Annotated in this window: 97 protein-coding genes and 1 rRNA gene (1 of these 98 running past the window's edge); 37 read left to right on the top strand and 61 right to left on the bottom strand. The window is 50.8% G+C overall.

The window, feature by feature from the left end; genetic code table 11:
* Both DZC79_RS12450 and DZC79_RS21240 read left to right on the top strand, forming a co-directional pair.
* Nucleotides 1-121 carry the 3' end of a Crp/Fnr family transcriptional regulator gene (locus DZC79_RS12450; RefSeq protein WP_118951920.1) on the top strand. The gene continues 587 nt to the left of window position 1, outside the view, so the window shows 121 of its 708 coding nt (coding positions 588-708); the start codon falls outside the window, past its left edge; it ends in the stop codon at nucleotides 119-121.
* 254 nt (nucleotides 122-375) lie between these two features.
* Complete coding sequence (locus DZC79_RS21240; protein ID WP_157977103.1) at nucleotides 376-585, top strand: hypothetical protein; 210 nt, start codon at nucleotides 376-378, stop codon at nucleotides 583-585.
* 61 nt (nucleotides 586-646) lie between these two features.
* On the opposite strand, the gene DZC79_RS12440 is transcribed toward DZC79_RS21240, so the two are convergent.
* The 5 genes from DZC79_RS12440 to DZC79_RS12420 all read right to left on the bottom strand — a co-directional run bounded on the left by DZC79_RS12440 (nucleotide 647) and on the right by DZC79_RS12420 (nucleotide 7725).
* Nucleotides 647-3046, bottom strand: coding sequence for an outer membrane beta-barrel protein (locus tag DZC79_RS12440; protein WP_118951918.1), 2400 nt, complete (start codon nucleotides 3044-3046; stop codon nucleotides 647-649).
* A gap of 145 nt (nucleotides 3047-3191) precedes the next feature.
* A complete protein-coding gene (locus DZC79_RS12435) occupies nucleotides 3192-4232 on the bottom strand; it encodes an NAD(P)-dependent alcohol dehydrogenase (protein WP_118951917.1) in 1041 nt (346 codons plus the stop codon).
* A 121-nt stretch (nucleotides 4233-4353) separates the two neighbouring features.
* The gene (locus DZC79_RS12430; protein WP_118951916.1) at nucleotides 4354-4635 is read right to left on the bottom strand and encodes a DUF427 domain-containing protein; all 282 of its coding nucleotides are present in this window, start codon (nucleotides 4633-4635) and stop codon (nucleotides 4354-4356) included.
* A 106-nt stretch (nucleotides 4636-4741) separates the two neighbouring features.
* Nucleotides 4742-6988, bottom strand: a complete 2247-nt coding sequence (locus DZC79_RS12425; protein ID WP_118951915.1) for a T9SS type B sorting domain-containing protein — start codon at nucleotides 6986-6988, stop codon at nucleotides 4742-4744.
* Nucleotides 6989-7188: 200 nt separating this feature from the next.
* On the bottom strand, nucleotides 7189-7725 hold the full coding sequence (locus DZC79_RS12420) for a GNAT family N-acetyltransferase (RefSeq protein ID WP_118951914.1): 537 nt from the start codon (nucleotides 7723-7725) through the stop codon (nucleotides 7189-7191).
* Nucleotides 7726-7872: 147 nt separating this feature from the next.
* Here DZC79_RS12420 and DZC79_RS21235 point away from each other — a divergent pair, with 147 nt between their 5' ends.
* Nucleotides 7873-8049: a hypothetical protein gene (locus DZC79_RS21235; RefSeq protein WP_157977102.1), complete on the top strand. Its 177-nt coding sequence runs from the start codon at nucleotides 7873-7875 to the stop codon at nucleotides 8047-8049.
* A gap of 56 nt (nucleotides 8050-8105) precedes the next feature.
* Here the strand turns inward: DZC79_RS21235 and DZC79_RS12415 are convergent, their stop codons facing one another.
* Nucleotides 8106-9269: a trans-sulfuration enzyme family protein gene (locus DZC79_RS12415; protein WP_118951913.1), complete on the bottom strand. Its 1164-nt coding sequence runs from the start codon at nucleotides 9267-9269 to the stop codon at nucleotides 8106-8108.
* 29 nt (nucleotides 9270-9298) lie between these two features.
* Nucleotides 9299-9751: an OsmC family protein gene (locus DZC79_RS12410; protein ID WP_118951912.1), complete on the bottom strand. Its 453-nt coding sequence runs from the start codon at nucleotides 9749-9751 to the stop codon at nucleotides 9299-9301.
* Nucleotides 9752-9822: 71 nt separating this feature from the next.
* On the opposite strand from DZC79_RS12410, the gene metX reads away from it, so the two are divergent.
* Nucleotides 9823-10839, top strand: coding sequence for a homoserine O-acetyltransferase MetX (gene metX / locus DZC79_RS12405; protein WP_118951911.1), 1017 nt, complete (start codon nucleotides 9823-9825; stop codon nucleotides 10837-10839).
* 9 nt (nucleotides 10840-10848) lie between these two features.
* On the opposite strand, the gene DZC79_RS12400 is transcribed toward metX, so the two are convergent.
* Nucleotides 10849-11253, bottom strand: coding sequence for a hypothetical protein (locus DZC79_RS12400; protein WP_118951910.1), 405 nt, complete (start codon nucleotides 11251-11253; stop codon nucleotides 10849-10851).
* A 117-nt stretch (nucleotides 11254-11370) separates the two neighbouring features.
* On the opposite strand from DZC79_RS12400, the gene DZC79_RS12395 reads away from it, so the two are divergent.
* The gene (locus tag DZC79_RS12395; protein ID WP_118951909.1) at nucleotides 11371-12210 is read left to right on the top strand and encodes a phosphatase PAP2 family protein; all 840 of its coding nucleotides are present in this window, start codon (nucleotides 11371-11373) and stop codon (nucleotides 12208-12210) included.
* Between the two features lie 144 nt (nucleotides 12211-12354).
* Here the strand turns inward: DZC79_RS12395 and DZC79_RS12390 are convergent, their stop codons facing one another.
* The gene (locus tag DZC79_RS12390; RefSeq protein WP_157977101.1) at nucleotides 12355-13356 is read right to left on the bottom strand and encodes a lipid A deacylase LpxR family protein; all 1002 of its coding nucleotides are present in this window, start codon (nucleotides 13354-13356) and stop codon (nucleotides 12355-12357) included.
* Between the two features lie 575 nt (nucleotides 13357-13931).
* On the opposite strand from DZC79_RS12390, the gene DZC79_RS12380 reads away from it, so the two are divergent.
* Nucleotides 13932-14933, top strand: coding sequence for an EamA family transporter (locus DZC79_RS12380; RefSeq protein WP_118951906.1), 1002 nt, complete (start codon nucleotides 13932-13934; stop codon nucleotides 14931-14933).
* Between the two features lie 5 nt (nucleotides 14934-14938).
* Nucleotides 14939-16384 (top strand): amino acid permease, encoded by a 1446-nt coding sequence (locus DZC79_RS12375; RefSeq protein ID WP_118951905.1) that lies wholly within the window; start codon nucleotides 14939-14941, stop codon nucleotides 16382-16384.
* A gap of 323 nt (nucleotides 16385-16707) precedes the next feature.
* On the opposite strand, the gene DZC79_RS12365 is transcribed toward DZC79_RS12375, so the two are convergent.
* From DZC79_RS12365 to DZC79_RS12290, 16 genes are all read right to left on the bottom strand, one after another.
* Nucleotides 16708-17226, bottom strand: a complete 519-nt coding sequence (locus DZC79_RS12365) for a cupin domain-containing protein (protein ID WP_118951903.1) — start codon at nucleotides 17224-17226, stop codon at nucleotides 16708-16710.
* 59 nt (nucleotides 17227-17285) lie between these two features.
* Complete coding sequence (locus tag DZC79_RS12360) at nucleotides 17286-18716, bottom strand: efflux transporter outer membrane subunit (RefSeq protein ID WP_118951902.1); 1431 nt, start codon at nucleotides 18714-18716, stop codon at nucleotides 17286-17288.
* Nucleotides 18717-18748: 32 nt separating this feature from the next.
* Complete coding sequence (locus DZC79_RS12355) at nucleotides 18749-21937, bottom strand: efflux RND transporter permease subunit (protein WP_118951901.1); 3189 nt, start codon at nucleotides 21935-21937, stop codon at nucleotides 18749-18751.
* A 175-nt stretch (nucleotides 21938-22112) separates the two neighbouring features.
* On the bottom strand, nucleotides 22113-23249 hold the full coding sequence (locus DZC79_RS12350; RefSeq protein ID WP_118951900.1) for an efflux RND transporter periplasmic adaptor subunit: 1137 nt from the start codon (nucleotides 23247-23249) through the stop codon (nucleotides 22113-22115).
* Nucleotides 23250-23580: 331 nt separating this feature from the next.
* Complete coding sequence (locus DZC79_RS12345) at nucleotides 23581-24183, bottom strand: TetR/AcrR family transcriptional regulator (protein WP_118951899.1); 603 nt, start codon at nucleotides 24181-24183, stop codon at nucleotides 23581-23583.
* A 269-nt stretch (nucleotides 24184-24452) separates the two neighbouring features.
* Nucleotides 24453-25052, bottom strand: coding sequence for an MCP four helix bundle domain-containing protein (locus tag DZC79_RS12340; protein ID WP_118951898.1), 600 nt, complete (start codon nucleotides 25050-25052; stop codon nucleotides 24453-24455).
* Between the two features lie 149 nt (nucleotides 25053-25201).
* Nucleotides 25202-25582, bottom strand: a complete 381-nt coding sequence (locus DZC79_RS12335) for a nuclear transport factor 2 family protein (RefSeq protein WP_157977100.1) — start codon at nucleotides 25580-25582, stop codon at nucleotides 25202-25204.
* Nucleotides 25583-25736: 154 nt separating this feature from the next.
* A complete protein-coding gene (locus DZC79_RS12330) occupies nucleotides 25737-26333 on the bottom strand; it encodes a Crp/Fnr family transcriptional regulator (protein ID WP_157977099.1) in 597 nt (198 codons plus the stop codon).
* A gap of 145 nt (nucleotides 26334-26478) precedes the next feature.
* Nucleotides 26479-28893, bottom strand: a complete 2415-nt coding sequence (locus tag DZC79_RS12325) for a GAF domain-containing protein (protein WP_118951895.1) — start codon at nucleotides 28891-28893, stop codon at nucleotides 26479-26481.
* A 34-nt stretch (nucleotides 28894-28927) separates the two neighbouring features.
* On the bottom strand, nucleotides 28928-32551 hold the full coding sequence (locus DZC79_RS12320) for a BamA/TamA family outer membrane protein (RefSeq protein WP_118951894.1): 3624 nt from the start codon (nucleotides 32549-32551) through the stop codon (nucleotides 28928-28930).
* 73 nt (nucleotides 32552-32624) lie between these two features.
* Nucleotides 32625-33209: a phosphatase PAP2 family protein gene (locus tag DZC79_RS12315; RefSeq protein WP_118951893.1), complete on the bottom strand. Its 585-nt coding sequence runs from the start codon at nucleotides 33207-33209 to the stop codon at nucleotides 32625-32627.
* Nucleotides 33210-33244: 35 nt separating this feature from the next.
* Nucleotides 33245-34105, bottom strand: coding sequence for an SdiA-regulated domain-containing protein (locus tag DZC79_RS12310; RefSeq protein WP_118951892.1), 861 nt, complete (start codon nucleotides 34103-34105; stop codon nucleotides 33245-33247).
* Nucleotides 34102-36126 carry a polyphosphate kinase 1 gene (gene ppk1, locus DZC79_RS12305; protein ID WP_118951891.1) on the bottom strand — a complete coding sequence of 675 codons (2025 nt, stop codon included), beginning with the start codon at nucleotides 36124-36126 and terminating at the stop codon, nucleotides 34102-34104. Before ppk1 ends, DZC79_RS12310 begins: the two co-directional genes overlap by 4 nt.
* A gap of 12 nt (nucleotides 36127-36138) precedes the next feature.
* Complete coding sequence (locus DZC79_RS12300; protein ID WP_118951890.1) at nucleotides 36139-37371, bottom strand: Pycsar system effector family protein; 1233 nt, start codon at nucleotides 37369-37371, stop codon at nucleotides 36139-36141.
* Nucleotides 37372-37925: 554 nt separating this feature from the next.
* Nucleotides 37926-38666, bottom strand: coding sequence for a LytR/AlgR family response regulator transcription factor (locus DZC79_RS12295; RefSeq protein WP_118952098.1), 741 nt, complete (start codon nucleotides 38664-38666; stop codon nucleotides 37926-37928).
* 174 nt (nucleotides 38667-38840) lie between these two features.
* A complete protein-coding gene (locus tag DZC79_RS12290; RefSeq protein ID WP_118951889.1) occupies nucleotides 38841-41960 on the bottom strand; it encodes a ligand-binding sensor domain-containing protein in 3120 nt (1039 codons plus the stop codon).
* 255 nt (nucleotides 41961-42215) lie between these two features.
* Between DZC79_RS12290 and DZC79_RS12285 the strand changes: the two genes are divergently transcribed.
* Nucleotides 42216-42473 (top strand): helix-turn-helix domain-containing protein, encoded by a 258-nt coding sequence (locus DZC79_RS12285; protein ID WP_118951888.1) that lies wholly within the window; start codon nucleotides 42216-42218, stop codon nucleotides 42471-42473.
* Between the two features lie 55 nt (nucleotides 42474-42528).
* Here DZC79_RS12285 and DZC79_RS12280 read toward each other — a convergent pair whose 3' ends face one another.
* Complete coding sequence (locus tag DZC79_RS12280; RefSeq protein ID WP_118951887.1) at nucleotides 42529-43593, bottom strand: NAD(P)H-dependent flavin oxidoreductase; 1065 nt, start codon at nucleotides 43591-43593, stop codon at nucleotides 42529-42531.
* Between the two features lie 185 nt (nucleotides 43594-43778).
* Here DZC79_RS12280 and DZC79_RS12275 point away from each other — a divergent pair, with 185 nt between their 5' ends.
* The gene (locus tag DZC79_RS12275) at nucleotides 43779-44765 is read left to right on the top strand and encodes a GHMP family kinase ATP-binding protein (protein WP_118951886.1); all 987 of its coding nucleotides are present in this window, start codon (nucleotides 43779-43781) and stop codon (nucleotides 44763-44765) included.
* Nucleotides 44766-45012: 247 nt separating this feature from the next.
* Here DZC79_RS12275 and DZC79_RS12270 read toward each other — a convergent pair whose 3' ends face one another.
* The 18 genes from DZC79_RS12270 to rplM all read right to left on the bottom strand — a co-directional run bounded on the left by DZC79_RS12270 (nucleotide 45013) and on the right by rplM (nucleotide 60960).
* Entirely contained in the window at nucleotides 45013-46053 is a 1041-nt protein-coding gene (locus tag DZC79_RS12270; RefSeq protein ID WP_198666871.1) for a TerC/Alx family metal homeostasis membrane protein, read from the bottom strand.
* Nucleotides 46054-46090: 37 nt separating this feature from the next.
* Nucleotides 46091-47527: a helix-hairpin-helix domain-containing protein gene (locus tag DZC79_RS12265; RefSeq protein WP_232831824.1), complete on the bottom strand. Its 1437-nt coding sequence runs from the start codon at nucleotides 47525-47527 to the stop codon at nucleotides 46091-46093.
* Nucleotides 47528-47631: 104 nt separating this feature from the next.
* Nucleotides 47632-49035, bottom strand: a complete 1404-nt coding sequence (locus DZC79_RS12260) for a PP2C family serine/threonine-protein phosphatase (protein WP_118951883.1) — start codon at nucleotides 49033-49035, stop codon at nucleotides 47632-47634.
* Nucleotides 49036-49042: 7 nt separating this feature from the next.
* Nucleotides 49043-50095, bottom strand: coding sequence for a TerY-C metal binding domain-containing protein (locus tag DZC79_RS12255; protein WP_118951882.1), 1053 nt, complete (start codon nucleotides 50093-50095; stop codon nucleotides 49043-49045).
* A gap of 154 nt (nucleotides 50096-50249) precedes the next feature.
* Nucleotides 50250-50885 (bottom strand): vWA domain-containing protein, encoded by a 636-nt coding sequence (locus tag DZC79_RS12250; protein WP_118951881.1) that lies wholly within the window; start codon nucleotides 50883-50885, stop codon nucleotides 50250-50252.
* Between the two features lie 13 nt (nucleotides 50886-50898).
* Nucleotides 50899-51537, bottom strand: coding sequence for a vWA domain-containing protein (locus DZC79_RS12245; RefSeq protein ID WP_118951880.1), 639 nt, complete (start codon nucleotides 51535-51537; stop codon nucleotides 50899-50901).
* A gap of 129 nt (nucleotides 51538-51666) precedes the next feature.
* Complete coding sequence (locus tag DZC79_RS12240) at nucleotides 51667-52629, bottom strand: hypothetical protein (protein WP_118951879.1); 963 nt, start codon at nucleotides 52627-52629, stop codon at nucleotides 51667-51669.
* A 130-nt stretch (nucleotides 52630-52759) separates the two neighbouring features.
* Nucleotides 52760-53860: a toxic anion resistance protein gene (locus tag DZC79_RS12235; RefSeq protein WP_118951878.1), complete on the bottom strand. Its 1101-nt coding sequence runs from the start codon at nucleotides 53858-53860 to the stop codon at nucleotides 52760-52762.
* 168 nt (nucleotides 53861-54028) lie between these two features.
* Entirely contained in the window at nucleotides 54029-54637 is a 609-nt protein-coding gene (locus DZC79_RS12230; RefSeq protein ID WP_118951877.1) for a TerD family protein, read from the bottom strand.
* Between the two features lie 6 nt (nucleotides 54638-54643).
* A complete protein-coding gene (locus DZC79_RS12225) occupies nucleotides 54644-55195 on the bottom strand; it encodes a TerD family protein (protein ID WP_118951876.1) in 552 nt (183 codons plus the stop codon).
* Nucleotides 55185-56006 carry a phosphoribosyltransferase family protein gene (locus tag DZC79_RS12220; protein ID WP_118951875.1) on the bottom strand — a complete coding sequence of 274 codons (822 nt, stop codon included), beginning with the start codon at nucleotides 56004-56006 and terminating at the stop codon, nucleotides 55185-55187. Before DZC79_RS12220 ends, DZC79_RS12225 begins: the two co-directional genes overlap by 11 nt.
* Nucleotides 56006-56698: an HAD family hydrolase gene (locus DZC79_RS12215; protein ID WP_118951874.1), complete on the bottom strand. Its 693-nt coding sequence runs from the start codon at nucleotides 56696-56698 to the stop codon at nucleotides 56006-56008. Before DZC79_RS12215 ends, DZC79_RS12220 begins: the two co-directional genes overlap by 1 nt.
* A gap of 2 nt (nucleotides 56699-56700) precedes the next feature.
* Nucleotides 56701-57378 (bottom strand): TerD family protein, encoded by a 678-nt coding sequence (locus tag DZC79_RS12210; protein WP_118951873.1) that lies wholly within the window; start codon nucleotides 57376-57378, stop codon nucleotides 56701-56703.
* A gap of 21 nt (nucleotides 57379-57399) precedes the next feature.
* Nucleotides 57400-57975, bottom strand: a complete 576-nt coding sequence (locus tag DZC79_RS12205) for a TerD family protein (RefSeq protein WP_118951872.1) — start codon at nucleotides 57973-57975, stop codon at nucleotides 57400-57402.
* A 298-nt stretch (nucleotides 57976-58273) separates the two neighbouring features.
* Nucleotides 58274-58810, bottom strand: a complete 537-nt coding sequence (locus DZC79_RS12200; protein ID WP_118951871.1) for a GNAT family N-acetyltransferase — start codon at nucleotides 58808-58810, stop codon at nucleotides 58274-58276.
* Nucleotides 58811-59102: 292 nt separating this feature from the next.
* Nucleotides 59103-59996, bottom strand: coding sequence for a 30S ribosomal protein S2 (gene rpsB / locus DZC79_RS12195; protein ID WP_118951870.1), 894 nt, complete (start codon nucleotides 59994-59996; stop codon nucleotides 59103-59105).
* 83 nt (nucleotides 59997-60079) lie between these two features.
* Complete coding sequence (rpsI, locus tag DZC79_RS12190) at nucleotides 60080-60469, bottom strand: 30S ribosomal protein S9 (RefSeq protein ID WP_118951869.1); 390 nt, start codon at nucleotides 60467-60469, stop codon at nucleotides 60080-60082.
* A 41-nt stretch (nucleotides 60470-60510) separates the two neighbouring features.
* Nucleotides 60511-60960: a 50S ribosomal protein L13 gene (gene rplM, locus DZC79_RS12185; RefSeq protein WP_118951868.1), complete on the bottom strand. Its 450-nt coding sequence runs from the start codon at nucleotides 60958-60960 to the stop codon at nucleotides 60511-60513.
* Nucleotides 60961-61473: 513 nt separating this feature from the next.
* On the opposite strand from rplM, the gene DZC79_RS21230 reads away from it, so the two are divergent.
* The 6 genes from DZC79_RS21230 (at nucleotide 61474) to DZC79_RS12160 (ending at nucleotide 66267) form a co-directional block, all read left to right on the top strand.
* Nucleotides 61474-61692, top strand: a complete 219-nt coding sequence (locus tag DZC79_RS21230) for a class I lanthipeptide (RefSeq protein WP_157977098.1) — start codon at nucleotides 61474-61476, stop codon at nucleotides 61690-61692.
* A 60-nt stretch (nucleotides 61693-61752) separates the two neighbouring features.
* On the top strand, nucleotides 61753-61962 hold the full coding sequence (locus DZC79_RS12180; RefSeq protein WP_118951867.1) for a hypothetical protein: 210 nt from the start codon (nucleotides 61753-61755) through the stop codon (nucleotides 61960-61962).
* 121 nt (nucleotides 61963-62083) lie between these two features.
* Complete coding sequence (locus DZC79_RS12175) at nucleotides 62084-63259, top strand: lanthionine synthetase LanC family protein (RefSeq protein ID WP_118951866.1); 1176 nt, start codon at nucleotides 62084-62086, stop codon at nucleotides 63257-63259.
* A gap of 232 nt (nucleotides 63260-63491) precedes the next feature.
* Complete coding sequence (locus DZC79_RS12170) at nucleotides 63492-64205, top strand: LytR/AlgR family response regulator transcription factor (protein ID WP_118951865.1); 714 nt, start codon at nucleotides 63492-63494, stop codon at nucleotides 64203-64205.
* A 206-nt stretch (nucleotides 64206-64411) separates the two neighbouring features.
* A complete protein-coding gene (locus DZC79_RS12165) occupies nucleotides 64412-65809 on the top strand; it encodes a T9SS type A sorting domain-containing protein (protein WP_118951864.1) in 1398 nt (465 codons plus the stop codon).
* Nucleotides 65810-65934: 125 nt separating this feature from the next.
* Nucleotides 65935-66267: a YkvA family protein gene (locus DZC79_RS12160; protein ID WP_118951863.1), complete on the top strand. Its 333-nt coding sequence runs from the start codon at nucleotides 65935-65937 to the stop codon at nucleotides 66265-66267.
* 212 nt (nucleotides 66268-66479) lie between these two features.
* On the opposite strand, the gene DZC79_RS12155 is transcribed toward DZC79_RS12160, so the two are convergent.
* From DZC79_RS12155 to rplK, 5 genes are all read right to left on the bottom strand, one after another.
* Nucleotides 66480-67598 carry a fatty acid desaturase family protein gene (locus DZC79_RS12155; RefSeq protein WP_118951862.1) on the bottom strand — a complete coding sequence of 373 codons (1119 nt, stop codon included), beginning with the start codon at nucleotides 67596-67598 and terminating at the stop codon, nucleotides 66480-66482.
* Between the two features lie 555 nt (nucleotides 67599-68153).
* On the bottom strand, nucleotides 68154-68528 hold the full coding sequence (gene rplL / locus DZC79_RS12145) for a 50S ribosomal protein L7/L12 (protein WP_118951860.1): 375 nt from the start codon (nucleotides 68526-68528) through the stop codon (nucleotides 68154-68156).
* 97 nt (nucleotides 68529-68625) lie between these two features.
* Nucleotides 68626-69204, bottom strand: coding sequence for a 50S ribosomal protein L10 (rplJ, locus tag DZC79_RS12140; RefSeq protein WP_118951859.1), 579 nt, complete (start codon nucleotides 69202-69204; stop codon nucleotides 68626-68628).
* 90 nt (nucleotides 69205-69294) lie between these two features.
* Nucleotides 69295-69990, bottom strand: coding sequence for a 50S ribosomal protein L1 (gene rplA / locus DZC79_RS12135; protein WP_118951858.1), 696 nt, complete (start codon nucleotides 69988-69990; stop codon nucleotides 69295-69297).
* Between the two features lie 36 nt (nucleotides 69991-70026).
* Entirely contained in the window at nucleotides 70027-70470 is a 444-nt protein-coding gene (gene rplK / locus DZC79_RS12130; protein ID WP_118951857.1) for a 50S ribosomal protein L11, read from the bottom strand.
* Between the two features lie 385 nt (nucleotides 70471-70855).
* Here rplK and DZC79_RS12125 point away from each other — a divergent pair, with 385 nt between their 5' ends.
* The 4 genes from DZC79_RS12125 (at nucleotide 70856) to DZC79_RS12110 (ending at nucleotide 73126) form a co-directional block, all read left to right on the top strand.
* Nucleotides 70856-71782 (top strand): TIGR01777 family oxidoreductase, encoded by a 927-nt coding sequence (locus DZC79_RS12125; protein WP_118951856.1) that lies wholly within the window; start codon nucleotides 70856-70858, stop codon nucleotides 71780-71782.
* 15 nt (nucleotides 71783-71797) lie between these two features.
* Entirely contained in the window at nucleotides 71798-72286 is a 489-nt protein-coding gene (locus DZC79_RS12120; RefSeq protein ID WP_118951855.1) for a hypothetical protein, read from the top strand.
* Between the two features lie 164 nt (nucleotides 72287-72450).
* On the top strand, nucleotides 72451-72762 hold the full coding sequence (locus DZC79_RS12115) for a hypothetical protein (RefSeq protein WP_118951854.1): 312 nt from the start codon (nucleotides 72451-72453) through the stop codon (nucleotides 72760-72762).
* A 4-nt stretch (nucleotides 72763-72766) separates the two neighbouring features.
* Nucleotides 72767-73126: a hypothetical protein gene (locus DZC79_RS12110; RefSeq protein ID WP_118951853.1), complete on the top strand. Its 360-nt coding sequence runs from the start codon at nucleotides 72767-72769 to the stop codon at nucleotides 73124-73126.
* A gap of 237 nt (nucleotides 73127-73363) precedes the next feature.
* On the opposite strand, the gene DZC79_RS12105 is transcribed toward DZC79_RS12110, so the two are convergent.
* Nucleotides 73364-74503, bottom strand: a complete 1140-nt coding sequence (locus DZC79_RS12105) for an acyltransferase family protein (RefSeq protein WP_118951852.1) — start codon at nucleotides 74501-74503, stop codon at nucleotides 73364-73366.
* Between the two features lie 269 nt (nucleotides 74504-74772).
* On the opposite strand from DZC79_RS12105, the gene DZC79_RS12100 reads away from it, so the two are divergent.
* Together DZC79_RS12100 and hmpA are read left to right on the top strand one after the other, a co-directional pair.
* On the top strand, nucleotides 74773-75213 hold the full coding sequence (locus tag DZC79_RS12100) for an RrF2 family transcriptional regulator (protein WP_118951851.1): 441 nt from the start codon (nucleotides 74773-74775) through the stop codon (nucleotides 75211-75213).
* 70 nt (nucleotides 75214-75283) lie between these two features.
* A complete protein-coding gene (gene hmpA, locus DZC79_RS12095) occupies nucleotides 75284-76483 on the top strand; it encodes an NO-inducible flavohemoprotein (protein ID WP_118951850.1) in 1200 nt (399 codons plus the stop codon).
* 132 nt (nucleotides 76484-76615) lie between these two features.
* On the opposite strand, the gene DZC79_RS12090 is transcribed toward hmpA, so the two are convergent.
* Nucleotides 76616-79171, bottom strand: coding sequence for an ATP-dependent Clp protease ATP-binding subunit (locus tag DZC79_RS12090; protein ID WP_118952097.1), 2556 nt, complete (start codon nucleotides 79169-79171; stop codon nucleotides 76616-76618).
* Between the two features lie 306 nt (nucleotides 79172-79477).
* Between DZC79_RS12090 and DZC79_RS12085 the strand changes: the two genes are divergently transcribed.
* From DZC79_RS12085 to DZC79_RS12075, 3 genes are all read left to right on the top strand, one after another.
* On the top strand, nucleotides 79478-79852 hold the full coding sequence (locus DZC79_RS12085) for an STAS domain-containing protein (RefSeq protein WP_232831823.1): 375 nt from the start codon (nucleotides 79478-79480) through the stop codon (nucleotides 79850-79852).
* A 22-nt stretch (nucleotides 79853-79874) separates the two neighbouring features.
* Nucleotides 79875-80786: a ribonuclease Z gene (locus DZC79_RS12080; protein WP_118952096.1), complete on the top strand. Its 912-nt coding sequence runs from the start codon at nucleotides 79875-79877 to the stop codon at nucleotides 80784-80786.
* Nucleotides 80787-80895: 109 nt separating this feature from the next.
* The gene (locus tag DZC79_RS12075; protein ID WP_118951848.1) at nucleotides 80896-81090 is read left to right on the top strand and encodes a hypothetical protein; all 195 of its coding nucleotides are present in this window, start codon (nucleotides 80896-80898) and stop codon (nucleotides 81088-81090) included.
* 192 nt (nucleotides 81091-81282) lie between these two features.
* Here DZC79_RS12075 and DZC79_RS12070 read toward each other — a convergent pair whose 3' ends face one another.
* On the bottom strand, nucleotides 81283-83712 hold the full coding sequence (locus DZC79_RS12070) for a TonB-dependent receptor domain-containing protein (RefSeq protein ID WP_118951847.1): 2430 nt from the start codon (nucleotides 83710-83712) through the stop codon (nucleotides 81283-81285).
* 583 nt (nucleotides 83713-84295) lie between these two features.
* Here DZC79_RS12070 and gcvP point away from each other — a divergent pair.
* Complete coding sequence (gcvP, locus tag DZC79_RS12065; RefSeq protein ID WP_118951846.1) at nucleotides 84296-87181, top strand: aminomethyl-transferring glycine dehydrogenase; 2886 nt, start codon at nucleotides 84296-84298, stop codon at nucleotides 87179-87181.
* A 914-nt stretch (nucleotides 87182-88095) separates the two neighbouring features.
* Here the strand turns inward: gcvP and DZC79_RS12060 are convergent.
* Both DZC79_RS12060 and DZC79_RS12055 read right to left on the bottom strand, forming a co-directional pair.
* Complete coding sequence (locus DZC79_RS12060; protein ID WP_118951845.1) at nucleotides 88096-88473, bottom strand: hypothetical protein; 378 nt, start codon at nucleotides 88471-88473, stop codon at nucleotides 88096-88098.
* On the bottom strand, nucleotides 88463-89467 hold the full coding sequence (locus tag DZC79_RS12055) for an IS1595 family transposase (RefSeq protein WP_118951844.1): 1005 nt from the start codon (nucleotides 89465-89467) through the stop codon (nucleotides 88463-88465). Before DZC79_RS12055 ends, DZC79_RS12060 begins: the two co-directional genes overlap by 11 nt.
* A gap of 105 nt (nucleotides 89468-89572) precedes the next feature.
* Here DZC79_RS12055 and DZC79_RS12050 point away from each other — a divergent pair, with 105 nt between their 5' ends.
* The 6 genes from DZC79_RS12050 to DZC79_RS12025 all read left to right on the top strand — a co-directional run bounded on the left by DZC79_RS12050 (nucleotide 89573) and on the right by DZC79_RS12025 (nucleotide 97548).
* Nucleotides 89573-89842: a hypothetical protein gene (locus DZC79_RS12050; protein ID WP_118951843.1), complete on the top strand. Its 270-nt coding sequence runs from the start codon at nucleotides 89573-89575 to the stop codon at nucleotides 89840-89842.
* Between the two features lie 390 nt (nucleotides 89843-90232).
* Nucleotides 90233-90613: a hypothetical protein gene (locus DZC79_RS12045; RefSeq protein WP_118951842.1), complete on the top strand. Its 381-nt coding sequence runs from the start codon at nucleotides 90233-90235 to the stop codon at nucleotides 90611-90613.
* A gap of 4 nt (nucleotides 90614-90617) precedes the next feature.
* Nucleotides 90618-91136 carry a hypothetical protein gene (locus tag DZC79_RS12040; protein WP_157977096.1) on the top strand — a complete coding sequence of 173 codons (519 nt, stop codon included), beginning with the start codon at nucleotides 90618-90620 and terminating at the stop codon, nucleotides 91134-91136.
* Between the two features lie 99 nt (nucleotides 91137-91235).
* On the top strand, nucleotides 91236-91697 hold the full coding sequence (locus DZC79_RS12035; RefSeq protein WP_118951840.1) for a hypothetical protein: 462 nt from the start codon (nucleotides 91236-91238) through the stop codon (nucleotides 91695-91697).
* A 236-nt stretch (nucleotides 91698-91933) separates the two neighbouring features.
* The gene (locus tag DZC79_RS12030) at nucleotides 91934-94441 is read left to right on the top strand and encodes a reprolysin-like metallopeptidase (RefSeq protein ID WP_118951839.1); all 2508 of its coding nucleotides are present in this window, start codon (nucleotides 91934-91936) and stop codon (nucleotides 94439-94441) included.
* Between the two features lie 215 nt (nucleotides 94442-94656).
* Nucleotides 94657-97548 carry a T9SS type A sorting domain-containing protein gene (locus DZC79_RS12025; RefSeq protein ID WP_118951838.1) on the top strand — a complete coding sequence of 964 codons (2892 nt, stop codon included), beginning with the start codon at nucleotides 94657-94659 and terminating at the stop codon, nucleotides 97546-97548.
* Nucleotides 97549-97697: 149 nt separating this feature from the next.
* Here the strand turns inward: DZC79_RS12025 and DZC79_RS12020 are convergent, their stop codons facing one another.
* Nucleotides 97698-97910, bottom strand: a complete 213-nt coding sequence (locus DZC79_RS12020) for a hypothetical protein (protein WP_118951837.1) — start codon at nucleotides 97908-97910, stop codon at nucleotides 97698-97700.
* 191 nt (nucleotides 97911-98101) lie between these two features.
* Between DZC79_RS12020 and DZC79_RS12015 the strand changes: the two genes are divergently transcribed.
* Nucleotides 98102-100714, top strand: a complete 2613-nt coding sequence (locus DZC79_RS12015; protein WP_118952095.1) for a valine--tRNA ligase — start codon at nucleotides 98102-98104, stop codon at nucleotides 100712-100714.
* Between the two features lie 42 nt (nucleotides 100715-100756).
* The gene (locus tag DZC79_RS12010) at nucleotides 100757-101224 is read left to right on the top strand and encodes a hypothetical protein (protein ID WP_118951836.1); all 468 of its coding nucleotides are present in this window, start codon (nucleotides 100757-100759) and stop codon (nucleotides 101222-101224) included.
* Between the two features lie 966 nt (nucleotides 101225-102190).
* Here the strand turns inward: DZC79_RS12010 and DZC79_RS12005 are convergent.
* Genes DZC79_RS12005 through DZC79_RS11995 form a run of 3 tightly spaced genes read right to left on the bottom strand, consistent with a single transcriptional unit; the run spans nucleotide 102191 to nucleotide 106206 of the window.
* The gene (locus DZC79_RS12005) at nucleotides 102191-102634 is read right to left on the bottom strand and encodes a hypothetical protein (RefSeq protein WP_118951835.1); all 444 of its coding nucleotides are present in this window, start codon (nucleotides 102632-102634) and stop codon (nucleotides 102191-102193) included.
* A gap of 53 nt (nucleotides 102635-102687) precedes the next feature.
* Nucleotides 102688-105432 (bottom strand): TonB-dependent receptor, encoded by a 2745-nt coding sequence (locus DZC79_RS12000; protein WP_118951834.1) that lies wholly within the window; start codon nucleotides 105430-105432, stop codon nucleotides 102688-102690.
* Between the two features lie 21 nt (nucleotides 105433-105453).
* Nucleotides 105454-106206 (bottom strand): GLPGLI family protein, encoded by a 753-nt coding sequence (locus tag DZC79_RS11995; RefSeq protein ID WP_118951833.1) that lies wholly within the window; start codon nucleotides 106204-106206, stop codon nucleotides 105454-105456.
* 144 nt (nucleotides 106207-106350) lie between these two features.
* Here DZC79_RS11995 and DZC79_RS11990 point away from each other — a divergent pair, with 144 nt between their 5' ends.
* Both DZC79_RS11990 and DZC79_RS11985 read left to right on the top strand, forming a co-directional pair.
* The gene (locus tag DZC79_RS11990) at nucleotides 106351-107868 is read left to right on the top strand and encodes a sensor histidine kinase (RefSeq protein ID WP_198666870.1); all 1518 of its coding nucleotides are present in this window, start codon (nucleotides 106351-106353) and stop codon (nucleotides 107866-107868) included.
* Nucleotides 107865-108560: a response regulator transcription factor gene (locus DZC79_RS11985; RefSeq protein ID WP_118951831.1), complete on the top strand. Its 696-nt coding sequence runs from the start codon at nucleotides 107865-107867 to the stop codon at nucleotides 108558-108560. Before DZC79_RS11990 ends, DZC79_RS11985 begins: the two co-directional genes overlap by 4 nt.
* Before the next feature lie 128 nt (nucleotides 108561-108688).
* Here the strand turns inward: DZC79_RS11985 and DZC79_RS11980 are convergent, their stop codons facing one another.
* Nucleotides 108689-109450, bottom strand: a complete 762-nt coding sequence (locus DZC79_RS11980; protein ID WP_118951830.1) for a LytR/AlgR family response regulator transcription factor — start codon at nucleotides 109448-109450, stop codon at nucleotides 108689-108691.
* Between the two features lie 24 nt (nucleotides 109451-109474).
* Entirely contained in the window at nucleotides 109475-112393 is a 2919-nt protein-coding gene (locus tag DZC79_RS11975) for a sensor histidine kinase (protein WP_157977095.1), read from the bottom strand.
* Between the two features lie 646 nt (nucleotides 112394-113039).
* Here DZC79_RS11975 and DZC79_RS11970 point away from each other — a divergent pair.
* On the top strand, nucleotides 113040-113267 hold the full coding sequence (locus tag DZC79_RS11970) for a class I lanthipeptide (protein ID WP_118951828.1): 228 nt from the start codon (nucleotides 113040-113042) through the stop codon (nucleotides 113265-113267).
* 119 nt (nucleotides 113268-113386) lie between these two features.
* Nucleotides 113387-114583 (top strand): lanthionine synthetase LanC family protein, encoded by a 1197-nt coding sequence (locus DZC79_RS11965; RefSeq protein ID WP_118951827.1) that lies wholly within the window; start codon nucleotides 113387-113389, stop codon nucleotides 114581-114583.
* A 649-nt stretch (nucleotides 114584-115232) separates the two neighbouring features.
* Here the strand turns inward: DZC79_RS11965 and rrf are convergent.
* Nucleotides 115233-115342 (bottom strand): 5S ribosomal RNA (gene rrf, locus DZC79_RS11960).
* Nucleotide 115343 lies beyond the last annotated feature (1 nt).

Raw genomic sequence — 115343 nt, 5'->3', positions numbered from 1 at the left:
AAGAGAAAACACGGTCCGGCTGCTCCGCGAGTTTAAGGATGAGAAACTGATAGAGACGAAGGGACGAAAGATATGGATATTGGATATCAGAAAAATGATCGCTGTTTCCAATTACCAGTAACAGCAGAAAGTGATAAGGATCAATTTTTGCATTTTATCCGCGAAGTACTTTTGTCCAAAATTGATTCCATGTCGCAAGTTTCCGCGCCCCCGCGGCTGCTGCCAAGCCTGCTCAATGAAAAATGCCCCCAATGCAGGAAAGGCAATATTTTTGTAAACAAGCATATTCTGCCTCTAAAACATTGCCTGCATACTGTGGATTATTGTCCTGTCTGCAGGCAGAAAATAAAGGTTGAGCATAATTATGGACAGGGAATGAATTTCGTTTTTATTTTCGTGATCTATTTTTTCAACCTGCTCTGGTATTGGCCTGTTGTCGGTCTATCTTTCAAAGACAACAGCATTTACTATTATATCGCGGTGTCTACTATTATGGTATTGGTATTGCAACCCTGGCTGATGCGGTTTTCAAGAGTACTTTTCCTGTACCTGGTCATTCCGTTTCGTAAACATACACACAATTAATCCGGCCTTCAATTTGTAGCGACTAACCGGCCTCCTCATATCTACCGTAGCCCAAGGGGCATCAGGGATGCGTTTCCGCATCATTATGCAGGTTGAAGATATCCCGTCCTTCCTCTTTCTTCCGGAAGCCGAAATTGTAGCGAAGGTTGATGCCGAAACGCCGGGAGTCGGTCTCGCGATAGCCGCTGGCATCTACGGTTCCCTGCGTGATCGTGAATTCGTTGTTGTTGGTAAAGAAGAGATCGCTGGCGCTTAAGGTAACGGTCAGCTTTTGTTTGAAAAATCTACGGTTAATGCTGAGGTTCAGCGAGCCGAAAGTGCTGAGCTCATAGAACTGCAACGGTCCCTTCAGACGCAGGAAACCGTTCAGCGTGATCTGGGAATTCTTGTCCAGCTTCAGCTGGTGATAGGTAAAGAACAGCCAGCTGGGCCGCCGGAACGACAAGGGCCTGCCTTCGTAAAAGCCTTCATAGATATTGTAATTGTACTGGCCGCCCAGCACGAAAAAGTAGACGCCGCCCGGCGGTATCGCACCGAAGCCGCGCAGGTAGAACTCCCTGTTACGACCGATATTATCATAAGTACGGAAAGCTTCCGCTTTGTTGCTGCCATCACCCTGGTAGTAGACATTGGTAAACATGTCGCGGGTATCATTGTAGCCCAGGGCCAGCAGCGGATGCTCCTCCGCGCTGATGTTAAACTCGTAATTATTGGTGAACTGCGGCTTCAGCGTCGGGTTGCCCACCTCTGACAGGAACTGGTCGACATAGCGTGGGAAAGGATTCAGCTGCTCATAAGTCGGCCGGCTGATTGTACGCCGGTACACCAGGTAAGCCCTTATTTCAAAGTGCGCGATCGTCATCAGCTTTTTGCTCAGGTAAACATAGGGAAAGAAATCGGTACGGCGGATCGTGAACGAAGTATCGCCGGGTATGCGTTGCAGACCGTCCATATTGGTGTTCTCCATACGGACGCCGGCCTTGAGCACAATTCCGTTCAGCGCCTTTGACGCCTGCAGGTAGACCGCATTAATATTCTCCCGGTAACGGTAATTGCTGGTCCGGCCATCGTCCGGTACGCGGACACCACCGTAAGAAAGATAGTAAGCAGCATCGTTGTCAAAATTCAGGTAGCTGGCTTTCAGACCGGCTTCCATGCTCATGCCGTAAGGCAGCTTATAAGACAGGTCGGTTTGCAGGGAAAGAAAATGCTGCTTCCCGCTTACCGTACCATCGCCACCATAAGGCAAAGGCAGCCGGCTGCTGAAGACCTGGTCCGTGCTGTTGGAAGAATAGACATAAGACAAGCCGGCAGTCCACTGTGATCCCGCACTATCGATCTTATAGGTCGTATTCACATCCTGGTTGATAAAAAAGCTGCCGTTGTTATTTTCCAGGTGCGCTACACTCTGCCCCAGCGGTGCTGTACCATCGCCAAGACTGAAGCTGTTGGTATTATTAGTCCGTCCCGAAAGATCCGTATAGCTGAGCCGCCCGTCATACCCGATGTTCCACCGGTCGTTCATTTCATGGCTGATACCATAACCCAGGAAATAAGCATTGCCCGGCGAGGTAGTGACCGATTCCTGGCTGAGCAAGGAATCGCCGCCAATATGCCTTTGCGTATGAAGCAGGTCGTAACCGTTGCTGCGGGTATAATTCAGGTTGATATAAGTCGAAGTCGCACCATTGCTGTTGGCCACATTGATACCGCCAAACTGGTTGCCGTACTTTCCCTGCTGAAAGCCTGCATTAAAGCTCCCGGAAAAACCGATCTTCACGCCCTTCTTCAGCACCACATTCACAACCCCGCCGGCGCCCGATGCATCGTACTTTGCTGAAGGTGTACGTAGAATCTCGATCTTATCGATGGCATTGGGCGGCAGGCTTTTCAGCATGGTGGCGATATCGCTGCGGCTCATCTTCATTTCCCTTCCGTTGATGTATACCGTTGCTGGCGTAATGCTGCCCAGGTAGATGTTCCCGTCCTGGTCTATAAAAATGCCCGGTGTTTTCTCCAGCACTTCATATCCGCTGGTGCTGGCTTCGGCCAGGCTTGAAGGATCGACAATTGTCTTATCTTCTTCCTGCCGCATCAGCGGCGCTTTCACGGCTTTGATGGTTACCTCTTCTATAGCATTGCCCGTGGCTTCCAGGAGCAGGTTGAACGTGGTCATACCTTTCCCGGCCAGAATACCCTTGCTCAATGGTTTGTAGTTGAGCGCTGTAACCTGCACCTGGTACAGGCCGGGCGTATCCAGGTCGAAATACCCCACCCCGGCGGTATCGGCAATCGCAGCGCGGTGGTACTGCGTATCGGCCTGGCTGACGACGGTGATCGCGGCAAAAGGGACCACTTGCCTGCCATCGCTCAGCCGGATGGATACGGACGCCTGCTGCGCATGACTATTCATCGCGCAAAAACAGCAAAGCATACACAGCAGCAGGATCGTCTTGTTCATGGTGAAGAACAGTAAATTAAGGTTAGGCGCGCAAAGTAACGAAATAAATGTCCCGCATATTGCGCCGGCCGTCGTCAATGGCCCCAACAACCGGGCCGCTCCATCTGTGGAGCGGCCCGGGCCTCTTTCTTTTACAGGTAGCTTCTTATAGCGTCGCCATATCGATCACAAAGCGGTACCGCACATCGCCTTTCAGCATCCGTTCATATGCCGTATCGATGTCTTTGATATCGATCACTTCTACATCGGACACAATATTATGCTCGGCGCAGTAGTCCAGCATTTCCTGGGTTTCGGGAATACCGCCGATCAGGGAGCCGGCCAGGCTCTTACGGCCGCCTATGAGCTTGAACGCGTGTATCTGGGCCGGAGTCGGCGGGGCGCCCACACAAATGTGCACACCATTGGTCTTCAGCAGGGACAGGTACATGCTGTAATCATGTTCGGCGGAAACCGTATCAAGAATGAAATCGAAATAGCCGGTAACGGCTTTCAGCTGTTCCGGGTCGGAGGTCACCGTAAATTTATGCGCGCCCAGCTGGCGGGCGTTTTCCTCCTTTGAAGGCGAAGTGCTGAGTACAGTTACCTCAGCGCCGAAGGACGACGCGAACTTAACACCCATATGCCCCAGGCCACCCAGACCCAGGATCGCTACTTTGTGTCCTTCGCGGATACCCCAGTGGCGCAGCGGGGAGTAGGTGGTAATGCCGGCGCAGAGCAGCGGCGCTACAGCCTCCGGGGGCAGCTTATCGGAGACATGCAATACAAAATCTTCGTGCGTTACGATCTGGTTGGAGTAACCGCCATAGGTCGGGGCGCCGTCGCGTCCGATACTATTGTAAGTCCCGGTGTTCCCGTTCAGGCAGTATTGCTCCAGCCCTTCTTTACAGTTCTCGCAAGTACGGCAGGAATCTACCAGGCAGCCTACGCCGGCCAGGTCTCCTGCTTTGAAGCGCTTCACAGCCGAACCTACCTGCTTTACCCGGCCTACGATCTCATGACCCGGCACCATAGGGAAAATAGAATTACCCCACTCATTCCGCACCTGGTGCAGATCGGAGTGGCATACACCGCAATACAGGATATCGAACAGCACATCGTGCTCACCCACTTCACGGCGGTCGAAATTCCAGGACCCGAGCGGCGCTCCGGCAGACTGGGCAGCATAACCTTTAGTTGCTATCATTGTTGTTGGATATTTGAAATGATATTACAATATTAAGCCCAAAATCGTATCCGAAAGACAAGCACCGCCGGTACCCATGATCTAAATCAACAAGCACTATGCGCTTAACACAAGAATAACGCTAGCTGACCACCTCCACGCCTTTCCAGAAGGCAATATAATCTTTGATTTCCGCTGCAGCGGGCTTGGGCTCGGGATAATACCAGGCCGCATCCTTATTCTTTTCGCCGCCGGCAACCACGGAATAATAGGAGGCTTCTCCCTTCCAGGGGCAGGTAGTATGCGTGGCCGAGTGCTCCAGCAAATGCATATCGACCGATGACGGTGGGAAATAATGATTGTTCTCGATCACAATAGTATTGTCGCTCTCGGCCAGTACAACACCGTTCCATATTGCTTTCATAACAGTTATGTTTTGGGACAATAACAAACGGGCTTCCCTATTGTTGCCCTCCGCTTCGGGCCATCGATACAGGAAAATAACTGGTCCACCGGGTTGAATGTATGTCTCAGCGGATCAACGTGAAGTTGCCCTGCTCCCGGATGGGAATATTACCGGGGCAACGGCCCTCAATGCGATAGTAATAAGTACCCGCGTCAGCAGGAGTTCCGTTGACCGTACCATCCCAGCAGACATCGATCGTAGCGGCGGTAAACAAGACACGCCCCCAGCGGTTAAAGATACGCAGGGTATACAGGTCGGGCCTGGCTTTGGATATAGGTCCAAATTGATCGTTGCGGCCGTCGCCGTTCGGGCTGAAAGCATTAGGCATCTGCAAACTGCAGCAGGCATGAGCAGCTAAAGGGAGCTCATCGGTATTGCTGCAGGAGAACTGGTCTTCTCCTTTTACACGGACGATATTGTCGCCCGCCGCCAGGAATACCGCCATACTGCTGCCGCTGCCTAATGAAGCCGTTCCTGAAAACCATTCGTAATGCCTGCCGCCTGTAGCTTCAAGCCGGACCGAATCGCCGACGCACAGCGCATCCGCAGGCGCAGCGCGTTGAATCCGGATACCCGGCAGCTCCAATACCGAAAGGTCCAGCACGACCAGCGAATCACAGCCTGCGGTCGTTTGATAAGTATGCTGATAGAAACCGGGATCCTGGTAAGGCGCTTCTGCAAACCAATATACGTCTCCCCGGCAAATAGCAGCGTTTACCGTATCGCTTACCGGACTGCCGAGATCAAGATACACGATATGGTACAGGCTGTCGCAGTTCCCTGAGGTATGCAAGGTATCGCGCAGCACAGCGCTCTGCTCATAATGCCGGCCATCGAAGTCCAACGGTCCGCAGGAAACAATATGCTGCTCGGCAACAACAGGCGCCGCCGAAACATGGAGCAGAAGCGTCACTACACTATCGCAGCCGAAGCTGCTGGTAAAGGTATGGACGTAATTCCCTCCATTACTGCAGACCTGGTCACCAAAGGAAAACGGCATGGTTCCTGCGCAGACCGCCGTGTCCAGGACACTGGTATACAGAGGAGCAGCGATATCCAGTATGGTCGTGCTGTCGCAGCCGGTAGCTGCAGACACCATTGTATAGATAGCTGCTGCCATTCCCCCTGCTGGTACCTGTATCCCGTTCCAGGTATAAGGCAATTGCCCCGGACAAAGCGAAAGCGCCTGGTGCACAGTATCGGGATCGTGTACCAGGAGGTTCAGCGTCGTTGTACTATCGCAGCTGGTGAGCACCGACGGGCAGGTGAAAGCTGCAACCGCCATACCCCCTGCAGCTAAGGAGATCCCATGCCAGCTGTAGGGCAGCTGCCCGCTGCATACCGGCAAAGTGATCGTGTCTGCCTTCCGGGGACGTACAGTCATGATAATGCTGTTGCTGGTGACAATGCCAGCAGGACAGCCATTTGCAGGCGTGACCACGCAGCAGAGCACATCGCCATCAACCAGGCCGGTTGTTGTATAGGTGTTGCTGCCTGCAGCCAGGCTTATCCCATTCTTCTTCCACTGGAACGCGGGATTGACGCCGGCATTCAGCGGTGTCGCCGTGAACGTTACCGGCAAGCCGGCGCAAACAGTATCTCCCGGCACCACAGTAACAACAGCGCTTGCCGGAAGGAACTGGCTGCCGGTGCCGGTATCGGCAAGATGCGTGAGAATGTTCTTCATCAGGCGTTCTGACGCAGGATATACATTGGCAGCCAGTACCCAATCCTGGTCGCTGGTGAGGATCAGCCTGCCCGTACCAGGCATCCGGAATTGCCATCCCAGTGCCTGGCCGCCCGACGACAGGAAAGCTGTGCAATTACAGGCGGAGACTGCCGTACAGCCGTACCAGAAATAAGGCAGTGTGCTTACGGCAAGGTTTGTGGTCGCTAATGTTCCGGCTACAGCAGGGCTCAGGTTATTGTTCAACGTGCTGCCCCAGGTGAAGCTGCCGCCCAATCCGTTGACCAGTTGGGCAAAAGCCACATTGCCAGGCTGAGCAGGCAGGTATTCTCCCTGCAGGTACACCGACCGGCCGCTCTGCAGGAAACTGCGTAGCGTATTGATCTGAACCGGGCTTAAGGCGCCCAGGGCATTGCTGACGACCAGCACATCTACCCCATTCAATGAAGCAATATTGTCCAGGGTATTGACGGGAACGATAGCTGCGCTATACCCTGCCCCGGCGGCAGCGCTTTGCCAGCGTACATCCATCTGGTAAGGCAAAGCGGTAACAATAGCGACCTGGAGCGCCCGTACCATGGCAGCGTTCGACAACAGGAGCAAAAAGACCAGCAGCCGTTTCATGTAGCGACAGTATAAAGACCGGTTCCTCGGAGCGAACCAGCCGGGTTTACAGGTTAAGCCGGTGACGCCAGCTTGTTTGATCTGTCTACAAGGTAAGTATTAATAAAAGAAAAAGGAAGTGATCGGGATTAAAAACCGGCATACCTACCGTGATTGTATCCCTGAGCTTCCCGATGAAGGCAGGTCCCGGGCCGGTACGATTAAGATCGCATCTGCCCGTAAAAATCGTCATGGGTAAGCCGGTACAGTTCCAGCGCCTCTTCGGTGCCAGGATAAACAACAGTGCCATCCCGCTTGAAGCCCAGCTTCAGCAATAAGCGGATACAGGCAGTATTGTTCGGCAGGGTAATGGCCAGTATGACATCGTGTGTCCCTGTGGCAAAGCTTTGCTCCAACGTTCTGGCTGCGATCTCGAAGGCATATCCTTGTCCCATATGCGCCGGCAAAAAAGCAAAGCCAAGATCAGCATGCGCCAGGAAATCGCGCCTGACCAGCCCGCACATCCCCACCGGTGTCTCCGACGCTTTCAGCACAACCTTACTGAGCCCGAAACCGTGCCGGCTATAGCTTTGGATCGGCCCCTGCTCCAGGTAAGCGCAGGCCTGCTCCTCTGTCCGCACATTGCGGTCGCCGATATAAGCCAGCCAGCCTTCGCTGTTGAGGAGCGCAATGATAAAACTGCTATCGGCAACTGTAAACTGCTCCAGGCGCAGCCTGCTGCTTTCTGTAATGACCATGATACAAAGTTATGAAGGTTGTGCAAAAAGGTAGGCCTGCCCCGGCTCTATTAGTAAGGGTAAACCCTGATTTTATTTCCACGGGCCGGCACTATTAATTTTTTATGAAAGTTTTGCGCTACTTTTAACCATCAAACGACGAATACCATGACGCTCCAAGCCCAACACAAGGATCCCGTAGAAATGAACCAGATCAAACAGCTTCTCGACAACCCTGAGTTTTATCTTAAGAACCTGGAAGAATACCAGAAAATGCTGGAGCTGCTCTCGCTAAATGAGCACCTCACCGAACTGCTCCGCGAAGAAAACCTTCAATTCAACTAGCCTGATCTATATAAAAGAGCAGCCGCAGCACCTTTGATGTTGCGGCTGCTCTTTTTTCAGGATACCGGCAGTGCCTGCAGGATATCGGCAAGAATATCGTCGCGGTGCTCCAGGCCTACGGAGATACGGATCAGGCCGGGCGTAATATTGACCGCCAGACGTTCTGCCTCACTTAATCTGGCATGTGTCGTACTGGCCGGATGTGAAGCAATGCTGCGGGTATCGCCCAGGTTGGCCGTCAGCGACAGCATCTGCAAACGGTCGAGGAACTGCCGGCCGGCATCCAGTCCGCCTTTCAGCTCGAAGCAGACAATACCGCCACCATTTTTCATTTGTCGCTGTGCGACCGCATGTTGCGGATGGCTGGGCAGAAAAGGATACCTGAGGCTGCTTAAGGCCGGGTGTCCCTCGAGCTGCTGCGCCAGGAAAAGCGCATTGGATGCATGTCGTTCCATACGCACATCAAGCGTTTCCAGGCTTTTGCTCAATATCCAGGCATTGAATGGCGACAGCGATGGGCCCATGCTGCGGCAGAAGAGATAGATCTCCTGGATCAGCGCCTTTTTGCCGGCCACTACACCGGCCAGCACCCTACCCTGCCCGTCCAGCCATTTTGTTCCGGAATGGATCACGAGGTCGGCGCCATATTGTATCGGCAGCTGTGCTACGGGCGTGGCAAAGCAATTGTCGACCACCAGCAGCAGGTTATGCTTGCGGGCCAGCCGGCCCAGCAGTTCAAGATCGAGAATGTCCAGGCCGGGGTTGGTCGGTGTTTCCACATAGATCATCCTGGTCTCGGGGCGTATGGCCTGTTCCCAGGCCTCCGGCGCATCTGCTGCAAAATAAGAATAGCTGATACCATATTTAGGGAGGTATTTGCTTAATACGGTATGCGTGCTGCCAAAAATTGCATTGCAGCTGAGCAGATGATCGCCTTGCTTCAGCAAGGCCAGGAAAGTGGACGAGATCGCGCTCATGCCGGATGCCGTGGCATAGGCTGCTTCTGCGCCTTCCAGAGCAGCGATCTTATCCGTGAATTCGGTTACATTGGGATTAACGAAACGGCTGTAGATATTGGCTTCGCGTTCATCGGCGAAGGTGGCCCTCATCTCTTCAGCCGAATCGAAGCAGAAGCTGCTGGTCAGGTAAAGGGGTACGGAATGCTCCATTTGCGCGCTGCGCGCGGCTTGTATCCGTATGGCTTTCGAGATCGGATGCATGTGTTTGTATTAAAGGTTTACCCGGCACGCTATGCGTTCGCACCGGTATTCAGATGGACAGTAAACGTAATGGCACAACCTGCGCGGCGCAGGGTCTCCGCTACCGAACAATATTTTTCGATCGACAAAGCAGCAGCCCGCTGTGCTTTATCTTCCTCTATCGGGCCGCTCAGGATAAAATCGACATGCGCTTTGATCCATAGCGCCGGAACTTTATCCTGTTCCCGCTCACCGGTGACCCTCAGCGAAAAGCGCTCGAAGGGCTGCCGCTGCTTTTCCAGTATGGCTACAATATCGATGCCGCTGCAGGTTCCCAGCGCCATCAGCAAGCCCTGCATGGGCCGTACGCCATGGCTTACGGCGTCCAGGCGGGGGCGTTCTACGCCATCGGGTACCGACTGGAAGCTGACCTGGTTCTGCTGTTCATCAACAGCAACGAAAGTGCGACTGGGAAGATCATAGCGGATCTGTATCTCGGGCATAAATCTTTTTTTGCTGTAAAAATAAGGCTCCAGCCATTACATTTGCCGGAAATTTCCGTTCCATCCTGTTTATGCAGCAAAGCTATCATTACAACCATCCTTTTTCGCTGGAAAACGGCGCGGTATTACCTGAGCTCCATATCGGCTATACCACATACGGCCAGCTGAACAAGGCAGGCGATAACGTAGTCTGGATCTGCCATGCGCTGACGGCCAGCTCCGATGCCGCCGACTGGTGGGCAGGCATGGTCGGCAAAGGCATGGCTTTCGATCCGGACCGGCACTTTATTGTCTGCGCCAATATCCTGGGCAGCTGCTATGGCAGCACCGGCCCGCTAAGTATTGATAAGAGTAAGGGAACACCTTATTACAGCAGCTTTCCGTTGCTCAGCATCCGGGATATGGTACAGGCCCATATCCTGCTGCGGCAACACCTGGGCATTGAACAGATACACCTGCTGGCAGGTGGCAGCATGGGCGGCTACCAGGCGCTGGAGTGGGCACTGACAGAGCCGCAGCGGATCGACAGGCTGTTCCTGCTGGCCACCTCGGCTGCTGAAAGTGCCTGGGGCATTGCTGTCCATACAGCGCAGCGTATCGCGATTGAAGCTGACGCCAGCTTTGGCGAAGAAAGCCCCGCAGCGGGGGCACGCGGTATGAAAGCCGCCCGCGCCATAGGCATGCTCACCTACCGCAACTATGAGCTGATGGTGCAGCAGCAAACCGATCCCGACCCCGAAAAAACAGATCATTTCAAAGCCAGCTCCTATATGCATTACCAGGGGGATAAGCTGGTCCGGCGCTTCAATGCCTACAGCTATTATGTCCTCAGCAAGGCGATGGACAGCCATAATCTGTCGCGCGGCCGCGGTGGCCATATTCCTTCAGTCCTCGCCGGTCTGCAGCAACCGGTGCTGCTGATCGGCATTTCCAGCGACATGCTCTGCCCGCCGGAAGAGCAACGGCAGCTGGCAGCCCACCTGCCTCATTGCCGCTACGAAGAGATTACCTCGCCCTATGGTCACGACGGCTTCCTGGTTGAGACGGAGCAGATCAGCATATTGTTCCAGCAATGGCTGAAGAGGTAAAGGAAAGCATTAATGCAGCAACCGGGAGAAAAGACCTAAAGCACAACCGGCGATAAAAAAAGTCAGGATATTTTTGAGCTCATACCAGCTGAAGCTGGTGCCTACGTCTGCGCCGAATGCCATCCATGCGCTGATAAGGCCGCAGCACAAGGCCGAGACCAACAGCGGCAAGCGATACAGCAATAGCCGGTACAGGACCAGGTACAGGGCAAAGGATAAGCCAAGGTTGATGGCACTAAAACGGAGCCATTGCCGGTAATCGATCTCCAGGATGGTATCGGAGAGAAAGCCACGATGGGCCGAATGCATCAGCAAGTCGTTCCCCATAACGATCAGCAGGGCGCAGATCACCGAAGCGGTGATATAGGAAAGGCCGTAACCAAGCCCTGATTTAAATGAGAATGGAGAAAACATAGCCGGTTCAGGAACACAAGTTATTATTTCTTGCCCATATAAAGTAAGGATCGACAATTATGATAAGGGCATGACCAGGCTTCCCCTTATTTTTATCTTTTATTATTTTCGCAACCGATGAAGACCTGTATTTTCTTTTCTTACCTGCTGTTACTGCCCCTGTTCCTGCACGCTCAGACCGACACTACGGACCGCAAGGTCTACCGGATGTATCTCAAATATGAGCTGCCCGGCTCTTTAGCTTTTATGACCGGCTCGTTTTTTGGCTTTAAAGCATTAGACAGAGCTTCTGTAATGAGCGAGAGCGATGTGCTGAAGCTGAATCGCGCCGATGTCAACGGCTTTGACCGACCAGTGATCGATTATAATCCTGCGGGCTTTACGAAAGCTGAAGGCCGCTCGGATTTTTTTCTCAATTTTTCTATCGCCAGCCCGGTGCTGCTGGCCCTGGACAAACGGATACGAAAGGACTGGCTCGACCTGGTCACGCTGTACCTCGTCAGCCATGCAGTAGACAATACGCTCTACTTTGCTGCCGCCTTTCCGGTACGGAGGGCCCGGCCGCTGACTTATAATCCCGACATTCCTATGTCCTTCCGCACCGGCGAAGCCCGGAGCAATTCTTTTTTCAGCGGGCACGTCTCCTTCAGCGCTACTTCAACTTTCTTCCTGGTAAAAGTCTTTACCGACTATCACCACATCAAAGGCTGGCAGCGGGTCGGCCTGTATACCGCTGCAGCGATACCACCGGCAATGGTAGGCTATTATCGTATGCACGCCGGCAAGCACTTCAAAACCGATGTGCTCCTCGGCCTGGTGATCGGCGGCGCCTCCGGCATCCTGGTACCGGAGCTGCACCGTAAATGGAAAGAAAAGCAGCACCAGCATCTTTCCCTGCAGCCTTATTTCAATCCTTATGGCGGCGCCACCGGGCTAAGCATGAGCTATAGGTTCTGATCTTTTAGATATTAGAGGCTAGGTTTTAGATGTTAGATATTAGGAGTGGACAAATAGCAGTTGACAATTGATAAATGAAATTCTGCATACTGCTAATTGCCAACTTATTTAACTGCCAACGCTTTAATTATAAACATCAACTCCTTACCAGGCCACGTACAGGGAGATATTGCCCAATCGTTCGTGGTTGAGGCCATCGATCAGGCGGGGCATGATGCGCTGGGTGAAGGTAACGCTCAATGGTCCGTAAGCCAGTACTGCTGCCAGGTCCAGGCGTCGCGATATGCTGTGGTTGCTGCTGATACGCTGGTCCTTTCCGCGATAATAGTCCGACCTTCCGGCAAAAACCCCACCTTCGATCACGGCATTATAACCGACCCATTCCAGCGAGGGCCTTGCCGTAATATAAGCCTGGAGCTTATGCTTTTTACGGCTCACAAACTGCGGGAGCAAGCCGTCGAAATAATCATTCATTTTCCCGATGCGCACCAGTCCATACAAGGAAGCGCCATCCAGCATCGTCCCCAGCATTGCTTGTCCGCCGCCGGTAACATCCAGCCATCCGCCATAGCGCCAAAGCCGCTTTTCCAGGCTGAGATTCAGGTTCAGCAGGATATCGGTAGGATATTGCTTATCCCAACCCATGGGCTTTGCGGAATTGATCAGCTTATGGATAACGGTTTGCAGCTGCTCCGCCATTGAAGCAGGTCCCATCACACCGGCGATCAGCTCGGTCTGCAGGTTATAGCCTTTCTCTGCATTGGAAGAATGCTGGCTGTAGCTAAGAAACAAAGCGCCGGTATAAGGCCAGTCTGATACGTCGGGTTCTGTAGCGTTCAGATCCGATGGTGTGAACATGGTTTGCATCAATCCCAAGGCATAAGTATTTACGGCCTGTTTCCCGGCTTTAGGCATCAGCTTATCCAGGAAGAAACGGGAAGAGTCTTTGACAAAATAATAATCGAAGCGGGTGCCGTTGGTATAACCTTTATCCGAGGTGGGTCCGAAGATCTTGATCAGGTCGTTATCTTCATAGCCCCGCAATGCATGCCGGTAGGGCATTTCCTGTTGGCTAAAAGAAGGCCCTACCCTGCCAAACAGCAAGGTTAAGGTGAACAGACTGCAGAAGAAAAGGAAACGGTTCATTGTTCGTCGGTGGCCAAAAGTACGTATTTCATATTGGCTCCCGATCAATTCCGGATTAAATGTTATTGATCCTGTTATCAGTCTTATTACCTTAATCTGGAGCGCCTGGGAACAGGCCTGTTCCGGCCCGCTATTTCTTTTTAGCGGTTTCATATGGGACATTTGCTTGACCCAGGTCAATAAATTGTTATCGCCTTGGAGTGGCCGGGATATTCCCCTAAGTTTGCTTCGCAAATGAGCCATTTCCGCTGCCATATCGTTACCGCTGCCTGTTGCAACACTTGTTGCATGTACACTGCTGCGCTATGGAAAGGCTGATCTGCATCAATATGCTGCTGTAAACTGAGCTGCCTTTCCCGAACCGGAAGGGCTTTTTTTATGCGATCTCTTTTTAAGAATATGCTGTACTTCACTTATTGCTGCGCTTGTTGTATGTCCCTGTTCCGGCGACGGAGCCAGCGATGTTGTGCCTGATACCAGCGTATCTGCAACACCAGGGCCTTCTGTCGTACCGGCAGAAGGCCCTTTTTTCATTTCTTTCCTTTTACAATCTTTTTTCAAAATCATAACGGATCATGTTACCCGCAACAAGAACAAAATTATTCACCTTCCTGGCTTTTGCCAGCGTCTATATTATCTGGGGCTCCACCTTCCTGGCGATCAGCTACGGCTTGCGTGGCATCCCTCCTTTTCTCCTGTCCGGCCTGCGTTTCAGCATTGCCGGCATCCTGCTGCTGCTCTGGCGGTTTTCCAGGAAAGAACAGGCCCGTTCCCGTACTAACTGGATCCGGAACGGCATTACCGGTATACTCATTCTTACCGGCGGTACCGGCCTCGTGGCCTGGGGCGAGCAATACATCAGCGCTACCGAAGCGGCGATCGCTATCGCTACCGGGCCTTTCTGGTTCATTGCGCTAGACCGTAAAAACTGGAGCAGCTATTTCAGTAACCTGACGACCATAGCCGGCCTGATCACCGGCTTTGCAGGCTTGCTGCTGTTCTTTGCCGACAGCATCGGCGGTGCGCAACAGCAGAGCAACAATACTGCGCGCATACTGGCTTTCGGTGTCCTGGCTCTTAGCTCCGTCTCCTGGGTGCTGGGATCGCTCTATGCCAAACGTCGGCGGGCCGATCATTCCACCTTTATGAATATCGCACAGCAGCTGCTGATCGCGGGTGTCACGGCCCTCGCTATCAGCGCGGCCCGCGGCGAATGGCAGGATTGGGCACCGGCAAGGGTGGCGTTGCAATCCTGGCTGGGGCTGGCATTCCTGGTACTGTTGGGCTCCATCGTCGCCTACCTGTCCTATATCTGGCTACTGTCAGTCAAGTCGCCGGTACTGGTCAGCACGCATACCTATGTCAATCCTATCGTTGCTGTAGTGGTAGGATGGCTGTTCATAGATGAGCACATGAGCCTGATCCAGCTGGCCGGCCTGGCCGTGATCCTTGCCGGCGTTTTGCTGACCAACGCCTCCGGCTATAAGCTCAGTAAACGATTCCGCGTCCGGGTACGGCGCTCCTTCAAAACCTTGCTTAGTCCACCCCGTTCTGATAAATACCTTGTAGACTTTTAACCAGTATGTTGAAGAAATCTATAGAAATGCTACGCCGGGAGGCTTCCCTGGAAGGCAGTACGACACTGAAAAGAAGCCTTGGCCCGGTCAACCTGATTGCCATCGGTATTGGCGTGATCATCGGCGCCGGCCTGTTCTCGCTTACCGGCATCGCCGCCGCCAACAATGCCGGTCCGGCCGTTACCTTGTCCTTCCTGATCGCCGCTGTAGGCTGTGCATTCAGCGCCTTGTGCTATGCCGAGTTTGCGGCCATGGTGCCGGTATCGGGCAGCGCTTATACCTATGCTTATGCTACAGTAGGCGAAGTCTTTGCCTGGATCATCGGCTGGGACCTGGTGCTGGAATATGCCGTGGGCGCGGCTACCGTAGCCATCAGCTGGTCGCAGTACCTGGTAAAGTTCCTGGACAAGCTGCACCTTTCCCTTCCTTACGAGCTGGTCCACTCGCCCTTTGAATCGGCAACAACAGGCGATGGTACCGTTCTTCACGGCTGGCTTAACCTACCGGCCGCGCTCATCGTGCTGTTTCTTACTGCGGTGATCCTTCGCGGCATGAAAAAGTCGACTCTGTTCAATATGATCGTCGTGGCGCTTAAGGTCGGCGTGGTGCTGCTGTTCATTGTCCTGGGTTGGCGCTATATCAACCCGGTGCACTATCATCCCTATATTCCGCCTAACGCCGGCAGCTTCGGTTCCTTTGGCTGGAGCGGGGTGCTGCGGGGTGCAGGTGTTGTGTTTTTTGTCTTTATCGGGTTTGACATTGTCGCCACTATGGCCCAGGAGACAAAGAACCCACAGCGGAATATGCCGATCGGTATTATCGGCTCCCTGCTGATCTGCACTTTGCTGTTCGTGCTGTTTGGCTATGTGATGACGGGCCTGGCTTCCTATACAGCCTTTAAGAACAGCGCCGCGCCTGTAGCTGTGGCCATACAGCAAACGCCCTATGAATGGCTGGGCCTTGTGATCATCCTGGCCATATTGATCGGCTACACTTCCGTAATACTCATCGACCTGCTGGGCCAATCCAGGGTATTCTATTCCATGAGCCGGGACGGATTGCTACCAGGCATGTTCTCGCGGCTACATCCGCGGTTCCGTACGCCTTCACGTTCCAATGTCGTGCTGGGCTTGTTCATCAGCCTGTTTGCCGCGCTGGTGCCCATAGAAGTTGTGGGTGAGATGACCAGCATTGGCACCTTGCTTGCCTTCGTGATGGTATGTCTTGGGGTGCTGATCCTCCGGAAAAAGCAACCGGATACTCCGCGGCCATTCCGTACGCCCTGGGTACCGGTGGTACCTGTACTCGGCATCCTTACCTGCCTGCTGATGATGTATTCGCTGCCCTGGGAAACCTGGCTGCGGCTGCTGGTATGGCTGGCGATAGGCATGGTTATCTATTGGGGCTATGGCCGCAGGCACAGTAAACTGAGAAGAGAGAAGAATTTGTAAAGCATAATTTTCCTGCAGCGACGCGGTTTATGTTTCCCGCAATGATGCGAAGGCACAAAGCGATTATATACTCTCGCAGCGGCACGGAGACGCAGTGCTATATGTCTATTGCTCACAAAGACAAAGTGGCACCAAGCATCTTATATCTTGCTGCATCACCTCTGCAAAGCATAAGTAAGCACCGGAAGCGCATTTTCTCTTCCCACATCGCTGCGGGAAATAAGACGGCTTGAAGACACGGCAAAAGAAGAAGCCCCCTCCGTATACCGGACAGGGGCCTCCTTTTGCAAAAAAACAACAGCACTCATTCCTCATTCTGTCAGTCAGTGTACAGGGCTGATCTTTTTATCGATGCCCAATAGCTTTCCTATAAAAGCCAGCAGGGAGTGAAAGGCCGCCGGTAAACCGGAACGGTAATATTCTCCCTTGATCTGGTTCAGGATATACGATTCTTCAATAGCCGACATCAGCCGGGAGCGGCGTCGTTTCGTTACCGCTTTCAGCTCCCGTGCCAGCCATTCGGTATGCAAGGCGGGTTCCAGGGTGCTGCGGAACACTACGGCTTTTTCATCGGCATTATAAAAAGCATGCTCTGTATTACGGGGTATCTCGAAAGACTGTCCTGGCTTGATGATCAACCGGCGGTCGGGCAGCATAATGCCCAGCTTGCCGTCGATCGCCTCCAGCTTTATGGTTTGCAGCGGATGCCGGTGCAAAGTGGACTCCTCGGTACAACGGGGCAGTACGGATAGGACTTCTGCATAAGCACCTCCCGTTTCGGCGCCGCTGCGGGTAACCACAGCCGCGGCTTCCAGTGCGTTTACTCTAAAAGGGCTTCCCATGTTCGTTGGTTTTTAAAATTGAACTACTATCGGTGATTGCTCCGACAAACGTAGCAACACTATTTCCAGCCACCGCCCAGCGAACGGTACAGGTCGACGGCTGCGATCAGCTGATCCCTTTTGAGGGTAGCTACTTCCAGCTCGCTCTGCAGCACATTGCTCTGCGCGGTGATCACTTCAAGGTAGCTGGCCATACCACCCCGGAACAACAAGCCGGCATTGCCGGTAGCCTGCTGCAGGGCATTGACCCGCTGTGCGGCAAAATCATATTGGCTTTGCAGCTTTTCCAGCCGCGCCAGCGCATCGGATACCTCGCCTACAGCAAACAATACGGTCTGCCGGAAACGGATAACACTTTGCTCACGCTCTATCTTCGCCACTTCAAATTGTGTCTTCAGCTGGCGCTTGTTGAGCAGAGGCTGCACCAGGTTGCCGGCTACCGTACCAAATAAAGAGGCCGGTATATTGAACCAGTTGCTGGCCTTGAAAGAATTGACCCCACCGCTGGCGGTAATACTAAGCGAAGGATACATATTAGCCTTGCTGATCCCTACCCTGGCGTTGGCCATGGTGAGCGCCAGCTCGGAACTGCGTACATCGGGCCTGCGACGCAGCATAGCTGAAGGGAAGCCTGTCGCCAGGCTTTTCGCCACGGGTGTACTGTTCAAGGTAGACTGACGCTCGGTAACTGTAGGCAGCACACCGCTCAGCACGCTCAATGCATTTTCCTGCAAGGTGATGTTCTGCTCCAGCAAAGGCACCAGCTGCGCGGCCACAAGGCGCTGCGCTGTCGCCTGCTGTACCGCCAGCGAGGTTACCTGGCCGGCATCAAACTGCAGCTGTATCATATGCAGGGTGCTGTCGTTCAGCGCCAGGTTCTTGCGGGCTACTTCCAGCTGGGCATCCAGCATCACCAGGTTGTAATAGCCACGAGCTACGCTGGCTACGATATTGGTCTGGATCGCTTTCCGGGCTTCTTCCGTTTGCAGGTAAGCCGCAAGCGCGCTGCGCTTCTGATTCCTGATCTTGCCCCATATATCCGCTTCCCAGCTCAATCCGATGCTGGCGTTGTAATCTTCAATATGGTTGGTCTTCAGGAACTGGTTGGCGCTGATCCCGTTCAGGCTATTGTCCGAAGGCCGGTTGGAAGCCGCGCCGACCTGTAGTCTCAGGTCGGGCGCATAGTTCCAGTTGACCTGCTTGTACAGGAGCTGGGCGGCTTCTATGTTCTTCAGGGCAAGCTGCATGTCGAAGTTCTTCTCGATGGCCTGTCCGATCAGCCGCTGCAACGAAGCATCGGTGAAGAAGCTTTTCCAGGGCAGATCGGCGATGGTCTGCGTATCGGCGTTCTGTGTTCCGGTTACAGCGGCACTTCTGTAAGTATCCGGCAGGTCGGCAGCAGGTGTAGCTACATCCTTAGACACCTTACAGGCGCTCAGGGTTGCTATTGCTGTTACCACCAGGAGATATTTACTGATATATGATTTCATGTCTGCTAAAAATTGGTTGTTAATACGATTCCTTAATAACTGCTCGCTGCTGCGACCTCGGCTTCTGTTGCTTCCTCTTCAGAGACCCTGGGACCTGCCCTGCCGGTTACTTTCTCCTGCAGGAACTGGAAGATCACGAACAGCACCGGTATAATGAATACACCCAGGATAACGCCGGTAAGCATACCACCTACGGCACTCCACCCGATAGAATGGTTACCCATGGCTGAAGCGCCTGAAGTCCATACCAGCGGCAGCATACCCACCACGAAGGCGAAAGAGGTCATCAGGATCGGACGCAGCCTGAGCCTTGCCGCTTCCAGCGCCGACTCCAGCAGCCGCATACCGGCTCTTCGTCTTTGCACGGCAAACTCTACGATCAGGATCGCGTTCTTGGCGAGCAGACCGATCAGCATGATCAAGCCTACCTGGACATAGATATTGTTGTCGATGCCAGCCATACCGATGAACAGGAACACGCCTAAGATACCGGTGGGTACCGACAAGATCACCGCCAGCGGCAGGATATAGCTTTCGTACTGCGCCGCCAGCAGGAAGTACACAAAGATGATGCTCAGCACGAAGATGAAGGCGATCTGGTTGCCGGTCTTGATCTCCTCACGGGTCATACCGGTCCACTCGTAAGCATAGCCGCGCGGCAGCGATTTCTTCGCGGTCTCTTCGATGGCTTTGATCGCATCGCCCGTACTGTAGCCCGGCTTGGGCGCGCCATTGATGGTTACGGCATTGTACAGGTTGTTACGGGTTACCGTCTCAGGACCATATTCGCGTTTCAGCGTTACCATGGTATTGGCAGGCACCATTTCTCCTTTGTTGTTCTTCACGTAGATGCCGTTGAGCGACTGGATATCGGAACGGTAAGGCACATCAGCCTGCGCCATTACCCTGTAGTACTTACCAAAGCGGTTAAAGTCTGAAACAAAGCTACTACCGTAGTACACCTGCAGGGTCTGCAGCAGCTCGCTGATCGGAACACCCAGCTGCATCGCTTTCATATTATCGATCTCGATCTTGTACTGCGGGTTACCGGCAGCAAAAGTGGTGAAAGCCGCTGCGATCTCCTTGCGCTTCATCAGCTCGCCGATAAAGGCCCAGGCATTGTTGCCCAGATCCTGCAGAGAGCCGTTGGAACGATCCTGCAGCATGAACTCGAAACCGCTCACGTTACCGAAACCCTGTACGGTGGGGAAGGTGAAGAAGAAGGTATTGGCGTCTTTCACGCTGCTCACCTTCTGGGCCAGCGAGTTGGCAATGGCATTGATATCCTCAACTTTGCCCCTTTCCCCGTGCGGCTTCACACGGACAAAGCCGGCGCCGTAAGGCGATGCATTCGCATTGGAGATAAAGTTCAGACCATCGATCACATAACGGTTCTGTGTAGCAGGCTCTGTTTTTACAATGCTGTCGATCGCGGCCATAGCCTTGTGCGTCCGTTCCAGCGAGCTACCCGGAGGTGTGTTCACTGCGTACAGGATAAAGCCCTGGTCTTCGGTCGGGATAAAGCCGGTGGGCGCGTTTTTCATCATGATGAAAGTAGCGGCAGCAATCACGGCCAGGCCACCTACTGCGATCCATTTACGGCGTATGAGGAAACGCAGGGCATGTCCGTACCTGGTGGTCATCGTTTTGAAGCCGGCATTGAAGGCGGCAAAGAAACGTGCCATAAAGCCTTTCTTCGCATGCTTATCCCCTTCTTCACCATGATGCGTATCCTTCAGGAACAGGGCGCAGAGCGCCGGACTGAGGGTTAAGGCATTCAGCGCCGAGATCAGGATCGCGGTAGCCAGGGTAAAGGCAAACTGCCGGTAGAATACGCCCGCCGGACCCTGCATAAAACCTACGGGCACAAACACCGCGGCCATAACCAGCGTGATCGAAATGATGGCGCCGGAGATCTCGTTCATCGATTGTATCGTAGCTTTTCTCGGCGACAACCGTGTTCGCTCCATCTTCGAGTGTACCGCTTCCACCACTACGATGGCATCATCCACTACGATACCAATAGCCAGCACCAGGGCGAACAGGGTCAGCAGGTTGATGGTAAAGCCAAACAGCTGCATGAAGAAGAAGGTACCGATGATGGCTACAGGCACCGCTATCGCCGGGATCAACGTAGAACGGAAGTCCTGCAGGAAGAGAAACACCACAAGGAATACCAGTATGAAGGCAATGACCAGTGTCTCCACCACCTGGTGTATAGAAGCATCCAGGAACTCTTTGGAGTTGTACATGATGGTCGCCTTGACGCCTTTGGGCAATTCAGCGGAGAATTGTTTCACCTGGCGTTCGGCTTCGGTGAGAATGTCGTTCGCATTCGAACCCGCCGTCTGGAATACAGCGAAGCCCGAAGTCGGTCCACCGTTCAAACGGCCCATAGAAGAATAAGTGTACGCGCCGAATTCCACACGGGCCACATCTTTCAGGCGCAGCATAGAACCATCAGCGTTGGCCTTGATGATGATGTTCTCATAATCTTCGTTCTTATTCAGCTTACCTTTGTATTTCAATACATATTCAAACACTTCCTTGCTGCCTTCGCCGAAACGGCCGGGGGCGGCTTCCACACTCTGGTCGCGGATTGCCCGGGTGACATCGCCGGGCGACAGGTTGTTGGCGGCCAGGCGATCGGGGTTGAGCCAGATACGCATGGAATAGTCCTTGGAACCGAAGATCTGCGCCTGGCCTACGCCCGGGATACGTTGTACCTGCGGAATGATGTTGATCTTGATATAGTTCTGCAGGAAGGTCTCGTCGTAATTGCTGTCGGTGCTCGACAGGGCTACGAACATGATGATACTGTTCTGTTGCTTCTGGGTCGAGATACCCGCCTGCACTACTTCCTGGGGTATCTGGCTGGTCGCCTTGGATACACGGCTCTGCACGTTTACCGCAGCAATATCAGGATCGGTCCCCTGCTTGAAGTAAACAGTCAGCGTCATGGTACCGTCATTATTGGAGTTGGAGGTCATGTAGGTCATGTTCTCCACCCCGTTGATGGCTTCTTCCAGCGGCGTAGCCACCGAACGGGCTACCACCTCGGCGTTGGCGCCGGGATAAGCGGCTGTTACCAGCACGCTGGGCGGCGCAATGTCGGGGAACAGCGTAATGGGCAGGGAGAGCAGGGAAAGCCCGCCCAGCAAGAGCAGAATAATAGAAACAACGGTCGATAGTACCGGTCTTTCAATGAATTTCTTGAGCATGAACGTATGTTTTTACAGCTGCCAGGCAGCTCGATTGGGGCAAAAAAGATTCAGGAACGCCGACTTTCGTCAACGTTATTCACCAGGCCACCGGCCGGGGAATGCAGGCTGTAATACACTACAGGAGCAGCGCTACAGCTTAAGCTTGCAATGGAAAAAGAGCGGGTGCGTGTACTTACAGCGCTTTTGTCTTCATCAGGCTGTCGGCGCTCACCATCTGCGGCGCGATCACCACGCCATCTCTCAGGTTGCCGATACCCGACAGCACGATCTTGTCGCCGCTGCGTACACCATTGTCCACGAAATAATAGTTGGCGGTCTTACCCAGGATATGGATCGGCTTGCTCGTTACTTTATTGCTGTCGGCAAGGGTATAAACAAATACTTTATCCTGTATCTCGAAGGTTGCTTCCTGCGGAACGATCAGCGCCGACTGGAACAGCTGGGGTATCCGGATCTTACCGGTGTTACCGCTTCTCAGCATGCCATTGTCATTGGAAAAGGTAGCCCTGAAGCTGATCGCACCCATCGTTTTGTCGAACTGACCTTCGATCGTCTCGATCTTTCCTTTCTGTTCAAAGACGCTGTTGTCGGGCATCACCAGCTCTACCTCGGGCACCTGCTTCACTTTTTCTTCCAGCGTGGCGCCCGGGAATTTATTCTTGAAAGCGATAAAGTCCTGCTCGCTCATAGAGAAGTAAGCGTATATTTTCTTTACATCCGACAATACGGTCAGCGGTTGTGTTTCGCCACGGCCCACCAGGCTTCCGGTCTTGAAAGGAATGCGGCCGATGTAACCGCTTACCGGTGCAGCTATCAGGGTGTAGCCCACATTGATCTGTGCGCTGCCCACCATGGCGCGTGCTTGCGCTACCGCCGCTTTAGCAGCCTCGTAATTGGCTCTGGCAGTCTTCAGCTGTACTTCAGATACCACTTTATTGGCCACCAGGGGCTGCAGGCGATCGATCTCCACCTGCTCTTTTTCCATATTGGCCTGGGCTGCCATCAGCGAAGAACGGGCATTGTTCAGCTGTTCGCTGTATACCCTTTCATTGATCTTAAACAGGGGCTGGCCGGCCTTTACAAAAGCGCCTTCATCAACATAGATCTTTTCCAGGTAACCATCTACCTGCGGGCGGATCTCCACATTGACAGTGCCTTCCAGTGCGGCAGGAAACTCCTGGTAAGTAGTTGCGGGCGCCGTTACGATAGCCATCACCGGCAATTGGGCCGGGGGGGCTGCTGTTTCGGCGGGTTTGGAAGCGCAACTATAGAGCAATACCAGGAGACTGAATAGAGGGACAAGTTTCATAACAGTAATAAATTATTTAACAATGTTAAGTATGAGAAATAAACATTCCCGCAGATCTATTGCATAGGTTAACAGTAAATACGGGAAGATGTGCTGGCGCCTTAGGTCTATCGGCTTGGTTCGGGGTAATTATGACAGTTGAGGAACGGGGGTAAGCGCGTGGTTTATCGGGGTTGCGGTCTATGGATCTTCATAGGTCGTCAATGTGCTGTTGGTTGATTCATACGATTTATGTCTATTGGTTGTGTTTTTGGCCCTTATTGCGGCATCCGGCTTATCCCGGATCCTGTTATTTTATTTAACGGCGTTAATTGAAACGGTCAAAAAAATTTTACTTCGAGATCACATTAATAATTCCGGTGATCGCATCGGACAATACTCTCTGGTTGATCTCATCCGAGACGCCCTGGCGTACGATATTGATCGAGATGAGGCCATGCACTACCGACCAGAAGGTATAATACCATTTACAGATGTAGTCGTCGCTTGGGTTCTTCTCTTTGGTCAGCTCCCGCATCACATCCCAGATCAGGTCGGATGGCTTGGCTACATCATCGCTGAGGGTTACCTGGTCCATACAGCAGTTCATTTCCACACCAAACATCAACTGGTAAAACTCTTTCTCGGCAAAGGCAAAATCCCAGTAAGCCATCCACATCGCTTCCAGCTGTTTGGCCGGCGTATCGTGCCTGGCCTTCGCCTTCTGCATCTCCATGGATAAGAGCGTAAATCCCTTTTTCGTCACTTCCGAAAGGAGAGCATCCTTATTCGAAAAATATTCGTAAATAATAGGGGCGGTGTACTCTATTTTATCTGCAATTTTACGCATACTCAGCGCCTGCCACCCTTCTTCTTTTCCTATTGTTAGCGCTGCGTCAAGAATATTACATCTTGTTTCCTCTTTTAAACGCAGGATACGGTCTTTGCTTCCCATCACTGTAATTTTACAATCCTAAAATATTTAACACCGTTAAGCAAAGGTAATATCGCGAAAAGCGATTCACCAAATTTTGCACAACGAAAAATGAAATTATAACCTGATAGTTCTATAATATTTTCTGATAACTACTGTAAAACAAATAGTTATCTAAAAGGTTGAGGATAGTATCAACTATTTTATTATTGCAAACATACGGTTATCCGCCGACAATTGTCCTGCATAATAATGTCGGCCGGCCAGGCCGGCAGGATTGATCTGTCGGCTTAATTGAGGGAAGGGTTGGAAGGTATCCGTTGTTGAAACCTATTTTTAGAAAAGCCGATCAGGGAAAGCGTAATGGCGCCGATAATGATCAGCAAACCGGCTTCTATGTAGGACAGGAACGTAGACCCCCGTGCGATGCTGACCATATCTGCCTTCAGGTCCCTGCCCTCTCGTGACTGTATCTGCAGCAGCTCATTCAGGTTTTTAAGTGTGTTCCTGAAATATTGTTCCTGCTGCGGGGAAGCAAGAAAAAGCTTCATATTCGATTTTAAGGAATGCAGGTGAGTGCTTTCCTGCTTTGTCAATACTGTCTGCTCATATTTGCTCATCAGCATGGCAATAGCAGCATTGTATTGACTTGCGGTGTTGGTGTGGCCATCCGTCGCCCGGACCTGCTCTCTTTGCTTGTACACATATTCGCGAAGCTCGAAAATATAGGTTGAAGGCAGCAGCCGGTCCTCATAGATCGAAGTGGCTGCCTTCTCGATATGCCCATAATTGGACTGGTTCACGATATTATTGAGCAACAAGCAAACCAGGAGGGCGGCAAGCAGCAGGCCTACCCTGGTTTTATAACGGAGCTGTTGAAGCAAATTCATAGCAGATCATTTTAACAATAAAGACGGATAAGCTTGTGTCCTTAAAGTTAATCATTTTACGTGGCATTAAAGGCGATAAGGTCTTTTCCAAATCACCGGAACAGCAGGATAACCCAATGCATTGTGGGAGAATAGATTTCAGAACAGGATCACTGTTTCCGTGGCAAAAAGGTGGCCTGGAGCGCCAGGAGCTTCCATACGCTTTGTTGCTTTACATAGGTTTCGGTGGTGCGTTCCCATAGCTCTTCGGGTGCAGCGGCTGCGCTGCGAACGATCTTAATGTGTACGAGCGCAGTGAGTACGGCTGTATTATCATTAATGATCACTTGCTGGTCTTGTGGCGCAAATTCGGGAAACTGCAGGGAAGGGTTCAAGGCAAAGCCGTTGATGAATTTATCTTTGTTCCATAGCTCGGCGGTGGCTGAGGTGAAGATAAAATCATTCTTTAATGATTCGCGCAGGGGGGCGCCATTCTTGTCTTTAACAGCTTCCATAATGGTGCGGTGTAATTGAATGATCGTTTGTTGCATAGTTGTTGGTTTTTTATTTTGTGCATGAAGTTGGGATTGAAATAAAAGCAATAATGACAGGATTATGGCCCGGGTCGCTTTTTTCATAGCTATCTTTTTATCGCCGAAGGTAAAGCAGGCGACAGCGTTGGTTCTATAACCCAGGTTATAATCGTTAAACAGTGGTATTGATTTTCGCAAGTCTTTTGCGAATCCTGCTGAGAGAGGGCTGTTTAATGCCGATGTAGGAAGCCAGATGATAGAGTGGCACGCGCTCCAGTAAGTGGGGATGCGTTCTGGCCAGGTTGGTGTAGCGTTCGGCTGGCTTTTCGAGCAGCAACATTTCACTGCGCAGCTGTGAGACTATATACAGGTTTTCAGTTGCAATACGTCCGAACCGTTCCCAGGCAGGGCTATTGGCAAACAGGTATTGCAGATGTTGATAACTGATCGTTATCAATTCGGTGTCTTCGAGTGCTTGTATCCATTGCCTGCTGGCCGTTTGCGTAAGAAAGCTATGGTAAGCTTTGGGCCATTGACCTTCTATATAAAAGGCTGTATTGATCTCCTCGCCTTCCACCAGATAATAAGCACGTAGTAACCCTTTTACTACAAATCCTATTTCGCGGTATACTTTTCCTTCTTCTACAAAGTAAGCCGATTTGGCCAATGTCTTGAGTCTCAGCCCTGGCGCACACAATTGCCAGTCTTTATCCCCGATGGGACTGATCTTATTAACGACATCGCGAAATAGTTGAAATGATGTATGCAAAATAGAACATTAAGCAATAAAGATAAACCCTTTTGATTATCTGCGCACAAAAGGGTCAACGGGAGTATTAGCTCAAAATCCTAAAATATAAAAGGACGTCTCATCATTTTTGAGACGTCCTCGTTTCAATGCTTTTTATCCGTTCTTATGATTTCCGGCTGAGGCTGACCAGCTGGGGCTCCTCGTCGGCGGAACCTCCGCGATCGGCGGCGTGCTCAGGGATTACGACACCTACCCTTATCGCCTTCAGGCCATTGACACCCTGCAGCTCTTCCAGCTCCAGGAATTCAATTTCATCGGCCAGTATGTGCTGGTCCTGCAGGTAGTGGATGTGCGACAGGTATTCCTCCACATCCTTGGGCTGGAAATAAACCATTGCAATCTTTCCCGGCTGGGTCAGGCGCTCGTTGGAATCCTTGATCAGCACCTTATCGATCCGCTTTTTGATCATCTCATAGCGGATGTTGTAAGCGCCTTCCACATCAAAACGGTGCTCGTCGCTGCGGAAGCTGATATCGATCGTATTGGCGTGCACAAAGATGAGCTGGGTGGTCTCCAGCCTGCGGGGTAGCTCGGCCTGCAGGCTATGGGTAAGCCTGGCAATAATCGCCATAGAGTTGAGCTGCCACAGGCGCAGGTTTTTCAGGTACAGCGGGTGGAACTCCCTGTCGGGGGTTATGGACTGGCCGATGTAAATATCGTATTCGATACCGTCGCTCCTGAATTTTTCAAAGTAACAAGGATAAGTGCCCTGTATCTCTACGTTCATCTGCTCCAGCAGGTTGCCGATAGTGCGGTTCAGCATCTGCAGCGATTCTTCGAGCGCCCTGCGGTTGTTGTGGGCCACACCGCCAGGCGCAATCGCCGTAAAGTAGTGATCGATGATCGAGGCCGTGCGGGGATGCGTCAGCCGGAAATGTCCCAGGAAGGGCATCACCTCTTCTTCAAAGTAGAGGTTCAGCTGGAATTCATCGTCGGAAGAGATGAAATCCCGGATCTGCTCCAGCCATTTGCCGCTCTTGAAGATCATTTCGCTCGTAAGCCCCATATCACGGTGATCGCGCAACTGGTCCAACGTGCTGATGAGGATCTCCAGCTGGCGCTGCATATCCAGCCTCAGCGCGTTGTTCCGTTCCAGCGTGGAATTGCGGATATCGATCGCGCCGTACAGCGGGTACACATCCGAGAAATATACCTGGGCTACTTCCGCTTTGGGGTCCAGCTTACGCTGCTGGAGGTAGTCGAATGCGATTTCGTTGAAGCGCCACTCTACCGACGGCTGCAGCGAAGTGAATTTTTCCTTTACAGTATTATCCAGTGTAATGTTGTAGTCATCGATGGTGGTTTGTAACAGCTGTTCCAGCAACGGGATAGCGGGCTCCAGGGCCGAGAGCATGTTTTCGTTCAAGGCATTCTTTTCCCTGCTGTATACGGTAAGGATGCCAACGAGCTGTTTCTGGAAAAAGATCGGCAATACGGCAAGGCCTTCCACACCGATTTCCCGCAGCAAGGGATAAAAGTCGTCTTCGCCGGCGATCACCTCACTTACATTCTTGCGGAAAATGATCTGCGGGTCGGCCGAATAACGCTGGATGGTTTCTACATAGGCGTTCATCGACATGTTGTAGCGGTTACACACCTGCTGCATATTCTCATTGAGGTTGTCAAAGCAATTGGTCACCAGCCTGCCGTTCAGCTTGATCACGGGTGTCAGCTCCACATCAAGCAGGTTGTTTCCCATGAGCTCTTTCAGGGAGGCGGTGATATCGCCATAGATCATCTGTCCGGGTGCCAGGTTCACGATCACATCCTTGATGTGGTCCAGCACATGCTGCACCGTGATATCTTTGATACCGATAATGGCAAAACCGTTGAAGCGGAAGCGATCCAGCGGGAGGAACCGCTGCAGGATCTCCAACGCACCATACTTGCTGTCTTCCGATAACCTGATGTTCTCAAAATTGATCTCCGGCAGCACATCTTCATAATCCACATCGAGAAAGCGGGTATCCACTTCGAGCCGGTAATACTTGTTCAGCCCGGTATGCTCGTCGCGGATATGATGGACCATTTCGTTCTGTACCGGTGCAAAGGAAAAGCCGTAAAGTTTCTGTAAAGCCAGGCTGTAAATATTCGCCAGGCGCATTTTACGTTTGTCTTCGAGGTCTATTGCCGGCACCATTTCCTTCTTGATGCCGCCCCTGCCGTCTTCCAGGAAGCTGTATAAGGCATTGGTGCCAAAGAACAGCTGCGGGTTGAAGGGCACCGAAAGCGCCCAAAGGTCTTCGTTCTCATCGACGATAGGCGCCGCCAGAGTAATATAGATCAGCTCAAACACCTCGCGATACGCTTCCACCTGGTCCAGGGGAATTTCCTGGTCCCAGCCGGGAAAGGCCATGATGCGGTCGACCACATACCGGAGCTGCTTTACGCGCATCCCGGTGCCGCCCTTATCTATTTTTTCCTTCAGGAAGCGGACGAAAGGCACCAGGGAAAGCGTCGATTCCACCCGCTGGAAGGGAAACTCGTTATCAATTAAATTTAAAAGATTGGTCTTCATTGTTCTGTTTATTTTTAGCGGCCTCTTCCGCTTCTTAAAAACGGAAACCCATCGCAAAGCTGGGATACCAGCCTTCCTCTGAATACGCCATATTGAACCGGAATATAGCCAGGTTGGCCGGAGAAAGGTATAAGCCCACCCCGGCGCCATTGTGCCATTTGCCCGACTGCTCGCCGCTCAACCATACTCTTCCTATGTCATAAAAACCCATGATCCCCAGCTGACCTTTGAATATATAATTACCGAAGTCAGCCAATGATATGCGAAGTTCCAGATTATTATACAAAGAATGCTGCCCGGCGAAGCGATATTGTCGATACCCCAATAAATTTCCCTGACCTCCCAGGAACATGGATTGGTAAAATGCTGGATTCCCGATACTTATACCACCGCCGAAACGATCGGCCAGTACGATCGTCTGGCGGGCATTCAAGCTCTTATACAAGGCCACTTCAGGCAGGATGCGGATAAAGGCCCTGGAATAGCTGTTCAGGCCGGTATAGCCCTGCACTTCGACATTGACATAGGTGCCCCATTGCGGCAGAATCTTATTGTTGCGCTGGTCGAGCGTATAGGTGACGATCAGCCCCAGGTGCGTCTTGTCTTTCTCTACTATGGCACTGTCGTAGGTGTTCAGTTTGCTGGTTTGCTCGATAAAGCGGCCGTCGTTCTCATGATCGTTAAGGTGATAGTATTCCAGGGCAGGCCCGATGCTGAAGGCGCTGCCTTTTTCTCCGCGCCAGCGAAGGGCGGTAGCAAAATCCATCAGGTTGAAACGGGTGCGGTAGTATCGCTTGAAATTACCGGTTTTGTCAAATTCCGTTTCATTGCCGCGGCCGAAGAAGTTCTGTGTATTGTCGGGCGCTTTGACATCGGCATCTACCAGCAGGTCGGCATTGCCGAAGGTCCTGATCCATTCGCCATGATAACGGATACGGAAAGCTTCTGTGGTGAAGGAATGCGACAACATGAATTGGTGCAGGGCTGCATAAGGCAGCTGCCGGAAACCTTTTTGCCGGGTAAGGCGCATGCCCAGGCCCAGGGATATGCCATCATCAGGATTGATGGCGGCGGTAATCAGCGGCAGGCTGGTATGGTAGAGGTTTACCGGGGCAAAGGCTGTGTTAAGACTATCGTCGCGCAGGTGTTTGCTCAGCTTACCCGTGCGGCCGTAGTACTGCTCTTCTTCCCGGTCGTACAATTTGATACGTTTCCGGCTGTCGATAATGTTATAAGCCTTATCGCCCTTACCGCCGATCACGCGCAGCCTCACACCCGAATGCGGTGTATTGACCACCAGGCTGTCGTTTCCTTTGCCCAGGTAGAGGCGGATCTCGCGGGTAAGGCTACGGGGGTACACCTTATCCACCAGCGTATCTTTAAGCTCGCCCGATTTATTGATCTTCCGGATGAGGAGATGGGTTGCATTCTCACCAGGCACATCTTCCGCCAGCACAAACTCATTCTTATTGCTGGTATGAATGTCTACGATATTGTTGCTGAAACGGTAATACCGTTCCATTGCCTCCGGCATGCCGTCGCGGCGCTGCTTCAGCGCGGCCAGCAGCCAGTCGTGCCGTAGCGGGTATATCTCTTTGGGCAATTGCTTCAATCCTTCTTCCAGCACGGAATCGGTTACCTGGGTCTTAAATTCCAGGCCGGCCCGGGTCCAGGTATCGTGGCTCATCTGGCTGGCAGGATGGGCGTTCAGGAAGGCAGATTTATAGAGATAATGATTGGGCCCAGCCATTACATTGCCTTTAAAGCCGTATACCCTGGGCATCACAAAGAGCCTTTTAATCAGCGTGGGTAAGATACCCTGGGTAATGTTCAGCACCATATCCCGGTCGCGGGGGATCGCAATAAAATATTTGTTTTCTCCTTTGCCGTTCTTGTTGAAGAAACGCCATTGGTCGCCATGCCGGTCCCAGTCGCCAAACAATACATCAATCATACGGGCCTTGAGAAAATTATAGGCATCATAACTGTTATCGTTGTCCTTCTGCAGGTCCTTAAGCATTTTGATATAATTCTCCGACTCGCCCAGGGGCTCTCTCTCCTCCAGCAAGCTCACCTTGCCTTCAAACAGCTTGCGGTACATGCCCAGGCTGCTGTCGGCTGCCGCCACACCGATAACCGGTGTGGAATGCGGCACCTGCAGGGCTTCGGCTACCGGCGCCACAATCAGCGCCGAATAGGGATGCTGTGCGCTGGTGGCATCGTCGAGCAATTCCCGCACAAAAGTTCCCTGGAAAGGTACCGGCACCACCAGGTCGGGCTTCTTCTCTACGGTTCGCAGGGCGTACTCTTTTCCCGAAGCATCCTTCAGGCGCAGGGAAGTAGACTGGTAGCCGCCGCCCAGCTTTGAAGGTGTCAGCCCACCGGCGATCTGCGATACCCGCAGCACCGGCAACGTGGTCGGCTGCGTCCACTCTTTACGATAATTTTTGCCGAAGACCAGCTGGTACAGCTTACCGTCGTTGGCATACGCGGCATGCGCCTGCGCCACCGTGCTGTCGCCGGTAATGGCTTTGAAAGCGGCGCCCTCCTTAGGTTTATAAGGCTTGTAAGGCCGGGTAAACTGAAAGGACTCAACTATTTTTCCTTCGCTGTAGGTATAAAAGGTAAACCGGACATCGTTGTTGACCAGCTGATCCGCCAGCACATAGCCCTGGGTCGCGGTACCGAACAAAGAATGCTTGCCTTTGATGGTATAGTTTTCCTTGGCGCCGCCACCGCTCACGATCTGGAACTGGTTATCCTTTTTGTTGTCGATCAGCTGCAGGCCGTGCTCATGGCCCGAAACATGGATCAGGTTGGGAAAATCGCGGAACACGTTGTCCACGTTTTTGATCATGAACTGGTATAAGGGATGTCTTACATCTTCGGGATTGGTAAAGTACTTACGGAATAAAGGGTAAATGCTGCCGATGCCTGGCAACGGGATGTAGAGGCTGCGGTTGACCACGGTAAGCGGGAAGATATGATCCTTCCAGGAAAAATAGCCGCCATGCGTACCATAACTCTGGAACGGGTGATGCGTAGCCAGCAGGATGGTCTTGTAACGGTTCTGGTAAAACAGCTCCTGCAAGGCATTGACCACATCCGTAGTGGAGCGGCAATCGCAATCGGCCTCCTTGTTTGTCTTATCGAAAGGATAAAGCCACCATTCGCTGTCGAGGGCGATCACCACCAGGCTATCCGATACGGGAATAGCTACCGGGTCGGGGCAGCCATCGGGCGGCACCAACTGCAGCAGCGAATCGCCCTGATCGTGCAGGAATTGCCATTGCCGCTTGATCTTGGCCAGGCCTGCCGGCCCCATGCGGTCCCAGTCGTGGTTACCGGGAATGAAATAAACAGGAGCGCCCTGCTCCCTCATTGGCTGGTATTGCGAGCGCAGGATGTCCTGCGTCTCCTTTTCTTCCGCGCTGCCGGGCAATCCCATGCCATGCGGATAGATGTTATCACCAAGATACAGGACGGTGGTCTTACCTTGTAATACCTGCGCAGCAGCATGGGGAATAACGAGCTTTTGCTGCTCGTCCATTTCCCCGGCATCGCCGATAAGGATCACCCTTGAGCGGATCGAATCCTGGGCAAACAAGGCGGTCCCGCCGGATAAGCATAAAAAAAGGCAAGTAAAAATTTGCTTCATAGGCAAGCAGCAATGGATGTTTTGGTTCGGGTTGTAAACAAAAAAACCGGGTCGACAACAGACCCGGTTTTTTTTATTTGAATATTTTTTTGGTCAGCCAGTGACTCAGGTAACCGCTGCCGATCCCCACGAGCGCTCCGGCAGCAACATCGGTGGGATAATGCCGGCCCAGCCGCATCCTGGAATAGCCGACAGAGGCCGCCCAGGCATAGGCAGGTACCGTGATGTACCATTTCTTGTATTGCAAAGATAAGGTGGTTGCCGTCGCAAAAGCAAGAGTAGTATGCCCGGAAGGAAAAGATTTTCCCTGCGATTGGGTGCTGGAATTGATCAGCTCGGGATACTTCTCGGCCGGACGCTCACGGTTGACCATGCTTTTGATACCGCCGGATACCGCAAGACAGATACCGACGCTAAGCGCCGATTCAAAACTGTTCTTTATGGCCTGCTTGTCTTTGTAAATAAGACCATAGGCCAGAGTGCCGGCACTAATGGTAGGGGCCATGTAATACACCGAATTGCTTGTCTGGAGCCAGTAAGTCTGGCCGGTGGGATTCCGGGCATTGAACTTACGCAACAGATCGATGTCCATGTTCTGGGATTGGGCCTGATGACAGACAACAGTGCACAGGCTAAAGCACACAATCACACGCTTCATACTCTAACTGGATAAGAATTTGAGGGTACTATAAATTAACGGGCCGGCTGCCGGAAGACGAACTTCAGCACAGTTCCAGATGCGGTACTACCAGCTTCGTTTGAAATGTATAGGTTGTTGTCGATATCAAAAGTTATGCCTTCGGGCTGCGGAAACAAGGCAGGGTCCAGCGCCACTACCTGTTTGGGTTGCCAGTTCTTGTCCGTAACGACCAGGGATTTATTGACCGAAGAAAGGATATACCATTCCTGTGTCTTTTTATTAAAGCTCAGCGCGGAAGGTCTGAAACCGTTTTTCTTTTTCGGCTTAAGTGTCTGTATCGCTTCCGTATTGATCTTGAAATTGCCGGTCAACGCCGGTCTTCCCTCTTCGTCCAGATGCAGTATATAACCGCTCACTGCTCCCGTCTTCCTGTCCGCACCACAATTCTTACACAAAATATAAAGGTCATCAGTAGCATCATCAGCATAAAGGCCTTCATACTCGCCTTCCGGGATCAGGCTTTCCCATTCTTTTACGGTGCTGATGGCCGCTCCTTTTGCCTCCTGAAGTGGAAAGTTAAACAAAATTCCGTCACTACGCAAAATTGTGACATATTTTTTTGTGATCCCGAGGTCCTCGTAGTCGCCGTGCTTGCCGAAATCTACTGCCGTCACCGGCTTGGGATGGCCGTTCTTCCAGTAAAAAAGCTGTCCGTCCTCATCCTCGATAGCATACATCAGCTCCTGGCTGCCGGGGGCAAAGGCAATGCCCGAAATTTCGGCCAGCTCTGCCGGCATCACGTATTTTACCGGTTTGCTGAAGTCGTAGCCCACAGGGCTTTCAATATTCTTTTCTCCTTTGCTGCAGGCCGAGAAGGCCAGCAGCACCAGTATAAGCGTCATGATCCGGTTCATAAGCGGTTCTGTTTGATCAATTGGTAGAGCTCCCGCTGGGCATGCAACGCATCTGGTGCGTCGGAAGGCCCGCCGGTATTGTTTCCCGAAGCATCCAGCGTTACAGCACTGCCGGTGTCTTCGAGCTGTATCCGCATCATTTCCTGCAGCGCCTGCTTCAGCTCCGGTGCATATACCGGGAAGCAGACTTCTATCCTGCGGTAGATATTGCGGTTCATCCAGTCGGCCGAACCCAGGTACACCCTGGGATCGCCATTATTGTGAAAGATAAAGATACGACCATGTTCGAGATAACGGTCCACAATCCTTTTAACGGTGATCCCTTCGCTGAGGCCGGGCATACCGGGCTTCAGCCGGCAAATGCCGCGTACCAGCAGCGCCACCTTCACGCCGGCTTGCGCCGCTTCATACAGCTTGTTGATCATCACCTCCTCCTCGAGGTTGTTGAGCTTGATCGCAATACCCGCCGGCTTTCCCTGCTGTGCCGCTGCAATTTCATCAGCGATCAGGCGCAGGAACACGTTCTGCAGGTTAAACTGGGCCACCAGCAGGTGTTCTGGCGCAAAGAAGCGATCGGCGGTCTCCGGCTTTCTTCTTTTGGCCAGGAAAATAAACAGCAGCTCCAGCTCGCGCAGCATGCCCTTGTGCGCCGTCATCAGGATATGGTCGGTATAGAAGCGGGCAGTACTTTCATTAAAATTGCCCGTTGCCAGCAGCCCATAGTACACATTGCGGCCTGCTACCCTCTTCCTGACCAGCGCTACTTTGGCATGTACTTTCAGTCCCGGTATGCTGTAGATGATCTTTACGCCGGCCGCTTTCATACGCTTGGACCAGCGGATGTTGTTGGCTTCGTCGAAACGGGCTTTCAGCTCCACGAACACCGTTACATTTTTCCCGTTGCGCGCCGCGCTGATCAGGGCGTTGCCGATAAGCGAATCGCCGGCCATGCGGTAGAGCGTGATGGAAATATCGGTAACTGCCGGATCGAGCGCGGCTTCATTGAAGAACTGCAATACGGTGTCGTAGCTGTGATAAGGCACATGCAGCAGCATGTCCTGCTTTTCGATACGCTCGAATATCCTTTGCGCTGAAAGGCCGCAGGGCACCGAAGGCCAGCGGTCGTAGCTGAGGCTGTCCCGCTTTACCGGGAAATCGGCCAGGTCGCGCAGGTTGTGATAAGCGCCGCCCTCCACCAGCGTAGCATGCTCCAGGTGGAAAGTCTGCACCAGCTGCTGCAGCTCGGCAGCAGGCATTTCGGCATCGTACAGCAGCCTCGTCGCCAGTCCGAGGTCCCGTATCGTGATCTGCTGCTCTATTTTCTCGGCGATATCGCCTTTGAACTCGTCGGCAAGGTCCAGCTCGGCATCCCGGGTGATCTTAAAGCTGTAGCAGCTGCGGATCTGCACGCCCGGGACCACGAAAGCCAGGTTATCTTTAATAATATCGTCGATGGTAAGCACATACTGGATACCGTCGACGGTGGCGGTATAGAAACGGCCGCATTCGGGCGAAGGAATGTTGAGGATCACCACATCTTCTTTATCGCCTTCGGTAATGCCTATAGCCAGGTAGATCTTGTTGTTTTCCGGAAAAAAATCACCGGCAGCCGAAAGGCGCACCAGCTGCAGGAAAGCAGCAAGGCGGCTGAGAAAATATTCCCTGGTGGCTGCCTTGAGCGGTTCGGGTACCGGCTGGCGGTAGACAAAGCATATCCCCTGCGCTTCGAGGGCAGGCAGAATCGCTTCCCGCAGCACACGGCCGAAAGTCTGCTGTTGCCCCGCAATGATGCGGTTCACTTCGCCCGGTATACCTTCATCCGCTTTCTCCGGCCCGTCAATGCGGCTCAGGGCCAGCAATGCCGGGATGCGCACACGGTAAAACTCATCCAGGTTGGATGAATAAATAGACAGGAACTTCAGCCGCTCCAACAGGGGCACTCCGGAACGGGTAGCTTCCTGCAGCACCCTGCCGTTGAAGGCAAGCCAGCTGATATCGCGATTGATCAGGTTCGGGTTCAAAATAAATAAGGTTTAAAGCGACTGCGCGTGTATCGCCGAAGCGATGATAAAGGCGATTACAGCCAGGATGAGGCCAAACATAAAGATACTGTAGGAAATGCGCAGCAACCGGTACTTACGACCCAACACCACGCCCTGGGAATACACATCTTTGATGAGCGAGCCGTAAAGGAATTCCCGGTCGGCCATTACCTTCCACATGCCTGATGCATACTCGTCCAGGTCCATTTTGTAGAAATTACCGAAGAACAGCAGGTTTACTTTTTTCTCCTCCACATCCCGGCTGGTGAAGATACCGCTGGGCAGGGAGGGGCGCGTCGCAAGAATGGCAAAGATGATGGCCGATACACTGACCGCCAGGATCAGGTAGGTGGGTATGGCCAGGTATTCCTGCTTGGGTATTTTACCCAGCAAAAGGCTGATCACAGCCGAAAGGATAATGGAATTGACTGTGATCATGATGTGCGCCTTATTATCGGCCATATCGCTGAGGCGCTGATTGTTGCCCGAGGTGGTACGGAACATGGTCTCGATACCCCTATCGGGTCGGTTTTTGTCTTTCTTGCCCGCAGGCGCTGTGGCGGCAGCCATTTCTGCGGCTGCGGCAGGCTCTCCGCTCGTTACCGGCGCGGCGGTGGCTGCAGCGGCCGCTTCTTCTGCTTTCCGTTTCAGCTGTTCCAGGTTTTTTGCCTTTTTATCATCCAGCAGCATGCGGCAATAGTCCGTGTGGTACTGGTGTCCCTCCAGCAGGCGAATGGTGTTTTCGCGCCAGATCTCTTTCCCGATCTTGATCCCTTTTAACAGCTCCGCTTCTTTGCGCAGCAGCTTATTGTTGTCCTGGAAGTCATCGGTACCAAAATGGAACAGGTCGGCGTCACAGACGATCTGCTCGGGCAGGGTCACAGGGGATTGGGGCATGCGGGTGGCCATAATGCAATTGCCTACGGCTGTGATCACCGCCTCAGGAACCTCATTTTGTACCAGGAACTGCTCCGCTTTTCCCTTCCCGATGGCTTCGTGGTGCACAGGATCCTCAAAATAGCCGATATCGTGAAACCAGGCGGCGGTCACTACGGTAAAATAGTCCTGGTCGCTGAGCTGGTAATGATCGGCGATCTGGCGGGCCGCGGCGACCACTCTTTCGGTGTGCTGCTGGTTATGATAGACAAGCCTTTCGCTGTGTGCAGCAGCATAAAAGTTCCGGATGAAAGCTTCCGTTTTAAAATTCAGCTCTTTATAGTCCATAAAGGAAGGGGACCGCCCGGAAGGAACCGGGGACGGCGCATTTTTCCTGACAAATATATTACCAAACCGTGTAAAAAAATCGTTGCGGCGTGCTACTGTGACATTTACCGGCAGATGCCGGTTCGGCCCATCATGTGAAATGACGGCAACTGGCTGCGGCTACATCGACGAAAAGCCTTTACCATAGCGGCTCCGCATTGAAAGAGCCTGTAATTTTTACTGGTTTTTACCTGTAGTTTATTAGAATCGCAGCCATTACCTTTGCCATAAGAAAGGCATCTCAATAAGCAACAAAGAGGTAGCCCTAACATCAGGTTAACGACACGACAGCCCCCGTAACTTTTACCTGGAACAAGAGCCTCTTTGGATACCTTCTTACCCCCTCCGCAAATAAAAAAAGACTGAAGCACCTGAGCCCCGCTTCGGTCTTTTTTATGTCTTCTCCCGTATACAGCCGTCGTCCATGCTGCTATGCATTCCGACGGCCTGGCTGCACAGATGTCGTTCATGTTTCTACAGGCACACGTAGGGATGCGTACGCCAGCAAGGATACCTTACAACCAGCCATACTGGCTGATGAGATTCTCCTTCTGGTTGCGGGAAACGGGCAGCACTTCGTTGTTGATCATCGTCAGGAGGCTTTCGTTGCGGTTAAAATGCTTGACCTGGTTGAGGTTGATGATGTATTGACGATGTATGCGCAGGAACTGCTGCTCTTCCAGCACCTCCTGGATATCCTTGAGGGTTTTCGAGATCAGCAGCTTCCGGTTATCGGGCAGCACCAGGCAGGCATAGTTGCCGCTGGCTTCCACATAGAGAATATCCCTGAGGTCGACAAAGACAATGCCGGTTTGCCCCGGCACCGCAATTTTAGTGATCTGTCCTTTTTTCAGCTGCTGGCGGAGCAATTGCAGCTGATCGGTCTTCAGCGCCTGTTGGCGGGTAGCTTTTTCGATTACCGTTGCCAGGTCTTCCAGCGCCACCGGCTTGACCAGGTAGTCCAGGGCATTGAAGCGAAAAGCTTTGATCGCAAATTCATTGTAAGCTGTAACAAAAACGACCGCGCAATTCAGCTGCGGCAAGGCTTCCAGCAGCTCGAAGCCGTTCATTACGGGCATTTCTATATCGAGAAATACCAGGTCGGGCTGCAAGATGCTCCACTGCTCCAGTGCTCTGGCACTGCTGGTAAAAGCGCCGGCAATCGCTATCCCCGGAAAGTGCTCTTTCAGCATGAGCTGCATCAGCCGGATGCTGTCAGGCTCATCATCGATCAGTAAAGCGCGGATGGTGTTCATAGGTTCCATGTGCACACGGACAGGGCCGGAGGCCCTGTAAAGTTAAGCCGCAATGCAATACGGCATTGCGATCACGGTTACCAAATCTAATACCATAAAAGCCATTACCGCTTTGCTATTGCGTAAGCAGCGTGTATCGGCTGGTGAAAGCAGCGAAATATTGTGTAGACAGCGCTACCCTATTACCGGTATCCGCAGCCGCACCTCTGTTCCCGACGGCGTTCCCCCGGATGTGTAGTGGTCTGTGACTGTTACGGAAGCATGGGTACGATAGCGGTCATTGATGAGGGCGATACGATCGTTAGTAATGTCCATCCCCATCGATTTGTGCGCCGCTGATTTGCTCTTCAGCGCCATCGCTTTCTCCCGGCCTATGCCGTCGTCTTTAATCACTACCGTAAGCATGCTATCCTGTGCATCGAAAGAAAGCGCTATCGTTACCTTCCCTCCGGCTTCCTTATGCATGAGCCCATGCCAGATCGCGTTTTCTACGTAGGGCTGTATCAGCATAGGCGGCACTTCCAGGTATTCCATATCTACATTGTCATCTATCCCGATTTCGTAGCGCAGCTTTTCCTTGAACCGGATACATTCGATTTCCAGGTAAAGGCGCAGCGCCTCCAGCTCCCGGGCAAGCTCCACGCAGTCCCTTTTGGAGTTCTCCAGCACCAGGCGCATCAGGCGGGAAAATTTATCGAGATACAGGATTGCAGCGCGGCCATTATTCTCTGCAGCGTACAGCTTGATCGAGTTGAGGCAATTGAAAATAAAATGCGGGTTCATGCGCGAGCGCATCAGCTGCATTTCGGTTTCCGCCAGCTTCTGGCGATAGGCTGCTTCTTTGCGGATGTTGGCGATCCGGGTCCGCAGCAGCAGGAAGAGTATCAATATTGCGCCCGACAATACAGATAGCCGGAAAAGCAGGGTCTCGTACCAATAGGGCAAAACTTTAAGATAAAGCTGTTTCTTTTCGCTAAAGACACCGTCGTTGTTGCTACCGCGAAGCTGGAGCGTGTATTCCCCTTTGGCCAGGCTTCCCAGGTCGATATCCCCGTTGCTGACCTGCTGCCATTCCCTGTCGGTTGTCCCCAACCGGTAGTAATACTTATGCTCCTGCGGGGAAGTATAATTGGTCAGCGCAAAATGGATATGGACCAAACCTGTGCCCGGCGGCACTTGTATCGCATCGCCGGCAGCATCGGCCGGTACGACAGGCTTACCATCGGCTTCGACATCCAGCACCACCACCTGCGGCACGACGTCGTTGGTCTTTACATGGTAAGGGCTGAAGCGGGTAACGATACCCTGAAAGCCCAGCAGAAAGTTCCCCGCTCCATCTGCTTCAAAGAAGCCATAGTCTTCATACTGGTAGGGCAACCCGTCGTTGATATCAAAATAGCTGAACTTCTTCCTGCCATCGTAACGGATAATGCCATGCTGGGAAGGCATCCAGAGATAGCCGGCCGTATCGGCCAGTATTCTTTTCAGGTTTTGCTCCGGCAAGCCTGAGCGGATGCCGATCAGGAAGCCTTTTTGTTGATCCGGATCGATCCGGATCAACCCCGAAGCGGAAGCCGCCCATATGCGGCCCGCCTTATCCTTTGTGATATCGGTAACCCAGCGCACTGCGGCCGGCCGGCCGCCTTCGTCCAGCACCGGCAATTTCCGGAAACGGTCTGCAGCAGGATCGTATAAGCTGATGCCCCCGGTACTGCCCACCCAAAACCTGTCGTCCGGCTCGAGCAAACAGGAATAAACCGGGCCATCGATGCCCTCGCTGTCGGGTTTGTACTGACGTATAAATTGCTCTTTTACCGGGTCGAACAAATAAAGGCCATTGCTACGGGCCCTGATCCAGAAAAGACCGTCCGTCCGGCGATAGATCTTGGAGACCACGCTGGTCTCCCGTTTGGTGGTATCCCTGCCCGACGGCAGGATACGGCGGTAACGACCGGCATGCTGCCGTATGAGGCCGGCGTCGGTGCTGTACCAGAAATTGCCGGTGCTATCTTTAAAGATGCTGTTGATGGCATTGCTGCCCGGGAGGCTGCTGCCCGGCGGTATGGCGGCGATATGGCGGCGCAGCTGCCAGTCTTCGCCGAGCTCATAGATCCCCTTGCCCGGTGCGCTGGTCAGGTAAATGCGGCCTTCTGTCTGCAGGATATTATTGGGCAGGCCGAAATCCCTGGGATTGCTGTTACCGGCCTGCAAATACAGCCGGAGGTTATCAAAATATTGCTGGTATGGATCGACGATGGCGATACCGTTGTCTGTAGCCAGCCATAGCCGGTTCTGCCGGTCACGCAGAAACCCGTAAACGGCAAAGGCCGGAAAAGAAGCCGGATCGTCGCGATCGAAGGTATAGGTTTTGACCGCGGTACTCTGAATATCTTTCAGGATAAGACCGCTGCTGGTTGCCATGCAGAGCCAGCCTGTACCACTGTTGTCTCTCCAGTGGACGAGATCGTATACAATCATAGCCGTGTTAGCAAAAAGGACAGACGATGACCGGTATTGCCCTTGCAGGGGATCAAAAACGGCCAGGCCATGATCAAAGCAACCGATATAAATCCGGCTTGCGTCCACCTGGCAGAATGCATTATGGTCGCAGGTACCCGACTGGCCATAAGGCAGAAGCGCCTGCTTCGCTTCGTCGATACGGTACAAACCCGAATAGCCGAGCGCCCAAAGCTGATGACGATCATCTTCCCTCACCAGGTTGAAGGCATTGCGGAGCCGGGGCAATACTGGTGGCTGCATGCCATTGACGCGATAATTGATAAAACGGTTGTGCTGGTAATCGAACTGCTGAATACCCGCGCCAGTGGCCAGCCATAGCCTGCCTTTGCTATCGATAAAGGGCCGGCAACGCTCGTTATCCGCCAGGCTGCTGGCATTGGCCGGATCATGGCGGAAGACCCTGCGCCTGCCGCTCCGGGGATCAAACCGGTAAAGCCCGGCCTGGGTGCCGAGCCAAAGGAAATGCTCCCGGTCTTCCGCAATGCTGCCGATCACCTGGCTGCCGGGCCATCGCTCTTCCTCCTCATCGTAGCGGTATGCCCTGAAGCCTGCTCCGTCGTAGCGATTCAGCCCCTGGCTGGTACCGACCCAGATAATACCTCTGCTGTCTTCGAAGATGCAGGACACCGCATTGGTGCTCAGCCCATCCTTAACTGTAAGATGGCTGAATTTCAGACCTGGGAAAGCCTGCGCCGCCACATTGCCGGGATGGATAGCCCGGCAGCAAAGCAGCAGCACAAAAGCGCAATATATTTTCGCAGGGAACGATCGCACACCTGAAATTAGGAAATATACACGGAGCTGGGCACGCCAATACGCGGAGTGCAGGAACAGGGCCCTGAACAGCAGGTTAGACCCTGTGAGCGGTATCCGTTGCCCGGGAGGATGAAGCCGGGCACTTTACTCAATATATCCGCCATTCAACCCGACAAAACCGCATTTCACACAACTCATCCTGCCGGGCAGCAGATCAGCCGGTACATTTGAGTACGGGAAACAGGTAAATCACCCATCTTAAAACGGAAATGTATGATGAAGCTACCGGATTTCTTACCGACTATAGGTCCCGAAAAAGCCTGGAGCAGGCTCACAACCCGGGAAAAAGAAGTATTAAGACTGATCATCGACGGGTATACCAATTGTGAGATCGCCGCCCTGCTGTTCGTCAGCACGCGTACTGTCGACAAGCACCGCCAGAACCTGATGCTGAAGCTCGACGCCCGTAATACGGCGGTGCTGGTACATTATACGATCAAAAAATTATTCCGCCTCTTACCCGCATCCTGAAAACAGCCATCAGAAATCCTTTCACCATGATTGCTGTTTCGTTTGCGGCACCGCTTTAAGCCAAGGCTTCCGCTTCCTTTATGATCCGCTGCAGGATTACCGATACAGGCAGCAGCTCCGCTCCTCCGGCCGATTGACCGGCCCACAAGTTGAACCAGCGCGCATCGTCCTTTTGCTGCGCTGCCGCACGGAATGCCGTAGTCAGGCTGTTCTGATAGGGATAAGCAGGCACAGTTAACCCGGCCTGGTCCAGCTGTTCCATAAATGTATTGCGAAGGCCCCTCGCCCAACGGCCCGAGAAGGCGCGGGTAAGGCAGCTATCGGTGTCCTTTGCAGCTTGCAGCGTCTGCTTGTAAGCCGGTACAGCAAGGCTTTCGTCGCTGGCAACGAGCGCCGACCCGATCTGGAAGCCGGCAGCGCCGAGCATCATGGCTGCCCGCAAAGTACGCCCGTCTTTAATACCACCTGCTGCGATTACCGGACAGCGCACAGCATCCGCGATCTGCGGGATCAGCGCAAAGCTCCCGACCTCCGGCAGCCGCTCCGGCTCAAGGAAAGCGCCCCGGTGTCCGCCGGCTTCGATACCCTGCGCGACAATGACAGCTACACCTTTTGCTTCCAGGGCCTGCGCTTCCGCTACAGAGGTTGCGGTACCGGTAAGCACCATTCCCTGCTTCCGGCAAAAGTCAAGCGCCTCGTCATCCATCATACCGAACGTAAAGCTCACCTGTGTGATCCCTTCAGCAGCTAGCACAGGCAGCTGTTCCCTGTAGCTGTAATGCGTAAAGGCCGATACCGGCTTATCGTCGTAGGCCAGGCCATGCTCCGCAGCAAGATGGCGCAGCCAGGTCCGCATCTTCGCAGCTTCTGTCGCTTCTGTTGCCGGAGGTATCTCATATACAAAGAGATTGACAGCAAAAGGCCTGGCTGTCAGCGTCCTGGTGCTGCGGATCAGCTCTGCTGTCCTTTGCGGCGACAAGCCGCCTACGGCCAGGGAGCCCAGGCAGCCGCTATCAGCAGCTGCAGCTACCATTGCGGGCGTCGTCACACCCAGCATGGGGGCCTGGACAATAGGATAATCCGTTTGGAACAACCGGGTCAGTTCATTCAACCATTTCATAATAGGGAAGCGATAGTGCAGGATAAAGGTACGACAAGGATGACGACCACTACCGCCAGACCTGATGTCTGTTGCGTATACCCGTAAATTTTCCTATTATTGCAGCGCTTCGGCAAAGCGGGTACAGGCTTTAACCAGGCCTGGCTCTCTCCATTATATTTATCTCAAGCGTAATATTATTTTCTATGGTGATTTCAAAAACACCTGTTAGGGTCAGTTTTTTTGGCGGCGGCACGGATTATCCGGACTATTTCAGGGAGTTTGGCGGCAGTGTACTCAGCACCAGCATCGACAAATATGTCTATGTAACGGTGAACAAAATAGAAGGCCTGCTGGACCATAAATACCGGATCGCCTACCGTAAGCTGGAGCTATGCCATGATGTTGAGGAGATAGAGCATCCGGTAGTAAGAGAAGTCATCAAATATCTTAAGATCGACCATGGCCTTGAGGTCAATATCATGAGCGATCTGCCGGCCCGTACCGGGCTGGGCAGCAGCAGCAGCTTTACAGTAGGTATGCTACATGCCTGCTATGGCTTGCTGGGTCAGATGGTGAGCAAGGAACGTCTCGCCCTCGAAGCGATCCACATCGAAAGGGATATTCTTAAGGAAAGGGTTGGCGTGCAGGACCAGATGGCTGCCGCCCATGGCAGCCTGAACCAGATGTTCTTCAATGCCGATCGCCTGCTGGTCAACCCGGTAATCATTGCCCCGGAACGCAAGAAAGCGCTGCAGGATAACCTGCTGATGTTTTATACCGGCATCAACCGGTTTGCCAGCGACATACTGAAAGAGCAGCTGGAGAAAACACAGGAGAAAAAGATCCATACCGAGCTGAAAGATATTTATGATATGGTAGGCAGGGGGCTGAACATTATTTCCGATCCCGCATGCGACCTCGATGCTTTCGGATCGCTGATGCATGAGGCCTGGATGGCAAAACGCAGTCTTTCTTCAGCTATTTCAAACGATTTTCTCGACGAAATCTATACCAGGGCAACCTCCGCCGGCGCCATCGGCGGAAAGCTGCTCGGTGCCGGCGGAGGCGGGTTCTTTATCTTCTATGTTCCCCGGGAACGCCAGCAGCAGGTGATCGAAGCGCTGAAACACCTGCGCCAGATCCACTTCAATTTTGAAACGGACGGCACCCGTATCATTCACATGTCCTGATCTATTTCAGCTATTGCAGGAGCTGCTCTTTTCGTCTTACAGAAAGGGGCAGCTTTTTTTTCTATTTTCCCGGGATAGTATCTGATGCTACCCGTTGACTGGCACGCCGATGAAACCGGAGGCAGCATTGTATACATAACTGGTTTAATTTGTATAACCAGACCTTTCTGCGTCTAAATTTCTTCGCCAAAATAAAAAGCGGCTGTTTGCTATCAAACAGCCGCTTGCTTTATGTTGAAACGACGGCTTACTCCGTTGTTTTTCCGGCTTCTTTCTTTTCGGGTATCGCCAGCGAAGCGACTACCGCCAGGATGAGCACGCCGCCTACGATCGACAGGGATAAGGGCGAAGAGATATGAAAGAACGGTGCGATCACCATTTTGACACCGATAAAAGTAAGGATCACTGCCAATCCGTATTTCAGCAACCGGAACATATGGATAAAATTGGCCAGCAGGAAATATAAAGCTCTTAAACCAAGAATGGCAAAGATATTGGAAGTATACAGGATAAAAGGATCGTCGGGGGCGATGGCAAAAATGGCCGGAATGGAATCTACGGCAAACAGCAGATCGGTAAACTCGATCACCCCCACAACCACCAGCAGCGGCGTAGCCAGCTTGATCCCGTTCTCGATGGTGAAGAATTTATCGCCATCGAAATTCTTGCTCACTTTAAACATCCTGTATACCAGCTTAGCACCCGGGCTCTTGGTAAAATCTTTTTCTTCATCGTCGTCTTCGCCGGCAAAGGCTGATTTAATGCCGGCATAAATAAGGAAGAGGCCGAAGATCAGCAGGACGATATTGATCCTGGCCGGCATACCGAAGATGTTCATCACCGGCAGGTAGGTTACATTGATAAGTCCCACACCGGTAAAGATGAAGATCGCCCGGAAGACCAGAGCACCGATGATACCCCAGAAGAGCACCTTATGATGCACTTCTTTGGGCACATTAAAGAAGCCGAACACCAGGATGAAAACGAAAAGATTGTCGACCGAAAGCGCCTTCTCGATCCAGTAGGCCGACTGGAACTGGGTAAACTTTTCAAAAGCGATCTCGGGAGAGTCTGCGCGGAAGACGAGGTACACCACGCCGCTGAAGATCATCGAAAGGGAGATCCACACCAGGGACCAGGCCAGGGCTTCGCGGTTGCTGACGGCATGGCTTTTTTTATTGAATACACCAAGGTCCAGCAGCAGCATGATAAGAACGAGCACGCCAAAACCGATAAGGATACCCGGGTGGCTTAACATAGAGACACTTAACAAAAGTTTACTGATCATTATTCGTTTTTAATAGATGAGAGAACGCAAATTAAATTTATTTATTGGCAATCGTCACCACAACAATGCGACCGCCTTCCCCGCGGGAAAGGAGTAGCTTCTTCCCGTCGGTAAGCGCTACCATTTCGCCGGGAGGAATTTCCTTGTCTTCTGTAACATCTTTCAGGGAGTCGAGCTTCTGGTTGACGAGCACCCAGTTGCCCTGGTGGAAAGTGAAGTATCCTACCGGCACTTTCTGTTCCGGTGTCAGCTTTTCGTTACGGATAAGGTTGCGGTTGACATGCCAGCCAAAAAGATATTGGTTATTGTACACCATCAGCCGATGGTCTTCAGGACGCCATACACCTTCTTTAAACTGGTAATAGAGATCGAGCACGGGCAAAGTACCCTGGTGCGGCGTACCGCAGAAGGGACATCTCGGACGGGTGCTGTTATCAAATACGTACCATTTTTGCTGACAACCGGGGTTGCTGCAGGGCTGTATGAGATCGGTTGTTTTCAGCAGAGCCTCCTCCCACTCGTTGGCGATTGGCCGCTGCATCGGCTGATGCAGGCCTTCGATAAAGGCTTTTTCAAATAAGGCTTTGAGATAAGGACCGGTAACCGTATACGGTATTTTAGTCACGTCAGTCCAGGGCAACTCTTTGGGATTGAGCTGATTTTGCTTTGGTCGATTTGAAGTATCCGTCGGGTGCTCGATAAAGAGCGCTTTCTCTCCCATCGCCAGCAGGTCATCCTTTTCGGTATCCAGATCGTGGATCTTTCCTCCTTTTAAAGGGTGCCGGTACAGGAGATACATATAGATCATTACCGCCAGCGCATGGAGATCAGTCAGCCGGCTGGGTAGCTTCCGGTTCGGGTCTTTGATATCCAGGTGCTTGGTAGCCAATACTTCAGGAGCAATAAAATCGGCTGTCCCGATCACATCGGGTGGAAAAAGCCCGGGAACAACCAGGCCGTCGATATCAATAATGGCTGCCGTCTTGGTTACCGGGTCGACCAGCACATTCTTATAGGAAAGGTCGGAATGCGCCAGACCAGCCGCGTGCAAACGCTTAACCCCTCTTGAAATATTCACACATATCTGAAAGTAGCTCAGCCAATTACCTAATTCCGTATCATCCAGGCGCAAAGGAAATTGCTTGTTCCGGAACTTGGGTGAAGCAAACCATTTACCTTCCTTTTCCTTACCCCTGATCAGATCATTCGCGGCATAACCTTTCTGAAAGAAAAAATTGCGGTTATAAGTCGGCACCACGATGCCCAGCTTTCGGTTTTGTTCTACAACATCTATCGGCCAGGAATACAGGTCTTTATAGTACTCACCTCCCTCCCTTTTGAAGAAGCTGTCGTAGTACTGGGTCGCAATTTTGATCAACCTTTCGCGCGAGTTATGATCCTGCACATCACGGTAGAAAGCGACCACATAAGAGCGGTCGGGACTAAAATACACATCTTTCATCCCACCGCGCATTGGCTCGCCGTTATCAATATATTGATATGTACGGCCGTTGGTGATAATCGAAAAAACAGTTTTGGTAATCATTATAACATTTTGTTTACCAAATTATTATTAAATCAAAATAAAATTGCTAACGTACGATCGTCGTGGTTCCCGGGACTCCAGAAATCCATCCAGGCCGATAGTTGCGCCGGCAGATCTGCATTACCAGGTTTCAGCGCCACAGCAGTATTTTCGGCATTGTTTCCTTTGAGGTCGGCCAGGAAAGCCTGCCAGCGTTCCGGCTTTTCCAGGTTGGCCTCTACTTCAAACTTAGGATCATACACACCATCTGTCATCAGGAACAGGTAATTGAAGTCGGGCACCCACTTGAACCCGAAACGCCCTGCAAAGCTATCGCTTTGAAAAATTTCCGGCAGGGTAATAAAACGCGTACCGCCGCCAAACTCCCCAACATCCATTTTATTCATTAAACTGACCGATTGCAGATCATTGTATAACAGAGCAATAGGACAGTCACCTACACCGAAGGATAACAGCGCATAACCCTGGCTGTATTGTTTCACGAGCGTGAAGATCAGTGTCGCATGAAAATCGTTCAGCAAAGCACCGGATGTGGTAGCCAGCTGCTCCAGCTGCCGGAAGGCATGCTGCGCCGCCCCACCCAACTGGTGGTAGACAATATGACTGATCTTCTTTTGTGCTTCCGCATCGAGTGCCGCACCGGCATTTGTGAGCAAAGTATCCATTTCAGCAAATGCACCGGCCATTAATTGCTGACCTAGGAATTCAACTACAGCGCTACAGGCAAGGCGTGCGCCCTCCCGTGCAAAACGGGCACTACCTGCGCCATCAGATACCGCAACAATGCTCCATCCATTTTCGGAAAAATACCGGAACGCGAAGTCATCATCCCGGAAACCACCCGTATTGGCATGGGAACGTCCTCTTTTTGATGATACAGCTAAATATTTGTTTCCTAATTTTTCAGCAATAGTTATTTCATCTTCTTTCCAATATGGATCTTCCTTATCTGAGGGCCGGTTTTTCCACAGGGAGCGCGGATCGGGATTGATAATAAGGGTGAGCAGACGCTCCTGCCAGGTACCGGTTGCTCCGTCGCCTTCCAGCTGGTATTTCAGGCTCAGCTTATGATCACCGGCTTGTTCCGGTATGCCGGAGAGCTGACCGCTGGCGGGATCGTACACCAGCCCCGTAATCTCCACCCCCTCCAGGCGGAATGCGATCATATCCTGCCAGCCATATTGTTCGGGCAGCAGACGCGCTTCGTAGGGCTTCCCAACGGTGCCGTTTGGAATCAGCACCTGCTGCCGCCTTATATCTTCAATACGGTTCTTTTTTTCAAAGTCTTTCATAAGCATGTCCTGCAGGGCCAATATGCGGCTCGCTGCGTCCAGGTATTGCTCCTGGCTGCAAAATTCTTCCAGCAAAGCCTGTTTGTCTTCACCGGTAGGTTTGCGGGTAGCCAGGAACAATTTCAGGTATTGTTTCGGTTCCATTTCCTTCCTAGCCTTGCGTACGGTTAACATCAAAGCCCCCCTCGCCAATGCCGTAAGTACCCTGCCTTCCGCACCAGGGGCAGGTGCTCACCTGCTCGTCGCCGATGCAATGCAGCTGTCCGCAGGAGCACATGGCAAAGCCGATCTGGTTACCGCAGCAGGGACAGGTAGGACTACCGATCAGCTCATCGCTGCTGATACGCGAGGGGCCCGCGGTTTCGTCCGACAGCTCAAAATAATGCTGGTCTACCTGGAAAGCACCCACCAGCCGGTATTCCAATGTATCAAGCCCCATACCAGAAAATTCGGTGGCTTGCAGGCTGCGACGGTATTTCATCAGGTAAGGCCGTTGCGTATTCTGGCATTTTGCGGCCAGCACCACGTAATTGCTGTCGGTATAGCTTGCCGGAGCCGGGGCTTTGGACACATCGATTTTGGAAAGCGTATCGCCATCGATAGAGGCCAGGTCGAAGCCGGTCCCGTTGCTTTCAATTTTTTCGCTGCTTGTTTTGATCGAATCCGTTACCCATTTAAAGAACTGCTTATAGGCGGAAGGATCGGTGTTCTTAAAAAGCAGCACATTGTCGGTCAGCTGGCGCAGTACCTGCGTATCCGCTTCGTCGCCGAAGGAGATTGCCACCATATTGGCGGTCCGTTGCCAGCTGGTCTTCCATTCGTCGATAACCGCAGCTGTATCGTCGGTGGGTACACCATCGGTAAAGAGGAACACGATCGGTTTCCAGTCGCCCTTCTGCTCCATGGTTGTTTTCACCAGGTTGCGGCGCAGCTCAAACATCAGGTGCCCCAGGCCTTTGCTCAGGGAAGTGCCGGAGCCGATAGGGAAACGCGGCGGATAGAAATTGACGATCTCCTGCAGGGGCACCAGGGTCTTTGCCTGGCCGGCAAAAACGATAATGGATACCCATACGGTTTCAATAGCATAGGGATCGGTCTTCAGGGCCTGGATGATTTGCGACAGGCCTTCTTCCACCTGCTGCACCGGCTCGCCTACCATAGATTCGGAAACGTCGATCAAAAAATAGATGGGAAGTCTTCTCATATCAAGGAGCAAATTAGGGTATAGGAAAATCAAGGCATCTGCCCGGTAAAAGGGTAACGATATAAAAATATGCCTGCAAATACGGATATGACAACACCCGGCAGGGAAGCGACGCACAGTGTTAAAGGGAGTAACGTCACTTTAATGCAGGCGATCAGATAACAAGGTGTACCTCCGCCGGTGGTGGCGGCAAAGGGAGGCTCTCTACCGTCCCCATGCTTTTATTGCCCTGCTCGATGGTATCGGAAACCCATTTGAAGAATTGCTTCAAGGTAGCCGTATCGGCAGTATCCAGGTGCACTACATTATCGGTAAGCTCTTTCAGCATGCTATCGTCGGCGAGGTGGCCGGCGGCGCAGCCTACGATAGCGGCAAAATTGAGCGCTTTTATTTTCGGCAGCATTTCGCGGTACAGCTGTATATCGGAAGGCTTGCCGTCGGTAAACAGGAAAAACAAAGGTTTCCAGTCGCCTTTCTGGTTTTCGCTGCCTTTGCGTACTTCGCTTTTCACCTTCTGGTGGATCAGCTCGAGCCCTTTGCCGGTATTGGTCGGGCCGCTTTGCGGACAGGTGATCTCGGGCAACTGGAAGTGTACCAGCTCGGTCAGCGGCGCCAGCTCGCGTACTTCCCTGTCGAAAGTAACGATGCTGATCCAGAGCGAATCGAGCGCCTGCGCGTCGCTGCGCAAGGTATTGATCATACCGCTCAGGGCATTGTTCAGGGCCTGTATGGGCTCTCCGAACATAGAGCCCGAGGTATCCAGTAAAAAATAAACGGGTAGTCTTCTCATCTCGTATCAGGGCTTAAACGACAATATTCAATTCGGCAGGCGGTGGGGGCAATTCTTCCCAGCCGGTCACTTCCTTGCCGCTGCTTTCAATTTTGGTAGAAGTTGCGCTTATCGAAGCAGACACCCAGGTAAAGAAACGCGAAATGGTAGCTGCATCGGTTGTATCGAGCTGCACCACGGTATCGGTGATCTTTTTCAGGGAGGCCGTGTCGGCTTTGGCGCCTGCGGCGCAGGCCACGGTCAGCGCTGTCTTGCGCTGGCGGTATTCGGCCAGGCCGGCTTCCCAGTTGTCGGTGGGAATACCGTCGGTCATGATGAAGACCATAGGCTTCCAGTCGCCTTTCTGTTCCGGCGTGGTTTTCGCCACTTCGGTATCGATGCACCGGCTCAGCACCTTAAGCGCATCGCCCAGGGCCGTGGTACCGCTGGCTTTGATCTCGGTCATCTGGAAAGCCGCCAGCTCTGTAAGCGGAACGAGCTGCCGGGCCATGCTGTCGAAGGTGATGATGCTGATGAAGGCGGTTTCGATGGCCTGCGGGTTTTGTCGCAGCGAGCTGATCATCAGCTGCACGCCGTTCTTCACGGCTTCTATCGGTTCGCCAACCATCGAGCCCGAGGTATCGAGCACCAGGTATACCGGTAGTCTTCTCATTGTTAAAGCGATTTACAGGGTTTATAAAGGTCGTTTATCCTTTTCACATCTGTCTCCCGGAATACAATGGTTCTGGTGACAGCACGGAAGTCATTAAGGTAGCGTCATCTGCAAACAAAATTATATGGCCTACATCCGCTCGGTATTCAGCATGGTCTTCAGGATATTGGCCTGCACATCAAAGTCGTCCATAAAATCCATGAAATCCATACTGTTCACTTTCTCATAATATTCTGTCAGCAACTTTTTGATGTCTGCCGGGATCTGCGTTTTGGTGCTTACCGCCTGCTGCTCCAGCTTCAGGTTCTTCTCTGTCAGCTCCTGCACTACTTTCGCGCGCTTGGATAAGGCCTGCGAGGGATCAATATCTGCTATCTTCTCGAAAGGAAAGCTGAGGAACATATTCCGGGAGGCATAGTAGCTGAAAAAGACGTCTTCCTCTACCAGGCGGTATATCTCGAGCAGCAGGGTTCCTGCCTTCAGGCCGCAATAGAAAATATTGTTGAACTGATGCCGGCATTCCAGTCCCAGCAGCTTTTTTTCAATGATGCCATAGCCATTGCGATAGATTTCTTCCGGATCATACGCGGTGAGCTCGTAAAAAAGGTCTTCGCTGATCTCGTGAAAGAAGTCTTTGGCATAACGGCCGCCGAACTGCTGCATATTTTTGCCGAAGGGATAATCTTTCGACAGGTCGGAGAGATTCCGGTACAGCCGCTCCAGCGATTCGTTGATCTTCTGGGTCTGCTTCTGCTTGCCAAATTCGTAGCTTTCTTCGGTGCGCATGGCATCCGATATCTTGGTGATCAGCTGCTTATTCAGCGCTATCTCATCGAAAATCAGGCTTACACTCTTCTCATTGGCTTTCTTGATGCGGCGCAACAGCTCCAGCACGCTTTCGGTAAACTGCAAATGAAACAGCTGCAGCTTATTAATATCCAGCTCTGGATTGGCCTCAAACAGCTTTTCGATAACCTGGCTGCGCACATAGATCTTGTAAATTACATCATCTTCAAAAAAGGCTGACAGGATCTGTAATTTAACGATGATCTTTTTGGATTCGCTTAATATCTGCTTCTGGTTATCATCCATCGGTTAGCGGTATTCGCGTATGCGATGCGTCTTTGTTTTCTGAGACGTATTCAATGCGTCTTTGTTTTCTGAGACGCATTCAATGCGTCTTTATTTTCGGAGACGCATTCAATGCGTCTCTACCAACCGGTTAATTGGTACGGGTCAGGTTTTTCTTCAGCTCGGATTCCAGGGTCTGCAATTCTGTATCCAGCTTGCGACGGTTCTCCGCACCTTCTTCGTGAATGCGCTTTACTTCATTCAGGGTATCGATCAATGATGCTGTGGTTTTTTTCAGGGTTTCGATCGATACAACGGTCTTCTCATTTTCACGCGCTACCTCAATGCTGTTCTGCTTCAGCAGCTCGGCGTTCTTTTCCAATATGGTATTGGTGGTTTCCGATATCTTCTTCTGCATTTCCACATTCGCCTTCTGACGCTGCAGGGCTACTGCGATCGTCAGCTGGTTTTTCCATACGGGGATCGTGGTCGATACGATCGACTGTGCTTTTTCGGCGATCGAAGTGTTGTTGTTCTGCACGACCCTGATCTGGGCCAGTGATTGCAGCATAATAAAGCGAACCACCTTCATATCGGCCAGGCGCTTGTCGAGACGGTTCACAAAATCCCGCATGTCAGCAATCTCATAATCCTGGTAAGCCGCAGGATTGGCGTCCATCTCGGCCAGCTTCTGCGACAGTTCCTGGTATTTAAGATGGCCGGCCACGATCAGCTCTTCCATCTGCGCGATATAGGTCTTGTTGCTGTCGAACATGGTCTGCAGGGAGCTGTTGTCCTTGATGGAATTAAGCCGGCCAGCCTTAACCTTGTTCGTGATCTTGTCGATATTACCGACCACGGTATCATATTTCTGAAAGAGCTTTTTCACATCGAAGGTCAGCTTCTTCAGCAGGGGTATGCGGGAAAGAAAACGTTGGAAGCCGGACTGGTTCAGCTCGTCCACATCAATATAGTTCAGCTCTGTCAGCAGGTCGTTGATCAATCCGCCGACTTCGCCCGAGTTATAAGTGCGCACCGAGGTAAGGAACTCGTTGCTGTATTTTTCCATGGCGTTTTGTACCTCCACGCCATAGTTCAGGATAGAGTTGGCATCACCGGGCTTCAACGCTTTGCTGATGTCGTCAAAGCGCTGGGCCTCGGCCGGTGTAAGGCTGCTGGTATCCACATTGCCCTCTTTATCGATTCGTGCGATCGCGGTAGAGGGGTTTGAGGCATTCGTATTTGTTTCCATATCTTCAAATGATGAGGAATAAAGTTATCGATTATTGCTTAGCCAAAAAAATAGCGGCCTTTATTATTCGGTGAATGGGGCAGAACCTTCGGTCTGCCCCATTGGAAATATAATCCCGTGCCTTGTAGAGACGTTGCAGTGCAACGTCTCTACAGAGGTCATGCAAATTTATAAATAGCCGTTCTGGATAGTCTTTACCGTTTGTTCTACATCGCGGTCACGGGTGGGTTCGCCGATGGGATTGAATTTCCATTCGCCGTTGCGTTTGTAGAATATGCCCATCACCATAGTCACATGCCCTGCAAAATTGGTATCGCCGGCAATGTTATAGGTCGCAAATACCTCGTTCACCCTGGAAGGCGTGCCTTCATAGATGCGGATCGAGGCAAAAGGCACAATGGCAAAGTCATGGCCCTGGAAGCTGTTCAGGAAAAACGCTACCGAAGTTACTGAAGGGTCGAGACGGGAAAGGTCGACAGAGATCACCTCGTTGTCCAGGCCGTCGTCGCCGTTGAGATCGCCCGTAAGGTCATCGCCGCTATGCACGACTGCATGATCCCGGGAACGGAGATTACGGAAATATACGACATCGACCACCTGCTTGTTCTCGTTAAACAGCGCGCAGCTGCCGTCCAGGTCAACCGCTTCTTTCTTTGTCCCGAAGAGACCTTTTTTCTGGATAGCGCCCCAGTTAATGCCTACACATACCTGCTGCAGCTTGCTGCCGTTGGATTTTTCCAGGCTTATCCGTTGTCCTTTCTGAAGATTGATTGCCATAAACGATTAGTTGTATTTATTGAGATAATCCTGCAGGCCGCCTTTCATGCCCATACCTACAGCTTCAAATTTCCATTGACCGCTACGGTTGTAGATGCGGCCAAATTCCACCGCCGTTTCGATAGAGAAGTCTTCGTCAAGCTCATACTTCACCAGCTCGTTGTTCTGCTCGTCTACGATGCGGATGAAGGAGTTACGCACCTGCCCGAAGTTCTGGCGGCGGGTCTCGGCTTCATGAATCGTAACAACGATGCAGATCTCTTTTGCGGCGGCATTGATCTTAGTCAGATCTACCTTGATCTGCTCGTCGTCGCCGCTGCCTTCGCCGGTAAGGTTATCGCCGGTATGGATCACCGCCTCGTCGGGCGACTTCTTGTTGTTGTAGAACACAAAGTAGTCGTCGGCAACCAGCTTACCGTTCTCCCCCAGGATAAAAATAGAAGCATCAAGGTCAAAGCCTTCGCCTGTGGAGCTGCTGTTGGTATCCCATCCCAGGCCTACTGTAAATTTGGGGGCGTCGAGGTTTTCCCGCTGGCCCTTCTGAAGATTAATTGCCATAATTGATATGATTTGTGAGTTGCTTTAGATTTTGCTGATAGTCTTCCATCAGGTGATAGTTGTTGCCAATGGCGTATTGGACCATTTCGGGCAGCCGCTCTTCCCTGAGCGCCTGTATAAACCCAATAAGATCCGTTGGATCTGACTTAAGGATATACTTGATGATACGTGTGTTCATGATGAAGTTGTCTTCGTTAATGATCTCCACCAGGTCGCTGCGATCCTTCACCGCATAATAATTCAGGTAATTCTCAAAGTTGGGCGGAATTGCTTTATTGGTCAGCTGGGCATAGTATATAAACATGAACTTTCCTTTGATCTCTTCCCTTTCCAGCTGCCGGCGAATGATCTCTTCGTGGCTGCCGGTGATCCTGATATCATCGATAAAGAGCACCATTCTGTTTTCCAGAAAGCGTTTGTCGAGGTGATAAGTATCGGAAGAGATGAGCCGCATCCTTTCTTCAAAATCAAGATTGCCATAGTCGACCGTATAGGTCTTGTAACGGTGGATCTTTGATTGCAGCAGTGATTTCCGCTGATGCCGGAACAGGAAACGGTTCACTTCGTCGCGGAAAAAGAGCGACAAGGCATTAGAAGCAGTAGGTATGGCATGATAAGGGCTCGGCACGAAGACGATATCTTCCTCGGCCAGCAAAGCGTCCCCATGCGCCACTACAAAATGACGGCCCAGCTCCTGCCCGAAAACGCGGGCAATGTCCCCGTCGCCGAACTTGAACTTGCTATACGCTGCGGCGTCGAAGGGAATAACCTCAGGGTCGTCGATATGGTGTCTGGAAAAATCGGAATACATTAATTCAAAAGTAAGTTATGCAAAGTGCTGTCCTGCTCCAGCAGCGCCGACCGGAAACCGAAACGTCGCGCGCCTTCCAGGTCTGCAATGGGATTATCGCCTACATGCAGGATCTCCTGTTTCTCCAGCGGCTTCAGCTGCTGCGCCGCTTCCATCAGCCGCTCGTATGCCCTGTATGAGGGTTTGGAGCTGCCGATCTCATCGGAATACAGCTGAAAATCGAAGTAGACGGCAATGCCGAGCCGGTCGAGCACCGGCCTTAAAGTGCGGCCCAGGATAAATCCTGTATTGCTGAGAATACTCAAGGTATATGCCTTCTCTTTCAGGTTTTCCAGCATACCGGCAATACCAGTATCGAGCAGCACCGGCATGTTCTCGAAAAATAAGGCTTCGGCCTTCCGGTAATACGCCGTCATGGCCTCTTCCGCTATCGCATCGGGCGGCACGCCCAGCCGGTCGAGGATCACATACAGCATTTCGCTGTAGTGAACATTATTGCCGGCGCGTTCATTGATCCGGTTAAACAGGCGGTCGTAATAGGTAAACACCTCTTGCACTTCTGCTGCACTGCGACGCACGTCAAAATGCTCAGCCATCAATATCGCGCGACGCGACTTGTAGACCGGATTGGAGCGGATCAGCGTCAGCCAAAGGTCGAAGGAGACATGCCTGATGCCCTGGAGCAGCGCCATAATTATTGATAAGTATATTGCCTCAGTATCTCGACGAAGTTGTCGGAACGTTCGGGGTTGCCCAACGCGCGGAACTTCCAGCCACCGTCTTTACGGTATACTTCCGCAAAGATCATGCCGCACATGTTATTGTAAGCGGTATCGCCCGACATGGTAAACTTCGCGATCTCGCGGCCGCGTGCGTCTACTGCGCGGATAAAGGCATTCTCCACCATACCGAAATGCTGCCCGTTCTGGCGGCCCTGGTAAACGGTTACGAGAAAAACGATACGGTCGTATTTTGGGTCGAGGGCATTGAGCCTTACGATGATCTGTTCGTCATCGCCATCGCCGGCGCCGGTGCGGTTATCGCCCGTGAGCCAGATGTTGCCCGAAGGATGTTTCTGGGAATTGAAGAAGATCACATCGCCCTGGTAAAGGCCTACCTGGCGGCCGTCGCTGGTTTGTACCGTGCGGCCCAGATCGGCTACTTTGCCGTTGCTGTCGAGCAGGAAGGCAATAGCATCCAGGTCGTAGTCTGCTTCTTTATTGCCGCCGAGCAGCTTGCCGAGAAAGCCGCCGCTCTTCTGCTGACGAACGTCCCAGCCCAGGCCTATGGTTACTTGCGAGAGGTCAAACTCTTCACCTTTGTCATTTTTGCGCAGGTCAATGGTCTGACCTTTTACCAGATTAATTGCCATATAATAATAGGGGTTTAAAGCTTATTTGATCACCTGCCCGGTGAAATATTTGGATACGAAAAAGGCCAGGTCTTCCTTATAGCCGATGCCGGAAGCTTCAAACTTCCAGGCGCCGCCCCGCTTGTATAAACGACCGAACTCCACTGCTGTCTCGATGGAAAAATCTTCGCCCAGCTCGTACTTGGCCACCTCGGTGCCATTGGCATCGTCGACAATGCGGATGTAGGAATTACGCACCTGGCCGAAATTCTGACGGCGCTGATCGCCTTCATGTATGGTGACCACAAACAGTATTTCCTCGATTGCCGGATCGACTTTGGAAAGATCTACCTGGATCACCTCGTCGTCGCCTTCGGCGCTGTTGCCGCCGGTAGGATCGTCGCCGGTATGGTGCAGGCCGCCATCGGGAGAATCGGTATTGCCGTAAAAAACAAAGTATTCTTCAGCCGGGATCAGGCGGTTATTGTTGATCATAAAAGCCGAGGCATCCAGGTCAAAAGCCGCGCCGGTACCTTCGTTGGGGTTCCAGCCCAATCCTACGCTTAATTTGGAAAGGCCGATATCGATTTTCTGGCCTTTCTGGAGGTTTATTGCCATAGTACAGGATTTAATGGCCGTAAAAATAGGGATAAATTTCAGAGAAAGGCCTGGCCGGGTCCGGGGAAATTATCTATTGCCCTGTTTATTAAACATTTTATAACAGCTTTATGCCGCAGGGCAGCGCAGGTAATTTTCTTCTCTCGCAGCGGTCCCTGCTGGCACACGTGCCCCCCCGCGTGTGCCCGTTAAGTTCTTTTATTCCTGCCACCATGGCACTGCAAAAAAATAAAAAACAGTGCTTGAAATGGCCTGTCATTGGTAGCCGCCGCTTGTAAAGTCTCTACAGAATAGCCAATTAACCCCTACCCTTGTTCAACGCAAAAAAGATCCGGTTGCCGGAAACCGGCTTTTGAGGAATGCCTTGCTTAAAATGGTATTTCTTCAGGAGCGCGATCGAGCTTCTGTTATGCTCATGGGTATAAGCCTCTATAGTGCTCAATTGCAGGGTATTGAATCCGTAGTCGATGGCCTTTTGCAAGGCTTCGCTCATATAACCCATACCATGAAACCGGGAAACCAGTGTGTAGCCGGTTTCCGCTTTATCTTCTTCCTTCGAGATATTCCACAGGCACACAGTTCCCATGAATTCGTTGCTGTCCTTTTGCGTCAGCACCCACAGGATGGTCTTACCTGCGGCAACTTCTCTCTGCACCCGATAGATAAAGGCCCGTGTTTCTTCGATCGTGGCATGCCGGAACTGCTCCAGGTAGGTATTCACCACATCGTCGGAACGATGCGCGAAAATCGCTTCATCATCCGTTATTTCAAGCGGCCTTAAGACCAGGCGTTCCGTTGTCAGCATGGGAAAAGGATGGAAGCTGATATCGATCATTTTCTTTAATTATCCGGATGATCAGGAAAAATAATTATGAAAGTAGTTTCCTAATTTATTGCGGTCGTTTCTTTTCATTTGGTGATAGAGAGGTTGCATACAACGTCTCCACACAATACAACGTCTGTACGCATGCAACATCTTCCGCTATTGCTGGTGTTTTCACCAACAATTCATTTTTTGAGCTAACGACAGAAGCGTACCATTTCTTTATAAAAGTATAAAAAAGAAACCGCTTCCTCACGGAAGCGGTTCTCCTATAAAAACTTGAACAGTTGGCCGGGATAATTGCTTATCGCTTGGCGCCTGCACCAGCCGCTGGCCTGCGGCCACCACCCTGACCGGAGGTACCACCGCCGGGGCCACGACGGCCACGACCGGCGCCACCAGGCTTACCGCCGCTACGCTTGGCTTCCTCGTCGTCCAGATCGAGACCACGGGTGCGTTCTGTAAATTCTTCTTCACCTTCTTCCTGCTCCTGCTCTTTGTTCTGGGCGCGCTCTTCGATACCTTCGATGATGGCAGCTACCAGGTAATTGGTTACGATAGCGATAGACTTGGTCGCATCGTCGTTAGAGGGGATAGAGAAGTCTACTTTAGTAGGATCGCTGTTGGTATCCACCATAGCGAAGGTAGTAATACCCAGGCGCTTGGCTTCGGCCAGGGCGATATGCTCGTGGCTGATGTCCACGATGAACAGCGCTGCAGGCGTGCGACCCATCTGGGAGATACCGCCCAATACTTTTTCCATTTTCTGCTTGCTGCGGTCCAGGGTCAGGCGCTCCTTTTTGGTTACGCTGTCCAGGGTACCGTCGTTCAGCATTTTTTCGATGCTCTGCATTTTCTTCACACTCTTACGAATGGTCTGGAAGTTGGTGAGCATACCACCCAGCCAGCGTTCGGTAACGAAAGGCATGTTGGCTTTTGCAGCAGCTTCGGCAACGATCTCTTTCGCTTGCTTCTTTGTAGCGACGAACATGATCTTCTTTCCGCTCTTGGCGATAGACTTCAGGGCAGCGGCAGATTCCTGCAGGCCTTCGATGGTCTTGTTCAGATCGATGATGTGAATGCCGTTCTTTTCGGTAAAGATGAAAGGCAGCATTTTCGGGTTCCATTTTTTCTTCTGGTGACCGAAGTGTACGCCCGCTTCCAGCAACTGCTGATGTAATGATTTATTTTCTTCCATTGTTGGAAAATTGAATGAGTTGATAATGATTTAAAAATAAGCTTATCCTCATTACCGCCCTTTGCAGAGCAATAATAACCGGATTAACGTTTAGAGAACTGGAAGCTGCGACGTGCTTTAGCTTTACCGAATTTCTTACGTTCAACCACACGGGGATCGCGACGCAATAAGCCTTGTTTTTTCAACGCAGGACGAAAATCGCCGTTCACTTCGCAGAGCGCGCGGGCAATACCTAATTTAATGGCTTCAGCCTGGCCTTTGGGACCACCGCCTTGCACATTTACAATGATATCGTACTGATCTACGGCTTCAACCGTTTTCAGGGGAAGCTCCACCTGGTTCTGCAGGTAGATCAGCGTGAAGTAGGATTTGTATTCTTTGTCGTTCACCTTGATATCGCCGGTACCCTTGCTCAGGTATACGCGGGCTACCGCTTCTTTACGACGACCTACTGCATTTTTTTGTTTTTCCATTATCGTTAGAAAGTTATTACGCCCCTAAAAGGGCTTAGGGGTTAATATTTGAATTCTTTGGGTTGTTGTGCCTGATGACCATGCTCGGCGCCTTCGTAAACAAACAGTTTCTTGTACATGGCACGACCCAGGCGGTTCTTAGGCAGCATACCTTTTACAGCGCGCTCGATCACCGCATTGGGACGACGGTTGATCAGGTTTTTCGCTGATTCGTGCTTCTGGCCACCGGGATAGCCGGTTACGTGTTGATAGTCTTTATCTTCCAGCTTGTTGCCGGTCAGAACGATCTTACCGGAATTGATCACGATCACATAATCTCCGCAATCGAAGTGGGGAGTATAGTAAGGCTTGTTTTTGCCACGCAGTACGGCAGCAATTTTAGAACTGAAGCGACCTAAAGTCTGGTTGGTAGCGTCGGCAACCCACCATTCACGCTTCACGATGTTTTCGTTAGCAGACTGGGTCCTGTAGCTCAATTGTTTAAGAGACATTGTAAATTTGCTTTTTGCTTGAACGATAATTCTTTTGCCGTTGCCTTATGTTTTACAACATAAAAATAATTGCAATCGGAGCGCAAAGGTAAGCCGGGTATTGAAAACTGCCAAACATTTTCATTACTATTTTTTCATACACCTTTGCAAATAATTGATTTTCAATAAAAATTTTGAATCGTTTTTATCCCCACCGGGAAAAAGGCAGTAAAACCGGCCTTCAGCGGCCGGTTTTTTACCTGAAATCCGCCTGCACCGGCCCTTCTGCTACTTAACAAAATATCCGGCTACAAAAAGCACCTATTGCTTCTTTGTCCTTTACATCCCTGTTTTGATCCCGGTCAAAAGCGCTTTGGTGTATTAATTCCCCTATAGCTTATCCCCCATCTTATTTTAGTTTCTCAGATAAGTAATCTGGACAAGCATCGCTTACCTGTCTATCCCGGCCGGGAAAAGGGGAATCCGAAAACCTTTTAAAAGAGTAGGAATAACCATTCAGTAAAATCAAAATCTATGAAACGCACAAAGCAAAACAGCAAGCTGAAGCTGGGCAAAGAAGTAGTCAGCAGCCTGACCAGGAACGAGCAACGCTCTCTTCAGGGAGGAGAGCCCCAATGGACCACTTCTTTTGGCGATTGTAGTGGCTTTTTATGCTGTAACCCAACAGGGTTAACCAAAACCTATTCGCAGGTATTTAAATGTCTCGAAGAAGAAGGCCTGGCTCCCCAATAAGCCGGCAGATTAAGCGGCACTTAAAGAATAGGCATTCCTATTCAGTAAAATCAAAAATCTATGAAGCGTACAAAACAAAACAGTAAACTGAAGCTGGGAAAAGAAGTCGTCAGCAATCTGACCAAAAACGAACAAAACACGCTTTTGGGTGGCGAGGCGGCGGTAACTACGTCCTTTCTGCAATGCAGCGGCTTAACCTGCTGCATGCCATCAAGATATTGCTCGGTGGTAGGCAAGTGCCTGGAAGAAGGCCTGGAAAGCCCGGAATAAGTTGACAGATCTAAGATCCCGGCAATCCATGGCTTGCCGGGATTCTTTTGTAGCTTATATATGCTATTGCTCTGTCTGCAGATGAAACTGATCTATATACCCACATTGCAAATCGAAAAGCATGATCACCAGTCTCAGCAACACAAAATTAGCGCGTATCAACGAAGTGCTGTCTTTGGTACCGCCGCTGCATCACGGCTTCCTGGGCGGCTCCCTGGGCCTGTTATACTATTACTACTACGCCGGCGAAGCACTGCAGGACGAAGCGCTGTATGACAAGGCTGATGCCTTGCTGGAGCAGGTGTTTGCTCATTTGAATGATGATAAAGGCTCATTGTCGGGCTATGCCTTCAGCGATGGCGCTGCGGGCCTAGGATATGTGCTCAGCAACCTGCAGCAGAATGGCCTGCTGGATTTTGATATCGATACAGAGCTGACCGATATAGACCGATATATTTTTGATGCAGCCCTGGACCATATCACCAAAACAAAAGTGGATTACCTGCACGGCGCCATGGGTGCGCTCCACTATTTTTCTTCCAGGGTACAAACACCGGTGATCAACCAATATGTCAATGAGCTCACAGCAGCATTTTGCACTGCAGCCATTTCCCATGACAATGGTATCTATTTTTTGAATTCCAGCCTGGAGCGGCTTGACAATAAAAAAGTCGACCTGGGCCTGGCACATGGCCTTCCTGGTTTTTTGCTGCTGCTGATCGATGCCTGGCCAAATGTAAAGGATAAGGAACGGCTTGAGCAGATCATCAGAGCGGGCATCGCCTTTATCCTTAGCCAGGAGCAGCCGGCCCGTGCAATGCAGGATGAATACTCTTCTTTTCCCTGCTACCTGGAATTGGATCCGCATAAATCCTTCCGCATAGACCGGCTGGCCTGGTGCTATGGCGACCTGAATACGGTATTACTTTTATACCGCGCAGGTAAGGTGCTGGGAACGGATGCCTACACACACATCGCCAATCGGTTAGGACGGCAATCCGTCGGCCGGAGAGACGAAGAAGCCACCCTGAGCAAGGATACTCATTTTTGCCATGGCAGCGCGGGACTGGCCCAGTTTTATAAGTGTTTATACCAGGAAAGTGAAAATCAGATCTATCTCGATGCCTATCGCTACTGGATAGCAGTTACGATGGAGCTTATCGACGATGAAATAGAAAAGGGAAAATATAGCGCCAACCCGGTAAGCATCCTTGAGGGCTGGCCGGGAGTAGGCCTTGTGCTTATAGAATACATGGCCAACAGGCCTATGAATTGGGCGAAGGCCTTCCTGCTTTAGGCAAATCATACGCTGAAGCAATCATGTTGATCCGGAATCCGGACGATCCCCGTTCTGTAAGATCGGGGCTTTCGTATTTTAGGAAGGAGCTACTGGCAATTTCAGCATCATCAATATAAACCATAGATGGAAACGGCTATATCCCGATAAGCCTTTATCTTCACATTAAGAACGACATACAGCCGTTCAGGGCGAACTCCTGCCTATCCTGATAAATGAACCCGATAAGGTTATGATCCATTGCCTGATAATAGATGATGAACAGGCGGCGATCGATGTCATCGCTGCTTATATAGGCGAAGTCCCCTGCTTCAACCTGGTGGGCGCTACCAGGAATCCTATAGAAGGATTACAGCTGATCCATGAGCGGCAGGTGGATCTGTTGTTTCTCGATATCCAGATGTCCAGGCTGACAGGACTGGAAGTGATGCAAGCCATAAACGGGAAATGCAAAGTGATCTTTACCACGGCGTATGACCGGTATGCGCTGGATGGCTTTGAGCTGAATGCGATTGACTACCTGCTGAAGCCGGTACACTTTCCAAGATTTCTGAAAGCGGCGCAAAAGGCGCAGGATATCCTGGAACCGCTGAAAAAAGAGCAAGCTGAGCGCGACTTTATCATTGTCCAGGGCGATAGCAAGGGAAAGCTGATCAAGATCGACATAGCAGACATTGATTATATAGAGGGAATGCGCAACTATGTTGCTATTGTTTGCGGTACCCAGAAGATACTGTCGCTGATGAACCTGAAAGACCTGGAAGAGAACCTTCTTAAAAAGCATTTCATCAGGGTACATAAATCCTACATCATACCCATTGCCAATATTGCCTCTGTGGATATGAATATCATCCGTCTGAAACGGAACGGCAAAGTGGAAATTGCGATCGGCAATGCTTATAAAGCCGCATTTCTCGAAATAATGCGGGCCAATATGATCTCTTAGTGCCGCTTCTCTGCTACCAACTCAGGTTGAAGTTTATTTTCATATTTTTAAAATAAGCGTAAAATCAGACATTTGTTGAAAGCCGCTGCTCATTAATAAGCAGAAGGTCCCTACCCTGAAACCAGTATTTCCTCAAATCTCCGTGCTGCCGCCTGGTACAAGCCCGTTTATATCACGTCTCTTCAGCAAAAGCAATTCGGAAGAACATGAAAACAACAATTTTACTGGCGGCCACTATAGGTTGCCTGTTGCAGGCACAGGCGCAGAGCCCGGCACAGCTGGCCAAAGAAAAGATGAAAGCGCAATCGGCATGGCTTAATAACTTTCTCCAGAGGCAAAGCGAAGCCTCAGTGCAAAAACCGACCGGTATCGCGCATCGCGTTATTGCAACAACGACATATACCGAAAACGGACTTGTCGACGATTCAACCGCATACCGCTATTCTGGTTCGCGCGGATCAAAGTTTAACTATAACGATGCACACGGATACCGCCGCTCCTTCCAGGATGACCAGGGACCGACGATGCCGGCGCAGAGCCCGACAAGCATGCCGGACAGCATCCGGTACACGTCAGAAGGTTTTACACGCTTTGAAGTCGCCAGCTATCGCCCGGATAACAAGATCAGCCAGACAACCTCGCATTTCGAGGACCAGGCCTCCCGCCAGGTCAATGCTTATAATGCCCAGGAATACCGGGTGCTGTCGTATTCCCTCGAAAGCAATGATAACGGCAGCCATTACGATACGCTGCGCAAAAGAACATTCAGCTATAACAACACCTTTACGCGGGTGCTGACAGACAGCATATTTGACAACACAGGCAGCGCCTACCGGCTTTACGGGACCTACAGGTATTATTATAACAGTAATGACAAGCTCGATTCCATAGTCTCTTATGGCAACCCGCTCAGCCCCACGTTAAGGGTTGGAAAGATGGCTTTCTACTACTACCCGGCCGGGGAGCTGATGAAGATGACCATGGAAGACTTTTCCATTCCCGATGTAAGCGTGAATGCCATAGATTCCATGGGCTATACACCCGGCATTTCCTACACTACTTTCCACTCAAGCCTGATCAAGCTGACACAAACCGGGATGCCGGATGACATATTCGGTTTCACATGGATCAATTACCCCGGAACAAGCGGTTTACCCGATTCTGCGCAATTGCATGACTACGATCCAACGACAAGCAGCATGCGGCTCAAAGATGTGGGCGTATACCGGTACACCAGCTTCGGCGAGCCGGACAGCCTGCTGGTTTACAGAGCAGGTGAGCATGCTCCCAGGCGCAGCATCAAACATTACTATGAAACTTACGAAAGTACCGTTTCGATAAAACCCATTGCTACCAGCGGGGATTTCAGCGTTTATCCCAATCCCTTTGACAAAAGTATTACCATCGACTGGAAAGGAAAGCAAGGAGAACAGGCTGCCGTATGCCTCACCGATATTACCGGAAGAGAAGTATTGCGCGCCAGTCTGAAATTGAACATAGGATCAAACAGGCTAAACCTGCCCCGGTTAAACCCCGGCCATTACCTCCTGCTGATCAGGGACGCTGCGGGTAAGACCTGGAGCAGCAAATTAGTCAAGCAATAAGCATTACTGCTCTTTCGGCAGCGCGCGGTCCAGGGCCGCGCGCTGTTTTTGGGGGACAGGGCTGCAGGTTGTTATCTTTTGGCTAAAGCCTGCAACAGCTTTTAGAAAAGGGCTTAATTTTAATTATGGTCCGTCAATGGAAAAAATACAGGCGATATGCCGGCAATGCCTACGCTGTGTATCGCAGCCGTAAGCTGCTATGGCCGATGCTGCGCGATGTCGTTAAGGGCCGTTACCGCTTCTCATTCTTTACTATCCTGGCGATGCTCCTGTGCCTCGTCTATATCCTCTTCCCCTTCGACCTGCTCCCCGATTTTATTCCTTTTGTCGGCTGGATCGACGACGGCGCCTGCTTCTGGTTATTGTTGCAACAATTAAAAAAGGAAACCGTGCGTTACCAGCAATGGCGCATGGCGCGTGAAGACCCGTTCCATCCCGTACTATTCACAAAGTCATGATATGCCAGCAAAAGTGAAAAGCTACCTTCCATAAGACAGCTTCTGTATCATATTGGCATAGGTCCGGTAAAGACGTCCAATTATACTGATATAGGAAACATTACTCAGGTCTACCTTTTGCTAAGTCCGTTGAAGTACCACATTGTTGTTATTCTTCCGACAAGTTCAAGGACACGGAGGTATTTTGTGTATAGTCAATAAAGATATTTTTCTCAAGCCATTTCCACCAGCGGCCGCTTCTGTATGGCCACGGGATTTTCAGGGCGCTGGCCCAGCTGCTTGATAAAGCGAAAGTGGGAATTGACCGCGGCAAAAATATTGGGGGTGCTCACATAGTTGATGCCGAACTCCGCACATTTAGCCTGCACGATCTTGCTCAATGCAGGATAGTGCACATGGCTGATACGGGGGAAGAGATGATGCTCGATCTGGAAATTGAGCCCGCCCACAAACCAGGTAATGAACCAGCTCCGGGGAGAGAAGTTGGCAGTGGTCTTGATCTGGTGGATAGCCCATTCGTTCTCGATATGCTTGAAGTCGGAAGCATCTACGAATTCAAATTCCGTTTCCTCCACCACATGCGCCAGCTGGAATACGATGGTAAGCGTAAAGCCCATGGCGGCATGCATACACAGGAAGCCCACCAGCCAGGCCTGCCAGCCGACAAGCACGATGGGTACGGCAATGTAAAACACCAGGTACAGCGCCTTGCTGACCCAGAAAATGACATGCTCCTTGCGGTCCATCTTGGGCATCGGCGTCGTATATACCTTTTGGGTGGCATACTTCATCGGGTCGGAAACGAATACCCAGAAGATAGAGGCCAGCATGTACAGGAAAGGCAGGTAAATGTGCTGGTAACGATGCGCTGGCACCCAGCGCTGCGTGTTACACATACGGATAAAAGGGCTACGGGCGATATCGTCGTCCACGCCATCGACATTGGTATAAGTATGGTGCACAATATTGTGCTTCTGCTTCCAGAAGAAAGCATTGCCGCCAAGTGCGTTCAGGGTAAGGCTCATCAGCTCATTCACCCACTTGCGGGAAGAGTAGCTGCCATGACAGGCATCGTGCATCACATCGAAGCCGATGCCGGCCAGCACCACGCCCAGCACCGTGCTGCAGACAATGCCTGCCCACACCGGGATGGTCGTAAACAAAAGGGTGAGGTATAAAGCGATCGCTGCGCCTATAAGCACCGCCGTCTTCGTATACAATCTCCAGTTACCGGTCTTCTTCACCTGCTGAGCAACAAAATAGTCCTCAACAGCCTTCTTTAACGACGGAAAGAACACTGCGTTCTTATTGTTATAGGTTACTTTCGGCATTCGTCCTCGGATTAAAAAATAAATAAAACAATGCGCCGCACCGGCGCCACCTTTTCAGAATCGCTCAAAGGTACCCTAAAAACAGGAAATTAAAGGGATTTTTCTGCTTATATGGAGATAGCCAGCCCTCGCTCTGGCCAGTTCAGCATGAGCGGCCGGGAAGTACAAAAAAGCTACCCAAAATGATAAGATAGCACCGTCTGGGCCGGGCACCCATTTATACCCAATCCTATAGTTATCCGTGCTATAGGCTCTGTAGGTGCCAAACGTTTGTAGTACCACCATGAACAAACATAAATTGATAGGAACAAAACCAGGGTTGCCAAGAAAGGTACGGATCCAGCAGTTCAGGCCGTTGCACGTCCGACCGCCTGGCTGAAGCGTTCAATTCTCCGGGTTCTGAGCCGATGTTCCGGATTTTCATCAGGACATACTTAAGTTGCATCCTAGCTTTTTCACTTGATTTTTATCTTGACAATCCATGGTCAAAAACAAGTATATAAAGAAAGAGCTGTCCAAAGGGACAGCTCTTTGCGATAAAATTCGCTAAGAAAATTAGGCAACTTCAACTTCAGCGCCAGCTTCTTTAAGCTTGCCAGCGATATCGTCGGCTTCAGCTTTAGAGATTTTCTCTTTAACCGCTTTGGGAGCGCCGTCAACCAGTTCTTTAGCCTCTTTCAGACCCAGACCGGTCAGGTCTTTCACCACTTTTACTACGTTCAGCTTAGAAGCGCCTGCGTTCTTCAGGATAACGTCGAACTCAGTTTTTTCCGCCGCTGCTGCTGCGCCACCACCGTCGCCGGCAGCTACTACTACTGCTGCTGCTGCGGGCTCAATGCCGTATTCAGCTTTCAGTACGTCAGCCAGTTCCTGAACTTCTTTAACGGTTAAGTTTACTAATGATTCGGCTAATGCTTTTACGTCTGCCATTTTTATAAATTTTTTGAATGTTTTTAAAATGTTGTTACTGTAATTATATGTGGACTTGGAAGCCGTTATTAAGGGGCAGCTTTAAGCTGCCGGATACTTACTCAGCAGCAGGTGCTTCGGGAGCAGCAGCTTCCGGTGCGTCTGTCGCGGGAGCGTCGGGAGCAGCTTCAGGCGCATCGCCACCACCTTTCTCCGATTGATTCTGCAGGGCAGAGATCACGCGGCTGATCGGTGATTGCAGCAAGCCGATAACTTCGCCGATAAGCTCGTTCTTGGTCTTGATGTTTTTCAGCGCAGCCAGCTGGTTGTCGCCGATGAACAGGTCTTCGCCGATGAAAGCAGCTTTCAGAGCGGGCTTTTCACCTTTAGAAGAGTTGCGGAAAGAGCTGATGATCACAGCGGGCTCCTTGGGAGAGTCGGAGAACATCAGGGCAGTTACGCCATGCAGCGCATCATAGATACCGGCATACTTTTCGCTGTTCAGGCTTTCGAGCGCTTTGCGGATCAAAGTATTCTTAGCTACTTTCATCTCTACATTCTTCTCGAAGCAGGTCCTGCGGAGCTGGTTTACCTGCGCTACAGTTAAAGACTCCGTATTGGTAACATAAAAGTTACTGTATTGTGAGAATTTATCTTTTAAAAGCTCAATCGCTTCAGATTTTTGAGCAGTGTTCATTTTCTAAATGATTTTGACCCTGTCGGGACGGTTATACAATGTCGATTCTGCTGCCACGTTCAACCCTGTAACGGGGTCTCGGGGGGCTTCTTAGTTCGCTACAGATTTAGTGTCGATTGCTAAACCAGGGCTCATGGAAGAGGCCATGCTCACACCTTTCACATAGATACCTTTAGCAGTGCTGGGTTTCATGCGGATCAGGGTGTTGATCAGCTCCTGAGCGTTTTCAGCGATTTTATTCGGTTCGAAAGATACGCGGCCGATGGAAGCGTGGATAATACCGGCTTTGTCTACTTTGAACGCAATTTTACCACCTTTTACGTCGTTTACGGCAGCAGCTACGTCGTTGGTAACCGTACCGGTCTTGGGGTTCGGCATCAGGTTACGGGGACCCAGCACTTTACCCAGCTTACCGATCTTGGGCATTACGGAAGGCGTAGCAACGATAACGTCAACATCGGTCCATCCGCCTTCGATCTTCTGGATAAATTCGTCCAGGCCTACATAATCAGCGCCGGCAGCTTTGGCTTCAGCCTCTTTATCGGGAGGGCAAAGTACCAGGACAGATTTCGTTTTACCGGTTCCGTGAGGAAGGGTTACTGTACCGCGCAGTGCCTGGTCGGCTTTCTTGGGATCGATGCCCAGACGGATGTGTACGTCTACAGAGCTATCGAACTTGGTACAGTTGATCTCTTTTACCACCTGGGCCGCTTCGGCCAGGGTATACACTTTATTTTTATCAAGCTTAGCTTCTACAGCTTTCCTTTTTTTACTTAAAGATGCCATTGCAACAAATGTTTAAATAAGGTGAACCAATAGGGATTAATTCTGCCAGGGTGCAGTACCATCAACTGTGAGTCCCATGCTGCGGGCAGTACCGGCTACCATTTTCATGGCGCTTTCTACGGTGAAGCAGTTCAGATCGGCCATTTTATCTTTGGCGATCTCTTCCACCTGTGCCCAGGTCACTTTACCTACTTTGTTACGGTTAGGCTCTTTGGATCCGCTCTTGATCTTGGCATGCTCCATCAGCTGTACTGCTGCGGGAGGCGTTTTGATCACAAATTCAAAAGACTTGTCGCTGAAAACAGTAATGAGAACGGGTAAAATTTTACCTTGTTTGTCCTGTGTACGTGCGTTGAATTGTTTGCAGAATTCCATGATGTTTACACCTTTGGAACCCAACGCTGGACCGATCGGCGGAGCCGGGTTGGCCTGGCCGCCTTTACATTGGAGCTTTACGTAGCCCGAAATTTCTTTAGCCATTGCTTAATTTTTTGGTATTAACGAGTTAAATTAAATCTCTCCCAAATCCGTAAAATGATAAGAGCAGTATTCAATTGAGGGCGCAAAGGTAATTACTTTTTAAATACAAAAAATAATTTTCTGTAAATTTTACGCCTTTCGTTGAAAAAGAACACAAAATTAAGCATTTCAGGTCAAAAAACGATACCATTTTTAAAGCCTTGCCCTGTGGAGGATTGGATAGCGGGCTGAAAATGATTCGGCCGCTGGTCTTGAAAAGCCTATCTTTATAGATAATTTATTGCTTATCAGCTCCTGCGCCTTACCATTGATCACCGCTACACGCTTGCAATCCCAATACCCAATATCCGATACCCAATACTCATTACTTAAAGACCAAACATCTATGGCTGTTGTACTCATCACAGGCGGAACCGGCACCATAGGCCGGCGATTGAGTGATCTCCTGGTCAGCAAGGGCTACCAGGTCGTTATCCTGAGCCGTGAGGGCGGAGCCAACGCCCGCCCCGGCATCCGGTATGCCCGCTGGAATATCGAAAAAGGAGAGGTAGATCAGGAGGCCATTGCCGACAGCGATTACGTGATCCACCTGGCCGGCGCCGGTGTGGCGGAAAAACGATGGACCGCCGCGCGAAAGCGGGTGATCCTGGAAAGCCGCACCCAAAGCAGCCGTCTGCTCGCCGATGCGCTGAAAGCCATACCCAATAAGGTTAAAGCGGTGATATCCGCTTCCGCCTCGGGCTATTACGGGCCCGATACCCTGCTGTCCAGCAATGACGGTTTTACCTGGGACGACCCGCCCGGCGACGATTTCCTGGCACAGGTATGCCGGCAGTGGGAAGAAAGCATTGCCCCGGTAAGCGGGTTGGGCAAGCGGTTGGTCGTATTGCGCACCGGCATCGTGCTCAGCCGCGAAGGCGGCGCCTTTACCGAATTTGTGCGCCCGCTGCGGTTCCGGGTGGCTGCCATATTGGGTAATGGCCGTCAGATCGTGAGCTGGATCCATGAAGACGATCTCTGCCGTATGTATCTTTATGCCCTGGAAAACGAGGCCCTGCATGGCCCCTACAATGCTGTAGCGCCCCACCCTGTCACCAACAGGCGATTGGTGCTGGCGCTGGCCAAAGCCAGGGGAGGCTTCTATATCCCTTTGCATGTTCCGGCCTTCGCGCTGCGGCTGGCCCTGGGCGAAATGGCCACTGAAGTGCTGAAGAGCGCCCGTCTCAATACGCTGAAAATCGAAAACGAAGGCTTTACCTTTGCTTATCCCGAAATAGATGATGCCGCCCGCGAGCTGACAGGCAGGCGTTGAGTCACCTGATATGTTATGATCTTCTTCCCCGGCCTTGATGTTGAAAAAAGTAAGCGACGCCGCTGGCTGATCTATAAAAAGTCCCCGGGCAGCCACCTGGAACGCCTGTTCCTCTTCTTTCTGCTCGGCTCCCAGTTCCTTTGCACGCTGTTGCTCTACGGGAGCCTGGATCCGGATAATCCCAATGATGTCTTTGCGGAATGGTTGATACCACTATGGATACTGCTCATTTTGTATGTCACCTGCATGGCCGTGTTTGAAACATTCCTGAAGAAAAAGAATACCACCTTCGGCAAAGAAGAGAACAAAGCCCTGCTGCAGCAATTGGCCGTCCAACGGAACTGGAAGTCCGTGCGCCGGTCGGGCGATTGTCTCATCTATATCATGTCCGATGAAGAATTCAGTTACCGTTCCTTGTCGATAATGATTCCTGGTCGACGATCGCTGTGTTCAGTACACGCTGATCAAAAAGCACTCCCGGCTGGATGTACCCTCTCTCTTTGAGATCTGGCTGCTGCGCTATGATGTACGAAAACTCTTTCGCGATGCCATACGCCTAAGGCAACAGGAGTTGTCCCAAGCAAAAAATCGCCTGATATCTGTCAAGCATAAGCTAAAAAAACAACTGCTTCGGCAATATTCCTTAAGTTTGTTTTCCCGATTTTACCATGACAACTTCAGCAGACAAGAAAGCCTTCCTGCAGCAGTTCGATGCCTTTCTCGAACAGTTCGGTTCCCTGCACTACGGTAAATGCTATTTCAGGCTGCTCGACGGCAGGGAATGCCAGGGCTGGATCGGCACGATAGGCGACACTATTTTCGAATATACCGACAGCGGCCCCCTGTCCCGGGAAGAACCTTATTACTTGGCCATAGCCGATATAGACCCCGGCAGCTTTGCCTACTGGGACAATGATATCTCCCGCTGGACAGAGTATGCCCGGCCTGATAAATGGTTTAACCGCACCTTGAAACAATAATCCCATGCGCCGATCCTTTCTTTTCCTGATCCTTCTTTTCCTTTCGCTGCAGGCTATGGCCCAAAAGGCCTATGAGGCTGTCTACTACAAAGGACAGACTGAATTCCTGAGCATCCGGTTTACGCTGGGCGATGGCTACCTGCCCGCCTGCGAGATCAAAACGACTGAGCTTAAAACCCTGAAAAAGTCGACCTTCCTGCCCGAAGTCGGCGCCCCTGATGAGCACAAGCAGATCAAGTTTTACCACTTCAGCGCTGCAAGCAAGAGCTTCAGCGATTACTTCATTATCGATGGCATGGAAGAGGTTTACGACCAGGCGCCGGCAAAGCTTTATGGCAAATACTATTTCAACGGTAAGGTTTAACTGGCCCTTGTTGTTTTCCGGTTTATCCCACGAGGTCAGCGCATTTTGTTCATGGCTTCCGGCCTGCTGGGCGGCGTATCCGGCTATGTACTGTGGCTGCATAGCCTGGGGCCTGTTCTTATGCCTTAATTTTGCGGCACACCACCGGAATGAGAAGTTCGACCGGATCAAAAAGAAATCTCCAGCATCTGAATTCGGGGATAATGCTGCCGACGCAGTTATTCCTCCCCCCATTACCTATACCGGCAGGGAAGGCCGGGTTTCTTTAGCGGGATTCAGGAATTTGTTCCGCAACCTTACCGCAGGCCTCTCGACCAGGTAGCGAAACAGCAAGCCCACCAGCAGGCAGCAAGCCAGGCAAATGACCAGCGCAAGATTGCTGCCGGGATCCATGCCGCTTTGCTCCAGGAAACCCTGTACCAGGTGGATCACTCCTTTATGCGTGAGGTAGACCGAGTAAGACAAGCCGGCCAGTTGCGCTGTGATCCGGGAACCATAACGGTAGAGGAAAGTGGAAGGTGATACCGCGGCCAGCACGAGGCAGCCGAAACCCAGGGCGACGATGCTGAAACCGGCTGTAGAAGCGGTAAACGTATAAGGGTCCAGGCATACCCGGAAGGCTGCGGCCAGGAGCACGAGCCCTGCAAGCAGGAAAAGGTTTCCATAGCGGCTTAACCTGCCGAACAAAGCTGCTTTGTATTCATACACAAAGGCCAGCAGCACACCCATTACCAGGCCATCGAGCCGGGTGTAGGTAGGATAATAGATCCGGCGGTACCAGGTAAGCCAGAAGCGGTCCGTATCCAGATCGGGCACGACAAACACATTCCATGACAACCACCGCAATACGATTACCAATAGCAATAAGAAGACAGCGATACCCGGCACAAAACGTATGCCCTTTATCTTGTGCAGCAGCAACAGGCAAAAAGGAAGCGTAAGGTAAAACTGCTCTTCAATGCATAGCGACCAGGCATGAGAGAAGGTGCCTTTATGGATCACGTCCAGGCCGAAGTTCTGCGTAAACGTAAGGAACTTCCACAAAGGCGCCAGGGATTCCCGCTCGCGGAATGCCGGCACCAGGAAATATAAGCCTACCACAACAAGGTATGGCGGAAGGATACGGAAAATACGTTTCAGGAAGAATGCTTTCTTTGTAATCGTAGCGCTGCGCTTTAGCTGCCGGAATAATTGCCCTGCGATGAGCCAGCCACTGAGCACGAAAAAGAGATCAACGCCCATCCAGCCCCATTGCCCGATGGTATCGACCCAATCCGGGTGATTAAAGGCGCGGTAATGAAACAGCAGGACCATGACGATAGCCAGAGCCCTTAAATGATCGAGGCCATAAAACCTTTGCTGCAAGCGGCTTTCCATGATGATGAGGAAACAGGTGAAGTAAGGAGAAACAATAGCGCAGCAAATGTGCAGCTATTCCGGCATATGCACAAAGCGCCGGAAAGAAAAGCGATCACTCTTTAAAAAATACCGGAATACCATGAATCAATACCATGATGGCAGAAACAAAAAGATATGCTCCTGCTTATCGTTTCAAAAAATAAAGACAAAAATATCTTTTATTATTTTTTCCCGTCTTACCTTTGCTACACGGAACGCAGCAGCTCGCTGCTTTGCCGGTACTACCTATGAGCCTTTTTTCAAAAACCTGCGAGTATGCACTGAGAGCAGTATTTTATATTGCCAGCAAAACCGCGGACGGCAGCAAAGTAGGCATTAAGGAAATTGCCCGGAATGTAAATTCACCCGAACACTTCCTGGGCAAGATCCTCCAGGACCTCAGCCGGAAGGGTATTCTCGATTCCGCCAAAGGGCCGAACGGAGGCTTCTTTCTTCACCCGAAATCATTGAAAAGGCCCATTGCCGATATCGTGTCGGCGGTAGACGGCGACAATGTTTTTACAGGTTGCGCCCTGGGGCTGGCCCACTGCTCCGAACGGAACCCCTGCCCGCTGCATCACGAATTCAAGAAGATCAGGAACAATATCGCCAAAATGCTGACTGCAACGACCATCGGTCAGTTTAATAAAGAGCTTACACTGGGTAAAATTTTACTGAAAGAGGTATAGCTATTTTTTTGATCAAATAAAAGATAAAAAGGTCTTTATATTCTTTATAAACATTTCAATACAAAACAAGATGACACAAGAGCAAGAGGAGCTGATCAGGGCCACAGTGTCCGTTTTAAAGGAACATGGTGTGGCGCTGACCACCCATTTTTACAAGAGAATGTTTGCGTATAACCCTGAGCTGAAGAATGTATTCAACATGGGCAACCAGCAAAACGGCAGGCAGCAAACGGCTTTGGCCATGGCGGTGCTGGCCTATGCCGAGCACATTGAAAATCCCGGCGTACTGATGCCCGCGGTCGACGCGATCGGCCACAAACATACCAGCCTTGACATCAGGCCGGAGCATTACCTTATCGTAGGTAAGCACCTGATCGCCGCTATAGCAGAGGTGCTGGGTGATGCGGCAACGCCGGCGCTGCTCGAAGCCTGGTCTCTGGCCTACGAGCAACTGGCCGCACTGATGGCGGGACACGAGCGCACGATCTACCAGGACAAGGTGCAGCAAACCGGCGGCTGGTCGGGCTGGCGGCCGTTTATCGTAAAAGATAAGGTGGTAGAATCAGAAGAGATCACTTCTTTTTACCTGTACCCCGCCGATGGCGGCGCAGTGGCCGGCTTTACCCCGGGGCAGTACATCAGCATCCGTATGTTCCTGCCGCAGCTTAACCTTACACAGCCGCGCCAGTACAGCATTTCCAGCACACCTAACGGCGCCTACTATCGTATATCCGTAAAAAAAGAAACGGGGAGCACCCATCCCGACGGTATCATCAGCAATACCCTGCACCAGGAGGTGAAGATCGACGATAAGATCGATGTATCAGCCCCTGCCGGCACCTTTGTACTGGGCGCTGCGACAGACAGGCCGCTCTATTTCATCAGCGGCGGCGTAGGCCTCACACCCTTGATGCCGATGCTGGAAGCCTCCCTGGAACGTAACCCCAAACAACCCAAAGTGTGGATACATGGCTGCAAAGGATCGGCGGCACATGCATTCAAAGACCGGCTGGCAATATGGGGTCGCGATCATGAGGCGCTGAGCTGTCATTTCTTCTACGACAACTTATCTCCGGATGCAGTAACTACCGGCTGGCACCAGGGCTGGGTAGACCTCGGCGTCCTGGAAGAGACGCTGGCTGCAGACGGCGAATATTACCTGTGCGGTCCTGCGCCTTTTATCCGGAAGCACTACGACTTCCTGCTGTCAAAAGGCATTCCCGGGCATGCGATCAGGTTTGAGGAATTCGGCCCTGCCTCGCTGTATTGAGTATTGATAGTGAGTATTGAGCAGCGTGTATTGGAAAGCGAATAGCGTAATGGCTAACTTATACTTAATACCTGATACAATAAAAAAGGATAAGCCCGGCTTTCGCCGGGCTTATCCTTTTTTATACAGACGTTATTCTTTCGTCTCTGTTTTTTCTTTTTTGTCCTTGCCTTTCGACACGCTGAAGACGATCTTTTCCTGGGCCTTATCGTAGTCGGCAACAGCTTTGTCGCCTTCCTTAATGTTGTGGTTCAGGATCTCTTCGGCCAGCGGATCTTCCAGGTATTTCTGGATAGCTCTGTGCAGCGGACGGGCGCCAAACTGCTGGTCATAGCCTTTCTCGGCAATGAACTTGCGCGCCTCGGCGGTCAGCTCCAGGGTAAAGCCCAATGTATTCATCCGCTTCAGCACATCCTTCATGATGATGTCGATGATCTCGTTAATATGCTCTTCGTTGAGCTGGTTGAAGATGATCACATCGTCGATACGGTTGAGGAATTCGGGGCTGAAGGTCCGTTTCAGGGCCCTTTCGATCACCGCGCGGTTGTTCTCTTCCGCAGAGGAAATCTTGGTAGCGGTAGCAAAGCCTACACCGTCGCCGAAGTCTTTCAGCTGACGGGCGCCGATGTTGGAGGTCATAATGATGATGGAGTTCTTGAAATCTACTTTACGACCCAGGCCATCGGTCAGCTGGCCATCGTCCAGCACCTGCAGCAGGATATTGAAGATATCGGGGTGCGCCTTTTCGATCTCGTCGAGCAGCACTACGGAGTAGGGTTTACGGCGTACCTTTTCGGTCAGCTGGCCGCCTTCTTCGTAGCCTACATAGCCCGGAGGCGCGCCGATGAGGCGGCTCAGCGAGAATTTTTCCATGTACTCGCTCATATCCACGCGGATAAGGGCGTCCTCACTGTCGAAGAGGTAGCGGGCCAGCGACTTGGCCAGCTCGGTCTTACCCACACCGGTAGGTCCGAGGAAGATGAAAGAGCCGATCGGCTTCTTGGGATCTTTCAGGCCCACACGGTTACGCTGGATGGCTTTCACCGTTTTCGCAATAGCGTCGTCCTGTCCTACCACCATGCCGCGCAGGTCTTCGCCCATGCGGCGCAGCTTTTCGCTTTCGGCTTCCACCATACGCATCACCGGTATGCCGGTCATCATGCTCACCACTTCTGCGATGTCTTCTTCGTGGATAGGATAGCGCTTATGCTTCACTTCTTCTTCCCATTCGTTCTTCGCTTTTTCCAGCTCCTCGCCCAGGCGTTTTTCCTTGTCGCGCAGGGAGGCGGCTTCTTCAAAGCGCTGGCTCTTCACCACTTTATTTTTCTCCAGCTTGATATCCTCGATCTTTTTCTCCAGGTCCAGGATATTCTTGGGCACATTAATGTTTTTCAGGTGCACACGGGCGCCTACTTCATCCATCACGTCGATCGCCTTATCAGGCAGCAGGCGATCAGTCATATAACGGTCGCTCAGCTTCACGCAGGCTTCCACGGCTTCCTTATCATAGGTCACATTGTGGAACTCTTCGTATTTGGGGCGGATGTTGTTGAGGATGGTAATGGCTTCTTCCACGCTGGGCGGTTCTACCAGCACTTTCTGGAAGCGGCGGTCGAGCGCGCCATCCTTTTCGATGTACATGCGGTACTCGTCCAGGGTAGAGGCGCCGATACACTGCAGCTCGCCACGGCTCAGGGCCGGCTTGAAGATGTTGGAAGCGTCAAGCGAACCGGAAGCGCCGCCGGCGCCCACAATGGTATGGATCTCGTCGATGAACAGGATCACGTCGCGGTTTTTTTCCAGCTCGTTCATAATGGCCTTCATCCTTTCTTCAAACTGGCCGCGGTATTTGGTACCGGCTACCAGCGCTGCCAGGTCGAGACTGATCACGCGCTTGTCGAAGAGGATGCGGGATACCTTGCGCTGTACGATACGCAGGGCGAGGCCTTCCACGATGGCGGTCTTACCTACACCAGGCTCGCCGATGAGGATGGGGTTGTTCTTTTTACGGCGCGACAGGATCTGCGATACGCGTTCGATCTCCTGCTCGCGGCCCACGATAGGATCCAGGCTGCCCAGCTCGGCCATACGGGTAATGTCGCGACCGAAATTGTCCAGCACCGGGGTTTTGGATTTTACGTTACCGGCAGCGGCCCCGCTCTGGCGCTGGCGTTGCTGGTACTGACGGCGTTCTTCGTCGTCAAATTCTTCGGAGCCGGGATCGTTGGTATACTCGGCTCCCGGGGTTTCGCCCTGGAGGATGCTCAGCTCGCTTTTGAAGCGATCGTAGTCCACATCATAGTGGTTCAGGATCTGGGCGGCGGGATTTTCTTTATTTTTCAAGATAGAGAGCATTAAATGTTCAGACTCCACAGTACGGCTCTTGAGCGTTTTGGCTTCCAGTACCGTAATGCGTATAACTTTTTCGGCCTGGCGGGTAAGCGGCAGGCTGTTGAGGTTGGCGATGGTGCGGCTTCCCTTGTCCTTGATCACCACTTCCACTTCTTTGCGCAGGTCGAACAGGTCGATCTTCATCGACTGCAGGATGCGCATTGCGAGGCTTTCTCCTTCCCTTATCAGGCCCAGTAATAAATGTTCCGTTCCTATAAAGTCATTTCCCAGGCGCAAAGCCTCTTCACGGCTGTAGGAAATGATCTCTTTAACTTTCGGTGAGAAATTAGAATCCATGAGGATAATCGAGATTAATTGTTTGCTTTCAAAGATAAAGCTGAATATCAACACGGAAAAGCTCCGTTTGTTGCCGGATATGCAGCAGTTATTTCGTCATTAGTAAGAAACCAAAGATATTTTCTTTTTAAACGGCAAACAGTGGTTATTATTGAATGCTAAGTTAGATAAAATTGATCATTATCGAATGTCGAAACTTCGTCTGAAGGAAGAAGGGGCTACGGTTTCCTGATTTCCGTATTTTTAGATACATTTGAACCTTTGATCATCGGAAAAGTCAAAATACCAATAACAATCAGCAGTAAAATGGAATTCAAAATTGATACCAAACCAACTTACACTGTAATTACGCCGGATTCGGGTGATTTGAGTGTAAATTTGGCAGAGGTAATACGACAAAAGGTAGCGGAGGCGACAGCGGCAGGCAGCCATAATTTCGTGATTGACTTACAAAATATCAGCAACATGGACATGGCGGCAGGCGATGTGTTGCTGGAAATGCACAACACCATCTACAACAGCGGCGGCTCGCTGGTATTTACTTCTCCGGAGGACGATGTGATGCAAACGCTGAAAAAGGGCCAATACCACCTGAGCCTGAATATTACGCCCACCCTGGTGGAGGCAATAGACATCATCAGTATGGAAGTACTGGAGCGCGACCTGCTGGGCGAATCCTGAGGCCGTTGCCAATCGAATGCGCATGAACATTAAAGTAACCATTCTCGGCAATAATTCTGCATTGCCGGCATACGACCGCCACCCTACCGCACAGGTAGTCGATATACGGGAACAGCAGTTCCTGGTCGATTGCGGGGAAGGTACCCAGGTACAGATGCAGCGGTTCAATATCAGGCGGCGCCGGATCAACTATATTTTCATCAGTCACCTGCATGGCGATCACTATTTCGGCCTGATGGGCCTGCTGACAAGCATGGGGCTTATGGGACGCACGGGCGAGCTGCATTTGTTTGGCCCGCCGCCATTGAAGGAGATCATCGACCTGCAGCTGGCGGTAGCCAATACCGTGCTGCCCTACCCTATATTGTTCACGCCTGTTACGGAAGGAATGTCGCGGGTATTGGTCGATACGCCGCATTATGCGGTGCATTGCTTTCCGGTAGCGCATCGTATCGCCTGCCATGGCTTTGTTTTTACGGCAAAAAGCGGCGGCCGCAGGCTATTGCCCGAAAAATGCCGTGAATTGGAGATCCCGGCAGCCTTTTACCCGCACCTGAAGCAGGGCGAGGACTACCTGCGCCGCGACGGGCTGCTGATCCGTAACGATGAGGTGACGGAGCCGGGCCCGCCGGATAAGCGCTATGCTTATTGCGCCGATACGCTGTACACGCATTCCTTTATCCATCATCTCTCGGGCGTGGATGCTATGTACCACGAAAGCACTTACCTGGACGACCAGCGGGAACGGGCGACGGAGCGTTTTCACAGCACGGCGGCGCAGGCGGCGGAGCTGGCCAGGGCTGCGGGCGCCAAACGCCTGCTGCTGGGGCATTTCTCCTCCAAATACCAGGACCTTGCTGCTTTTTATACCGAGGCCAGCGCTATTTTCCCCGATACAGAGGTAACGGTGGAGGGTACGACTTATGAGATCTGATGTTTCAGATATTAGAGGTTAAACATTAGATATTGATTTGGAAAATTGGAATTTGAAATTTGGAAATTGGAACCTGGTATTTGAACTTTGGTATCCAAATAGATTGTTTATGAAACAACGTTTTGGAAAATACTTTTTCCTGATTCCCCTGGGATTGTTCATCAGCGCGCTGAGCGTAATCCTCTTCCGGTATGTAAGTGCTCCGGATATGGTGCTGGGCGCTCTTTTCGGTGCCGGCATCGGTTTGATGCTGCTGGCCTTTATCAAAAGGCCTAAAGCTTCCGGGCAGGTTCCGCTTAAATAGAATTATGCGGAACGGACCACAAAGATGTAAGCTTTTGTAAGCTATTTTATTGCCAGCAATATAAGATCAGAAAGGCATTGAACCGGGTTCAATGCCTTTCTTAATTCTCAAAATCCAAAATCTAAATTCCAAGGATTCAAATTCAAAAAACCAATATCTAACCTCTAATATCTAACCTCTAAAGTCTAAAACCTACTTAATCCGCCTGCCTTCGCTTTCCGATGCAGTCTTCCGCTGGCGGGCGCCTTTGATCTCGCTGCTGCCGAAGCGGTAGCTGAAGTTAAGACGCAGCATGCGGTTCTCGTTGCGCTGGTTTACATCCAGGTTTACACCGCCATAACGGTTATAGCCCCTGAACCTATTGGTGTACAGCACATCGGATACGCTCAGCTTCACACTGGCGCGGTCGTCGAGGAAACGCTTTTGCAGGCCGATATCGAGCGAGCCCATAGGCTTATACTGCCAAGTACCTTCGATGCCCTCACCGCTGAACCAGCCGCCCACTTCGGCGCTGAAGCCTTTGCCCAGGGTAAAGGTATTTTGCATATAGACACCATAGGTACTACCCTTGAGATCGATGCTGGTATTGTTGAAAGTACCCTTTATGGTCTGGTAATTGTACCAGAAATTCACGTAACCGTTCCACCATTTGGCCAGGGGTATAGGCGAGCCCACGCTGAAGGAGTACATATCCTGACCGGCGATATTCTGCTCCTGGATAAAGGTGGCATTGCCGTTAATGGTATCAGTGATCTCGGTGGCATAATCTTTGGCATGGCTGTAGCCCAGGGTAAAATTCACCATGGATTTATAGGTATAGCTGAGCTCGACATTGTTGGCATATTGCGGTCTCAGGAAAGCATTGCCCTTTTCATAGGTCATCTGGTCGATCTTATTCTCAAAAGGGTTCAGGTCCTGGTAGCTGGGGCGGTCGATCCTGCGGGTATAGCTGAGGCCCAGGGCATGCGACTCGTTGATGTTGTAGCCGATCACTGCATTGGGAAAAAAGTCGAGGTAATTCCTTTTCACGGTATTGTCGGCTTGTATGGTGCCGTCGGCGCGGGTCAGCTCACCTTTGCTGTTGGTCTGCTCCATGCGCAGGCCGGCCTGCAGGCTCCATTGGCTGCCCAGGGTAAGGCTGTAGTTCAGGTAGGCAGCGTTCACGTTTTCACTGTAGGCAAAGCTATTGCTCTGGCTCAGGTCTTTGACCGGCGTATTGTCGGTGTACCTGAAGAAATCGAAAGTGTTCTGCGTTTTCACTAGCGCCGTTTTGGCGCCGTAGCCCAGCGTTCCCTTGCCCAGCTTGTGCTCAAAGTCGATCTTGGCGGTATAGATATCGATGTCGGTGGGTGTTTCATTGCCGTTGATGATCGTGTACAGCAGGTTGTTGTTGGCGTCAAAATAATTGTTGGGCTGGTAACTGGTGCCGGTGCTGTGGAATTTGCCGTAGTCGGCATCGAAGCTGATCGTCGTACCTGTGCTGTCGTTGGCGTAGCGGTAGTTCAGGTTAATGTTGCCGTTATTGCGCGTGATCGGCACCCGGTTGCCGGACACCAGCTTTTTCTGAAAGGCGCCCGAAGCCTGATCATAGATATCGGTGGTGCCATCGGTATTGAAGGAGCCGCCTGCCAGGCCGCCGGTAAACATCAGGCCTATGGTGTTCCTGCCATTGATAAAGTAATCGGCGCCGGCTTTCAGGTTCAGGTTTTTCCGCTCCTGTGTCAACGTGGTCTTCTGGTCGTAGATGCTGCCCCCTTGCGGCCGGTAGATGTTGAGCTTATTTTCCCAAAAGCCGGTAGCGCCGCTGAGATTGCTGTACACATTAACCTTCCTGTCGCGATAGTTCAGGCTTACCGCGCCATTGCCTTTCGGCGTGATCCCTTGCATATAGCCTGCTTCTATGCTGCCGTTGGTACCGAATTTCTTATTCTTTTTCAAACGGATATTGATCACACCAGCATTACCGCTGGCATCGAACTTAGCGCCGGGATTGCTGATCAGCTCTATTGCTTCCACATCGCTGCTGTTGATGCTTTTAAGGTAATCGGCCAGGGCCTTGCTGTCGAGCTGGGTCATTTTTCCGTCGATATACACCTTTACACCAGAACGCCCCTTCATATTGATGTTGTCATTGTTGTCCACCATTACGCCAGGGCTCTTTTGCAGCAGCTCAAGGGCGTTGCTGCCGGTAGCGTTGATGCTGCCTTCCACATTGAAGACCACCTTCCCCGGCTTGACTTCCACCATGGGCTTGCGGGAGGTGATCACTACCCCATCTATTTTCTGGGTTTCCGGGTTCAGCTTTACCTCAGCTGCCCGGTAGCCTGCGGCAGCATCAAAGAGAAAGGGGGCCAGGTATTGCTTCCGGTATCCCATGCCGGAGAAGCTGAGCAAATAGTTGCCTGCTACGTCATTTTCCAGTTCATAAGTACCGGAGGTATCGGTGATCGCCGCCTTGACCAGGCTGCTGTCGGTTGCCTTCAGCAGGGATACTGTTACGGCTTCCAGGGGCTGGTTATGCTCATCCTGTACCTGGCCCGAGATGGTGCCGGAGGTTTGGGCATTTGTTTTAACTGCTGTAAATAAGCAGGTTACAAGTGTGATAATGGTTAGTGGTTTCATGTTGTAAAGTATTATTTCTTACATATTACAATGCAAAAGTAGGTACCTTTTATTGCATAGTACTTGTTTTAACAATTATTTGTGTATTTTAAAAGGAAGCACGTAAGCTTAAAGAAATAGTTCTGTGGCGAAAATTGGGGGAGACAGCTGAATCGGGCCAGTTAGGAAAAGGTTACAAAGGAGATGTTGAATTTAAAAAAATCTGCCATTGCCTTTTGATAGGGACGTTGCGCGTAATACATCCGTTTCTCCGTAGGGACATTGCATGCAACGTCCCTACGGAGAAACAGGTCTAATCTGTGATTTCCATTTCCCGGGGAAACCTGTAATGTATGCAGACTTTGCAAGCAACGGTTCTACGGAAGGGGTGTCTTATATCTGCTAGTCTTTGTTTATTTCCAACCTGCAAAACCAAGAGTTGTTATAGGAACGTTGTAACTGTCCTCCTACCAGTTGTTGACAAACGCTATAAATTCCTGTAATGAGGTACAAGGTTTGCCCTATACAAATGGGTATAACCATTTTATAATTCTGCGCTTTTATGCTAATTTTGCGCATTCTTTTCCTAATCTATTTATTCTCTATGAATCTCTTTGCTCAATTGCAGCACGAATTTCTCCAACGTCATATAGGGCCCGACGAACAGGAAACCCGCGAAATGCTTGATACGATCGGCATCGACAGCCTGGATGAACTGATCCGAAAGACGGTTCCGCAGGCCATACGCCTGCCAAAACCCCTGGATCTTCCTGCTGCAGTGAGCGAGGCGGAATACCTGCGCCAGCTGAAACAGATCTCCTTAGGAAATAAAGTAGCCAAGACCTATATCGGACAGGGCTACTATGATACACATACGCCCAGCGTTATTCTCCGCAATATTTTTGAGAACCCGGGCTGGTATACGCAGTACACCCCTTACCAGGCAGAGATTTCCCAGGGCCGCCTGGAAAGCCTGCTGAATTTCCAAACGGTGGTGAGCGACCTTACGGCCCTTCCTATAGCCAATGCGTCCCTGCTGGATGAAGCTACTGCTGCAGCCGAGGCCATGGCTATGTTCTTCCACACGTTGAACAAAAACCACGACAACCCCGAACGTCCCAGGTTGTTTGTGGACCGGGAAATGTTCCCCCAAACCAAGGACGTGGTAGTTACCCGCGCTACGCCGCTCCATATCGAGGTCGTATTCGGCGACTATAAAACCACAGCGATCGACAATACTTATTTCGGCGCTCTGGTACAATACCCCAACGACAAGGGCTCTGTAGAAGATTATCGCGGCTTTATCGAACAGGTACATGCTGCCGGCGCTTATGTGGGTATGGCTACCGATCTGCTGGCGCTGACCCTGCTGACGCCTCCCGGCGAGCTGGGCGCTGATGCTGCTTTTGGTGTGGCGCAACGCTTCGGCGTTCCCCTGGGCTTCGGCGGACCGCACGCTGCCTTCTTCTCCTGCAAGGATGAATTCAAGCGCGCTCTCCCCGGCCGTATCATCGGCATCAGCGTAGACGCCCAGGGCAACCGCGCGCTGCGCATGGCCCTGCAAACCCGCGAGCAGCACATCAAACGCGAAAAAGCCACTTCCAATATCTGTACTGCACAGGCACTGCTGGCCAATATGGCGGCGATGTATGCCGTATTCCACGGCCCCGATGGCCTGAAAAAAATAGCGCTGAGGGTAAATGCCCTGGCACAGGCCCTGGCCGAAGCGCTGCGTGAAGCCGGCCAGGAGCTGGTTTCGGATAGCTTCTTCGATACGGTGGTGATCAAAACAGACAAGGTTGCCGCAATTAAGGAAAAGGCACTGGCGTCCGGCATCAACTTCCGCTACTTCGGCGATAACAAGATCGGCGTATCGCTGGACGAAACAACTAATTTTGAAGACCTCGCCGATATCATCAATGCCCTGAACCTTGTAGAAGGCGCGGTGAGCTATGATGTAGATGAGGAAAACACACTGGAAGGCGTGCCTGATGCGCTGGTACGCAGCTCCGATTTCCTGACGCATGAGGTATTCAATGCACACCATAGCGAAACGCAGATGATGCGCTACATCAAGTTCCTGGAGAATAAAGACCTGAGCCTGAATACGAGCATGATCTCCCTGGGCAGCTGCACTATGAAGCTGAATGCCGCTACAGAGATGATTCCGCTGAGCTGGAGCCACTGGAGCAAAATCCATCCTTTTGCACCTGCAGACCAGGCAAAGGGCTACCTGCAGATCGTACGCGAGCTGGAAGCCTGCCTGAGCGAGATCACCGGCTTTGCCGCCTGCAGCCTGCAACCCAATAGCGGCGCTTCCGGCGAATATGCGGGGCTGCTGGCGATCAAAGGTTACCATGAAAGCCGCGGCGATCATCACCGCAATGTGATCCTGATCCCGATCTCCGCACACGGCACCAACCCTGCGTCTGCGGTAATGGTAGGCTACAAGGTAGTGGTGGTAAAAGCGCTGGAGAACGGCAATATCGATGTGGAAGACCTGAAAGCGAAGGCTGAGCAGCATGCCGCCAACCTGGCCGGTATCATGATCACCTACCCTTCTACTTACGGTATCTATGAAGAAAGCGTAAAAGACATTATCGCCATCATCCACGATAACGGCGGACAGGTATATATGGACGGCGCCAACATGAACGCCCAGGTGGGTCTTACCGCTCCGGGATATATCGGCGCCGATGTATGCCACCTGAATCTGCACAAGACTTTCGCTATTCCTCACGGCGGCGGTGGTCCCGGTATGGGGCCCATCTGCGTGGCAGCACACCTGAAGCCTTTCCTGCCCGGCCACGTGTTCGGTAAGGATACGGACAATAACGACAACTGGCAGCATGGCGTATCGGCTTCGCCTTTCGGTTCCGCCTCCATCCTGCTGATCAGCTATGCCTACATCCGCATGCTGGGCCCCGTAGGTGTGCGTCAGGCGACAGAATATGCGATCCTGAATGCCAATTATATGAAGGCCCGCCTGCAAAACGACTACCCGATCCTGTATTCTGGTGTGAACGGTACCTGTGCCCACGAGTTTATTGTGGACCTGCGACCCTTCAAGAAGACGGCAGAGATCGAAGCGGAAGATGTGGCCAAACGCCTGATGGATTACGGCTTCCACGCGCCGACGATGAGCTTCCCCGTTGCCGGTACCATTATGATCGAACCTACGGAGAGCGAAGACAAAGCAGAGCTCGACCGCTTCTGCGATGCCCTGCTGGCGATCCGCGAAGAGATCAGGGCGGTGGAAGAAGGCCGTGCCGATGCCAAAGACAACCCGCTGAAACATGCGCCGCATACGCAGCAGGTCGTGATCAGCTCGGAGTGGAACCATGCTTACAGCCGCGAAACAGCTGCGTTCCCGCTGCACTATGTACAAAGCAACAAGTTCTGGCCTTCCGTTGCCCGTGTGAACAATACCGTGGGCGACCGCAACCTGATCTGTACCTGCGAGCCGACCGAAGCTTACATGGAAGCTTAACTTTTAAGGCACTAACATACCTCTTTACACTTAAACAATAAAGCCACCTTGTCTAGGTGGCTTTTACATTATTTCTAATTAATAAAAAACTATTTCAACAATTATTTTTCTACATTTAAATCAACTTCTCCACAATTGCCCAAAAAGAATGCACAATTATTTTTTGTGAGAGCTGAATTTATGCTGATATTTGCAATACAAATCCGTACAGGATGAAGATCTTTGAAGTATTATAAATGAAGATAGTGTATACCCTAAAAAACAAAAAGGATATATGAATATCTCTTAATGTCAGGCAGAAATGCTAAAATCCTCAAAGTGGCTTCATATATATGGAGCCTAATTGAAGGTGTGGTAAGTATTGTTACTACCTGCGGACCTGCATTAAACTTCACATTACCTATTTGGTTGACAGCCGGAGTGGGTGTGATCAGTTTTTTGCTTAGGTTTCGTAGAGCTTAGTAACAGGAAAGCCATCTAAGAGGAAAGATTTGGGGGTTAAAACTAAAGACCAAAGGTTAGAATAATTGAATTGTGAGTTGCCGCTCCGTTCTCCAGATTACATCTGTTACCTGTTTAGTCGTTAATTGTCCAATTAACTTGATAGACTGCCCATCAATCTTTCTTAAAATACTTCTGATTTTCCATGTGGTGACCTCTTGTTCTCAGGAGGTCATCTTTTTATCTAATGATAATTGGACGTTCTTCGTCCTCTCCTCCCTTAAAGTCTAGAGGTCTTTGCCTTTGAGACATTTTGATACAGCAAAGTTAGAACACATCTATGATACTACAAAAAAATCGGTACTAGTATCTGCCTATATAATACTTTGATCTTAATATAAGAATATATTGTACTTAAAACTATCTAACACAATCCTACACATTTCCACACAAATTGTCTAGAATATGTTGAATTATTGGACATTCTGATCATTATTCTTAGGGACATTTAAAATGCCTTTTAATATCTTATCGAAGTCAGTTAGTTCCTTATCAGGTTTCTTCTTTTTGTCTGCGAGTTTTTCAAACTCTTGCCAGTTATCTGATACTTCCATTAATGCTAGTATTTTTAAAGTTTGTTTTAAAATTGGCTCTAGTGCTAAACCATCTGGTAAAGAAACAGTAACCAGTTTATTCATCTTTCCTTTCAATGCCTTATTCATTTCCTCATCGGGTATTCTATCATAGATATACCTTTGGAAAATCATGTGTCTGTCTGCTTGGTTAAACTCTTTTTTAGTTAACCTATACAGTTCTTCCAGTAATTTCTTGTATGTCTCATTAGTATCCATTTATCAGCATTTTGTAACTTAATCTTTTTGTACTAGCAGATTGTAAAAATAGATCAAGTTTTTCTGAAATGGAATTCGTTCTGAAGTTAAACCGAAATGACATTTCATCTGCGTACTTCTGAAGGTGCTTACGACTAGTCTTGTAGTAAACACCAATGATGCTTCTTTTCATCTGTGACCAAAAATTCTCACACCTATTGGTACTGGCATCACCATTTACATATTGTCCCTTAGAATGGTCTGTAATCTCATGATCATAGTAAGCATCCATTCCATTGTAACCTTGCCATTCATCAGTAAATAAGGCTGAACCTGGTTCCACGATTTTAAGGATATGAGGCTGTATTGCAGCCATACCTGTATTCTCAACAACTTGGCATTTTACCCTGCTTATTTTGTGGTAATTCTTCTCTTTCACTTTCTTAATAGGGTCATTCTTATTCGGCCTCTCTACAATGGTATATTCAGAACGCTCAACAAGTCCTAATACTGGTGTTTTATCCTTGAAAGAACGTCCCTGAGATTTCTCTACCTTTTTATCATGGTGGCGATTCTTGTTCTTTCCACCAAAGAACGATTCGTCACTTTCAACCTCACCTGATAACTGTTCAGCAAAGGCTGGATGATCCATAGCATACCTAATCCTAGACAGAAGAAACCAGCTAGACTTTTGAGTTATTCCTAGCTGATCCGCCATAGTATAGGATGAAATTCCTCGTTTAGAAGTAGTAAATAGGTAAATCGCCATTAGCCATGTCTGTAAAGGAATCTTAGAGTTTTCAAAGATGGAATTGGTTCTCACATTAAAGTACTTCTTGGTGTTCAAACAACGATATTTATTCCCCTTGCACTTATAAACTTTAGAAGTAGGATCAAAAGGAGAAACTACATTTCCATTCCATCTAATAAACTCCAAATGGTCAATTACACTTTGTTCATTAGGAAAAGCAGCAAGTAACTGTGTTAGTGATTTGAATGGTTTTACAGAGAACATAGCTTCAGATTTGTGAGACAAAGTTAAGTAGTTTATTACACAATAGTGTAAAGTAAGACTTAAAAATTTTCAGTAAATTGATTATTTTGTGAAAAACCAAATATCATGGCATTACATTTTGACAAAAGCCTTTTTGCTGGAAGAATACTAAAGATTGTTGAGTATTACTATCATTTTGAACATAACAATATTGTAAGAGTTCAACAGGAAAATATTGCAGGGTTTTTAGATAAGGTACACTCTTATGGGGTGATTAATGAAGGTGATAAATCATATTTGCTGACAAAACCTGCGATAATAGAAGGTAAAGACTTATTGGAGATTAGGATACATTTGGGTTCTGACGAAGATGGGATATTCCCGGAGTTCCTGTAGGCAATCTTTCAATGCCATCTGAGTTCATCGCTTTAACAATATCACAGAATTTTGAAGCAATGGAATTGTAATTTTCTAGCATTGCCGATTTGAGGGCAATTTCAAAAGCTAGTCTGTAAAGTTTTGTAATTTCGCGTTCTGAGTTAATCATAAAATAAGAATTTATTGAGTAAATAATAAGATAACAACATAAATAACTATTGACTTAGTTATACTTTCTGTCCACTGAAAATTCTCCAAATTAAAAGAAGCAGGAAAGTATATGCGAGGTACCACGTCATGCGTGGACTAGCTATACTTTGCTTCATGGGACGGAGAATCCCTCAGTGGGCGGGTATTAGACTGGTTCACGTATTTTTTCATTTTATAACACTGTAAATTTCTCCAAACATGAAACGAACACTCCTAATGCTGTTATTGGGTACAGTATTTTATTCTTCCAAAGCCCAAAAGTTTTATCTCCAGCCTACAGAAAAAAATGTTGAGCAGAAAGTCCGTGAAAAGATGGACTATGATGGCTATAAACTGGTAAAGGACGAAAAAGATGCTGACTATAAGGTAGAATGCCTTATTCAAACTGTGAGTACTCTAAACATGCGCTATAAAGGCTATATCCGTGTTACAAATCTCAAAACCAATGAAGAGATTGGAAGAACAAAACAGCTCAGTAAAAAAGCTACTGCTTTTAGGGGATATAATGCTGCTAATGCGATTTTCAAGAATTTGGCTGAAGATGAATTAGATGATATTCTCAAACAATGTAAACCCTAATCTTATGTTCATTGTATGGATTCTTGCTATCATTGGAGCTTTATTTTTAGTCTTCAGATTCCTTTCTGCAAACAATTCTCAAATTCCTATACAAAACACTGTAAAAATTCATGATCATCCAATTAGGCAAAGTTTTGAAAACCTGAACTTAAATCAAAGAATGTCCATTATTAACATGCTACGAATTATAGGAACTTCTGACCTCCCGCATGGTAATGCTGATAAAGAACTTCAATATCTTAATTCAACCATTGGTGCTTTAGGGGTAAGAGCTGTTGAGTGTGTCTCTTACTATAAACTAACTGGTGAAAATGAAATGCTCTCTGACCTTGATAGATTATCCATTGATCAAAAAGAATTGCTTTCTCTAATGATGTGGGATATGGTTATAAGCGATGGGCGTCCTAACGAAAAAGAAATGCAGGTAACACTCTCTATCTTAGATGAAATAGGTATTACACAAGAACAGTTTATCAAAAAACTTGAAAAGACAAAAGCTATGATGGACTACTTTAAGTTATAAAGAATCTTGTCTCAACCAGAAATGGTTACTAGCTGCTCTTTCTAGGGTAGCTTTTTTCATTTAAATGTGTATTTTGGTAGTACCAAACACTTTTTTATTATGGAAGGTTCCATATGGCAGCTTTTAATTTCTGCACTTTCCTTTAAAGATACCAGATTACTTAGAGCTATCCTTTATTTTTTAGGGACAATAATTATATTTCTAGGAATTATGAACATTTCCTATCAAAGGGGGATTAATGATCTGAAAAAATCACTTGATACTCTGGATCTCACATATGTTCCTACCATTAGTGAATTAAAAAGTACAGATTCTATAAAGCAATACCAAGAGGAGATAAATTCTTCAATCATTGAAACTAAAATAAGGTTAGAATTCACTAAGGGTATATCATATAATGTTAGAGAATTTGAAAAGAGTCTTCCAAAATATGATAAATATATCTTCTTCTCTTTAATGTTACTTTTTATTCTATGGGGCATTTCAAGAATTAAAGACTATTTCACTAAGCATCCACAACAGCCAACACCAAACAACCCCAATAATAATCCCATCCCATAAACGACTATTTTCTTTCATAATAATTATCCCATATTCTGACCGTGAGATAAACGGAGGTTATCTCCTATTGGAAAAGGAGAGTGAAGAAAAAAAGACCCCAGCAAGAGGTCTCAGTTAATTCCTTGTGTAAACTTGTATATTAATGCCACTTTTAATTTGTATCTTTTTTATAATTTTATAAGCTGATCCTCCGGGGTCAGCTTTTTTTTGTAAAACCATAAAACCTGCTCCTCCACATGCTTCGAAAATTTACCCTGCTTTTTTCGGCCTTTACCGCTATGTCGGCTATGCTCTTTGCCGGCGTTGAGGAGTACTGGCAACCGGTGCATTCCGAACTGGTCAAACCAGCCGGCGCCCGGCGCCTGGTCCCTGACCGCTACCAGACTTATGTGCTTCGTTTCGGCGATCTCCACGAACGCCTGCTCTCGCTCAAAACTGATCCTGCTTCCGGCCAAACCATCAGCCTGCCCGGCCCCGACGGCAGCAGCAGGGCCTTCCGCATGTGGCAGACACCAGTCATGGAGCCGGCCCTGGCGGCGAAATACCCGGAAATAAAGACTTTCACGGCCGAAGCCACAGACGATCGCCGCGTGACCGCGAAGATCAACCTGGCGCCGGATGGCTTTCATGCTTATGTATTCAATGGGGCACAATCTTATCTTATCGATCCGTACAGCGATGTAGAGGACGGCAATTACCTGTGCTATTTCCGCAAAGACTTTACGACGAACCAGGCTATGTCCTGTGGTGTGACCGGCGACGGTACAGATGCGGTGGAAAGCCTGCCTGAAGGTACGACTGCGCAAAGGACCTATGGCACGCAACGCCGGAACTACCGGCTTGCCCTGGCCTGCACCGGTGAATATGCCGATGCCGTAGGCGGCGCAACACCCACCAAAGCCAGCGTGCTGGCCCAGATGGTATTGATTATGAACCGTGTGAATGGTGTCTATGAACGGGAGCTGGCCTCGACAATGACACTAGTAGGCAATACCGATACCCTGATCTTCCTGGATGGTAATACAGATCCTTATTCGAACAACAATCCCAATGCGCTGCTTACGCAGAACCAGTCTACCGTTGACAGCCGCATCGGCAGCGCCAACTATGATATAGGGCATGTTTTCACCACGGGTGGCGGCGGCCTTGCGGGCCTGGGTGTCCTTTGTAATAACAGCCAAAAAGCCGAGGGCGAGACCGGTCTGCCTTCTCCTCTCGGAGACCCTTTCGCCATTGACTTCGTGGCCCATGAGATGGGACATCAGTTCGGTTCCGACCACACCTACAATTCATCGCAAGGCAATTGCGGCGGCAATGGCAACAGTGCTATGGCTTTTGAAGCGGGCAGCGGCTCGACCATTATGGCCTACGCCGGCATCTGTGGCAGCGATGACCTGCAGCCTCATAGCGATGCTTATTTTCATGCGGTCAGCCTGAGGAACATTACCAATTACATTACCAATGCATCCACCGGAGGCTCCTGTCCTACCGTCACGATATCGACCAATGTACCCAATACCTATCCCGACTTTACCGCCAGCTATAATATACCTGTGTGGACGCCTTTTGAGCTGACGGCTCCGGCAGTGACGGATTTGACGATGGATACGCTTAATTATTGCTGGGAAGAATGGGATCTGGGTGGCTTTGGACAAACCTGGGACGCCAATGACAATGCCATGCCTTATTTCCGCTCTTTTAACCCCTCTTCTTCACCCACGCGGGTTTTTCCCACTATGAACAATGTGCTGGCAGGAAATTATTTTTATAAAGGAGAACGCCTGCCTGCTGCAGCCCGCACGCTGAAGTTCATCCTCACGACCCGCGATATTTACCAGGGCTGGGGCAGCTTCAATTCTTCCTTTGATACCGATACCATCACCCTGAATGTGGTCTTGCCGGGACCGGATACTTTTAATGTAACCTCCCAGGCTACCGCAGTTACCTGGAACACCGGCTCCGCTCAAACAGTTACCTGGAATGTGGCCAATACCACGGCAGCACCCATCAATGCCGCCAACGTCGATATCTTTTTATCGGTAGACAGCGGCAGGACTTTCCCTTATACACTGGCCACTGCCGTGCCCAACAACGGAAGCGCCTCGGTTACCGTGCCCGGTACTGCACCGGCGTCAACTAAAGCCCGCGTAAAAGTAAAAGGCAGCGGTAATGTCTTCTTCCAGGTGAACCATGCCAATATTACGATCAATGCGGTACCGCTGCCGGTTGTCCTTCAGTCCTTTTCGGCATCGGTTAAAGGTTGTAGCGTTGTGCTGCAATGGGCGGCCAGCGCCGAAACGAGCTTCGATCATTTTGAGCTGGAGCGAAGCAACGACGGTGTTCATTTCACCATGATCGCACGTATTCCGGCAGGCAGCAGAGGGGCTTATCACTATGAAGATATGGAGGGCAGGGATGGCAATTATTACTACCGTCTTCGTGTGGTCGATGCTGATGCCACCTTTGCGTACAGCCCTGTAACGAACGCCCGTCTATCCTGCAGCGACGCGAACAACCTGGCCATATTCCCTAACCCGGCGAAGGATAAGGTAACGATCAGGACGAGCGCTGCATTGACACAGCTGAACCTGCTGACCGCCAACGGACAGCTGATGCGGCAATATGCAGGCCTGCAGGCAACAGCGCAAACGATCGACCTGAAAGGCCTGGCTACCGGCATCTACCTGTTGCAGCTGCACTATGCCGATGGTTCCAGGAGCACGATCAAGCTCATTAAAGAATAGCAATCGCTTTCCTGTAACCCGGAGCGTCGACAAAAAAATTAACAATGGCTGGCCGCAAATAACGGCCGGCCATTGTCATACAACATTCATTAAATTATAAATTTATAATTAGCAAAAATATATACAAAATAGTATTTTTTAATTCATTATTTTTTTGGCAGATATTGTTTCCAAGTCTATATTTGCGCATTTTTTAACAATCCTATTCATCAAAAATGAGAAACAAACTATTCTGGCTAGCGGTCATGCTATGCCTGACTGCCCTTCGTTCGACAGCGACGATCGTGTATGTAGACAGTGCTAATTTTGCCGGCAATCAGGATGGAACTTCCTGGGCTTCTGCCTACTACAGTTTCCAGTACGGCATAGATTTCGCCAATCCCGGGGATACCGTTTGGGTAGCCAAAGGAACTTACTCACCAGTAGCCGGCACATCTTTTACCTTGAAGAAAGATCTCAAAATCTTTGGCGGCTTTAAGAACACCGACACTGTCTTTAGCCAGCGTGATTTTACAACAAATATTACCCGGCTTAAAGGCAATAGCAATTCAGTAATACAGAATGACAGCGCCCTGCTGATCACTACCTCTATGATATTGGACGGCTTTATCATTGCCAGCGGCAACGGCTATGTCGGTGGCGGTATTTATAACCGTTACGCGTCTCCGACGATTACCAACTGTACTTTTACCAACAATACTACATCGCCTTATACCTCGGGCGGTGGCGGGGCCATGATGAACGTAGGCGGAGCGCCTTATATCGCTTACTGTACTTTTTCGGGCAATTCAGCTCCCATTTTTTATGGCAATCCACCCAACGCCAGCGGATCCGGGGGAGGCGGAGCCGTGACCAACAGCGGTTCGTCGCCCGTTTTTTACCGCTGTACTTTCAACAGCAATAGTGCTGCCGGTTTTGGTGGCGCCATGTACAACGTGAATGCGCACCCGACCATAAGTTATTGCAAGTTCGAATACAATACGGTAAGCTCGCCCAGCATTTTTGTGCGCGGAGGGGCTATATACAACGATCCCCGTTCTACGCTGGATCTGGACAGCTGTATCTTTTCAAGAAATAACGGTGTGTTTTACGGTGGCGCCATTTACAACGATTCTGTGTCCCTTTTCCGTGTTACACGCTGCGTGTTTTCGTACAATAATGGGGCTTACGGTGCAGGTATATATAGTGTCTATGGCTTAGCGGATACGCTTAACCTTTGCTCGTTCAATAACAATACTGCTAATAACAGTGGCGGGGGCATTTATGTAACCGAGGGCAAAGTAATCATTACCAATGCCACGTTTTCTGGTAACAAAAGCAATGCTACTGTTTATGATGGTGGTGGCGGTATGTATCTCAAGAATAACTCAACGGTGACGGTTTCCAATTGTAATTTCTCCGGAAACTACTCTGGCGCCAGGGGAGGTTCGGTTTACCTTGATGGTGCTGCTACTTTAAGGTCGACTTTCAGCAATTGCTCATTCGATGCTGACAGTGCTGATTATGGTGCTGGTATAATGTCTATCGTCAATTCCCCTGTCTCCATAAGCAATTGCACCTTCAACCAGGGTAAAGGAAACCAGGGACCCGGAGCAGTGATGCTTGCAGGGAACTCGAGTTTGCCAGCTTCCTATATTACAGGTTGCTCCTTCACAGGAAACAAATCAGCATGGTCGGGTGGCGGAGCATTGCAGCTATCGGGCCTTCTTGTTTCTGTTACCAACTGTACGTTTGCATCTAACAGCACACGCACTAACGACGCTACGAGTAAGGGAGGCGCCATTTATATCACCGTTTACAATGATCCGGGAATCAACCCTACAATAGCCAACTGTACGTTTACCAACAATACTGCTTATACAGGCGGCGGCATTTACTCAGAGGCCCAAACGGCTGATGTAAGCAGCTGCAACTTTATCGGTAACACAGCCACCTACCAGGGCGGCGGTTTCGGCGGGGCCACAATCCGGCTCAGGAACTGTAATTTTGTAGGCAACAATGCCCGTTATGGCGGCGGTATATATCCCGGTGGATTTCCGATTGAACACTGCTGGTTTGGTGCAAATACAGCCCGGATAGGCGGTGGTATCAATAGCAACTCCAGTCTCACTTCAGTAGTCAATTGTGTATTTACCCAAAATACTGTGGATTCTTTTGGCGGTGGCATGTACAATAGCGCTCCTCCAGCATTTGTAACCAATTCAACTTTTTCGGGGAACAAAGCTAATGTTCTGGGTAGCCCTATTTACAATACCAATTTTGGCGACTATAACGATTCTACTTTCACCAACTGTGTTATCTGGGGCAATTACAGCGGGATTTATAACCAAAACACCGGAGCTTCGGCTTTCAGCTACAGCCTGGTACAAGGTCTTGGAACGTTTGCAGCCAAGCATATTATCGGCGGTACGATCAATCCGCAGTTTGTCGATACGGCAACAGGTAACTTCCGGTTACAGGCTACGAGCCCTTGTGTCGACCAGGGTTACAATTCCTATGTGCCAGCCACTATTAACACCGATTTTGATAATGGTGCGCGTATTCAGAACAGCACTGTGGATTTTGGCGCTTTCGAATTCGGCAGCATACCTTTGGCATCGAACCTACTGCATTTTTCGGGCAAAAAACAAGGTGATGGTGCAGTATTGCTCGAATGGAGGACCAATAACAGCGAAGCGATGTACACCATCCTGCAGAGAAGCAGTGATGGAAGAAATTTCGCCCCTGTTTACAGCGTGCATACTGATGCAGGCTTAAACAGCCAATCCTACCTGGACGAACAACCGCAGCAGGAGAATTACTACCGCCTGGTGACCAGCGATGAGCAAGGGTCGCTGCGCTACAGCAATACTGTACTGGTACGCTTCAATACCATTTCCGCATCTGCAACGCTTTATCCTAACCCCGCGAAAGAAAGCATCCACATCGTTATGAATGCTGCCGGGCTGCTCCACTCGACAGCGGTGATCACAGACCTTACGGGTAAGGTTATATCCAGGGTCAGCATCACGGCAACAGACCAATGGGTTTCGCTGGCAGGTATTCCCGCGGGAATGTATATTCTTCGCCTTGCCGACGGCTCGACATTTAAGTTCAGCAAGCAATAAGGGTTGTTTTTGAAGCGCCGTTTTTGTGTATCCGGCGGGACAGTTCCATCACGAATTGTCCCGCCTTTTATATGGTTGGAGCGCGTTGTACAAAGCAAAAGGCCCGGCATAAAGCAGGGCCTCCGAGATAATGTTTATTCGTTTGTGCGCTATAATTTTTTCTCGGCAGTTTCTTTAGCCGGTGCTTTTTTAGCATCTTTGATAGTTGTTGTTTTCTCTCCGTTCTTTTTGGCTCCCTTCTTGTCTTTGGCGCAGCAAGCTTCTTTTTTGCCTTTGCAGCAACCGTCTTTATGCCCGTCATGTGCGAATGCGGCAGTACCCATGATCAGGGCAGCGCCCAGTAATAAGGTTAACTTCTTCATTTTCGGTAATTTTTATTTCTTTCAAAGATAAATAAATAATCTGCAGGCAAAAAGAATTTGGTCCTGAATTGCCGGCAAGATGGCTCCGGACGCAACCGCCGCTGTTTCTTTCGGGCAATTTATTAAATTTGCAGCTTATCTTCCGCGGAAGCAATAAGCTTCTGCATATCGCTACAACAGCTATACATACAATGGAACTGAGTAAAAACTACGAGCCGGGAGCCATAGAGCAAAAATGGTATGCGCACTGGAACCAGAAAGGATATTTTCACAGCGAGCCCGATGAGCGGCCCGCTTATACAATAGTGATGCCGCCGCCTAATGTAACCGGTGTGCTGCATATGGGCCATGCGCTCAACAATACCGTGCAGGACATACTGCTGCGCCGCGCCAGGATGCAGGGCTTCAATACCTGCTGGGTACCGGGTACCGACCATGCCTCCATTGCCACTGAAGCCAAAGTAGTCGGTATGCTTCGTGAAAAAGGGATTGACAAGAATACGCTGAGCCGCGATGAATTCCTGAGGTATGCCTGGGAGTGGAAGGAAAAGTATGGTGGTATCATCCTGCAGCAGCTGAAGAAGCTGGGCTGCTCACTGGATTGGGAACGCACGCACTTTACCATGGACGATGCCTACTACAAGGCGGTGATCCGTGTATTTGTCGAGCTGCACCGGAAAGGACAGATCTACCGCGGTGTCAAGATGATCAACTGGGATCCCCAGGCCCTGACGGCACTGAGCGATGAGGAGGTACTACACAAAGAAACGCAATCCAAGCTGACTTATATACGGTACCGCATCGATAGCGATACCGAAGAATACATTACGATAGCTACCGTACGCCCCGAAACCATACTGGGCGATACGGCGGTGTGCGTGCATCCCGACGATGAGCGCTATGCCCATCTCAAAGGCAAGTTCTGCTTTGTGCCGCTCATCAACCGCAGGATACCCATTATCTTCGACGACTATATCGATAAGGAATTTGGTACCGGCGCGCTGAAAGTGACGCCGGCGCATGATGTGAATGACTACAACCTGGGCCAGAAGCACCAGCTGGAGATCGTGGACACGCTGAATGCCAACGGGACATTAAGCGAAGCGGCACAGCTGTACATCGGTGAAGACCGCTTTGCCGTACGCAAAAAGATCGTAGAAGATCTGAAGGCTTCCGGCAATTTTGTCAAACAGGAAGACTATACTAACCAGGTTGGCGTATCGGAAAGGACCGGTGCAGTGATCGAGCCCCGTTTGTCGATGCAGTGGTGGTGCGACATGAGCAAAATGGCGGAACCCGCGCTGGAAGCAGTCATGAACGATGACATCCGGTTCTTCCCTTCCAAGTTCAAGAACCTGTACCGTCATTGGATGAGCAATATCAGGGATTGGTGCATCAGCCGCCAGCTCTGGTGGGGACATCGCATTCCGGTATGGTACGACAAATCCGGTAATTTCTATGTGGCCGAAAATGCGGAAGAGGCCCTGGCACAGTTTCAACAACAGCAGCCTGGCGGCAGCATAGCCGACTTGCGGCAGGACGACGATGTGCTCGATACCTGGTTTTCTGCGTGGCTGTGGCCGATGCAGGTATTCGGCTGGAATGAAGATCCCAGCAATAAAGAGCTGAATTATTATTATCCGACCAATACCCTGGTTACGGCTCCCGACATTATCTTCTTCTGGGTTGCCCGTATGGTAATGGCCGGCTTTGAATTCAAGGGTACGCAACCTTTCAACCAGGTATACTTTACCGGACTTATCCGTGACAAGCAAGGGCGTAAGATGTCCAAGCAACTGGGCAACTCACCCGACCTGCTGCAGCTGATCGAAGATCACGGCGCCGACGTAGTGCGTTTCAGCGTAATGATCTCTTCACCGGCGGGCAACGATATCCTGTACGATGAAGCGTTCCTGGAGCAGGGCCGCAACTTTACCAATAAGATATGGAATGCCCTGAAACTGGTGAAGATGTGGGAAAGCCGCATTACTGAAGGGGGCACGGAACATACGTTTGCCACAGACTGGATGCAGGCCCGCATCGATGAGACCCGCCAGCAGATCGATAGCCTGTTTGCCGACTTCAAGCTGAGCGAAGCGCTGAAGACGATCTATTCGCTTATCTGGGACGACTTCTGCTCCTGGTACCTGGAGTGGGTAAAGCCCGGCCTGAACGAGCCGATACACCCTGAGGTATATCGGCGTACGCTGAGTCTCTTCGAAGACCTCCTGCAGCTGCTGCATCCCTTTATGCCCTTCTTTACCGAAGAGGTGTTCCACCTGCTGCGCGAACAGCAGTCAGACCTGATCGTAAGGCAGCTGCCTGCCGCACAGGAGCGCAATGACCGGATACTGGCACAAGGACGCCTGCTCCAGGAGCTGATCACGGCAATAAGGGATACCCGCAACAAGAATCAGCTGAAACCTAAGGACATTATTTCCTTGTTTGTGGATTCGGCCAATACCGGCTTCTATGCTGCTGCCGGCAGCATACTGCAGCGACAGGTAAATGCCGATAAGCTGGAGGCTACCGCCACGCCGGTGAATGGCGCCATGGCCCTTGTCGTACAGACGGAGAAGCTGTACCTGCAAAGTCATGCTACCGTTGATACCGGCGCGCAAAAGTCTAAAATGGAAGAAGAACTGAACTACCTGAAAGGCTTCCTGGTAAGTGTGGACAAGAAGCTGAGCAATGATAAATTTGTGCAGAATGCCAAACCTGAGATCATTGCCAATGAGCGTAAAAAGCAGGCCGATGCCGAAGCGAAGATCAAAACGCTGGAGGAAAGCCTGAGCCTGCTATAAGAACAGGCAATAACCGGGAACTTTTTTTATCTTTAGGAACTTATGAAAAAGTACTTAGCTGTATTGGGTATTATCGGCATCAGCATGGGTGTGGTAGCCAGCACCGCGCAAAAGCCACAGGTGGGTAAGAAGAAATACAAGGGTAAGGCCTTCCTCGCCGGTGGTACGATCGGCAGCGGAAAGATATCCAAGAAGCTGTTCGACTCGCTGATCGCCTACCCGCTGGCAGGACTGGATACGGCCAATAAAGAACGGGCGGTAGCGAGCTTTATGTTTTCCTATGCCGAGCGTGGCGTGTATGAAGACAGCACGGGAAAGCTCAGGATCATGGCCGATTACTACGCTACTGAAAGTACGAAAGGTAAGCTGGCCGATGACTGGGTGGCCCAGATCAGGACGCGCAGCAAGCAGGGCGATACTGCATTTTTCTTCGACATTAAGGGTTCCTATGGCGACTCATTGCATACCCGGTTCCCGGTAGAGCCGATCACACTGATCATTACAGAATAAAATAACGAAAAGCGGCCGGTGTTCCGGCCGCTTTTCGTTTGCAGCAATACCTATGGATATCAAGAGAAACTATTGTCCTCAACGATGCTTATGACCATAGCTCCTGCGCGACCCACCCGCACGGCCAGGTTGGTAGGGACGTGCAACGACCTGAACGGCAGTTGGATGCATTTTCTTCTTAGCAACCCTGGTTTTGCTCCTACGGAGCAAAGTCATGTTTGTTCATGCTGGCGCTACAAACGTTCGGCTCCTACGGAGCCTTATAGCGCCGATCGCTATAGGATCATCTGCAAATCTTCTCTGTTCTGTGGAACTGAAAGGCCTGAGTATTAACGCTGCTGGCCCGGACTGCGCTGTCCCGACATTTCGTAATGATTGAAGTCTCCATGACATCATTCCATACACCTCCTGTAACCTCTCTGGTTTTCCAATTGATCCGGATCATTTCATCTTGTTAAAAATGATGTTCGCCTAATTGAAAAATGTTACCTCTTAACTTAACGCCTCCACTGCATCCAGCCAACGCTACCGGCTCATTTGAACTATCGACTTTTGTTTTTGTATTTATTGATGATAGCATTTTAAAAACGAAAACACGGTAAATATATGAGCTGGCTAAGGGGATTACTGGCAGGCGCGGCGGCCTGGAAATGGGGCGGCGGCTGCCTCGGCACTATTCTTGTTTTTGTGATCGTCTACTGGCTGTTGGGGCAGGCAGGCTGCTGACGGCGGACTGCATCTTCTTTGGCCTCTGTATAGCGCTATAGGTTATTAGTAGTGTCGTTGTACCGCAACGACACTACTGCGGCTATAAATGGTACAAGTGTGAACAGGGTGGCCGCAGCTATTCATGTGCTGCTATGAACGTCCCCTTTAAAAAGAGCGTTACTATACGTTGCAAACAGATTGTCCTGTAGGTACATCGCAAATGCGGCATACCTACAGGACAATCATACAGCTAAAACATTAAAACCGTTCGTCTTCTTCGTCGATATCGGGATTGTTCACATCATTGGGCATATCGAGGTCCTCGCCCAGGTCGAAGGCATTATCCTCATCGGGTCCTTCATTCAGCTCATCCCCATCGTCGTCGGCATCATCCAGGAGATCGGAAGCCCTGCTTTCGTCGCTTGTCGTATCGCGCTCTGCCTCTTCCAGCAGGGCAATCTCATCGGCTGAAATATCGGTATCCGGATCAATAAGGTCGTCCTCGTCTATGTCGTCGGTCGGTTCTTCCGGGCCTTCTCTATAAGGCTCCGGCTCTTCCTCCGGCAGCTCGCGGGGCAGGCGGTAGTCGTCGTTGCTATCGGGCATACGCTCTATCTCTTCATTTTCCAGGTGAAGGGTACGTTTATCCACCTTGTCTTTGTGCAGCTGGTTATCTTGTTTCTTTTGAGGATCCCTGGCCATGTTCGGTTTGCTTTTATTGTATTTAAAACAAACCGGCTGCTATAAAGTTGACCTTAGCGGTTCCTGATTTTGATCGAGGGACCGCCACCAGTCCGGTTGAGCTTATAAGCAAATGAAAGCATCACATAGCGGCCGATGGTATTGCTGCGCTGCTCCAGCAGGTAGTTGAGCTGACTGGTACGCAGCACCGAGCGGTTACGGTCCAGCAGGTCGAAGCCGGTAAGGCTGATGGTTCCCCGTTGATTTTTGAAAAGATAACGGCTGATCTCGGCCTTCACCAGGGGAATGGTTACCGGCCGGTCAAAGCTGCGTGCAGCATAATGATCGATATCGCCCGACAGGGTAAAGCTCCAGTGATCATCGGGCCTGTAGCTGATCGCAGCATAACCATTGAGATTGTAATAAGTATTGTTCAGCTCGTCGTTTATAGAGAACCAGGAGGAATTGAGCGCTATGCTTCCGCCCCAGCTGATATCCCATCGATCGTTCTTCAGGTTATTAAAACCGAGCGTCAGCTTATGGCCCAGGGAATTATTCACATTGTCGGTCCCGTTTACTGGTCCCAGGGTCCTGTTCCAGCTCTCTTCCAGCCCGGCCGTAATATTCAGGCCTATCTTTTTGACCGGCCTTCCGTACTGGGCACGCAACGAGGCCTGCATCGCATTGCCGGTATTGGCCGCAGTCATGTCCTGGCTCAGGTCGGGCTGCACCTGGCGGCTCCACCCGATCTTGTTCTGCGTATACCGTCCGTCGAGCATCACATAAAAATTAGTCATGTTGAATTGATCGAAATGATTATACCCTAAATGGACCTGGTGTGTATACTCAGGGTCCAGGGCGGCATTGCCCCGCACCCGCGCCAGGGGATTGCTGTAGTCGGTTACCGGCATCAGCTGCAGCACCGCAGGCGCCGTTACATCGGTGGTGTACTGTACCGTCAGCTGCTGTCCCAGCGAAAAGTCTTTCTGCCATGAAGCCGATGGCAGCCAATAGGTATACCTGCGCTGATCCAGCTGCTGTCCGTTCAGATAGGGGATGAGGCCAAGGGCCTGTCCTTGCAGGCCTATTGTCCAGCGTATCTTTCTGGTATTCTTTTTAAACAGCAGGCCGGGTGTCAGCTGCCATACATTACGGTAAAACCAGGGGCTAAGCGAATCTACCGCTGTTTCATCGGGGCCCGGCGTACCCTGCTCCCTTTTCAACGATTCCTTCTGGAACGCAGCCTCCACAGAGGGCTCCAGGTAATAGCCTTTACCCAGCGCCCGGGTAGGCGCAAAGGAAAATTCTCCATTCCATTTACTGTTGCTGTTGTTGCGGTACTGGCTGTTGCTCAGCTCCTGTCCATCGAGGTAAGCCGTATTAGACCAGCTGTTCAGCTCCCGGCTGCGGGAGTAGCCGGCATTCATGCGGGTTCTTACTACGGGCCATTTCCCCTTCAGCCTCGTCGTCAGCTCCAGCGATCCGCCGGCCTCTGCGCTGTTCCCGGTACGGTCGCTGCGGCTGTCCAGGCTGTTCTGCAGCAGCGCGGCCTGGTATGATTCAGATAAGGATTTGCTGTCGCCGTTATTGGTTCCCAGCCGCCCAAAGGCCGTTACCTTAAGCTGGTGTATGGAATCGATCTCCGTGCGCCAGCTGGTATTGAGCCGATGCGTAATGTTCTGTTCGTTGGAAGTGCCGTTGTCTTTCTGCTCGAAGCTTTCTCCCGGCAGGAAGTTGCGACGGTAAGCATACTGCTCGAGGAATTTATCCACGCCGTTGCCCATGTAGTTCAGGTTGAAACGGCTGTTGGCCCAGGGTTCCAGGCTATAGTTGAGGCCTGCGGCTGCGGAGCTCATTTTGCCCGGTACCGGCTGGCCAAAGTCTACAGGTACCTCATTGCTGTTGAGGTTAATATTACCGCCACCCTGGAGCAAGGAACCCAGGCCTCCGTTGAAGTCGAGGTAGTCCTGAAAGGTAAAGCCGAATTTATTGATGTTGTTCAGCATGCCCATGGCTGCGATCTGGCTTTTGGGCCGGAACTTGAATGCCTTCAGCGAGGCATCATATTTTTCCGGCGTGCCCAGCCCGCCCCTGGCTTCGCCGAAATAGCCGGCCTTCTTGCCGTCTTTCAGCGTCAGGTTAAGCGTCTGCTCCCGTTGTCCGTCGTCGACGCCGGAGAAGAGGCTGGCATCCGATTTTTTCTGGAAGCTCTGCACTTTATCGACCGCGTCGGCGGGCAGGTTGCGTGTCGCCATTTTCGGATCGTCGCCGAAAAATTCTTTACCATCCACAAGCACTTTCTTTACATCCTTACCCATCGATTTGATGTTCCCTTCCTTATCCACCTGGACGCCCGGCAACTTGCGCAGCAGGTCTTCCACTACGGCATTGGGTTTTACCTTATAAGAACCTGCGTTGTACTCCAGCGTGTCGCCCTTGATCCTAACCGGCACTTTCTCTCCCGAGATCACCACTTCTCCCAGGACATGCGCACCGTTATTTACTTTCATGGCTACCGTACCCAGATCCTCTCCTCCGTTGAGCGGTATGCTGATCCCCCGGTATTCGGTATAATAGCCCATAACAGCCACCTGCAGCACATAAGTCCCCTCCTTGATCTCCGATACAAGGAAACGGCCTTCGCTATTGCTGATCCCGAATACGGCCAGCGTCGAATCTTCGGGGTTCAGCAGCGATACGGAAGCGCCCGCCAGGGGTTGCGCGGCAGTATCGGTCACCATGCCGGTAAGACGGTAAGTAGTGGCATAGCCTGCCAGGCTGCCCATGAGCAGCAACAGTACGATTGCTAGTTTGTACATCGGTGATTTTTTTTCAGGTGATTATTTTCTGATAATGATCACTTGTCCATCTTTTCCCGCGCCATACTGCTTTTTCAGCTCTTCACTTTTTTCTTTGGCCAAGCGCTCAAATTCTTCTGCCGTGATCTTTTTTCCCTTGGCTGGCTCCTTGATTTTTTTACCGCCAGAAGGATCTTCCTCAATATGGGTGGCCAGCAGGTGCAGTTGTTTTCCTATATGGGCCTCCAGGATCATGCCGGGCAGGCCGGAAAGGGTTTCCGGGCCGGCGCTTACGGGGATGTCCGGCGTGTACCATACTGTTACCGAATCCGCTCCGCCTTTGTCCGCAATAGCTTCCATACAGGAACGGTCAAGTATTTTTTTCTGCCGGCCAGTCATTTTCCAGGATAAAGTGTTGAGCGGTCTGGTGACGAGGAATTTCCGGCCCATCAGGTCTTTTTCCGCGATCTCTTTTTTTGCCTGCAAATCAAGATAAGTCCTTTCTTCCGGAGCGGATCTTGATAGGTTGATCTTCATATCCCCCTCGGTCAGCTCTTCCGATTGGTCCTTATCGGCTTTCTCTTTATTCTCATAAAGTGCGGCCGAAGCGTTGAAGAATAAAACTTTTTCTGTTTTTTGCGGCTTGCTCAGCAGGTCCGCGAGCCCTTCGGGCATATCTTTCGTATTTTCAATGGCAAAAGAAAGGGTTTGCTCGTAAGTGATAAGACCGGAAGTCTGCTGGGCCCTGCCAAGCAGGCTAAAGGATACAAACGCTAAGGTGAACAGTTTTTTCATGTTGTCGTCTTTTAATAAGGCAAAGCTATCCGGTGACCGGGGCAAAGCCGGTTAAGCGGCGCCCAAATAAGGTTAAATTAGGTTAACAGAATAGAAACAGGCCACCGGCTTTTGCTTTCTTTGCAGGATAAATTGCCAATGGAAATGATGTCAACGGGTAAACAGGGACGGCGCCTCAGGGCTATCGGCTTGCTGATGCTGGCCGGAGCGCTGCTGCTGCTGCTCTTCCTGGGAGAATGGCTGCGTACGCAATACAACAGCCAGCAGAGAAGGCTTGACCAGGAAGTGAAAATGACGTTTGCCCTGGCCGAGGCAAAGATGAATGACAGCTTATTCAAACACACACTTTCCTTTATCATCAACGCAGACGATAGTGCGCGAAGCAACACGCATATGCGCATGATCATGTCCTCGCCGGCTTCGCCGGCAGGGGCTGCCGATTCAGCACCTTTATACACCACAATCAGGATCACGCATGATGTGCAGACAACGCAGACCAACGGTAAGCTGCCGGCGCCCGCAGACATTCGGCCGAAAAACAATAGGATGGGCATGTCCGGTCTGCCCCGTACGGTGAGCGAGCGGCACATCAGCCTGCCGGATGTTCCGGGGACCAGGGCAGAACGGGAAGTGATGGGACAGCTGATCCGCATGGCGCTCACGCAAAAGTTCAATGCGACAACCATCAAAACCCGGGCGGACAGCGCCTTCTGGTTGAGAACCTTCCAGGAGGCGCTGAATGAAAAACAGCGGGGACTGCTGGTCCATTGGGATACTGCTCTTGCTGCATCTGCCCAGTTTTTTCATTACGGCCCGGCCGACAGCCTTGAAGTTCCTTTCATGGTTACCGGATACAAACCGGTCCTGATCAAAAGCATTGCACCGCAAGCCGCATTCAGCCTGTTGCTGCTGGTGCTTATCTGTGCAGCCTTTGCCCTGGCCTATCGTACCATGCAACGGCAGGCGCAGTTCAACCGGCAAAAGGACAGCTTTATCGGCAATATCTCCCATGAGCTCAAAACGCCGGTAGCCACGACCAGGGTGGCGCTGGAAGCGCTCACCACTTACCAGGGGATGGAAGACCCGGAGCGGGCCCGGAAATACCTCAATGTGGCGCATTGGGAAATGAACCGCCTCAGCATTCTTATTGATCGTATCATGAATGCGATCCAGGCGCAGCATGGTAAGATACAGCTGGTACAGGAGGCTCTGCAGCCGGCCCTGCTTGTGGAGGAACTTGTGCAGACCCTGCAGCCCGTCTTTGCAGAAAAGAAAGTAGCGGTAAGCTGGGAAGCCGGTAATAGCGAAGTCAGGGTGATGGCCGATAAGGTCCACCTGCAGGGCGCTATCTACAACCTGATCGATAATGCGCTCAAATATGGTGGCGACCGGATACAGCTGCGCCAAACCGTCCACGGCGACCGGCTGCAGCTGAGTGTCGCGGACAACGGCCCGGGCATACCCGCAGCATACCGGCATAAGGTATTCGAAAGCTTCTTCCGCGTACCTACCGGCAATCAGCATAACGTAAAGGGACACGGACTGGGGCTTAGCTATGCTTATGATATTATCGCCGCCCACCAGGGCAGCCTGAGCCTGGAAAGCCCTGCCGGTGGCGGCGTTGTCTTCCTCATTACTTTGCCTATTCAACCTGTCTCATGAGCTACCGTGTATTGTATATCGAAGATGAAGACCATCTGGCCAATATCGTCAGAGAGACCATGGAGCTGAAAGGCTATATCGTACATCACCAGCGGGAAGGTCTGAAAGTGCTCGAAATCATTCCCGCTTTCAGGCCTGACATTTGCGTGCTGGATGTAATGCTGCCCTATATCGATGGCTTCACCCTGGGCAATACGATCAGGAAGCACCACCCTTCCCTGCCCATTATTTTCCTTACGGCCAAAGGGCAAACCAAGGACGTGCTGGAAGGATTCTCTTCCGGTGGCACCGACTACCTGAGAAAGCCCTTCAGCATGGAAGAGCTGATGGTGCGGATCAACAACCAGATCGAGATCCGCCGCCAGGGACCACCTCAGCGGGTAAGCCATAAGCAGAAGGAATTTACGCTGGGCAGCTTTACCTATAACCCCGACCGGCTCGAGCTGCGCAGCGCCTCGGGCACCATCAAGCTATCCAACAGGGAAGCGGAAATCATGAATATTTTCTGCCTGCAGCAAAACGCTACGGTCGATCGCCGGGAGCTGATGCAGATCGTATGGGGCGATGACTCCTACTTCATCAGCCGCAACCTCGATGTCTATATCCGCCGGCTCCGCGACTATTTTGCGACCGGCCAGGGCGTAGAGATCATTACCCTAAAAGGGAAAGGTTATCATTTCAGTGTCGGCTAGGCTTATTGCCATAAAAAACACCGGCAAAACCGGTGCTTTCCGTATAAACGGCTCTCCTCTGTTCTGGTCGGCAGGCTTGCGTAGCAAGAATGGCCGACAGACAGGTTGATGCTGTACAACGCTTTCTTCTACTGAATGAAATGATCGCCCGATTGTTCCATGAAAGCCCGGTAGCCTATGGACATCGGTACAATTTCTCCATTAAAGAATTCAAGGTCCTGGCTGGCTTTCCGGTATGCCTTCACCTGCCTTCTATTCACAATAAAGGATTTATGTACCCGTACAAATTGTGTATGGGGATGCAGCGCATCTTCAAAGTATTTCAGGTTCCTCGACTTGGTATAGCGCTGTTTGTCCTGCAGGTGAAAAATGGTATAGCTGCCTTTGCTCTCCAGATAGGCAATCTCGTCCAGGGAGACGAAACGTGTCGCATTGTTGTCCGATAACGCGATTTTGGGTGGGGGCGCCAGCAAGGAATGGTGGAGCGTATGCGTCAGGTGCTGCAAACCAGCGGCGGCTGCGGTTTCCTTTTTTTTCCGGATACGGTCCATTGTTTCCATCAGTACCCGGTAATCGACAGGCTTCAGCAAGTAATGTACCGCGGCATATTCAAAGGCCTTCACCGCATGCTCGGCATGCGCCGTCACAAAGACAACATCAAAGTCATGGTTATGTACCCGGTCCAGCAGGTCAAAGCCGGTATGATGGCCGCCCAGGTTAATGTCCAGGAAAACGACATCTATCTTTTGGGTATAGATGAGGACCAACGCTTCGTCGATATTGGTGGCTACGCCTTTTACTGCGGCATAGGGACAAAATTGCTGCAGCAGCTGCAGGAAGGCGTTCCTGACTTGTTGTTCATCGTCGACGATCAATACGGATAATTGCATAGTTCTGTTTGGGGGGTATGTTGGTTAGGAAGTAGCCGGAGCCGTGTATTCTTTTGCCAGTACAAATGTAACCGTCGTTCCCCTTTGCCCGGCATTTGCAGCAATGGTAAAACGGCCTGTACCCTGCATTTTTTCCAGCAGGGCTATTCTTTCGGAGATAATTTTCAAAGCGTGGTTTTCTTTCAGGGTGAAATCAGCAGGCAGCCCGGCGCCATTGTCGGTAATAGTGATCACCAACGCCCGCTCTGCTTCGCTGACCCGGATATGGATGCTTCCGCCGGCACCGCTTTTATCGATGCCATGCTCGATCGCATTTTCCACCACGGGCTGGAACAGCAGGGTGGGAACAATATACTGATTGGCATCAATAGCAGGATCGACCTGTATGTCATATTCAAAGCTATGGTCAAACCGCTCCTGCTGTATGGATAGGTATTGCTGTATAAAATCGATCTCGTGCTGCAGTGTGCTGTATTTGTCCCTGATACCATTCAGGATACCGCGCATCAGCTGGGAAAAGTTGTTCAGGTAATTCAGCCCGTTCATCTTTTCTTCCCGTATAAAATAGCCCTGTAGCGGTGTAAGAAGATTAAAAATAAAATGCGGCTTCAGCTGGCCGAAAAGGCTTTGCGATTCGAGCTCCTGCAGGTACATTTTCTCCTCCAGCTTCCGCCGGTCGCTCCTCGCCTTATAAGTGTACCACTGACGCGTGCCATACAGGAACAACAGTGACAATAACAGCATCAGCAACGGCAGGCACCACCACTGCTGATACCAGAGCGGCGTGAGCGTAAGATGGTAGGCAAGGACACGCCGGTTTTGCCCGTGATTCCAGCGCACGACATACTCCACCCTGTAATCGCCCGGACCTGAAGGTTGAAAATTGACCTGTCCGCCGTCTTGCAGGCCATCCTGCCGGTATATTTCAACACCATCCTTCAGCAACCGGTAGCTGATCTCTTTCTCCTGGCTGCTATACCCCAGTATGTCGATCCCGAACATCGCGGTAAAACCCTCCCGGTACTTCCCCTTGTAGCCCTGGCCAGCCGGAGCATAGCCCGAAAGCGAACACAGCAGATGCATCCTGGGCTCAATATCGGGATGCAGCAAGCCGGTTTTCGGTATATAAAGAACACCCCGGTTGCTGGCGAGGACCAGGTAGCTGCCGTCGCTGCAGAAATCGTTTAACCGAAATGGAATGGCGTATTTCTTGAAAGCGAAACGGGCCACCTCAAGCAAGCTACTGTTGCGCAACAGGATGATCTCATCATTGCTATACAGGTAAGTATAGTCTGCATCATGCTTTATTGTGTAACACGGTCCCTGTGTCAGCATCCTGAGGCCTCTTCCTGTAAGGCCGGCAGCCAGGGGCAAAGCATACCCCCCTCCGTTGGTACCCAGCAGCAGCATATCTCCCACCGTATCCAGGCTGTTGATCTGCGCTTCTGTCAGGTAGGGCAGCCGCATGGTATTGTAATAGATCCCCCGCACGGTACCGATATAAAATGCGCTATCTGAAACGGGAAGCAGTGCTTTCTTCTTGGCATTGGTAAAAGTGGACGCTATATGAGCGCTTAAGCTGCCTGATGTATCTACCGAAATAATACCATTGTTGCTGGAGGTGTAATAGAAATTACGGTGGAACATACGCCCGTCTTTATAGCCGGGGACCACCATATTTCCTTTGCGCACGGGACTTTTCCGGAACAAGCCGGGCCACCCGCCATCCTTCATTGCATCCGCTGTAAAAGCTTCGCTCTGTGTAAAGGCCAGCCACCGGCGGGCAATGGATTCAATGTGCAGTATGCTGCGCCGGTATTCGTTGGCGGGTATTGTATAGCCCTTGCGGCTTCCGTTAGTCCCGAACAGGTCAATACGGGCGTCATGGTAGCCCACAGCTGTGGTCCCGTCCGGGAACTTACCTATCGTTGTCACCTCGTCCTGGTACAGGCCGCTGGTCTGCTTATCGTAGTGGAGCGTTGCTGCTTCAGCATAGGGAAAGAGGAACAGGCCATTACCATAGGTGCTTACCCAGATGTTGTGCTGATAATCCTCCTCTACAGCGGTTATGGTCTCTCCCGGAAGCAGTGCAACCAATCGCTGCCTGCTCCGGGGCAGGTTAAAAAAACCGGAGATTTTGCAAAAACCGGCGCCGCCGTAGGTACCGAAATACAGGTCATCACCCCTCCGGACAAATGATGCGATAGCATCCTTAATACCGTAATCTTTTCCATTAAAATACAGCTGGGCCATGCCTTCAGGGTCCAGCTTGAAAATCATGTTGTGGATGATCACGAAACCATCCTTTACCAGCAACCCGTTACTATTGCGGCGGAACAGCACGGAATCTAACTCTGTATTCAGATCAAGACCATTTACCTTGCCGGGGAGACGGTAATGCTCCAAAAACAGTCGGGCAAACTGAGAGGAACTCGTCTTTTTCACATGGCTTTTACCCGTAGGATCTATGGCGACCATATATCTGAAATTCTGCTTCAGCAGGAAAACGGTATCGTTCCACTCCATTCCGAACAGGTAAGGCTTGACAGGAACATCAAGGCGATCCAGCCCGTGTATATGGTCTGTATGAACTACTTTGTGACTATTGAGATCAACGCCCACCGTACGCCCCGAATAAGCAAATAACCATAGCATATCCTTGTCCGACCGGAATACAGAGACAAATTCTTCGGCATTTCCCGTAGCAAAGGGCCTGAATGCTCTCCCATTAAAAAGGACGAGCCCTCTGGCCGTAGCCAGCCATAAATAGCCGTGCCTGTCGGCGATCACCCTGTGGATAAGATCGGAGGGCAATGTGCTGTTGTAAGAATTGTAGTGTATGTATACAGGCCGGGCTGGCAAAGGCAATTGAGCCTTCAGCAGCGTTGTACAAACGACCAGGTGCAGTATAAGCAAGTAACGGAGCAGGTTAGCCTTCATCATACCGGGGCACAAGAATGCCTAAAGATAAACTAAGAATAAAACATGTAATACAAAAAGGACATGGAGACAGGTACTGCAATGATACGGGAATATAAATGCGATACAAGCGGATAGGGTTGCTTTCTCAGCTCAAATTGTTTGCCGCAGAAGATACACTACAGCTGAAATAAGATGAGGCATGGGCAACAAAACCCTTAGCAGGTCTGTGCTTAAGCCAACAAGCTCCTGGAAAAGATCGTTCTAGCTTCTTTGTTATCGTCTTATTTTAAACGGGAATGATTTTACTTGCCGGGATATGGAATATCGGATGACCTGCCTGGAAAAGAAAGCCAGGCCTGCCTGTTGCATAAATTGCAACCTAAAAATCATAAAAAATACTATAGAAATACCTTAGTGAAGAAAAGGCCGCTTTTCGTGAAAAAGTGGTTGGCAAGCGATTCAGAAACAACATCTTTACACCCGTACGCACTCAAGAGCCCCTGTAAATGACTCCATAAAACAATACCACAACGGGTACGAAGACAATAGCCGGGATAATCTGCATCTGTTCCGGAAACGAAGTAAGAACGCTGAACAACCGCTCCAATGGCGTAGCACCAAAGGCTTAAAGACAGGAGAGGGTATAAGACAAATATTTTCACTACAAATGAAAAAGATCACACTGAACACATCAAAACTGCAACTGGGCAAGGAGAAGATTGGCAGCCTTACGAAACAACATATGACGGATGTCGTTGGCGGCGGAAATGATGCTAATCCGAACAACCCCACAGCCCAAGTGACAGCAACCAGCGATGTACCCACCTATAGCCATGATGATGGTTCCTGGTGCATCAGCGCAAGCCGCCTGGGTTGCACTTGTGGCGGCAGATAAGCAGCACAATCAGACAGCCCGGCGCGGGATTAATCTCCTGCCGGGTTGTCTGGTTATGGCAAACCAATAAGGAATAGGTTGTCTGACGGATGTATTTCTAAGAATAAACGCATCAATAAATGGCGCTGTATAAAGAACAAGAGGTGAGGCAACTCGTAGACAATATTGCAGCCTTCCTGGAAGAAAAAATCGAAAATGATCACGCTGTAATTAGCGGTCTGGGCGCATTATACTTCCTCTTGAACTACCATAAGGGAAATAATGACAGGACTGAACAGTTTGCAGAAATACTGAATCATGGTATTTCCAGTTATGAAATATCGGAGAACAAATTGGAGACTTACGCTGAAGGCTTTCTGAGCTACGGTACTCTTATTAAGCTTCTGGCCCGAAATCAGCTGTACGGGTTCGACAACTATGATGAAATTATCACGCTGATCAATGATATCGCCATAGAACATGGTATGATACACATCCGGGACAATAATTTCGATTTCCTGCACGGCACGACCGGTATCATACATTATTTACTGCTTCATACTGAAGGTTCGGATCAGATCGAAGCATTTATTACTCATTTCATCGACAGTCTGGAAGGCAACGCTATTCCTTGCCTGGCGGGCCTTTGCTGGAGAGACGAGTACATTGCCAGGAGAGAAAACCGACAGGTAGTCAATATGGGACTGGCGCATGGCATGTTTTCAATCCTGTCTGTTTTGACAACGATAGCCGGTAGCCACCTGAAGGTCAATAAAGAAAAGGTAAACAAGCTGCTGAAGGGCGCGCTCACATTTATTTTGGGAGTCATCAATAAGAATCCAGACAGCGCTTCCCGGTTTCCCAATTTTTACTATTTAGACAATCCCGTCGATGATCCAAGCCGGTTGGGTTGGTGTTATGGAGATCTCACCAATGGATATAAGCTGCTGCAGGTCGGGAAACAACTTAAAGACGAAGAGCTGATCGGCGCTTCATTAACTGTCATTAATCATACAATTGCCCGGAAAACACCTGCTCAAACCAGTGTTGAAGATGCATGTCTTTGCCATGGCGCTGCCGGCATTATGCATCTCTATAATAAACTCTATATGGCGACAGGAGCAGTTCAATATCACAACGCTGCACTATTCTGGCTGGATAGCGTAATTGATGCATACAAACCGAAACATCCTTACGCCGGATTCGTTAATACCGGTAATGACAGCCTGAAAAACATGGGCCTTCTTAACGGCATTGCAGGGATAGGCCTTGCCCTGGACAGCTATTTAACCGGCGATTCCAGCTGGGACCACATCCTGATGCTTAACCAGCTTTAGCACGCAATATCGGATTCCGCCTTCTCTTTCCAACATCGGGTTTGGATTAGACCGCTTCAACGAGTGAGCTTGTACCGTACCGGCATGGCCAGGTTGGTCGGGACGCGTCAGCGGCCTGAACGGCAGCTGACGGAATGCTTACAGGCGCCTATCTGTAAAAAGCCCGCCTGCGGGGCCGGATAACCAGCATAGCTGTATATAATGGATACAAACACACGCGAAGCACGTGCGCTAACCCAGGCTCCGCAGGAGTCGAACGTTTGTAGCCCTATTAGGACCAAACATAGTCTTGCTCCGTAGGAGCAAGACCAGGGTTGCTGAGAAGAATATGTATTCAGCTGCCGGTCGGGACGCGTCAGCGGTCTGAACGGCGGCTGCCGGAATGCTTACAGGCGCCTATCCTGTAAAAAGCCCGCCTGCAGGGCCGGATAACCAGCACAGCTGTATATAATATATACAAGCACACGCGAGACGCGTGCGCTAACCAGGCGCTCCGTAGGAGCCGGACGCTTGTAGCCCCATTAGGACCAAACATAGTCTTGCTCCGCCGTAGGAGCAAAACCGGATAGCTAAGAAAAGATCGATGGAGATGGAGCATACAGGCATAAAAAAAGTCCCGCAACTTTCGTTGCAGGACTCTTGTAAATAAATATGGCAGCTACCTACTCTCCCGGATTTAACCAGTACCATCGGCCATGAGGGGCTTAACTTCTCTGTTCGGAATGGGAAGAGGTGAACACCCTCGGCAATACCACCATAA

It is taken from the genome of Taibaiella helva, from assembly GCF_003545695.1.
GTDB lineage: Bacteria > Bacteroidota > Bacteroidia > Chitinophagales > Chitinophagaceae > Taibaiella > Taibaiella helva.
The sequence above is the reverse complement of the archived record's forward strand: the minus strand, read 5'-3'. Positions and strand labels throughout refer to the sequence as shown.

Bases quoted from the DNA above. Each gene is read 5' to 3' on its own strand.
- DZC79_RS21240 (WP_157977103.1), top strand. From the start codon at position 376: ATGAATTTCGTTTTTATTTTCGTGATCTATTTTTTCAACCTGCTCTGG.
- DZC79_RS12440 (WP_118951918.1), bottom strand. From the start codon at position 3,046: ATGAACAAGACGATCCTGCTGCTGTGTATGCTTTGCTGTTTTTGCGCG.
- DZC79_RS12435 (WP_118951917.1), bottom strand. From the start codon at position 4,232: ATGATAGCAACTAAAGGTTATGCTGCCCAGTCTGCCGGAGCGCCGCTC.
- DZC79_RS12430 (WP_118951916.1), bottom strand. From the start codon at position 4,635: ATGAAAGCAATATGGAACGGTGTTGTACTGGCCGAGAGCGACAATACT.
- DZC79_RS12425 (WP_118951915.1), bottom strand. From the start codon at position 6,988: ATGAAACGGCTGCTGGTCTTTTTGCTCCTGTTGTCGAACGCTGCCATG.
- DZC79_RS12420 (WP_118951914.1), bottom strand. From the start codon at position 7,725: ATGGTCATTACAGAAAGCAGCAGGCTGCGCCTGGAGCAGTTTACAGTT.
- DZC79_RS21235 (WP_157977102.1), top strand. From the start codon at position 7,873: ATGACGCTCCAAGCCCAACACAAGGATCCCGTAGAAATGAACCAGATC.
- DZC79_RS12415 (WP_118951913.1), bottom strand. From the start codon at position 9,269: ATGCATCCGATCTCGAAAGCCATACGGATACAAGCCGCGCGCAGCGCG.
- DZC79_RS12410 (WP_118951912.1), bottom strand. From the start codon at position 9,751: ATGCCCGAGATACAGATCCGCTATGATCTTCCCAGTCGCACTTTCGTT.
- metX (WP_118951911.1), top strand. From the start codon at position 9,823: ATGCAGCAAAGCTATCATTACAACCATCCTTTTTCGCTGGAAAACGGC.
- DZC79_RS12400 (WP_118951910.1), bottom strand. From the start codon at position 11,253: ATGTTTTCTCCATTCTCATTTAAATCAGGGCTTGGTTACGGCCTTTCC.
- DZC79_RS12395 (WP_118951909.1), top strand. From the start codon at position 11,371: ATGAAGACCTGTATTTTCTTTTCTTACCTGCTGTTACTGCCCCTGTTC.
- DZC79_RS12390 (WP_157977101.1), bottom strand. From the start codon at position 13,356: ATGAACCGTTTCCTTTTCTTCTGCAGTCTGTTCACCTTAACCTTGCTG.
- DZC79_RS12380 (WP_118951906.1), top strand. From the start codon at position 13,932: ATGTTACCCGCAACAAGAACAAAATTATTCACCTTCCTGGCTTTTGCC.
- DZC79_RS12375 (WP_118951905.1), top strand. From the start codon at position 14,939: ATGTTGAAGAAATCTATAGAAATGCTACGCCGGGAGGCTTCCCTGGAA.
- DZC79_RS12365 (WP_118951903.1), bottom strand. From the start codon at position 17,226: ATGGGAAGCCCTTTTAGAGTAAACGCACTGGAAGCCGCGGCTGTGGTT.
- DZC79_RS12360 (WP_118951902.1), bottom strand. From the start codon at position 18,716: ATGAAATCATATATCAGTAAATATCTCCTGGTGGTAACAGCAATAGCA.
- DZC79_RS12355 (WP_118951901.1), bottom strand. From the start codon at position 21,937: ATGCTCAAGAAATTCATTGAAAGACCGGTACTATCGACCGTTGTTTCT.
- DZC79_RS12350 (WP_118951900.1), bottom strand. From the start codon at position 23,249: ATGAAACTTGTCCCTCTATTCAGTCTCCTGGTATTGCTCTATAGTTGC.
- DZC79_RS12345 (WP_118951899.1), bottom strand. From the start codon at position 24,183: ATGGGAAGCAAAGACCGTATCCTGCGTTTAAAAGAGGAAACAAGATGT.
- DZC79_RS12340 (WP_118951898.1), bottom strand. From the start codon at position 25,052: ATGAATTTGCTTCAACAGCTCCGTTATAAAACCAGGGTAGGCCTGCTG.
- DZC79_RS12335 (WP_157977100.1), bottom strand. From the start codon at position 25,582: ATGCAACAAACGATCATTCAATTACACCGCACCATTATGGAAGCTGTT.
- DZC79_RS12325 (WP_118951895.1), bottom strand. From the start codon at position 28,893: ATGAAGACCAATCTTTTAAATTTAATTGATAACGAGTTTCCCTTCCAG.
- DZC79_RS12320 (WP_118951894.1), bottom strand. From the start codon at position 32,551: ATGAAGCAAATTTTTACTTGCCTTTTTTTATGCTTATCCGGCGGGACC.
- DZC79_RS12315 (WP_118951893.1), bottom strand. From the start codon at position 33,209: ATGAAGCGTGTGATTGTGTGCTTTAGCCTGTGCACTGTTGTCTGTCAT.
- DZC79_RS12310 (WP_118951892.1), bottom strand. From the start codon at position 34,105: ATGAACCGGATCATGACGCTTATACTGGTGCTGCTGGCCTTCTCGGCC.
- DZC79_RS12300 (WP_118951890.1), bottom strand. From the start codon at position 37,371: ATGGACTATAAAGAGCTGAATTTTAAAACGGAAGCTTTCATCCGGAAC.
- DZC79_RS12295 (WP_118952098.1), bottom strand. From the start codon at position 38,666: ATGAACACCATCCGCGCTTTACTGATCGATGATGAGCCTGACAGCATC.
- DZC79_RS12285 (WP_118951888.1), top strand. From the start codon at position 42,216: ATGATGAAGCTACCGGATTTCTTACCGACTATAGGTCCCGAAAAAGCC.
- DZC79_RS12280 (WP_118951887.1), bottom strand. From the start codon at position 43,593: ATGAAATGGTTGAATGAACTGACCCGGTTGTTCCAAACGGATTATCCT.
- DZC79_RS12275 (WP_118951886.1), top strand. From the start codon at position 43,779: ATGGTGATTTCAAAAACACCTGTTAGGGTCAGTTTTTTTGGCGGCGGC.
- DZC79_RS12270 (WP_198666871.1), bottom strand. From the start codon at position 46,053: ATGATCAGTAAACTTTTGTTAAGTGTCTCTATGTTAAGCCACCCGGGT.
- DZC79_RS12265 (WP_232831824.1), bottom strand. From the start codon at position 47,527: ATGCGCGGTGGGATGAAAGATGTGTATTTTAGTCCCGACCGCTCTTAT.
- DZC79_RS12260 (WP_118951883.1), bottom strand. From the start codon at position 49,035: ATGGAACCGAAACAATACCTGAAATTGTTCCTGGCTACCCGCAAACCT.
- DZC79_RS12255 (WP_118951882.1), bottom strand. From the start codon at position 50,095: ATGAGAAGACTTCCCATCTATTTTTTGATCGACGTTTCCGAATCTATG.
- DZC79_RS12250 (WP_118951881.1), bottom strand. From the start codon at position 50,885: ATGAGAAGACTACCCGTTTATTTTTTACTGGATACCTCGGGCTCTATG.
- DZC79_RS12245 (WP_118951880.1), bottom strand. From the start codon at position 51,537: ATGAGAAGACTACCGGTATACCTGGTGCTCGATACCTCGGGCTCGATG.
- DZC79_RS12240 (WP_118951879.1), bottom strand. From the start codon at position 52,629: ATGGATGATAACCAGAAGCAGATATTAAGCGAATCCAAAAAGATCATC.
- DZC79_RS12235 (WP_118951878.1), bottom strand. From the start codon at position 53,860: ATGGAAACAAATACGAATGCCTCAAACCCCTCTACCGCGATCGCACGA.
- DZC79_RS12230 (WP_118951877.1), bottom strand. From the start codon at position 54,637: ATGGCAATCAATCTTCAGAAAGGACAACGGATAAGCCTGGAAAAATCC.
- DZC79_RS12225 (WP_118951876.1), bottom strand. From the start codon at position 55,195: ATGGCAATTAATCTTCAGAAGGGCCAGCGGGAAAACCTCGACGCCCCC.
- DZC79_RS12220 (WP_118951875.1), bottom strand. From the start codon at position 56,006: ATGTATTCCGATTTTTCCAGACACCATATCGACGACCCTGAGGTTATT.
- DZC79_RS12215 (WP_118951874.1), bottom strand. From the start codon at position 56,698: ATGGCGCTGCTCCAGGGCATCAGGCATGTCTCCTTCGACCTTTGGCTG.
- DZC79_RS12210 (WP_118951873.1), bottom strand. From the start codon at position 57,378: ATGGCAATTAATCTGGTAAAAGGTCAGACCATTGACCTGCGCAAAAAT.
- DZC79_RS12205 (WP_118951872.1), bottom strand. From the start codon at position 57,975: ATGGCAATAAACCTCCAGAAAGGCCAGAAAATCGATATCGGCCTTTCC.
- DZC79_RS12200 (WP_118951871.1), bottom strand. From the start codon at position 58,810: ATGATCGATATCAGCTTCCATCCTTTTCCCATGCTGACAACGGAACGC.
- rpsB (WP_118951870.1), bottom strand. From the start codon at position 59,996: ATGGAAGAAAATAAATCATTACATCAGCAGTTGCTGGAAGCGGGCGTA.
- rpsI (WP_118951869.1), bottom strand. From the start codon at position 60,469: ATGGAAAAACAAAAAAATGCAGTAGGTCGTCGTAAAGAAGCGGTAGCC.
- rplM (WP_118951868.1), bottom strand. From the start codon at position 60,960: ATGTCTCTTAAACAATTGAGCTACAGGACCCAGTCTGCTAACGAAAAC.
- DZC79_RS21230 (WP_157977098.1), top strand. From the start codon at position 61,474: ATGAAACGCACAAAGCAAAACAGCAAGCTGAAGCTGGGCAAAGAAGTA.
- DZC79_RS12180 (WP_118951867.1), top strand. From the start codon at position 61,753: ATGAAGCGTACAAAACAAAACAGTAAACTGAAGCTGGGAAAAGAAGTC.
- DZC79_RS12175 (WP_118951866.1), top strand. From the start codon at position 62,084: ATGATCACCAGTCTCAGCAACACAAAATTAGCGCGTATCAACGAAGTG.
- DZC79_RS12170 (WP_118951865.1), top strand. From the start codon at position 63,492: ATGATCCATTGCCTGATAATAGATGATGAACAGGCGGCGATCGATGTC.
- DZC79_RS12165 (WP_118951864.1), top strand. From the start codon at position 64,412: ATGAAAACAACAATTTTACTGGCGGCCACTATAGGTTGCCTGTTGCAG.
- DZC79_RS12160 (WP_118951863.1), top strand. From the start codon at position 65,935: ATGGTCCGTCAATGGAAAAAATACAGGCGATATGCCGGCAATGCCTAC.
- DZC79_RS12155 (WP_118951862.1), bottom strand. From the start codon at position 67,598: ATGCCGAAAGTAACCTATAACAATAAGAACGCAGTGTTCTTTCCGTCG.
- rplL (WP_118951860.1), bottom strand. From the start codon at position 68,528: ATGGCAGACGTAAAAGCATTAGCCGAATCATTAGTAAACTTAACCGTT.
- rplJ (WP_118951859.1), bottom strand. From the start codon at position 69,204: ATGAACACTGCTCAAAAATCTGAAGCGATTGAGCTTTTAAAAGATAAA.
- rplA (WP_118951858.1), bottom strand. From the start codon at position 69,990: ATGGCATCTTTAAGTAAAAAAAGGAAAGCTGTAGAAGCTAAGCTTGAT.
- rplK (WP_118951857.1), bottom strand. From the start codon at position 70,470: ATGGCTAAAGAAATTTCGGGCTACGTAAAGCTCCAATGTAAAGGCGGC.
- DZC79_RS12125 (WP_118951856.1), top strand. From the start codon at position 70,856: ATGGCTGTTGTACTCATCACAGGCGGAACCGGCACCATAGGCCGGCGA.
- DZC79_RS12120 (WP_118951855.1), top strand. From the start codon at position 71,798: ATGATCTTCTTCCCCGGCCTTGATGTTGAAAAAAGTAAGCGACGCCGC.
- DZC79_RS12115 (WP_118951854.1), top strand. From the start codon at position 72,451: ATGACAACTTCAGCAGACAAGAAAGCCTTCCTGCAGCAGTTCGATGCC.
- DZC79_RS12110 (WP_118951853.1), top strand. From the start codon at position 72,767: ATGCGCCGATCCTTTCTTTTCCTGATCCTTCTTTTCCTTTCGCTGCAG.
- DZC79_RS12105 (WP_118951852.1), bottom strand. From the start codon at position 74,503: ATGGAAAGCCGCTTGCAGCAAAGGTTTTATGGCCTCGATCATTTAAGG.
- DZC79_RS12100 (WP_118951851.1), top strand. From the start codon at position 74,773: ATGAGCCTTTTTTCAAAAACCTGCGAGTATGCACTGAGAGCAGTATTT.
- hmpA (WP_118951850.1), top strand. From the start codon at position 75,284: ATGACACAAGAGCAAGAGGAGCTGATCAGGGCCACAGTGTCCGTTTTA.
- DZC79_RS12090 (WP_118952097.1), bottom strand. From the start codon at position 79,171: ATGGATTCTAATTTCTCACCGAAAGTTAAAGAGATCATTTCCTACAGC.
- DZC79_RS12085 (WP_232831823.1), top strand. From the start codon at position 79,478: ATGGAATTCAAAATTGATACCAAACCAACTTACACTGTAATTACGCCG.
- DZC79_RS12080 (WP_118952096.1), top strand. From the start codon at position 79,875: ATGAACATTAAAGTAACCATTCTCGGCAATAATTCTGCATTGCCGGCA.
- DZC79_RS12075 (WP_118951848.1), top strand. From the start codon at position 80,896: ATGAAACAACGTTTTGGAAAATACTTTTTCCTGATTCCCCTGGGATTG.
- DZC79_RS12070 (WP_118951847.1), bottom strand. From the start codon at position 83,712: ATGAAACCACTAACCATTATCACACTTGTAACCTGCTTATTTACAGCA.
- gcvP (WP_118951846.1), top strand. From the start codon at position 84,296: ATGAATCTCTTTGCTCAATTGCAGCACGAATTTCTCCAACGTCATATA.
- DZC79_RS12060 (WP_118951845.1), bottom strand. From the start codon at position 88,473: ATGGATACTAATGAGACATACAAGAAATTACTGGAAGAACTGTATAGG.
- DZC79_RS12055 (WP_118951844.1), bottom strand. From the start codon at position 89,467: ATGTTCTCTGTAAAACCATTCAAATCACTAACACAGTTACTTGCTGCT.
- DZC79_RS12050 (WP_118951843.1), top strand. From the start codon at position 89,573: ATGGCATTACATTTTGACAAAAGCCTTTTTGCTGGAAGAATACTAAAG.
- DZC79_RS12045 (WP_118951842.1), top strand. From the start codon at position 90,233: ATGAAACGAACACTCCTAATGCTGTTATTGGGTACAGTATTTTATTCT.
- DZC79_RS12040 (WP_157977096.1), top strand. From the start codon at position 90,618: ATGTTCATTGTATGGATTCTTGCTATCATTGGAGCTTTATTTTTAGTC.
- DZC79_RS12035 (WP_118951840.1), top strand. From the start codon at position 91,236: ATGGAAGGTTCCATATGGCAGCTTTTAATTTCTGCACTTTCCTTTAAA.
- DZC79_RS12030 (WP_118951839.1), top strand. From the start codon at position 91,934: ATGCTTCGAAAATTTACCCTGCTTTTTTCGGCCTTTACCGCTATGTCG.
- DZC79_RS12025 (WP_118951838.1), top strand. From the start codon at position 94,657: ATGAGAAACAAACTATTCTGGCTAGCGGTCATGCTATGCCTGACTGCC.
- DZC79_RS12020 (WP_118951837.1), bottom strand. From the start codon at position 97,910: ATGAAGAAGTTAACCTTATTACTGGGCGCTGCCCTGATCATGGGTACT.
- DZC79_RS12015 (WP_118952095.1), top strand. From the start codon at position 98,102: ATGGAACTGAGTAAAAACTACGAGCCGGGAGCCATAGAGCAAAAATGG.
- DZC79_RS12010 (WP_118951836.1), top strand. From the start codon at position 100,757: ATGAAAAAGTACTTAGCTGTATTGGGTATTATCGGCATCAGCATGGGT.
- DZC79_RS12005 (WP_118951835.1), bottom strand. From the start codon at position 102,634: ATGGCCAGGGATCCTCAAAAGAAACAAGATAACCAGCTGCACAAAGAC.
- DZC79_RS12000 (WP_118951834.1), bottom strand. From the start codon at position 105,432: ATGTACAAACTAGCAATCGTACTGTTGCTGCTCATGGGCAGCCTGGCA.
- DZC79_RS11995 (WP_118951833.1), bottom strand. From the start codon at position 106,206: ATGAAAAAACTGTTCACCTTAGCGTTTGTATCCTTTAGCCTGCTTGGC.
- DZC79_RS11990 (WP_198666870.1), top strand. From the start codon at position 106,351: ATGATGTCAACGGGTAAACAGGGACGGCGCCTCAGGGCTATCGGCTTG.
- DZC79_RS11985 (WP_118951831.1), top strand. From the start codon at position 107,865: ATGAGCTACCGTGTATTGTATATCGAAGATGAAGACCATCTGGCCAAT.
- DZC79_RS11980 (WP_118951830.1), bottom strand. From the start codon at position 109,450: ATGCAATTATCCGTATTGATCGTCGACGATGAACAACAAGTCAGGAAC.
- DZC79_RS11975 (WP_157977095.1), bottom strand. From the start codon at position 112,393: ATGATGAAGGCTAACCTGCTCCGTTACTTGCTTATACTGCACCTGGTC.
- DZC79_RS11970 (WP_118951828.1), top strand. From the start codon at position 113,040: ATGAAAAAGATCACACTGAACACATCAAAACTGCAACTGGGCAAGGAG.
- DZC79_RS11965 (WP_118951827.1), top strand. From the start codon at position 113,387: ATGGCGCTGTATAAAGAACAAGAGGTGAGGCAACTCGTAGACAATATT.